Consider the following 115,343-nt stretch of genomic DNA (forward strand, 5'->3'; position numbering starts at 1 on the left):
AACGTAATTACAGTTATTATTTTAATTATCGCTATTATCTTCTTAGCAATTACAACCGTTTTTGCCTTTTTCTTATCATCTCGTATAACAAAACCGTTACGAAATTTACGGACACAGGCCTTGAAAGTTTCTAAAGGAGATTATGCTCAAGTCGTACCTGTAAATACGCGCGATGAAATTGGTGAATTATCTCGTACGTTTAATACGATGAGTTCTGAAATTCAACAACATATAGATGCCTTGTCATCTTCAAAAAATATTCGTGATAGTTTAATCAATTCTATGATTGAAGGTGTATTGGGATACAATGATAAAAAAGAAATTATAATTTCTAATAAAATGGCTCAAAACACACTTCAAATACTTGGTGATCATGAACTCAAAAAGCTTGATAAACAAAATGAACGTACTTTCAAAAACAAGCAAACACAATTTGAAGAATATGAAATAAATACGCGTTATTTAGTAATAATAACGAGTTATATTGATCAAATTCAACCAGATGGTCGTAGTGGTATCGTAGCTATTATTCGTGATATGACAAACGAACATAACATAGACCAAATGAAAAAAGATTTTATTGCTAATGTTTCACATGAATTACGTACGCCTATTTCATTACTACAAGGCTATACTGAGTCTATAGTGGACGGCATCGTCACAGAGCCCGATGAAATACATGAATCACTATCTATTGTACTAGATGAAACTAAACGCTTAAATCGACTTGTAAATGAGCTTCTCAGTGTTGCACGTATGGATGCTGAGGGGCTAACGGTAGAAAAATCTGTTCAGCCAATTGATACATTGCTAAATAAAATGCAACAAAAATATCAAAGTCATGCAGAGAGTTTAGGTTTAAGCATCAATTTAAATCCAAATACGCACGAACAGCTGTGGTATTATGATTTAGATCGAATTGAACAAGTCTTAACTAATTTGATAGACAATGCAACAAGGTATACCGAAGCAGGAGATGCCATCACTATCAGTTATGGGGAAACAGAGACAGAAAACATATTATATATTACAGACACGGGCTCTGGTATTGCGCCAGAGCATCTACAACAAGTGTTTGAACGTTTTTATAAAGTTGATTCCTCGCGTAAACGTGGTAAACAAGGTACAGGTCTAGGTTTATTTATATGTCGAATGATTATAGATGAACATGGTGGCAGTATTGACGTTAAAAGTAAACTAGGTAAAGGAACAACATTTATTGTCAAATTACCAAAGTTAACTAATAATGAGATGTTATAGAAAATAGTTGAGTGGTTACTGCTTCAATTAAACTAATCAAACATTAATATAAAGACCGGCGAAATCATTATTGTTATTTCGCCGGTCTTTATTATCAATTATGCTTGCAGACTCACTAAAAAGTGTAGGTTTTCTTTAATTTAGTCGCTTTTACTCCCTTTTTAGCATATTTAGAGCAATAGTATTGTTTTTACCTGAGTAATAAGCTATGATATATTTATAAAAATTTAAGATATTCATCTTCGGGGTAGGGTGTAATTCCCAACCGGCAGTAATTAAAGCCTGCGACCCATTTATTTTCATTTAAATAAATGGCTGATCTAGTGAAAATCTAGAGCCGACAGTAAAGTCTGGATGGGAGAAGATGGAGGGTTATTTGTTGTGCTGTTAAATCCTCCTATTCGATGAAAGATGAATGGAAGGAGATAATTTAATATGCAACAACAAACAAAACGACTTATTACGATAAGTATGTTAAGTGCGGTTTCTTTTATATTGATGTTTATAAAATTTCCAATACCATTTTTACCGCCTTATTTAACTTTAGACTTTAGTGATGTGCCCGCATTATTAGCTACATTCACACTCGGACCGCTCGCTGGTATCATTGTAGAATTTATAAAAAATTTATTAAACTTTTTATTTAATCTTGGAGATCCAGTAGGTCCAGTTGCTAACTTTTTAGCAGCATCCAGTTTTTTACTAACAGCTTATTATGTTACTAAAAACAAATATAACCTTAAATCACAGATTATAGGTTTTACTGTAGCAACTATTGTAATGACAATTATTCTAAGTATCTTGAACTACTTTGTGTTGTTACCTTTATATGGCATGATTATGAATTTATCTAATGTTGTAGAAAACGTTAAGATTGTCATTGTATCTGGTGTTATTCCATTCAACATTATTAAAGGCGCTATTATTTCTATAGTGTTCATTCTTTTATTTAAACGTTTAAAAAATGTATTACCAAAATAAATATAAAAACAGGGCGATTTCTATTAAAGTAATACAGAAATCGCCCTGTTTTTATATATTAAATCAACTATTCATAATTTAAAATCATTTTAGACATAAAAATTAGCATGCTCCATGCAATGTGAACACGCTAACCTTAAACGTAGCCATTAGTAAATATAGTTAGTAATCACTATATTTAGACAAACGCTTATTATATATTATTAAGTATAAATCGCATACTTACTTTTATGGTACTAAACTTGCTTTTATTCAAACTTTAACGCATCTCCATCAAATGATTCTTCTTCAATTTTAATTGAATCAGTAGGACAACCATCTAACGCATCTTCCATATCCTCATATAATTCTTCCGGCACCTCTGCTGTACCTTTGTTGTCATCTAGTATCACATAAGCAATACCTTCATCATCATAGTCATATATATCAGGGGCAGCGGCACCACAAGCACCACATGCAATGCATGTATCCATATCAACAATTGTATATTTAGCCAATTTCTTCGCCTCCTTTGACAAAAATGCTACACTAATAGCACAATTATTATTGTAGTCACTGTTTTAAGATTTTTCAAATGTTTTCGTTTTATAGAATGAGGGAGTAAACATGTATAATATAATCCAATTTGCACAAACACATGCACACAATTACAAAACTGAAAAAAGTATATTTAATATTATCACAGGGAAAAAGTCACATCAAACCTTTTTTGATGCCTGTAGTCAACAACTCTTGTCATTATATCACAGCATGCCTAACTTGAAATATCAGTCGTTCGAGCGATATTTCAATCAATTTAATGCTCAAGATAATAGCTATCAAAATATCGCTAATCATCCGAGACATACGTTTGATAGTTTAACTAACACATTTAAAGCCATACAATTATTAACTCAGACCCTATCTAATACTAAACATAAGGTCTATCAATTCGTACCTATTACTCAACATAGTACTGTACACCAACAAGTTAAATTTGTATATAAAGAAATTATAAGCAATCAATTACAGGACCAATTCATTGCAGAACTTACGACATTATTCCAATCTATGTTGAATAAAAACAACACAATATATATTCACTATTACCTACAAGGTTTTGAAGAAAGTATGTATACACGACAACAAATTAGTTTAATAGAAGACATACCACAAGAACACTTATTTGAATTAGAATTTACAGATTTAGTCACATTAATGTACGAGATTGAGCACGAATCTAACTATCCACTGTTAAATAAACTGATTGTGCTACCATCATTATTAAATAAAACAGAGCAAACTTACGTAGGTTTACAAAATGGATTAAACTTCGAACAATTGGCTGCACAACAAAATGTTAAACCTAATACGATAGATGATCATATTTTAGAGCTATTTATAAAAGGCTACATATCGAATTATGAAGATTATTTAACACATTCAACTTATACTGATTTCATGACTTATTACATTTCACATCGTAGCGAGAGGCTACGCAATTATAAAGAAATATTTTCTGACCTCAGCTATTTTGAATTGAAATTGATTATCGTTGGAATTGAGAGAGGTGAAATCAATGTTACAACATGAGCTAAAAAAGTGGTTCGGGTTTGAGACTTTTAAACCTGGTCAACAAGAGATTATAGAAAGTGTATTGAACAATGAAGATACATTAGGTATTTTACCTACAGGAAGTGGTAAAAGTCTTTGTTATCAATTACCAACATACATACGTCAACAACCGACTCTCATCATTTCACCACTCATTTCTTTGATGGATGATCAAGTCATGCAACTCAAATTACATGGTGAACATCATGTCTGTTGTATTCATTCAGGCATGGATGAAAATGAGAGAAAAAGAAACATTGAATCACTAACAAAAAGTCGATTTATCTATTTAAGTCCAGAATTTATACTCCAACCGCAAAATTTCAAACTCATTAAAAATTTGAATATCGGCATGGTCGTATTAGATGAAGCACATTGCTTATCTGAATGGGGATATGATTTCAGACCACACTATGCACTTATAGGTAAAATTATCGCACGTTTTCCGACAGCAACCGTGCTTGCTCTGACTGCAACAGCACCGAATTATTTAACTTATGATTTAAATGATATGTTTAAAAAATCTTTTCATGTCATTAAAACGAGTATGAATAGAGACAATATTTCTTTAACACATAAAAATTTCGCAGACGATGAAGCTAAATTAAAATGGTTACTTCCAGCATTAGAAAATTCAGGACCTACAATTATATATGTTTCTTCCAAAAAAGTGTGCCTAACCTTAGCAAAAGAAATATATAACTATGGATTTTTAACAGGTATTTATCATGGAGATTTATCTTATCAAGAACGGCACACAGTTCAGCATCAATTTTTAAATAATGAAATACCTATCATCGTGGCAACTAGTGCATTTGGTATGGGCATTAATAAAAAAGATATACGTTCTATTTTTCATTACCATTTATCAACAAGTCCATCAAACTACATGCAAGAAATTGGTCGTGCTGGTCGTGATGGGGCTGACAGTCAAGCAATTAGTTTATTTCAACCTGACGATAGTTTTTTACTAGAAACACTATTATTTACGGATATGATGACCACTGAGGATGTAGATGCCTTTGAAGTAGGTGCCTTTGTAACTCCGGATAAATTTGAAATATTAGAAATATTAAATAGCTATTACTCATTTACTGAGTTGCGTACGATATTTGACAGGACCTATCAACGAAAACGCCAAGGTTATATACGTATGCTAGGATACAAAAACCTAGACCAATGTCGACGCACTTATATGATGGAATTCTTTGGTGAAACGTTAAGTAAAAGACCTGATCAATGCTGTGATAATGATTCTGATTTAAATGTAATTAATTTAATTAATAGAAAAAAAGTAAAAAGAAAAATGGATTTTAATGAAAAAATACAAAATTTGTTTAAATAATAGACAAATACTTTACTTCACTTTTTCAAACAAGCTATAATACTACATATATACTAGTTTAATAGTGATTTTTTGCATAAAAAGTTATACATATTTACTTATTTTTAGGGTATAACAGTATATACTTAAATTAAAACGAGGAAGGATGATGAATTTGTCTAACAACAATTTTAAAGATGATTTTGAAAAAAATCGTCAATCCATTGATCCAAAAGAACATCAAGACAATGCAAAGGATTCCGTTAACGGTTCAGTTGACAACGTAAAAGAGGAAGTTTCTGATAAGACAGACGAACAATTCCCTCCTAGAAACGCTCAAAGAAGACAGCGCAGACGTGACACAGCTACAAATCAAAATTCAGATAATCAGCCTGAACATGACAATGATGAAGTTCAAGGCGAAAATCAATCACCACAAGATAATAATAACTCAACAAAAGATCCTTCGAAGAATAATGATTTAAACCCTGGATCTACAAACAATCAAAATACAAAAGAAAACCAAAATGATTCCAATGAAAATATTGAATCACAAAAAGATAATGAATCTAATAAGAAAGGTGCTGCTGTAGCTGGTGGCACTGCTGCAACTGGTGCAGGTGCTTATGCTGCTGGAAAGCACAATGATAATAAAGATTCAGAAAATGACTTAAATGATAATGAACAAAATATCAACAACTCTGATAACGAACAAGCAGACAAATCAGATGATGCTTCGCATTCAGAAAATGATAATAATAGTTCTAAGAAAAAAGGTGCTGCTGTAGCTGGAGGCGCCGCTGCCGCAACTGGTGCAGGTGCTTATGCTGCTGGCAAGCATAGTGATAACAAAGATGAACATAAGCAAGATAACAACCAAGATAATAACAATAAAGCAACCGAGCAGAATAAAAATGAAAAAGATATAGAAGATCAAGATAAAAAAGAGCAAGATAAAGATAACTCTAAGAAAAAAGGCGCTGCTGTAGCTGGAGGTGCCGCTGCAACTGGTGCAGGTGCTTATGCTGCTGGCAAGCACAAAGGCAACAAAGACAATAAAGATAATCACAGCGAAAACGAAGCACAAGATAAAGATGAAAAGAACAAAGAAAAAAATGGTTCTAAGAAAAAAGGTGCTGCTGTAGCTGGTGGCGCTGCTGCTGCCGGAACAGGTGCTGCCGCAGCGGCACATTCTAAAGCTGGCGGCAATGGCAACGGCGGTAATGGTAATGGCGGCAATGGTAATAATGGTGATAACAATGATGACGATAATAAGAAAAAGAAAAAAGGCGGTTTATTAGGTAAATTATTACCAATATTAGCTGCGATATTAATATTAGCTGCAATTGCTATTTTCGGTGGCATGGCTTTAACTGGCGATGACGATGGTGACAAAAATAGCGATGACAAAAAAGTAGCTGATAATAAAGATAGTAAGTCTGATTCTGAAAAAGAAAAAGATGAAGATAAAAAATCAGAAGATGATAAAGCCAATAAAGATGAAGACAAAGATAACTCATCTGCAAACTCAGAAGACAGCAATAGCGGTTCAGATTCTGCCAATTCTGATAGCGAAAACACTGACCAAGCAAACAGTGATGCAAATTCTGATCAATCAAGTAACGATGCAAATTCTGATTCAGCTAGCAATGGTTCACAAGATGCAACAAATAATACGCAAGACAGTCAAGGTCAAAGCGACCAAAACAGTCAGAGCGGTCAAGATCAACAAAGTGATCAATCTAACGCTCAAAGCAATTCATCTTCAGATCAATCACAAGCAACTAACAACCAAGATAGCGAACAAGCAAATAGTAACTCTGGCCAACAATCACATGTAGTCAATGGTCAAAACCTATATAGAATTGCTATTCAATATTATGGTAGTGGTTCTCCTGAAAACGTTGAAAAAATCAGACAAGCAAATAATCTACAAGGAAATGAAATCCATAATGGACAACGCCTTGTTATTCCACAATAGTTCATCACCTTATAAGTAAAAACCAATTAAACGACCAAACTCCTTAAATTAGTGAGTTTTGTCGTTTTTTCATTAATTTTTTAAGTTTAATAAAGCGTCAATATCATTTGTGCAAAAATATTCGATTTCTATCATTTGGTTTTTTCTAAACTACTGGTATAATATATTGGTGGTATAAGGAGGACAAATAAACTATGCAAACAGTTGAAAGTATAATTATTGGTGGCGGTCCTTGCGGATTAAGTGCTGCTATTGAACAAAAGAAAAAAGGTATTGATACTTTAGTTATTGAAAAAGGAAATGTTGTAGATGCAATCTATAATTATCCTACACATCAAACTTTCTTTTCATCAAGTGATAAATTAAGTATTGGGGATATTCCATTTATTGTTGAAGAAAGCAAACCACATAGAAATCAAGCTCTAGTATATTACAGAGCAGTGGTTAAGCATCATCAATTGCGAGTTAATGCTTTCGAAGAAGTCCTCACAGTGAAAAAAATTAATAACCGTTTTACGATTACAACAACTAAAGATGTCTACCAATGTAGATTCCTTACTGTAGCAACTGGCTATTATGGTCATCATAATCATCTTGAAGTAGATGGAGCTGAGCTTCCGAAAGTAATGCATTATTTTAAAGAAGCACATCCTTACTTTGACCAAAATGTTGTAATTGTCGGAGGTAAAAACTCAGCTGTAGATGCAGCTTTAGAGTTAGAAAAAGCTGGGGCTAACGTAACAGTTATTTATCGTGGAGAAGATTATCCAAAGGCAATTAAACCATGGATTCTACCGAATTTCGAATCTCTAGTACGCCATGAAAAAATTAACATGGCATTTAACTCAAATGTTACTAAAATAACAGAAGATAGTGTATTTTATGAGCAAGGAAATCAAACAATTGAAATTCCTAATGATTATGTCTTCGCTATGATTGGTTATCATCCAGACTATGATTTCCTACAATCAATTGGTATAGATATCAATAGTAATGAGTTTGGTACTGCGCCAGTTTATAACAGAGAAACTTATGAAACAAATGTCGAAAACTGCTATATCGCTGGTGTCATTGCGGCAGGCAATGATGCAAATACAATTTTTATTGAAAACGGCAAATACCACGGCGGTATTATCACTCAAAGTATATTATCTAAAAAACAAACACCACTTGAATCATAATAATATAATAAACTAGGGTATGAGACAGAAATTTTTCTAATGAGATTTCGTCGTTCCATCCCGGCAAGGCTGACTATAAAATGGAATGCAAGCTTGATATAAGCATATTTTCAATTACGTCAGCCACTGCCAATATAAAAAACTGAGGCTGAGACATGTGATATGTCCCAGCCTCAGTTTTTTTAAATCATTATAACTGTGATTCGAAATATTTTTTTAACTGATTAGCATTTAATTGATTACTCAAACCTACTAAAAGTTTAAGTCTTGCTTTAGGTCCATTTAATCCGTTTGAAAAAACAACGCCTTTTTCAGCTAAGGTAGCACCGCCACCTTCATAGCCATAAATTGGGCCAACAATACCATTGAACGATCGTGAGACAAGTACAACAGGTATTGCTTTATCCAAACACTTATCTAGACCCTCTAAACATGTAGGTGGCAAATTGCCTTGGCCTAGGCCTTCGATAATGATGCCATCAACTTGATGCTTACTATAAAAGTTTAATACATCACTATTCATTCCCATATAAGCTTTTACTAAAGGAATATTTAAATCATGGTTAATATCATTTAAAACTAAATGTTCGTATGGTTTATGGTGAAATTGAACACTATTTTTTGTCACTACACCCAATGGGCCATGATTAGGACTCTGAAATGTATTTGTATTGGAGGTATGCGTTTTAGTCACATTTCGTGCAGTATGAATTTCATCATTAAATACGACCATAACACCCATATCTGCTGCATTATCACTTGAAGCCACTCTAATAGCCGAGATGAAATTATATAACCCATCTGAACCAATTTCGTTTGAAGAACGCATAGCACCCGTAATTGTTATCGGTTTTGAAACATTTATAGTAAGATCTAGTAAGTATGCTGTTTCTTCTAACGTATCTGTACCATGTGTAATAACAAACCCATCATAATTTTCATTCCTACTAGCATCCTCAATAATATGCTTTAATATTTCTACATATTTTATATTCATATGTGGGGATGGAACGTTAAATGGCGTAATTTCTGTTACATCAGCATATTGTTCAATAATGTCTTGATGGTTGGATATTGGATTGTCTGAATTTGTTACTACTTTATTAGTTTCATCTTGTGACATGCTAATCGTCCCACCAGTATGTATGAGAAGAAGTTTTTTCATATGGGCATTCCTCCTATTTATAACTTACATATTTATGATAAAATATTATACATAAAACAACAAGGAAGGTTTACTAAAATGAAATTAATTAATATCGCACTTGATGGACCTGCTGCTGCAGGGAAAAGTACAATAGCTAAACGCGTTGCTGCACAATTATCAATGATTTATGTAGATACTGGCGCAATGTATCGCGCTATAACTTATAAATATTTACAACAAAATAAGACTGAAGACTTCTCGCAATTGATAGATTCATCCGAATTATCATTGACGTATGATGAAGAAAAAGGTCAGAGAGTCATTTTAGATAACCATGATGTTACTGATTTTTTAAGAGAAAATGATGTGACAAACAATGTTTCCTTTGTAGCATCTAAAGAAGCTGTGCGCACTTTTGCAGTTAAAAAGCAACAAGAATTAGCAGCTCAAAAGGGTATTGTTATGGATGGTAGAGACATTGGAACAGTTGTATTGCCAGATGCAGATTTAAAAGTTTATATGATTGCCTCTGTTGAAGAACGCGCAATGCGTAGACAAAAAGATAATGAACAAAGAGGCATCGACTCTAATGTTGAACTATTAAAACAAGAAATTGCCGATCGAGATAATTATGACATGACACGTGAAATTTCACCTTTGAAAAAAGCGGATGATGCAATTACAGTAGATACTACAGGTAAAAGTATTGAAAAAGTAACTGAAGAAATTTTATCCTTAGTTACTCAAATCAAATAAAATATTAGTCTTTTTCTTAAATACAGCGTATTATAATGCCGTTTCTTTTTAAATTGTGTAAAAAGGTTATATAATAACAATTATAGGGTATATAAATAAGGTACATTTTTATATCAATTAGATCTGCATATATATAAATAAATGTAAATTTTAGGTAAACATTTCAAAGCTTTTGTTAGCTCGAAACCCTGATTTTACAACTTTTTAACAAATAGAATTTGAATTCCTATAATAAAGGGGAATTTCTTGACAATTCTGTCAGTTTATAAGATGTTATAATTATGTAGTGTAATAAGGAGGCAGACAAGATGACTGAAGAATTCAACGAATCAATGATCAAAGAGATTAAAGAAGGGGATACAGTTACTGGTGAGATTCAAGAAATTGATGAAAAACAAGTAATTGTAAACATTAATGGTGCTAAATTTAATGGTATCATCCCTATTAGTCAACTTTCTACGCATCATATAGACAATCCAAGTGATGCTGTCAAAGTTGGTGATGAAATTGGTGCATATGTTACAAAAGTAGAGTATGACGAAGAAAATGAGACAGGTGCTTATATACTTTCTAAACGTCAACTTGAAACAGAAAAATCATATGAATTTTTACAAGAACAATTAGACAACAATAAAACGATTGAAGCTAAAGTCACTGAAGTAGTAAAAGGTGGTTTAGTAGTCGATGTTGGCCAAAGAGGGTTTGTTCCGGCTTCATTAATTTCAACAGACTTCATTGAAGATTTCTCTGATTTCGAAGGACAAGTTCTTAAACTAAAAGTGGAAGAACTGGATCCTGCTAATAATCGTGTCATTCTTAGTCGTAAAGCTGTAGAGGCATTAGAAAATGCAGAGAAAAAAGATGATTTATTAAATTCACTTAATGAAGGCGATGTGATTGAAGGTAAAGTTGCACGCTTAACTAACTTTGGCGCTTTTGTAGATATTGGTGGCGTAGACGGACTTGTTCACGTTTCTGAATTATCTCATGAACACGTTAAATCTCCAGAAGACGTAGTATCTATTGGAGATACAGTTAATGTAAAAGTAAAATCAGTTGATAGAGATTCAGAACGTATCTCATTATCAATTAAAGATACTTTACCAAGTCCATTTGAATCAATAAAAGGTGAGTTTAACGAAGGTGATGTCATCGAAGGAACAGTTGTTAGACTAACTAACTTCGGTGCCTTTGTTGAAATTAAACCAGGCGTTCAAGGCTTAGTACACATTTCTGAAATAAGACATACTCACATCGGTTCACCAAGCGAAGTATTAGAGCCTGGGGAAGTCGTAAGTGTTAAAGTACTAGGTGTTGACGTAGAAAAAGAACGCATTTCATTATCTATTAAAGCAACATTAGAATCGGAAAATGTCGTTGAAAGTGATAGTGCCACTACGAAATCTTACTTAGAAAGTGGTTCTGACGATGATGATAATCCTACTTTAGGTGATGTTTTCGGAGATAAATTAAAAGACTTCAAGTTTTAACGTATAAATTTAACACCAATTTTAAATCTTGTCCTAACATCTATTTAGGACAAGATTTATTTTTATGTAATCTCTAAAAACAAATTTTTTAAAACTAACCTAATAATATTAGTACAGATTAAATATTTCTTTTGATTTGGTTACCCCTTATGATAGAATTATAGAGATTAAAAAAGAGAGGAAGTTAGTTATGACTAAACCTATAGTAGCAATTGTAGGCAGGCCCAATGTAGGCAAATCTACAATTTTCAATAGAGTCGTAGGTGAACGTGTATCTATAGTAGAAGATACACCCGGTGTGACTCGAGACAGAATTTATTCATCAGGCGAATGGTTAACACATGATTTTAACGTCATCGATACAGGTGGTATTGAAATTGGTGACGCACCATTCCAAACACAAATAAGAGCACAAGCAGAAATTGCAATTGATGAATCTGATGTCATTATTTTTATGGTCAACGTACGAGAGGGTTTAACACAAAGTGATCAAGTTGTTGCTCAAATGTTGTACAAATCAAAAAAACCTGTTGTTTTAGCAGTAAATAAAGTAGATAATCCAGAAATGAGAAATGAAATCTATGATTTCTATGCGCTTGGTTTTGGCGATCCTTATCCAATTTCTGGTTCGCATGGCTTAGGTCTAGGTGATCTTTTAGATGAGGTTGTCAAACACTTTAAAGAAGAAGAACCTGATCCATATGATGACGATACAATTCGCTTATCAATTATCGGACGTCCAAATGTTGGTAAATCTAGCTTAGTTAACGCAATACTAGGTGAAGAACGTGTTATCGTTTCTAACTTAGCAGGAACGACACGTGACGCCGTCGATACTCAATATACTTATGACGACCAAGACTATGTCTTAATTGATACAGCTGGTATGCGTAAAAAAGGGAAAGTATATGAAAATACAGAAAAATATTCTGTATTACGTGCCCTAAAAGCTATCGAACGTTCAAACGTTATTTTAGTTGTTATTGATGCTGACCAAGGCATCATCGAACAAGATAAACGCGTGGCAGGATATGCTCATGAAGAAGGCAAAGCTATTGTAATCGTAGTAAACAAATGGGATACAGTTGATAAAGAAACGAATACAATGAAAAAATTCAAAGATGAAGTTCGCAAAGAATTCCAATTCTTAGATTACGCTGAAGTTGCATTTGTTTCTGCAAAAGAAAGTCAAAGACTTAGAACGTTATTCCCATATATTACACAAGCTAGTGAAAACCATAAAAAACGCGTGAAGAGTTCAACTTTAAATGAAGTAATCACTGACGCTATTTCTATGAACCCAACTCCGACTGATAAAGGTCGTAGATTGAACGTATTCTATACTACGCAAGTAGCGATTGAACCACCAACCTTTATCGTATTTGTAAATGATGTAGAATTAATGCACTTTTCTTATAAACGTTATTTGGAAAATCAAATCAGAGCAGCATTCGGTTTTGAAGGTACACCTGTGCATATTATACCTAGAAAGAGAAATTAATTATCGGAGGAGATATTCATGTCTAAAGTAACAGTCTTTGGTACAGGAAGTTTCGGTACAGCTTTAGCAAATGTTTTAGCTGAAAATGGACACCAAGTATTGATGTGGGGTAAAAACGAACAAACAATCAATGAAATTAATGAACAACACATCAATAGTAAATATTTAAAAACAGCTAAGATCAATGATTCAATCAAAGCAACATTAGATATAAAAGCTGCTGTAAATTTTTCTAAAGTCTTTTTAATGGCATTGCCTACAAAAGCTATGAGATCAGTAGCAAGCGAAATTGATTCACTTTTATCAACTCCAAAAACATTTATACATGTAGCAAAAGGAATAGAAAACGATACTTATAAACGTGTTTCTGAAATGTTAGAGGATTCTATTTCAGCAGAATATAATGCAGGTATCGGTGTATTATCAGGTCCAAGTCATGCAGAAGAAGTTGTCATCAAACAACCAACGACAGTTGCTGCATCTTCTAAGTCACCTGAAGTAAGTAAATTAACACAAGACTTATTCATGAATGATTACTTACGCGTTTATACAAATGAGGATCTTGTAGGCGTTGAATTAGGTGGCGCGTTAAAAAATATCATCGCTGTAGCAAGTGGTGTAATCTCAGGCATGGGCTTCGGAGACAACGCTAAAGCTGCACTCATGACTAGAGGTTTAGCAGAAATTAGCCGATTAGGTGAAAAACTAGGTGCTGACCCTATTACTTTCTTAGGTTTAGGTGGCATTGGTGACTTAATCGTTACATGTACATCTACGCATTCTAGAAACTACACATTAGGCTTTAAATTGGGTGAAGGAAAATCATTAGACACAGCGTTAGATGAGATGGATATGGTTGTCGAAGGTGTATATACCACAAAATCAGTTTATCATTTAGCAAAATCGCAAAATGTTGACATGCCAATAACTAACGCACTTTATAGTGTTTTATTTGAAAACAGACCTGTAGATGAGAGTGTTAAAGACCTTATGGGACGTGGAAAAAAATCTGAATAAAGAAGCATTATTACACTTTTTAACAAATATATAGCAATTTGTTGTTAAAATCCTATTATTTCAACGTTTTCTGCGCATAAATCATTGCAGTTGCAGTATTCGTTGTGTTAAAGTCATACCATAATGATATTAAGTATCATTATAAACCCTAGGGGAGGTGAATTCATAATGAACAAGACAGATTTAATCAATGCTGTTGCAGAACAAGCTGATTTAACTAAAAAAGAGGCTGGTTTAGCTGTAGATGCAGTATTCGAATCAATTCAATCATCACTTTCTAAAGGTGAAAAAGTACAATTAATTGGATTCGGTAACTTCGAAGTACGCGAACGTGCTGCTCGTAAAGGCCGTAACCCACAAACAGGTAAAGAAATTGATATCCCTGCAAGCAAAGTTCCAGCATTCAAAGCTGGTAAAGCATTAAAAGACGCAGTTAAATAATTCTTTACTAAAACTAAAGCCCTTTTATAAGGGGCTTTTTCTTTTTTTATACACTTTTAATCTAAGAACGTTAAACAATTTGCATTTATTTATACTTAATATGATATCATTCGATATAATGATGATATAAATTAAATATTGTAATTGTCATAGCGCTTAATATAAATTAAATTATACATACATAAATCAGAAAAATTAAACGTTTCATTACACTGAAAATGTATTTGTACAAATACATCATACATAAATATTTACCGCTTTAACTATCGTTGATTTTATTTTTCTCTATATAATGTTAATATGTATATGGATAATAACGTGAGGTGTGAACATGGAAACGACATTAAGCATATTAGAAAAACAAATTGTACATCGACTTAAAGGTATACATTATTATGAATCTATAGCTATTGATGAAAACTTAGCGCAAATTCTCGATTCATATGATATTCCTGAAGAAGCTAGATTAGCTTGCCTCACAATAGATACTGCGATGCGTCATTTAGACGAAGTTTCTACAACGTTATCGTCTAAAAAGTCTATTTTAATTGGTGACTTATTGAGCGCACATTTTTATACATTATTAGCAAAGTTAAACGCTCCAACTTATCAAAAAGAAATAAGTGCAGCAATCGTTGAAGTGAATGAAATGAAGTCATCCATACATCACGATGCACTTACTAAAGAGCACATCAGTCAATATATATTAAAAGTTGAAAACCTATTTCCACGTATTACAATTCAACATTTTGCTCCTGATGCCAATCTTGAATCAATCAATGATAAATTATTAGCGAACTTAGCTGAAAAGCATCCTTCTTATTTAAGTAAATTTTCTAAAGATGAATTAATAACATTTTTAGGTGAAATAAAGTCTGAAATACATTCAAAAAAGAGGTAATTAAATATGGCAGATAATAAAGCAAAAAAAGAACAAGTACATGACGTTTTTCAAAATATTTCTGGCAAGTACGATCGCCTAAATAATATTATTAGCTTTGAGCAACATAAGACTTGGAGAAAACGTGTTATGAAAGAAATGAACGTTAAACCTGGTAGTAAAGCTTTAGACGTATGTTGTGGTACTGCTGATTGGTCTATTTCACTCAGTAAGGCTGTAGGACCTACAGGTGAAGTCATTGGTGTAGATTTCAGTGAAAACATGCTCGAAGTCGGCAAAGGTAAAACACAAGATATGCATAATATACAACTTGTACATGGTGATGCAATGAATCTACCATTTGAAGACAATGAATTTGATTATGTAACTATTGGGTTTGGTTTACGTAATGTACCTGATTATCTAGCTACACTTAAAGAATTATACAGAGTGCTTAAACCAGGTGGTATGGTCGTCTGTTTAGAAACTAGCCAACCTACAACACCAATATTCAAACAAGGTTATAAACTTTATTTTAAATTTATAATGCCTATTTTCGGTAAAGTTTTTGCAAAATCTAAAGATGAGTATGAATGGTTGCAACAATCTACTTTTGATTTTCCAGATAAAGAAAAATTAAAACGTCTGTTTGGTCAAGCAGGTTTCAGTAACATAAAAATACGTAGCTTTACAGGTGGCGTTGCAGCGATGCACCTTGGCTATAAATAAAAATGAATCAACCAAAGGTGATTAACGTGTCAAAGTTAAACATGAATAGTGAAATAAAGAAAATCGAAAAGCGATTAGAACAATCTCTTATAAGCAATGATAAAGTACTAGAAGATGCTTCTTATCATTTGTTTTCTTCAGGTGGTAAACGCGTTAGACCTGCCTTTGTAATTTTAAGTAGCCAATTTGGTAAAGAAATGAATGAGGATGTTTATCGTGTAGCTGTTGCGCTTGAATTAATCCATATGGCAACTTTAGTTCACGATGACGTCGTAGATAAGAGTGATAAACGTCGAGGAAGCTTAACTATAGCTAAAAAATGGGATCAAAATACTGCTATTCTTGCCGGTAATTTTTTACTTGCATCAGCACTTGAACATATTTCAAACATTGAAGATAACCGTATTCATTCGGTGATTTCAAATGCAATCGTTGAAGTATGTATGGGGGAGCTATTTCAATTCCAAGACCAATTTAATGGTTATCAAACAATCACGAGTTATTTGCGTAGAATTAATCGCAAAACAGCATTACTAATACAATTATCTACTGAAGTAGGTGCGATTGCTTCTGGTGCCGATCTGAAAACAGTTCACAACTTAAAAATGATTGGCCATTATATTGGCATGAGTTTTCAAATTGTGGATGACATCCTGGATTTTACAAGTACAGAAAAAAAATTAGGAAAACCAGTTGGTAGTGATTTGATGAATGGTCATATCACTTTACCCGTATTATTAGAAATGAGAAAGCACCCAGAATTCAAAGCGCAGATACAACAACTTACTCCAGACTCAGATCAAGAAACGTTTGACTACTGTATTCAACGTATTCAATCATCTGATGTTATACAACAATCACAAGTAATTAGTGATAAATATTTAGATAAAGCCTTAAACCTACTTGATCAATTGGAAAGCGAAGCTGCTAAGCCCTTGTTTAAGAAATTAATTAAAAAAGTTGGAAAAAGAAATTTATAAGTTACATGAAAAGCATTGAAAGCGCTTTAATTACCTGTTAATATATTAATGTATCTCAAAACATAATATTTTATTGATACATAGTCATGTACATTATTACTGTACAATTGATACATAACAAACAGGGGGATTCACACATTATGGAAAGAACATTTCTAATGATTAAACCAGACGCGGTACAACGCAATTTGGTAGGAGAAATCATTTCTCGTATTGAACGAAAAGGACTAAAACTTGTAGGCGGTAAATTTATGACTGTACCACAGTCACTTGCAGAAGAACATTATGCAGAACACACAGATAAACCGTTCTATAACAAATTGATTGACTTCATCACTTCTGCACCAGTATTCGCTATGGTAGTTGAAGGTGAAGATGCCGTAAATATTTCGCGTCATATTATAGGTAAAACTAATCCGTCTGAAGCTACACCAGGCACAATTAGAGGAGACTTAGGTTTAACTGTAGGTAGAAACATTATTCATGGTTCAGACTCAGTAGACTCAGCTAAAAAAGAAATTAACCTTTGGTTTAAAGCTGAAGAATTAAGTGATTATACTGGATCACGTGAAGCATGGTTATACGAATAATATTAACTTCAATAAATAATAGGCTTCATAATGATGAATTTTTAAAATATAAAAAGCTAACTGAAATTTAATTAATTCAGTTAGCTTTTTATATTTTACGTCTACCATTTAGTGAAACACTAAAGTGAGTATAGAGTATAAAATAGCCTTCTGATATCTAAATAACCTTATAGATGGAGAGAACGAAATCAAATTTTAACCTTTACTTTCTTTTCCACCCTAAGTAATAAATAATATTGGAAAATGATAATGTTTCTATATAAAATCTAAAGTTCTTACTATAAAAAATATTCAAATGTTACACTTAAAACATGGAAGTTTTCATAAGATTCAATATTTGTAAATTTTTCTGTTAATTTGAACAATTGAATGTGATAAGATATAGAGAATATTATAATTTAAAGTACTAAAGGAACGGAGTGGGAAAAGTATGAGATATTTAACTTCTGGTGAATCACATGGACCACAGTTAACTGTAATTATTGAAGGTGTACCAGCAAATCTAGAAATCAACGTAGCAGATATTAATGAAGAAATGTTTAAACGACAAGGTGGCTACGGAAGAGGTCGTCGCATGCAAATTGAAAAGGATGCAGTTGAAATTGTTTCAGGAGTGCGTAATGGATATACTTTAGGTAGTCCAATTACATTGATTGTTACAAATGATGACTTCACACATTGGAAGAAAATTATGGGCGCTGATCCAATTAGTGAAGAAGATCAAGACAATATGAAACGTGTAATTACCAAACCACGTCCTGGCCACGCTGATTTAATTGGTGGTATGAAATACAATCATAGAGACTTAAGAAACGTGTTAGAACGTTCTTCAGCAAGAGAAACTGCTGCACGTGTTGCAGTTGGTGCAGTTTCTAAAATTTTGTTAAAACAATTAGATATTAATTTTTATAGTAGAGTGGTTGAAATTGGTGGCATCAAAGATGATATTGAATATGATCTTGAAACAATTAAAGCTAATATCGATAAAAATGATGTTCGCGTTGTAAATGATGAGATAGCTCAAGAAATTCGCGATAAAATTGACTCAGCTAAAAAAGCAGGTGATACAATCGGCGGTGTAGTCCAAACAATTGTTGAAGGCTTACCAGTAGGTATTGGTAGCTATGTACATTACGATCGTAAACTTGACGGTAGAATTGCTCAAGGCGTTGTAAGTATTAATGCATTTAAAGGTGTAAGCTTTGGTGAAGGTTTTAAAGCAGCTGAGAAACCAGGCAGTGAAATTCAAGATGAAATCTTGTATGATACTTCGAATGGTTACTACAGAGGTTCCAATCACTTAGGTGGCTTTGAAGGTGGTATGTCTAATGGTATGCCTATTGTGGTTAATGGTGTAATGAAACCCATCCCAACACTTTACAAGCCACTAAACTCCGTTGATATTAATACAAAAGAATCATTTAAAGCTTCTATTGAGCGTTCCGACAGTTGTGCTGTACCTGCAGCAAGTGTTGTAGTTGAGAATGTCGTAGCATTTGAAATTGCAAAAGCATTACTTGAAGAATTCCAAAGTAATCATATAGAGCAATTAAAATCACAAATAGACGAACGTCGTTTATTAAATATAGAATACTAAGTAGCAATTTAAAATTTATGAAGTAACTAGGTGAGCATATGAAATTAGAAACTACTTATACATCCAATAACTATCCAATTATTGTAGAACACCATGCATTAGATCAATTACATCAATATATTAATGATTATAAAGATGTTGTGTTGGTAGTTGATGAAACGGTAAATAATAATTGGAATGAAACGATAGATTTTATCACTTCTGAATATGGCGCACATAAACTTATCATCCCTTCTGGTGAAGCGACCAAATCGTTAGCCTTTTATGAAGAAACGATTGAAGTATTACTCAGTAAACAATTGACGCGTGACACTTGTTTAATCGCAGTTGGCGGTGGCGCTACCGGCGATTTCACAGGATTCCTTGCTGCAACCTTATTAAGAGGCGTAGATTTTATTCAAGTACCAACGACAATTCTTGCACATGATTCAAGTGTAGGAGGCAAGGTAGGTATTAATTCTAAACATGGTAAGAATTTAATAGGTGCCTTTTATAGACCTAATGCTGTCATTTATGATTTGAACTTTCTAACAACTTTACCTTATGGAGAAATTTTAAGTGGGTATGCAGAAGTTTATAAACACGCCTTATTGAGTGACATGGAAGCTGTGCAAAATATTGAAACACAATACCCTGATCAGCCAGCACTCGCTTCGTTAAATGAAATTGAATATTATTTATTTAAAGGTATCCAAACGAAATTAAATATTATCGTCAAAGATGAAAAAGAATCCAATGTCCGTAAATTTTTAAATTTAGGTCACACATTTGGACATGCAGTTGAATACAATTTTAAAATTCCTCATGGCCATGCAGTGATGATAGGCATTATTTATCAATTTATTGTTGCTAATAAAGTCTTAAATAGAGATTTTGATATATCTCATTATATTAATTATTTAGTTTCATTAAATTATCCATTAGATATCATTAATGAATTTGAGTTTGAAGCCTTATATCAGCTCATGTTAAAAGATAAGAAAAATGATCAACAAGGCGTCCAAATGGTATTATTGGATGGCATTGGCAATCCTGTGGTAAAACACATAGATAAGCCAACACTTCTACATGCATTCACAGATTTCCTAACATATTTTAAAAAGTAGGTGGATTTTTTGACAAACAGTAAAACAATTGACATTAACGGACCATTGATTGGTGAAATAGAAGTGCCAGGAGATAAATCAATGACACATAGAGCCATTATGTTAGGTTCTCTTGCATCTGGCTCCTCTACAATATATAAACCGCTTCTTGGTGAAGATTGTCTGAATACAGTGGAAATTTTCCAGCAATTAGGTGTTGAAATTACTGTTGGCGAAGATAAAATAGAAATTAATTCGCCTGGTTATAAACACTTCAAAACGCCTCATCAAGTACTGTATACAGGTAATTCTGGTACAACGACACGTTTGGTCGCTGGTCTGTTAAGTGGTTTAGGTATTGAAACTGTTATATCAGGTGATGAATCTATTGGTAAAAGACCGATGGACAGAATTATGAAACCTTTAAGCTTAATGAACGCTAATATAACAGGCGTGGATAATAATTACACACCGCTAATCATTAAACCAGCACAAATTAATGGCATGTCTTATCAGATGGAAGTTGCGAGTGCACAAGTAAAAAGTGCAATTTTATTCGCAAGTTTGTTTGCAGAAGAGGCGACAACTGTTAAAGAACTAGGCACAACACGTAATCATACAGAAACGATGTTCCAACATTTCCATATTCCTGTTACTACTGATAGGAAAACGATAGAAATGCCAAAACGAGGGATCGAACACATTCACCCCGTAGATTTCCATGTGCCAGGCGATATTTCTTCAGCAGCATATTTTATAGTGGCGGGCTTGATAACAAAAGACAGTGATATTACAATTCACAATGTTGGCGTAAACCCAACACGTTCAGGTATTATAGATATCGTGAAACAAATGGAAGGGAACATTACGCTATTCAACCAAACAGATGGTCCAGAACCAACTGCTTCAATTCGCATACAATATTCTCCTGATATGAAGCCAATCCAAATTAATGGCGATTTAGTACCAAGAGCAATTGACGAAATCCCAATTGTAGCATTACTATGTTCACAAGCTGAAGGTACAAGTATTGTAAAAGATGCAGAAGAATTGAAAGTTAAAGAAACAAATCGTATTGATACAACTGCGAATATGCTAAATTTATTAGGATTTATGTTACAACCAACAAGTGATGGTATGGTTATTCATCCTTCTACTTTAAAGCAAACAGCAACAGTCGATAGTTTTACTGATCATCGTATAGGTATGATGCTTGCAATTGCATCATTATTAACAGATGAATCGTTAACTATTAATCAATTCGATGCTGTAAATGTTTCTTTCCCAGGTTTCTTAACGAAGTTAAAACAATTAGAAAAAGAGGGATAAAAGTATGGAAGATATCTATAAACTCATAGACGATATCAACTTACAAAAATTAGATAACTTAGACACTCGTGTGAATGAAGCATTAAGTTCTCCAAAGGACGATGCACTTTTTATACTTGGTGAAACGTTATATAATTACGGTTTAATGCCTCAAGGGCTTGAAGTATTCCGTACGTTATACCATAAATATCCTGATGAAAGTGAATTGCTTATTTACTTCATCGAAGGTTTAATGGCTGAGAATCAAACTGATGAAGCTTTAGAATATTTAAACCAAGTTGAGTTATCAACTGAACGTTTAATGTTAGAAGCTGATTTATATCAACAATTAAATATGTTAGAAGTTGCGATAGATAAATTGGTTGACGCCATAGATATAGAACCAAATGATCCAATCATACACTATGCACTTGCTGAATTATTGTATTTTGACGGACAATACCTACGTGCAGTTTCTGAATACGAAACTGTGCTTGAAACAGGCGAATATCAAGTGAATGGCACAAATTTATTTTCTCGCTTAGCAGACTGTAGTTTGCAAAGTGGAAACTACAGTGATGCGATTAAAATGTTCGATGAAATTAATGAAGAAGAAATGGTATCTGAAGATTACTTTAAAAAAGCGATTGCTTATGAAAAAAATGAGCTCTCTCAAGAAGCGATTAATTTAGTTCAAACACTATTATCTAAAGATCCAGACTTCTTACAAGGCTATTTTTATCTGCAACAACTTTATGAAAATGAACATAACCATGCAGAAGCCATTGAAATTGGTAAAGAAGGCTTGAGATTAAGTCAATTTTATAAAGAGTTGATGGTATCAACAGGCAGTATAGCAATTGAACATGGCGATGCTAATGAAGGTGTACAATTATTACTGCAAGCCTTAGAAGTTGATAATGCTTATCAAGAACCACTTTTAATCCTAAGTGATTTATATAGACAGGAAGAAGACTACGAGGCACTTATAGCATTATTGAAATATGTTGACGAAGAAGATTTAGATCCCGTCTTTATGTGGCATTTAGCATTTGCATTAGGACAAGAGGAACGTGACAAAGAAGCACAACATTTCTTTGAATTAGCATATCCAACATTGCACACGCAATCTGCGTTTCTAAGTGATTATTATTTCTATCTAGTTGAAATCGGACAAATTGAACAAGCAAAAGCAATGCTAAATCAATTACTTGAATTAGATCCAAGCAATGAAACATGGCATGATGAAGCAGAAAGATTATTATCTTTCTAGTCAAGGAAGGTGATTAAGATGAGCAATACCCTACAACAAGTGAAAGCTAATTTCATTGAATATCTGCTTTTTCAATATCAGTTTAAATCTAGGATTAGTGTGTGGGTATTAAACTTAATTAAGTCTTCACCTGAGTTATTGCAACAAATCCATTTTGTGGATGAACTCATTTCCGAACATCATATATTGGAAATTGCTATGGAAGATACTGATCAACAAGGTATTAGGTTTACACTTAAAAATCAACAGTTGATTAATAGTGACGAAATCTTCAATTATGTAGCAAACGATGCTGTGTCTTTTGATATCAAACTGCATTTTAGTAAAACACTATCAAGAGAATCTCGTTTAGATGAATTATTATTAATGCAATTGTTACATTCACCATACTATGCTATGTATATGCAAGACATCTATAGTATCCCACTATCAAAACAAAGCGAGTCCTCTATAATCACACATTTACAAGATAATATTGATTTAAGTTTACAATTGCATGATAAAGCACTGTTTTATCAATTAACTCAAATCCTTAATACTTTTGAGTTAAGAAATGTAAATAAAACAATGAAGGATTGACCTTATGAATATAAAATATTTATGGCATTTACTCATTTATAATAAAGGTGTACTTTACTTTCTGCTTATTTGTAATTTATTAGGCACGATATATGGTTATATATGGTATGGCAGTCAACTGAGCGTGTCCAGTTGGCAGTTCGTACCGTTTGTGCCAGATAGTCCAACAGCTTCATTATTTTTATGTATTGCACTCATTGGACTCATCGCAGGTAAGAACTTACCAATTATAGAAGCTTTGGCTTTTGTATCGTTGATAAAATACGGTGTATGGGCTGTTATTATGAACATTATTATGTTTATCCAATATGACTCGGTTACAATCATTGGCTGTATGCTTATCCTTTCTCACGGTATAATGGCTATAGAGGCATTTTTCTTTTATCCAAGGTTTAAAATCACTATACCTGCTTTTACTATTGCTGTGATATGGGTATTCCATAATGACATTATTGATTATGTATTTATGCAATATCCTTACTATGATTTTATTGCTAGCCATATTGAAGGTGTTGCTTATCTCGCGTTTTGGTTAAGTGTCATACCTTTAGTGCTATATTTAAATTTAACTCGATTTAAAAAGGATAAAATATTTGACCATCATTAACGTTCACAGTAAAATGTTTATAAAGGAGTGAGGATTTTTGTCTTTTATCTATATGATTATATACTTTGTTATTCTAATGGTATTGCCTTTATGGGCGCAACACAAAGTTAAGTCTAATTATGAAAAGTATTCACAAGTAAGATCGACAAGTGGTAAGACTGGTCAAGAAGTTGCTATAGAAATACTTCATGCAAATGGCATTTATGATGTAGATGTCGTCGAAGGAAAAGGGTTCTTAACAGATCATTATGATCCTAAAAAGAAAGTCCTTGTGTTATCACCAGCTAACTTCAGTAGACCTTCAGTTGCTGGTACAGCAATCGCAGCTCACGAAGTTGGACATGCGATACAACACGCAGAAGGTTATTTCTTCTTAAGATTCAGAACATCTTTAGTACCACTGGCTAACGTAGGTAGTTCAATTGGTTACTTAGCAGTATTTGCGGGTATTATTTTAACTACTATGCAAAGCACTTTAGGTTCTACAGCATTATGGATTGGTATTGCGTTCATGTCTCTTGCAGTATTATTCTCAATCGTTACACTACCAGTTGAATTTAACGCAAGTAGTAGAGCGATGAAACAAATAAAAAGCTTAGACATTGTTAATGAAAAAGAACACCGCCATGCTAAAAAAGTACTTACAGCAGCAGCAATGACTTACGTTGCATCAACTGCAGTTGCATTAGCAGAACTTGCAAGATTTATTCTTATTGCTAGATCAAGTGAATAATAATATAAATGAGGTTGAGACATAATTACATGTCTCAACCTCATTTTTTATAGTCACCTTTGCCGAAGTGAGACGGTGAAATCTTATTACAAAAATTAGATTTATGTCTCGCTCCCATTTTTTATTTAAAAGACATTCCGCTCATTACAAAGTTAAATCTCACATTAAAAACACATCAAAGCAAAAACATTAATTTACCTATTTTAAAAAAAGAAGCATGCACTACTTAATTACGTGTAATAATGAAATAAACAAATTAAAAAGATCATAGTCAAATAGTAAATAATATAACGGTTAACTATTGCAGGAATAATGCATGAAGCCTAAAATTAGTCTATACTATATAAGAAACCGTTAGAATGTGAGGCGTATATGATGAAGACTATGAAAAATATGCAAACTGAAGTGGACGACTATATTGGTCAATTTAAAACAGGGTATTTCTCTCCCTTAGCTAATCTTGCGCGATTAACTGAAGAGGTTGGTGAACTGGCAAGAGAGATTAATCACTACCACGGTGAGAAAAAGAAAAAAGAGACAGAAGCCGAAAATACAATTAAAGCAGAACTAGGCGATAATTTATTCGTTTTATTATGTATTGCCAATTCTTTAGATATTGATATGACAGAAAGCTTTGATGAAACAATGAATAAATTTAATACTCGTGATAAAGATCGTTTTGAACGCAAATAAATTAATTTGAAATAGAAAGGGTGTCCCACCTTATGAAAATAGGCATTACTTGTTACCCATCTATGGGTGGTTCTGGAATCATCGCCACTGAATTAGGCATAAAGCTTGCTGAACGAGGGCATGACATCCATTTTATTACATCTAATATACCTTTTAGAATACGAAAACCATTACCAAATATCACATTTCACCAAGTTGAAGTCAATCAGTATGCTGTTTTCCAGTATGCTCCTTATGACATAACTTTAAGTACTAAAATTGCTGAGGTTATCAATGAGTATGATTTAGATTTGTTACATATGCACTATGCAGTGCCTCATGCAGTTTGTGGTATCTTAGCAAAACATATGTCCAAAAAGGACATTAAAATTATGACTACATTGCACGGGACTGATATAACTGTTCTAGGTTATGATCATTCTTTAAAAAATGCAATTAAGTTTGGTATAGAAGAAAGTGATATTGTGACGAGTGTAAGCCAGTCACTTGCGAAACAAACTAATGATATTATTGAGACAGATAAAGAAATTGTTCCAATATATAATTTTGTTCGAGAAAATGAATTCCCAACAAAACCTGATGTACAAACTGAAGAAAATGAACAATTAAAAGCTTGTTATGGTATTAAACCAGAAGAGAAGGTTTTAATTCATGTTTCAAACTTCAGAAGCGTAAAACGTATCGATACTATTATCGATACATTTGCAAAAGTACATAAATCTATGCCATCAAAATTATTATTATTAGGCGATGGTCCAGAATTAATGGATATGAAACAAAAAGCACGTGATCTAAATATTGAAGATGAAGTTCTTTTTTTAGGAAAACAAAATTGGGTTAGTGAATTTTATCAAATTTCAGACTTAGTCTTACTACTAAGTGAAAAAGAAAGTTTTGGCCTAACACTACTTGAAGCAATGAAATCCGGAGTAGTGCCAATTGGTTCTACGGCTGGTGGAATTAAAGAAGTCATTAAACATGAAGATACCGGTTTTTTAGTTGATGTAGGTGATAGTACAAGCGCAAGCCAGTATGCCTTAAAATTACTCACAGATGCAAAGCTTTATAAAACAATGCAAACACGCATGCTAGCAGATGTCTCAGAACGCTTTTCGTCTGACTTAATTGCAGATCAATATGAGTATTACTACAAAAAAATGTTAGAGGGTAACAATGACTAAAACATTATTCGAAGCGGCAAAGCCGATTTTAGAAACTTTACAAAAACATCATTACCAAGCATTTTATGTTGGTGGCGCAGTTAGAGATTACTTAATGCAAAAACCAATTCATGATATCGATATTACGACTAGTGCCACACCAGATGAAATTGAAGCAGTATTTGATAAGACCATTCCTATTGGTAGGGAGCATGGTACGATTAATGTCGTCTATAATGGCGATCAATATGAAGTGACAACCTTTCGTGCAGAAGGGGAATATGATGATCATCGCAGACCTAATGAAGTCTTTTTCGTAAGAGACTTATACGAAGACGTAAAACGAAGAGATTTTACAATGAATGCCATTGCTATGGATGTGAATTATCAAATCCATGATTACTTTGATGGTCTAAAAGATATAGAACAGCGATTAATCAAGACAGTTGGCAATCCAGCAGAACGATTTAACGAAGATACGTTACGAATTATTAGAGGATTGCGCTTTCAATCACAACTTGGCTTTACGTTAGAGAAAGCCACATTTAATGGTATGCATGCCCATATAGCAGATATTGCGCATTTATCTATTGAACGTATCGTAATTGAACTTAAAAAATTAACATTAGGTCAATATGTGGCTCAAAGTTTCAATAATTTAAAGTATTTTAATGCATTTAATTATATACCATTTTTTAACCGTTTTGACTTATCAAAATTCATATTAGAAGAACCAATATCATTATCAATGTTAATTGCATTCTTAAAAGCACAACAACCTGATGTTGACACACAGCTCTCGGATTTGAAAATTAGCAACAATGAAAAGAAATATATCACCAGACTCGAACGTATGTTACAACAAATGCCAGAAATCCAAAGCAAACAAAATTTGAAGTTATTTGTTTATGATTATGGCAAAGAAGATATACTACAAGTATTAAGTTATGAACGCATGCTCAATGACAACAATATTATGAAGGTATCTCCATTTATTTTTAACGCTGCTTCCATCAATGAAGTTAGCCAAAAATTACCGATTTCCTCAAGAAAAGAAATGGATATAGATGGCAAAGATATATTACAAGCATTAGATAAACCGAGTGGCGCATGGCTTAAATCCATATTACGTCAGGTTGAATGTGCCATCATATCAGATGAGGTCAAAAACTTTAAACCAGAACTGCTAAAGTGGGTGAAAACACATGTCCAAATATAGTAAAGATGTTGTTCAAATATTGTATCAACACCAACCTGATTATATATCGGGTCAGTTTATAGCAGAACAATTAAGTATTTCACGTACAGCCGTAAAGAAAGTAATAGATCAACTTAAGCTGGAAGGATGTCAGATTGATTCAGTGAATCATAAAGGGCATCGCTTAATCCAATTACCTGATAAATGGTATAGTGGCATTGTCCTACCAATGCTAAAAGCACAAAATGTATTTGATCAAGTTGAAATATTGGAAAGTATTAATTCAACTCAATTATTGGCTAAGCAAAAATTAGTAGGTAATACAAATACGTTTCTTATTTTAAGTGATGAACAAACACAAGGTAAAGGTCGATTCAATAGACCTTGGTCATCCTCCAAAGGAAAAGGCTTGTGGATGTCGATTGTGCTACGCCCTGATGTACCTTTTGAAATGATAACAAAATTCAATTTATTTATGGCTCTAGGAATAAGAGATGCGATACAACAGTTCAGTATCGATCCGGTTACCATTAAATGGCCAAATGATATTTATATAAATAAACAAAAAGTTTGTGGCTTTTTGACAGAAATGGTTGCGAATAGTGATGGTATTGAAGCGGTAATTTGTGGCATTGGTATTAATATGAATCACTTACAAGAAGATTTTAGTGAAGAACTGCAACAAAAAGCCACAAGTGTCCGCATTCATGCTGACGAAAAAATTAATCGTTACTATTTTTTACAATCACTTGTAAGTAATATTGAATACCGATATAAACAATTTCTTACAGAACCATTTTCAACTATTCGAGAAGAATACATAGTAGCCTCGAATATTTGGAACAAAACATTAAGATTTACAGAAAATGGTAGACAATTCCACGGAGAAGCAGTTGATATTGATGAAGATGGGTTTTTACTTGTTTTGGATGAAGCAAACAATCAACATCGTTTAATCAGTGCAGATATAGAATTTTAACCTCGTTGAAAGGAGGAATGAGAATGACAAAACCGTGTTATGCCGTTATGGATTTAGAAACAACAGGAAATCAATTAGACTATGATGAAATTATTCAAATAGGTATTACTTTTGTTCGAGAAAATAAAATAATCGGCACGTACCATTCAATGATTAAAACAGATTTAGAAATTCCTCCTTTTATACAAGCATTAACGTCAATAGAAGAAGCAATGTTAAATCAAGCACCATATTTCCATGAAATAGCTGAAGATATTTATAAACAAATAGATGGGTGTATCTTTGTGGCACACAACGTTGCTTTCGATTTGAATTTCATAAAAAAATCTTTTAAAAATTGTGATATCAAATATCGTCCAAAAAAAGTAATGGATACGTTAGAATTATTTAAAGTCGCTTTTCCAACAGATAAAAGTTATCAGTTAAGTGAGTTAGCAGAAGCACATGGTATTGTTCTAAACAACGCACACCGCGCTGACGAAGATGCCGCAACAACAGCGCAACTTATGATACTCGCATTTGAGAAATTCGAAACGTTACCTTTAGATACTTTGAAACAACTATATTATTTAAGTAAGAATTTAAAATATGACTTACATGATATTTTATTTGAAATGGTGCGTAATCATGAAGATAAACCACTAGAAGATGTTTATGACCAATTCGAACAAATTATTTATAAAAAACAAAAAGATTTCAAGGCACCTACAGTAGATTTTGATGGTACTTTGAAAGATTTATATACCTTGATTACTAAGGAACTTAGTTTGACCTATCGACCACAACAATTGTATCTATCTGAGATTATTTTAGAACAATTAATGAATAGTGAAAAAGCAATGATTGAAGCACCACTTGGTAGTGGCAAGTCATTTGCATATTTACTCGCATCATTAATGTATAATATTGAAACTGGTAAACACGTAATGATTTCAACTAATACTAAATTATTACAAAACCAATTGTTGGAAAAAGATATACCTGCGCTTAAACAAGCTTTAGATTTCAAAATAAATGCTACTTTAATAAAAAGTAAACGTGATTATATCTCATTAGGTTTAATCAGCCAAATTTTGAAAGAAGAAGCCAGTAATTACGAAGTCGGCATATTAAAAATGCAATTATTAATTTGGATTACCGAAACAGATACAGGTGATATTCAAGAACTAGATTTAAAAGGCGGGCAAAAAATGTATTTCGAACAAAAGCTAGAGACTTATGTGCCTGTTCGCAACGATATACATTACTTCAATTTCATTAAACGAAATGCTCAAAATATTCAAATTGGTATTACAAATCATGCTCATTTAATACATGCTGCTCATGATAATTCTATATATCAATTATTTGATGATTGTATTATCGACGAAGCACATCGTTTGCCTGACTATGCTTTAAGCCAAGTGACTAATGAATTGAGTTATTCTGATATTAAATATCAACTTGGCTTAATTGGTAAGACAGAAAATGAAAAGCTACTTAAATCTATCGATCATTTAGAACAACAAAGAATTCTTGAAAAATTAGATATACCGCCTATAGATGTTTTCGGATTAAAAACAACAGTCAATGAGATACATGATTTAAATGAGCAATTATTCACTACTATTTTTGACATCATTCAAAGTTCTGAAGTGCATGATGATGAAGTTCACAAGCTCCATTTTGTCTATCATTTTGACGTTGCACCAATTTTGAACGATTTACATTCAATTATTCATAAACTCAATATGACATTAGAATTCTTCAATGGTATGAGTCATAAAACAATCAAGTCGGTGCGCAAACAAATCCTTTATATTAATGATCGTTTTAAAGAAATTGAACACAGTTTAAAAAATAATCACACAAGTTATTTATCAATTAAAAATATAAATCAAAAATCAACAATTAGACTTAATGTTAAAGACTATGATGTTAAAGAAATATTGACCACACAAGTATTAGATAAATTTAAATCACTTACATTTATTTCAGGTACATTAACGTTTAACCATTCATTTGAAAACTTCAAACATTGGTTTAATAAAGATATCGTCTTTAACACGTATGAGATTGATTCGAAGGTGATGTCACCAAACCAAACTACTGTATTCATACCTAATGATGTAGCTTCATATAATTATAAAAGCATTGATGATTATGTGAGTTCTATTGTTAATTATGTAATTGAGTATATTAACATTGTAGAGTCTAAATGTTTAATACTATTTACAAGTTATAAAATGATGCATATGGTTCAAGAGTTATTAAATGAATTGCCAGAATTTGAAGACTATGTGGTTTTGACACAACAGCAAAATCAAAACTATAAGATTGTTCAACAATTTAATAGTTTTAATAAAGCAATTTTATTAGGTACAGGTACATTCTTTGAAGGTTTTGACTTTCAATCTAATGGTATCAAATGTGTAATGATTGCTAAGTTGCCTTTTATGAATCAAAACAATACAAAATATTGGCTAATGGAGTCTGAGTTTACTTCTACATTCAAAGATTATGTATTACCTGATGCTGTAACGCGTTTTAGACAGGGTCTTGGTAGATTGATACGTAGCGAAAATGATAAAGGGATTATCGTATCCTTTGATGATCGCTTAATTCGCAGTAATTACAAGCAATTTTTTGAACAATCATTAGAAAGTTATCGTCAAAATAAAGGCGATATCAAACAATTTTCAAGCATACTCAAAAAATTAAAAAAAGAAGACAAACGCAATCAATAAACTTAGCACGCGCAACTAGAACTTATACATCGATTTTGTTAAAATATATAAGGATAAAGAAAAGAAGACTACAATATTATTAGGAGACTGGCTATGAAGACAACGATTAAAGAAGCTAAAAAATATCTAAACCAAGAAGTGACTATTGGCGCTTGGTTAACTAATAAACGTTCAAGTGGGAAAATAGCATTCCTACAATTAAGAGATGGTACGGGCTTTATGCAAGGTGTCGTAGCAAAAGCAGAAGTAACTGAGGAAATATTTAAATTAGCTAAAGAATTAACACAAGAATCATCTATTTATATTACTGGCATTATATCTGAAGATAATCGCTCAGATATTGGTTACGAAATGCAAGTGAAATCTATAGAAGTAATCTCAGAAGCTCATGATTACCCAATTACACCTAAAGACCATGGTACAGAATTTTTAATGGATCATCGTCATTTATGGTTACGTTCTAAAAAACAACATGCTGTAATGAAAATTAGAAATGAGATTATTCGTGCAACTTATGCCTTCTTTAATGACAATGGTTTCACAAAAATTGATCCACCTATTTTAACAGCAAGTGCACCTGAAGGCACAAGCGAGCTATTCCATACAAAATACTTTGATGAAGACGCATTCTTATCTCAAAGTGGACAGCTTTATATGGAAGCTGCTGCAATGGCTCACGGTAGAGTGTTCTCATTTGGTCCGACATTCCGTGCTGAAAAATCTAAAACACGTCGTCATTTAATTGAATTCTGGATGATTGAACCTGAAATGGCTTTTTGTGAACATGCACAAAGTTTAGAAGTCCAAGAACAATATGTAACACATGTTATTCAATCTGTATTAAATAATTGTAAACTTGAACTTAATGTATTAGAGCGTGATACATCTAAACTTGAAAAAGTAACTACACCATTCCCACGTATCACATACGATGATGCTGTAGTATTCTTAAAAGAACAAGGTTTTGACGATATAGAATGGGGCGAAGATTTCGGTTCTCCACATGAAACGGCTATCGCTAATCATTATGATTTACCAGTATTTATCACTAACTATCCAACAAAAATCAAACCTTTCTATATGCAACCAAATCCAGAAAATGAAGATACTGTACTGTGTGCAGATCTCATTGCACCTGAAGGTTATGGCGAAATTATAGGTGGGTCTGAACGTATAAATGACCTTGACTTGCTAGAGCAACGTATTAACGCATATGGCTTAGACGCTGAGAGTTATAGTTATTATTTAGATTTACGTCGTTATGGCAGCGTACCTCATAGTGGTTTCGGTTTAGGATTAGAAAGAACTGTAGCTTGGTTATCAGGTGTAGACCATGTCCGTGAAACTGCACCATTCCCACGCTTACTTAATCGATTATATCCATAATATTTAAAATAAGATTCACAATAAGCGTCCAGTCCACAAATAATGGCTGGACGTTTTTATAGCAATATCAAAGATGGGAGGGGCTACTTTGGATAGAGAACAATTAAAAACGAGACCAGTCGTAATTCGAAAAGAACTACTTGATCATTACAATGAATTAGGTTTAAATGAAACAGAGTTAGTTATTTTAATCAAATTATTACATGCATCAGAAACTTCTAATAAACAACCTTCAATTGAATCTTTACAGCAAGGCTCTGCGTTAGATTCAAGAGAAATCACTTCAATCATTCAAACTCTAATACAACATGATTTACTAGAGCTTAATGTCAATAAAGACGAAGAAGGCAAGTTTACTGAATATATGAACCTTAATCAGTTCTATGATCGATTAAGTGAAATTATGCAACAAATGAATGTAAAACAAGATGAGCACGAATCTGAACTAGAGTTCAATACACTATTTCAAAAAATTGAACAAGCGTTTGGCAGGCCTTTATCTCCATACGAGATAGAAACATTAAATCAATGGTTAGATATAGATAAACATGATTTAAGTGTCATTCAAGCTGCTTTAAATGAAGCAGAGAGCCAAAATAAAATGAGTTTTAAATATATCGATCGTATTTTACTGAATTGGAAAAAGAATAATGTAAAAACGATTGAAGACTCAAAAAAAATTAGCCGCCAATTTAACCAACCTAAAATGAAACATACAGTTAGTAAGGTCCCTAAATTTGATTGGCTGAATGGGGAGAATCCAAATGGTAAGTAATAAAAAAGCACTTGAAATGGTTGATGTCATAGCTGATATGTTTCCAAATGCTGAATGCGAACTTGTCCATGACAATGCGTTTGAACTTACAATTGCTGTACTCTTATCTGCACAAACAACTGATATTTCTGTAAATAAACTCACGAAACCTTTATTTGAAAAATATAAAACACCTGAAGATTATTTAAGTGTGGATATTTCAGAATTAGAAAATGATATACGTACTATTGGTTTATATAGAAATAAAGCCAAAAACATTCAAAAATTAAGCCAATCGCTTTTAGATAAATTTGATGGTAAGATTCCTCAAACACACGATGAGTTAGAAAGCTTAGCAGGTGTGGGTAGGAAAACGGCCAACGTCGTTATGAGCGTAGCTTTTGGAGAACCTTCATTAGCTGTAGATACACATGTAGAACGTATCTCAAAACGTTTAGGTATATGCCGATGGAAAGATAATGTACGTCAAGTAGAGGATAAATTGTGTAAAGTAGTTCCTAGAGAAAGATGGAACAAAACACATCATCAACTCATATTTTTCGGTCGCTATCATTGTTTAGCTCGTAAACCAAAATGCGATGTTTGTCCATTATTTGAAGAATGTAGAGAAGGGCAAAAGCGCTATAAAGCAAGTTTGAAAGAGGCATGAATAAAATGATTACAAAAGAAGACTTTACAAAGTTAGAACTGGAATTGGATTCATACGCGAAAGTAAAAAAATTAAAATTACCAGAAGCAAAAAGATTGTTAGATCAATACTTTAATCTGATTCAACTTTACTTTCAACAAATTAATGATATTGAAATGATTGATTTTAATTGCTTAGATGAATATGCTGTCGTTCCAATGAACTTTGAAGAAAGATATCATTATATGATAGCACGTAAATATCATTTTATGGGTTACAGCCAAATGAAAACATTAAAATCAGAACTTATTAAAATGAACGCATCTTATCAAATTCGTCTAAAAAACAAACATTAAACAATTAAAAACAGCGTAAGCTCTCAAAGTTAGGAGACTTACGCTGTTTTTTTATTCATGATTGTATCTGTTTGATGAATTGATATATAAATATACTTTAACTAAAAACAAAGACCCGATTCCAATTAATATGGAAAGCGGGTCTTTTAAAACTAAAATCTTGTTATTGTGTACTATTTGAAGTAGCTGTTCCACTTCTATTTGCATTGGTAGTGTTTGTACCACTTGTATTATTGGTATTCGTGCTACCAGTATTGTTACTACTTGAACTATTACTGTCTGAATCACTATCAGAATCACTGTCTGAATCACTGTCTGAATCACTGTTACTGCCTTGACCTTTAGGATCATTATCAGTTGTATTGTCATCAGGTTCACCTTTAACTGATAAATTATCTTTACTGTCTCCGCTAACAGAATCTGGTTTCGTGAAGTCTTCACCATCGCGTGGCGAAATATTAGACATTACATCTTCTAATAGGAATTGAGGATATTCTTGTTCATCACTTCCTACAAATGAGTTTGTTCCGCCTTGTTTAACTTCATTGAATCCCATCCATACAGACATACTGTATTTAGGAGTGAAACCATTAATCCAAACATCTTTAGCAGCATCATCAGGTAGATTATACTGTTGCTGAGTTTGTTGACCATAAGTACCTGTACCTGTCTTAGCACCTATGTTTAATCCAGAAATGCCATGTCCATATGCAGAGCCATAAGCCTCAAATGTACCTTTAAGTGTTTCGGCTAGCATATAAGCAGTAGAATCTTTCATAGCTTTTTTACTTGTATGGTCATATTCAATGACTTCGCCATCTTGTTTTTCAACTTTTTCAATAGAATGTGCATTGTTGTACTCGCCACCATTTGCAATTGCAGCAAATGCTGATGCTAATTGTGTAGGAGAGAACTCAGATGCAGAACCACCTAATACTTCAGAAGGTCCAATATCTCCTTCGTATTCTAATCCTACTTTTTCAGCGAATTTCTTCGGTGCATCGTTTCCAGCATTTTCTTTTGTTGATTGCCAAGCTTTTAAGGCAGGGATGTTGAAACTTTGACGTAATGCATCATAAAGTTTAACTGTTCCGTGACTTTCCAAGTCATAGTTTCTAAATGTAACACCATCAACTTGATATTCTTCTTCATCTTTCATGGCATGATCTGTTGCCCAAGACATGTTTTCAATTGCTGGACCATAAGATAAGAATGGTTTTAATGACGATCCGGTAGGGTGTGCATCTGTTGCTAAGTTTCTATCAACGACGTCTTTATAATTTCTACCACCAGATATTGCAACAAGTTCACCAGTTTCACTATCTACGATAGATGAACCAACTTGTTGATCATCATTTTTATAGTAGCTACCATTATCTATACGTTCTTGCAATGTATCTTGAACATCTTTGTCCATATTCGTATGAATCTTAATGCCACTATTTAATACAGATCCTAAATCTTCACCTTTGAACGCTTTATTATTCATAAGCTCTGATTTCACAAAATTAATATATGAATCATATTCTTTTTTAGAATCATCATTGCTTACTTGTCGTTCTTCATTAGTTCGTTGAACAAGTGTATCTTGTATTTTAGTATCTTGTGCTTTTTCTTTCTCTTCTTTAGAAATCCTATTATGATATTCCATGAGATATAGCACAGTATTTTTACGTGATTCCGCTTCTTCAGGATTATCATAAACATTATACGTATTTGGTACTTGTGGTAATCCAGCAAGATATGCTTCCTCAGTTAAAGTTAAATCTTTCAATTCTTTATCAAAGTAATATTTAGCTGCCGCTTTCACACCATAAACACCATCAGAATAATAAATCTTATTCAAGTACATTTCGAATATTTCATCTTTACTGTACTCTTGTTCTAATCTGTATGATAAGTATGCTTCCTGTGCCTTACGTGCGATAGATTTTTTATCTGTCAAGAATGATCGTTTAACAACTTGTTGTGTTAAAGTCGATGCACCTTGCGAACCAAATCCACCAGTGATATTTTTGGCAACAGCGCCGAACAGACGTTTATAGTCAAGTGCACCATGACTGTAGAAGCGATTATCTTCTGTAGCCAAAACAGCATCCTTCATTGCTTTAGGTACTTCATCTAATTCAACATGTTCACGTCGTTGTCCGTTATCAATTGTTTTCACCAATTCTCCATCTTTATCATAAATCTTAGCTGGGATTGGATCTTGTAATTTTGACTCAGTAAATGCTGGAGCTTTCCAAGCATAATAAGCAAATAACAAGATACCTATTAACGCTAAGACAATGAAGGCAATGATAAGAAAGCCAATTATCTTGATTATCGTTCGTTTAATATTCCTATTCTTTTTTTGCTCGGACTTACCTTTCTTTTTAGATTGGGAAGTCCTTTTTTTCTCCGTCATACGCGGTCCTCACTTTCATCTAATATCAACTTATCAACAGCTTTGAGGTAATTCAATCGTGGTTGATACTGATAAGGAATATAGTAACCATTTTTTCTTACTTCTTCAACCGTTACCGACTTTTTAATGTTATTTGTATGTCTTTCCCAAAAGTATTCAAACTTAGAATAGGGAAGTAGATATACTTCATCAAGCGTTTTAAATCGAATTAATAAAAATACTATTCCATTTTGTTTGAAACAAGACGCCATATGTGAAACTTGGTGTTCATGCATATTACTCAATGGGAAAGAAGTTTTATTTTTCGTTTCTTTCGCTTCAAAGTCAAGGTAATGTCCATTATAAATACCATTATAATCAGTTGTAGACGGCGTTCGGAAATAAGCCTCATTAATTACAGCCTTACTTCTCATAGGATAATGAACATTTACGATTTGAACAGGCGTTGGTTTTTTATGTATAACCGCCATTCCATGGTTCAAATAGTAAGTGTTCGACAGTTCGATATCATTTTCAAGCGACATACCTCTGCCACCATAGTCTATTTTACCCGTTTGACCCTTATGAGTTCGTCCGACTTGAGACTTATTTCTATTAAATGGTTTCCCATTAGGGTAATTCATTGTTTTTCACCACTTTAGTTTGGAAATCAAAAACTTTTTCCATTATACCCGACTTTGGCAAATTTTTCCAAACCTTGAAATATGAATCAATGTATTTACAAATACATCAAGTACATTTTAACGTGCTTTGCATAATTAAACAATATTTGGAACTAAATAAGGCGCTATTATAACATAATTGTAAGACGACGCTTTAGAAATGACGCACATTGTCTTTTATGGTAAATTTATTGTGTAGGAGGAAACTTCATGCAACAGTTAATTACGCAATTATTAGATGATGTACAGCTTATGCAAGATAAATATGAATCCGTAAAAGCATCTGGCGAAGATTATGATTTTTATTCTGTTGTCGTCCCATTCACGAATAATATTGATGAATTGCTCACATCCTTTATTCAATATGAAACTCAAATACTTCAATTGCAATATATGAACAAACAAAAATTTGATTTATTAGTTTCTAATATCGAAGAATTATCTGTGGAGTGCCACTTTAAGCGCTCAAGCAGAAAGTTATTCACAGAAAAAATAAAGGCTGTTCAATATGATTTAAGCTATATTCAAAGAAGTGAGTTGTATCTATGATAAAAACAGTTTATGTCACAGGCTATAAATCTTATGAACTTAATATTTTCAAAGATGATGCTCCAGAAGTTTCCTATTTAAAAAAATTTATAGCACATAAATTAAATCAATTGATTGAAGAAGGCTTAGAATGGGTATTAATACAAGGACAGATGGGTATAGAGTTATGGACAGCAGAAGTAGTACTTGATTTGAAAGCAACATATCCAGAACTTAAATTGGGTATTATAACGCCGTTTTATGGTCACAGCGATAGATGGAACGAACAAAATCAAGCTAAATATCAAAATATCACACAAAAGGCTGATTTTGTAGATAGTGTGTTTCATTCACCATACGAAGGACCTCATCAATTTAAACAGACAGATCAGTTCATGTTAGATCACACAGATCAAACATTATTAATATATGATGAGGAGCAAGAAGCAAGTCCAAAATTCTTCAAGCAAATGTTAGTTGATTTTATGGAAAAAACAAATTATACTTGTGACATTGTGACGTTCGATGAATTAACTGAGTTCATCAATGATTTACAGTGGTCTCAAGAACAAAGTTTCGAATGAGGTGGGAAAAAATGGCAGATATTTCATTGAAATTATCAGCAAAGGATATTTATGAAAAAGATTTTGAAAAAACTATGACACGTGGTTATAGAAGGGAAGAAGTCGATGCCTTCTTAGACGACATCATAGCCGATTATCAAAAAATGTCAGACTTAGATAGTGAAGTTGTTAAGCTTTCCGAAGAAAACAATAAACTAAAAAAAGAACTTGAAGAACTTAGATTACGTGTAGCAACGTCAAGACCACAAGAAAATAAGAATTTCTCTTCCAATAGTAATGCTGCAACTAAGAGTAATAACAACAATAACAATAATAATAATGTTGATATTCTAAAAAGAATTTCTAACTTAGAAAAAGCGGTATTTGGAAAATAACACGCTAATGAATGATTATAGTGTGTGCAAATCGTAGATATAGCTTCATCTACATAAAACCAAGTTTTGATTTCATTCAAAACTTGGTTTATTTTGTTTGTTTAGCCGTCTAAAGCATGGTATACTTTCAAAGATGGTGTTTTGGGTGATCGCTATAGCAATATAGAGGAAAGTCCATGCTCACACAATCTGAGATGATTGTAGTGTTCGTGCTTGATGAAAAAATAAGTCAAGGCATTAAATTGACGGCAATGAAATAACCTAAGTCTTATAGATACGGTTAAAATAGTTTGAAAGTGCCACAGTGACGTAGCTTTTATAGAAATATAAAAGGTGGAACGCGGTAAACCCCTCGAGTGAGCAATCCAAATTAGGTAGGAGCACTTATTTAACGGAATTCAACGTATAAATAGGACATGCTTTTAAAAGCATGTAGACAGATGGTTACCACCAGCGTACGAGTGTATCTAGTACACGATAGCAGTACAACGGTACAAAACATGGCTTACAGAAATATCATCACTAGACCCAAGCTCTCCCACATAGGAGAGCTTTTTTAATTTCTAAAGTTATAGAAGATATTCATTAACCTGAGTTGCATTAGAACTTAGTACAATGTCATATCTATTTAAAAATTTTTTTGATAAAATATAAGTAAATCTTTATTTAAGAAGGAGCAAACTAATGTATCAATTATTAGCCGTATGTCCTATGGGATTAGAAGCAGTTGTGGCAAAAGAAGTTCAAGAATTAGGTTATGAAACAACTGTCGAAAATGGCAGAATATTTTTTGAAGGTGACGAATCTGCAATTGTTAAGTGTAATTTATGGTTACGTACAGCCGACAGAATTAAAATTGTAGTAGGTCAATTTAAAGCCACTACATTTGATGAGTTATTTGAAAAAACAAAGGCTTTACCATGGGAGACAATTGTTGAACAAGATGGTAACTTCCCAGTACAAGGTCGTAGTGTGAAATCGACGTTGTTTAGTGTTCCTGATTGCCAAGCAATTGTAAAAAAAGCAATTGTTGAACGTTTAAGACGTGCGTATCAAGAACGCGGTTGGTTAAATGAAACAGGTGCAAAATACCCAGTGGAAGTTTCAATATTAAAAGATAATGCACTTCTTACAATAGACACTTCTGGTTCAGGATTGAATAAACGTGGTTATCGTTTAGCTCAGGGTGAAGCACCAATTAAAGAAACACTTGCAGCAAGTTTAATTCGTTTAGCGAATTGGACAGGTGATACGCCGTTAATAGATCCATTTTGTGGTTCAGGCACAATAGCAATAGAGGCTTGCTTAATCGCGCAAAACATTGCACCTGGGTTTAATCGTGATTTTGTTTCTGAAAAATGGGACATGATGCCTGACAATTTATATGACGAAATGAGAGACGAGGCAGATCAACAAGCTGATTACGATAGAAAACTTGAAATCTATGCTTCGGATATCGATCCAGAAATGATAGATATTGCACGCAGAAACGCTGAAGAAGTTGGATTAGCTGATATTATTCAATTTAGCGTGAAAGATGTTAATACACTTACAATAGATACAGAGGAGCCACTCGCACTTATAGGTAACCCGCCATATGGTGAACGTATCGGTGACCGTGATGAAGTAGAAGTTATGTATCGCTATATTGGTGAACTAATGCAACAACATCCTCATCTATCTACTTATATTTTGACAAGTAGTACAGAATTTGAACATTTAGTTAACCAAAAGGCGACTAAGCGTAGAAAGTTATTTAATGGATATATTGAATGTACGTATTATCAGTATTGGGGTAAAAGAAAACCTCAAAATTAAAATTTGATAAATTGAAAAAGTAGAAAGAGGTGCATCTTTTGAACACTGAATTTAAAAAGGGTATCGTATTCGCTTTTGCTGCTTATATATTATGGGGCGTCCTACCCATATATTGGGATTTAATTAGAGATTTAGGCGCATTTGAAATCTTAGCATATAGAATTGTGCTTTCGATGATATTTATGCTATTTGTTGTAGTGTTCACTAAAAATACTGGGCCCTTTAAACGAGATGTTCATCAACTCTTTACAAATCCAATTCAACTCATTGCTATTATTGCAGCAGGTTATGTAATTACAATTAACTGGGGCACATTCATATGGGCTGTAGCAAATGGTCATGTGCTGCAAACGAGTTTAGGATATTATATTAATCCACTCGTAAGTATAATACTTGCGCTTATTTTCTTGAAAGAACGTTTTAATAAATTAGAGTGGATCGCAATTGCATTAGCAGTTATAGGTGTACTCTATATGACATTGAAAATGGGTGTATTCCCAGGTATTTCCTTATTATTAGCAAGTTCATTTGGCTTGTACGGATTAATTAAAAAACTAGTGCCGATAGATGCCATTAGCAGTATCACTATAGAATGTATTGCTACTGCTCCAGCAGGCTTTATATATCTATGGTATATATGGCAACAAGGGAGTTCTTCTCTAGGAGTTAATAGTTCATCATTTTGGCTATTATTCTCAGGGGCGATTACAGCGATTCCGCTAATACTGTTTTCAGCAGGCGCACGTAGAATTCCCTTGTCTTTAACTGGCTTCATACAATACATTGCTCCAACGTTGATGTTTATATTAGGGATATTCTTATTTAAAGAACCATTTAATATTGACCAGTTAGTAACGTTCATTTTTATATGGATTGGTATTATTGTCTATAGCATTTCACAGTACTTTAAAATTAAGAAAGATAAAACCCCTGTAATTCGTTAACAATTTAAGTTTATCATTACAATTAGATCTCTAGATGTTGAAAACTGTATTAAGTTGATACTTAAGAACTGTTTAACATATCTAGGGATTTTTCAATTCAATATATTATAGTAATCAATTAAGCACTCAGATTGTAATCAAGTATGTTTTAAGTTTAATATGAGGGTAAAGAGGTTAACTATAGTACTGTGAGTATAAACAGATTATATGTAACAAACGTATTTCAGATTTTGGAGATAAAAAGAGACTTAAAACATTTTTGATTATATAGTAAAATTACTGTAACAATAAAATGATATTGGAGTGATTGGATGACAAGAGTATTAATTCTAGGGGCAAATGGTGCAGTTTCTAAAGCAGCTATTAATTCTTTTTTAGAAAACACATCCTATACCTTAAGATTATTTTTAAGAGATGCGAATCGATTACCGGACTTTGCATCAGATAGAATTCGTGTGCGTGAAGGTGACGCTACTAACTTTGATGATGTTAATAGTGCAATGGACGATGTAGATATCGTTATAGCTAGTCTATCAGGTGATCTTGATAAAGAAGCAACGACTATTGTAAAAGCAATGCAAACAAATGATGTGAAACGTTTAATCTTCGTAACTTCTCTAGGTATATATAATGAAGTACCAGGAGAATTTGGGGAATGGGTCCAGCAACAAATAGGTGATAGACTACCTGTATATAAAGAAGCAGCTGACATTATTGAAAATTCAGGGCTAGATTATACTATTTTTAGACCAGCGTGGTTAACTCATACAAACGAGATTGATTATGAAATCACTCAAAAAAATGAATCCTTCAAAGGCACAGAAGTATCTAGAAAAAGTGTAGCAGCTGTCGCTGTTAAAATTGCTAAAGATCCAAGCCTTTATTTAAAAGAAAACATTGGTATCAATAAGCCTAATACTGATTACAGTAAACCTAAAGGGAGTTAATAATTAAGTAAGTGTATATAAAAGCTGTAAGTTAAACAATAGACAGACTAACAATACTGAAGCGGATATATAAGATAGCTCATCATAAACTATCTTATGCTATTGTCATTCCAAATATGTTTGGAGTGACTTTTTTATTACAGCCGTTTATATCATAACGACATATTTTAATAATTAGCCTAGTGATTAGAATACACTACGTACGCAACGTAACATTAAGACAAATTATCATTAATACGTAATTAAAAGAAATTTAATTTCACTTACTACCTTTAGACAAACAATAATTTGTTATACAATAAGATTAATTACATACAAGTAATCAAAGGGGATACATATCATGTCTAATACTGAGCAACTCGATATTTTATATAAACTAAAAAAAGAAGTTGAAAAATCAAATAATGGACGTCTTGTCCACATTATCAATCAAGTTATTAAAAAGGTATACTTAGAACAATACACTGCAACTTTTGTGGGCCACTTCTCAGCAGGGAAATCTACTTTAATTAACTTACTCTTAGAAGAAAGTATTTTGCCAAGTTCACCTGTACCAACAACAAGCAATACGGCTATTGTTTCTGTGTCAGACGAACCAGGAATTATTGCAAACTTGAGCAATCAACAATATACATTATTAAATAATTACGATGAAGTTAAACAAATGAATCGTGAAAACATAGATGTAGAATCTGTAGAAATAAAATTTCCATCAGACAAATTCAAAAAAGGTTTCACGTTACAAGATACACCTGGTGTAGATTCTAATGTTGCAACACATCAATCAAGCACTGAGGAATTTATGTATACGAGTAATGTACTTTTTTATACAGTAGATTATAACCACGTTCAATCAGCTTTAAATTTCCAATTTATGAAACAGTTAAATGCAGCAAATGTGCCTGTGGTATTTGTAATTAATCAAATAGATAAACATAGCGAAGAAGAAATTACTTTTGAGACATTTAAAGATCGCGTAGAGAAATCAATCGCTGAGTGGGAAATCGAATTAGATCAAATATTTTATGTGTCAAAATATGAGCATGAATATAATGAAATTGACACGCTTTCTAATTATTTGATTGAAAAGGACACCCATAGAGAATCTATCGAGGATTATGTGGAACGAATTGTTAAATTTATTACTGATGAGCAATTATCTTATGTTCAATATGAAATTCAAGATATTTTAGAACAACTTGATATTTTCGAAGCGGATTTTGATCAAGCTTATCTCAATTTCCAACAAAATCAAGAGGTCAGTGAAGAAGCCAAGTTATTAAATAACCCTGATGAATTATATGACTTTTTAAAGCAAAAACGTAAAGATATTTTAGATAATGCATACATCATGACGCATGACACGAGAGAAAAAATCAAAATTTATTTAGAAAGTCGTACGAAAGACTTTAAAGTTGGTGGTTTATTTAATAAAAAACAAAAAACATTAGAAGAACAGCAAAAGAGATTAACAGCAGTTGTTGAACAACTCCAAGACAAAGTGAATCAAGAAGTCAGACAACCACTAAGAGAAGATATGTCATTTTTAACACGATTTATAAATTCTTCAGAGGTCAATGATGACATTCTTAATCAGCATTATACAATACACCCAGAGCTCATAACAGATTTATATCAAATGCAAATAACGATTAGTAATCAATACGTTTTAACATTTGCAGATGATTTGATGGCTTCACTCAAAAAATTCATTGCAAAAGAATCTGATCCATTATTTAAAAAAGCCATTAACCATTCACAAGCAAATGATATCGGCACAGAACAAGAAGACGATTATAATGATTATGTGAAATTTATGGAAATGCGTAATTTAAGAGAGTCTTTGGAAACACAAAATTATATGCATTATTACATTCATATGGATGACTCCTTGGATAAATTAATAGACAGAACAGAAATCAAATACACAGCGAAAGACAATACTGATACTGTGAAGGCAAGTAAGAGGAACACTGTTGCAACACATTACGATAACCAAGATAATACCCAAAACATCAAAAATGCACTTGAATTAATTCAAGATATCCCATTATTCGAACAAACAAAACAAGACATTGATGATACATTAACCCGGTTAGAGAATAAAGTTGTTAAAATAGGGGTCTTTGGTACATTTAGCGCAGGTAAGAGTAGTTTAATTAATGCGCTATTAGGTGGTTCGCACTTAGTCAGTTCTCCTAATCCAACCACTGCAGCAATGACTGAATTAACTTATGGTCATGAAAGTCAGATAACCCTTAAATCATCTGAGCAACTTTTAGATGAGTTGAATCAAGTTTTCGAAATTGAAAATAAAACATTTGAAAGTATTGATACGTTTTTAAGTAAAAATACAGATAAAATCAAAGCAACTTTGGAAAAAAATCAATTGGCTTTTGTGAACGCAGTTGAAAAACATTACAGTATGTATAAACGCAGGTTAGAAGAAGGACAAACACATACTATTCCGCAAGACGACATTAAAAAGTGGAGTGCAGAAGATGAGTATGCAACGTTTGTAAATACAGTACACCTTAAACTACCAATAGAATGGTTAAAAGATAAAATCATCGTTGATTCTCTAGGTTTACATTCAAATAATCAACGTCATACGAACGAAACTGAGAAAATACTGACATCTTCAGATTTAATCTTATATGTTAGTTATTTTAATCATTCATTTACAAATAATGACAAGCGCTTTATTGAACACATGAAAGAAATGAACCAGTTAAATGAAAATCAAGCCTTCAAAATGATTATAAATGCGACCGACTTAGCAGAAACTGACGAAGATTTAAATGCTGTGATAGAATATGTTGGTGATGCTTTAACTCAAGTCAACATGGATTCAGATATTTTTGCTGTTTCTAGTAGAGAGGCGCTTAAGTCTGGCGATAAAGGTATCGATAAATTACAGGAGAGTATTCAATACTTTACTCAAGTTGAATCTAAATATATACTCCAACAACAAATGTTAAAACAACTCACACATATTTCCGAAGCGTTTGAGCAAATGATTGAAGAAACAACGAATAACAAAGCTCAAATTGAACAACGTAAACAAAAATTAAAAAATTATAAACAATCAACAGTGTTGAGTTATAACATATTACAAACTGCAGAACAACGTGCTTCAAATGAAGTAGAAGACCAGATCTATCATTTAAACGAACGTTTGAAATTACAATTACAAGATGAAGTCAAATCTATTTATAATGGACAAATGACAAAAAACAGTAATTTCAACGAAGAAAAACGACTATCTACGAAAATTTATTTAGATCAAATTCATCAACGCTTGTACTTGGAGCAATCCTTACTTGTTGAACGCGTCAAAAAATACTTCCACGAACAATTGCATAATGAAATTGCGCCATTGAAACAAAAACTTGAACAATTGCATGTATTTATTGAACCAGAATTTGATAAAAACAATATTGAATTAGATGAACCTTATTTAAAAGTGGAGTTAAGTCATATGATTGATGCATTACCTAAGTCACTTTCTAAAAAGAATATACTGCAACCTAAGACACAGGGTGAATTACAAGAACAAATTACACAAGAAACAATCAAGTTGCTCGCCCCTTGTATTGCTGATCTTAGAAAAGCACTCAATGAAATCGTCTTAGTTATGGACGAAAATGCTGAAACAAAATTCAAGCAATTTGAAAATGACATTCATCGTCAAATTAAAGAATTATTATCATTTGAAATCGATGATGCATTGATTCAACAATTGCAAGAAACGAACGCACAATTAAAAGTGTTATTGTAAATAAGAAAGAGGTACACAAAATGTCTAATAAAATATTACTAATAGATGGCATGGCTTTATTATTCCGCCATTTTTATGCTACAAGTCTTCACAAACAATTTATGCGCAATTCTTCAGGCACACCTACAAATGGGATACAAGGATTTGTGCGTCACGTATTTAGCGCAATCAATGACATACAGCCAACACATGTAGCTGTATGTTGGGATATGGGTAAATCCACTTTCAGAAATGATATGTTTGATGGGTATAAACAAAATAGACCGGCACCACCTGAAGAACTTATTCCTCAATTTGATTATGTGAAAGAGGTGTCCAATCAATTTGGTTTTGTAAACATTGGCGTTCAGAACTATGAAGCTGATGATGTTATTGGAACCTTAGCACATCAATATTCTGATGAAAATCAAATTTATGTAGTAACTGGTGATAAAGACATACTACAATGTATCAATCCCAATGTAGAAATTTGGTTAACTAAAAAGGGGTTCAGCATTTATAATCGCTACACGCTTGATAGATTCCAAAGTGAATATGGATTGAATCCGTTACAACTTATTGATGTAAAAGCGTTTATGGGAGATAGCGCAGATGGTTATCCTGGTGTAAAAGGTATAGGAGAAAAAACAGCAATTAAACTTATTCAAAATTATGGTTCTGTAGAATCTGTCGTTGACGCAATAGACGAATTAACACCTGGTCAACAGAATAAAATAAGTAATGATATGCAAAATTTAAAGGTTTCCAAGTCTTTAGCTAAAATTCACACTGAAGTACCTTTAGATACAACAACGTTATTACAAGATATGAAATTTGGTACAGATATCACTAAGATATTAAATATCTGTAACGAACATGAGTTATACGTATCAGGAAAATACTTGTCTACTCATTTCAGTTAAACATACAAATAAAAAGTGGCTGTTAGCAATCCTTCTGGAAAGTTAGCAGCCACTTTTTATATTATTTGCCTTTTTTATTTTTAGAAATTTTGTATAGTGCATTTTTAGCATGATGATTTGCTTCTTTATTTTGATTTCTAGGAATCCATCTTACAAAAAGTAAATCAAACTGTTGTTCTAATTTTAACATTTCACTGTAATAAGGTTTGAATTTATTATTTTTTACGCGTCCCTTATTCAAACTATCTTCAATTAATTTTGAATCTGTATAAACTATCGCCGTCGTCACTTCGTGTTTCACAGCACTTTCTAAGGCAAACACTAACGCGGCCCATTCAGCACTATGGTTATCCATTATACCTAAACTAGCGTCATACTGAATCCGTTCATTGTCTGTTACTATGACAACGGCACAAGCACTTTCACCTGGATTACCGGCAGTAGCTGCATCAAAATATATTTTCGCCATAAATTCACCCACATTATTTAAGTTAATCTAATCTTATCAAAACTATTACATTTATACTATATAATCGCTAATCATATCAGTTGGAAATTCAATATATTTTTCGTATCATAGATATACATTGAATTTATACTTAATTAGTCGGAGTTGAGCAAGAGAGGTCTGATACTTTGAAAAATATGTTTATTATACATGGTTATCAAGCACATACTGATAGCCATTGGTTTCAATGGTTAGCTGCTAAAATGAAAGCTTCTGATTATGATGTCGAAGTCATATATTTACCAGACTCAAATCATCCAGATATAGATCAGTGGTACAAAGCATTACACAATAGTATGGCATATAAATTAAATTCCGAAACGCTTATTGTCGCTCATAGTCTTGGGGTAGTATCCGTGCTTAATTATTTATCTCAACTTCCTCAATGCCCACATATTAAAGGATTATTTTTAGTTTCAGGCTTTAATGAAACATTAAAGAATTTACCAGAATTAGATTATTATATCAAACAAACTAACATTCAGCTTGATCGCATTAATGCTCAACATATTATTACTATTGGTAGCGATTATGATCCTGTTGTTGATATACGTGCAACAGATCGTTTGTCTAAAGCTTTAGGAACTCAAACAATTCATATACCACACCAAGGACACTTTCTAGCTAGCGATGGTTATGTAACATTTGAATATCTAAGAGAACAAATTACTACTGTTTTAAATCAAAAAAACTCTGAAATCGGTATATAACCAATTTCAGAGTTTTTTTAGTAACCTTCATCTAATTTCTGTATTTTACCTTTTCGATACATAGATTTTGCCCAGTAACCGAACGGCACGTTAAATATTGTAGAAATAATTTTCAACAAGTAAGTTGTTATAAAAATTTCAAATACTGCTTCATTTGGCATTGTTCCTAAAAACGCAATAGCTACGAATAATGCTGTATCTATAATATTACTAATTATCGTACTTCCATACGCCCTAATAATAAATGTTCTATCTGAACTGAACACCTTTTTAATCAATGAAAATAGCAGTACATCTAAATGCTGTCCAATGATATATGCAATAACAGAACCTAATGCAATTCTAGGCACAAGATTAAATATTGTATCTAATGCACCTTGCGTCGTGTCCACGGGAGATGGGGTGAAGTGTAACGATAATTGCATGACAATAATCATGACTAACGTTGAACTAAAACCCAACCAAACCGCACGCTTTGCAATTTTCCTACCATATATCTCATTCAAAATGTCAGTAGCTAAATATATCGATGCAAACATTACATTACCTAATGTTGCAGAAATAGTAAAAATATCTACTGTTTTTATTACTTGTATATTAGCGATAATTGTACCAATTGCAATCCAAGCAATTAACCCTTGTTTTCCAAAAAAGCGATACATTGCGACTAATAATAAAAATGTGATTAAAAACGTTAACACACCAAAAACTTCGTTAAACAATTTAAATTCCTCCTAAATTTTGATGATGCGGGTGTTTAGAAACCGCATATTTAACAACTGCATTATCTTATCAGATAAATTAAAAATTGCAAGTATACTTTAAAAATTAATACACATTATTTCTACATTAATCTTAATTGCAAATTTAATATTAAACAATCGTAGTTACAAATGATATAATACTTTCATGCGTCAAATCTTAATATAATTAAATACTTTTATTTACAGAAACACAGGAGAGTGAAGATTATTCTAACTTATTCTGAAAAAGAAGCAATTGATGCGATAGATCATTTAATGAACACCTACTGCAAAGAATGCTTGCTTAAAAATCATATCAGAAAGACTGAAGGAAAAACACAGGCACATCACTTTTGTATAAATGAGTGTTCAATTGGAAAACAAATTAAACAAATAGGAAATGAATTACAATAAGGAGGATTTATCATGGAAATTTTAAATGTAGAAGCAACCCCAAATCCAAATACAATGAAATTTGTATATAGCGTAGAAGGTGGAGACACAAAACCCAACACGTATACTAAAGTAAAAGAAGGACAACCTGAATTTATTAATGCAGTATTAGAAGTAGAGGGTGTTAAATCTATATTCCAAGCTATGGATTTTATTTCAGTTGATAAACAAGCTAATGTTGAGTGGGATGATGTATTACCGAATATATTAGCTACGTTAGAAAGAATATAAATATAACAAGGAGGTTCCTTGATGGAAATTGTTCGTGTTGAACCTACACCAAGTCCAAATACAATGAAAATTGTCTTGAGTGAGAAAAGAGAAGATAATAAATCAAATACGTATACTGCAGTTGCAGAGGGACAGCCTCATTTTATTAATGATGTATTAGCAATAGAAGGCGTTAAGTCTATATTCTATGTCATGGACTTTTTAGCAGTGGACAAAAAGCCGAAATTTGATTGGGAAGATGTTTTACCTAACGTAACTGCAACGTTAAATGAAGACCAAGAAGAAATAAGTGAACCTTTGCCTGATGAACACTATGGAGAGGTTAAGGCTGAAGTATTAAAATTTAAGGGGATTCCTTATCAAATTAAACTTACTACAAGCTCTGAAGAAAAACGCAAACAATTACCAGAAATTTATATAGATAGCATGCTAGCTGCACAAAAAGATAATGATAATATTGTCTTTCTTCGCAAATGGGATGATTTAGGTGTGCGCTACGGTGAATTAGACGATATTATGTCTGAAGTATTTGAAGAAATTACTGCGATTTATCCTGAAGAACGCTTAAAAACACTTGTCCAAGAAGCATTAGCTACAGATATTGTTGTACCAGAAAAACAATATCAACACGTTACGCTTGAAGCTTATCAAGCTGCGGATGACTGGAAAGAAAGATTAAGAATGTTAAAATCCTTCCCAACACCAACTGTACAAGATTTCCCATTATTAGGTGAAGCAGTGAGCGATGAGCAAAAAATACCTTTGAGACGTGAAGCTATCGTACTACTTGGAATGGTGGAAGATAAGGCTGTATTACCTTATCTGTTTAAAGGTTTAAATGATAAAAGTCCTGCAGTAAGACGTACGGCAGGAGATTGTTTAAGCGATTTAGGTTTCAAACAAGCGCTACCCGAAATGGAAAAAGCATTGAATGACCCACAAAAAATTGTAAGATGGAGAGCGGCAATGTTTATCTTTGACGAAGGTGGCCCTGAACAACTTGAATCATTAAGAGCACATGCAGATGACCCTGCATACGAAGTAAAACTACAAATAGAGATGGCAATTTCTAGAATTGAAAATGGTGACGAAGCTTTAGGATCCGTTTGGAAACAAATTGCTAACAGAAACAAGTAATTACTGATAAAAATGAATTAAAAGATAAATTTTAGGAGTGTTATCAATGAATGCATATGATGCTTATATGAACGAATTATCTACACAAATGCGTAGTGAATTAACAGAACATGATTTTGAAAGTTTAGAATCTGCTGAAGCAGTTTCTAATTATATGAATAATGTCGCAGCAGATGACACAACTTTTGTAGTTATTAACTCTACATGTGGTTGCGCAGCTGGGTTAGCAAGACCTGCAGCAGTGACTGTAGTTGAACAAAACGATAAAAAACCTAGTAATAAAGTCACAGTGTTTGCAGGACAAGACAAGGAAGCTACTGAAGAAATGAGATCATTTATTCAGCAAGTACCGTCAAGTCCATCATTCGCTTTATTTGAAGGTCAAGAATTAAAACATTTTATTCCACGCGAACATATTGAAGGTAGAGATATTCAAGATATTTGTATGGATATCAAAGATGCTTTCGATGAATATTGCTAATTACTTAATTTAATATAATCTGTTATTTTATATTAAATGATAATAGTAATTGGACTTGGATAAATGTTTCTCTAAACCAACTTATCATATCTAACTTATTATTTAAGATATGGTAAGTTGGTTTTTTAAATTTAAAAATAATGCTACATTTTAAACGTTTTCAAAAAAATAATGTATACTTTATATAATGTGAATTGTTTTTTACACAATTAATAGTAAACTCTTTTAATTGTCAGTAATTTCCAATAAGATAAATATAAATAATAGAAAGGAGTGTGATTGTTATGCTTAATAGTTTTGACCAATCATATCACAATCTATGCGAAGAAATTTTAGACATCGGTAAACAAAAAAATGATCGCACAAATACAGGCACAATTTCAAAATTCGGACATCAATTAAGATTTGACCTCTCGAAAGGATTTCCTTTATTAACAACCAAAAAAGTATCCTTTAAATTAATTGCAACGGAATTATTGTGGTTTATCAAAGGTGATACGAACATTAAATATTTACTCCAATATAATAACAATATTTGGAATGAATGGGCGTTTGAGAATTATGTGAAATCATCAGATTATAAAGGGCCAGATATGACCGATTTTGGACATAGAGCACAAGCAGATGAATCTTTTAATAAACTATATAAGGAAAAAATGCAAAAGTTCAAACAACAGATTTTAAACGATGATGCATTTGCCCAAAAATTTGGTGACTTAGGCAATGTGTATGGTAAACAATGGCGCGACTGGGAAGATAAAAATGGTAACCATTTCGATCAACTTAAGACTGTTATAGAACAAATCAAAAACAATCCGAATTCTCGACGTCATATTGTCTCAGCTTGGAATCCAACTGAAATAGATACCATGGCATTGCCACCATGTCATACGATGTTTCAATTCTATGTACAAGAGGGTAAATTAAGTTGTCAACTTTATCAAAGAAGTGCAGATATATTTTTAGGTGTGCCATTTAATATTGCTAGTTATAGTTTATTAACGCATTTAATTGCGAAAGAATGTGGACTAGAGGTTGGAGAATTTGTGCATACATTTGGCGATGCCCACATTTACGCTAATCATATTGATGCTATAGAAACACAATTATCACGTGATGGTTTTGAACCACCTCAATTAAAAATCAACAGTGATGCTTCTATTTTTGATATCAATTACGAGGATTTGGAAATTATAGATTATAACTCTCATCCAGCAATAAAAGCACCGATAGCAGTGTAATCTACAAAACGATCAAAATTGATTAATATATGATAATTATTAAAAATTCAAAATAATATTTTACTATATTAGCAGTAGGGAGGAAAAATATGACACTATCAATACTTGTAGCGCATGACCAACAACGTGTTATCGGCGTAGATAACACATTGCCTTGGCATTTACCGAATGACCTTAAACACGTTAAAAAATTAAGTACTAACAATACCCTCGTTATGGGACGCGCAACATTCGACTCTATAGGAAAACCACTTCCTAACAGGCGAAACGTTGTATTAACTAGAAATAAAGCGTTTCAACATGAGGGCGTTGATGTAATTCATTCTATGGATGATATATTTGATTTACCTGGCCATGTTTTCGTATTTGGTGGTCAATCATTATTTGAAGCAATGATTGATAAAGTTGACGATATGTATATCACAGTAATTGAAGATAAATTTGATGGGGATACATTTTTCCCACCTTATACATTCGAAGATTGGGAAGTCGAATCATCAGTAAAAGGGGAATTAGATGACAAAAATACAATTCCTCATACTTTTTTACATTTAATTCGTAAGAAAAATTCATAGGAGGACATTATGATTAAAAAGAAAATTGTAACCGATTCAACTTCAGACTTATCAAATGACTATTTAGTTGAAAATGATATCCATGTTGTACCACTTAACTTAACAATAGATGGAAAATCATATGTAGACCAAGTCGATATCACTTCTGAAGCATATATACAAAGAATTCAGGATGATGCAGATGTTAAAACAAGTCAACCAGCGATTGGCAAATTCATTGAGATGTATGATGAATTAGGTGCTGATGGTTCTGAAATCATTAGTATTCATATCACTTCGGGATTAAGTGGTACTTATCAAACTGCACTGCAAGCCAGTCAAATTTCTGATAGCAATGTAACGGTTATAGACTCTAAATCAATTTCTTTTGGTTTAGGTTATCAAATTCAGCACGTTGTAGAATGGAATAATGAGGGTATTGCAACTGAAAAAATTATTGAAAAATTGAATGAATTACAAAAAAACATTAAACTTTATGTTGTTATTGGCCAACTTAATCAACTGATTAAAGGTGGGCGTATTAGTAAAACAAAAGGTTTAATTGGGAATATGATGAAAATTAAGCCGATTGGTACACTTGTTGATGGTAAACTTGAAATGTTACACAATTCACGTACGCAAAATGCAAGTGTTCAATTCTTAAAGAAAGAAATAAGTCACTTTATAGGTGATAGGAATATAAAATCTATTGGTATTGCTCATGCCAATGTCATTGAATTTGTAGATAAGGTTAAAAAGCAATTTTCTGAAGAATTTAATTTCCATCATTTCGATACAAATATAACAACACCTGTTATCTCAACACATGCTGGTCAAGGCGCCATCGGATTAATTGTTTTAAGATCTTAATATGATTTTGCTCCATATATGCTGTTACTATTAATAAGAAAATTTACAGTCCTTATATTATTTATAAACAATTTGATAGCATATCTCTTAAAATAATGGTAACTTTATGACAAAATAGATATAGGAGGTATATTATGGCTTATGCGACATTAGCTGGCGGTTGTTTCTGGTGTTTAGTTAAACCTTTTACTTCTTATCCAGGTATCGAAAATGTTGTTTCTGGTTATAGTGGTGGCCACTTGGATAATCCTACTTATGAAAGTGTAAGTACGAATCAAACTGGTCATGTAGAAGCAGTACAAATCACATATAACTCTGAAATCACTTCCTTCGAAAATATTTTAGATGTTTATTTCAAAACATTTGACCCAACTGATAATGGTGGCCAATTTTTTGATCGTGGTGAACACTACGAACCAGCCATTTTTTATCACAATGAAGAACAAAAGAAAGCTGCAGAAGCAAAAATACAGCAATTAAATGAACAGGCTATTTTTAATAATCCTGTAATTACACCCATCAAACCATATAAAAACTTTTATCCTGCTGAATCACAACATCAAGATTATTATAAAAAAAATCCATTGCATTATGAGCAATATCAACGTGGATCAGGACGTAAAGCATTTATAGAAAAACATTGGGGGGAACAAAATGATTAAAAAAAGCAAAGATAGTTTAAATGAAATGGAATACCTAGTTACACAAGAAAATGGAACAGAACCTCCATTCCAAAATGAGTACTGGAACCATTATGAAAAAGGTATTTATGTCGATAAAATTTCAGGAAAACCTTTATTCACCTCAGAAGAAAAATTTGAATCAGATTGTGGTTGGCCTAGTTTTTCTAAAGCTCTAGATGATGAAGAAGTTGTTGAACTTGTAGATAAAACTTTCGGCATGGTACGTACAGAAGTACGTTCAGATGATGCAAACAGTCATCTCGGTCATGTATTTAATGATGGACCGAAAGAAAGTGGCGGTTTAAGATATTGTATTAATTCCGCAGCAGTTCAATTTATTCCTTTCGAAAAGCTTGAAGAATTAGGCTATGAAGATTTAATATCACATTTTGAAAAATAAGGAGCGAACAAGATATGTTTAAAAAATTATTCGGCAAAGGTAAAGAAGTCAATAAGGATAGTGTTATTTATGCGCCAATTACAGGGGAATATGTAAAAATTGAAGATATTCCAGACCCAGTTTTCGCACAAAAAATGATGGGCGAAGGTTTTGGAGTAAACCCAACAGAAGGCGAAGTCGTATCACCAATCGACGGAAAAGTAGATAATGTATTTCCAACTAAACATGCTATAGGCTTAAAAGCTGATAATGGTTTAGAATTGCTCGTTCATATCGGTTTAGACACAGTTCAATTGGATGGCAAGGGATTTGAAGTTTTAGTTGAAAGTGGAGATACAGTAAGTGTTGGCGATCCATTATTACGTTTTGACTTAGATTATATTAAAGAAAATGCAAAATCTGTAATTTCACCAATCATTATCACAAATTCTGATAATACCTCATCTCTTAATGTTGCAGATGTAAATTCTATTACTAAAGGCGAGACAAAAATCGTTGATGTGACAATGAACTAATGAAAGATCATTCATTTTATCAATTTGTGCTAACGGCAAGAGGTCGTAAAAACGAAAAAGGTGAATTAGCAGAAGAAATTTTTGATGATTTATCTTTTCCAAGACAAGAGAAAGATTTTCATATTATATCTGATTATATAGAGACACAAGGCAATTATCCCATTTCAATGGCTGTGTTCGATGATTTATATGAAGAATATACAGAATGGCTAAAATTTTAAATCACTTAATGTTTGTGTATATAGATTCAAATATATTAAAATATTATAGTGTCATATAAGTAGCTGGGATTAATCGAATATGGTTCAATCCTAGCTTTTTTATTTTAGTTAAACTTTAATAGGAATTTTTACATATGTAGTAGGAAGTGATTAAATGTCAGATCATAAAGACATACATGAGGAAAACAGTAACGACAGTAATAACGATAATAATCACCAAAATAAATCTAAATTCTTAAATTTCAAACGCAGCCATTTCATTTTATTGATAATAGCTACTGTGATCATCACAGCACTCATTGCAGTATTTGCAACAATTGGCGTTAGTAATTGGAAAAGCGGACTAAATAGTGATCAACGAACAGAAATGCAAAAGGTGCAAAAAGTTTATAAAACTTTAAATAATGAATATTATAAAGAGACAGATTCAGAAAAATTATCTGAAGCTGCTATTGATGGAATGGTAAAAGAGTTAGATGATCCATATTCTGACTATATGACTAAAAAAGAAACGAAATCTTTTAATGAAGATGTTTCTGGAGATTTTGTAGGTATCGGCGCAGAAATGCAAAAGAAAGGCAATAAAATTGAAATCACAAGTCCAATGAAAGGTTCGCCAGCTGAAAAAGCAGGTATACAACCTAAAGATGTTGTGACTAAAGTTGATGGTAAATCTATCAAAGGACAACCATTGGAAGCGATTGTAAATAAAGTGCGCGGTAAAAAAGGAACGAATGTAACTCTAACAATTGAAAGAGCTAACCAGGCACACGATATCACGATTGAGCGTGATAAAATACACGTGAAAAGCGTTGAATATGAAAAACAAAATGACATAGGTGTCTTTACTATCAATAAATTCCAAGATAGCACTGCAGGTGAATTAAAATCTTCAATTATCAAAGCACATAAAGATGGCGTCCGTAAAATTGTTTTAGACTTACGTAATAACCCAGGTGGTTTATTAGATGAAGCGATTAAAATGGCTAATATATTTATAGATAAAGGTGAAACCGTTGTACAACTTCAAAAAGGCGATCATAAAGAAGAAATTACAGCTTCTAATGATGCTTTAAAAGAAGCTAAAGACATGGAAGTATCAATTCTTGTCAATAAAGGCTCTGCAAGTGCTTCTGAGGTATTTACAAGTGCTATGAAAGACTATGATAAGGCCAAGGTTTATGGTTCTAAAACATTTGGTAAGGGAATTGTTCAAACAACAAATGAGTTTGACGATGGATCATTATTAAAATTCACCAACATGAAATGGCTAACACCACATTCACATTACATTCATGGTAAGGGAATTAAACCGGATGTAAAAATTAATGAACCAGAATACCAAACATTAAATGTTATACCTAATGATAAAACATTTGAGTTGGGTGATAGCGATAAAAATGTTAAAACAATGAAGGTTGGATTATCTGCATTGGGTCATAAAGTAAATAATAATTCTAATGAATTTGATAATGCTTTGCAATCTGCTATTGAATCATTCCAAAAAGAAAATAATTTGGAAGTAAATGGCACATTCGACAAAAAAACAAATGAAAAATTCACCCAAGCGCTTGTCAACAAAGCAAATAAAGAGGATACTGTTTTACAAAATCTTCTTAAAAAATTAAATTAACTATAGAGAGGTACTATTTCTATGATTAGAATTGCTAACAAAAACGATTTATCAAGTGTTCTAAAAATTGTAAAAGAAGCTAAAGCAATCATGAAACAAGATAATAATAACCAATGGGATGAACAATATCCTTTGGAGCAGCATTTCAAAGAAGACATACAAAAAGAAACACTTTATGTACTTGAAGAAACTTCTATAATTTATGCTTTTATAGTTGTCGACCAACAACAATCAGAGTGGTATGATGAACTAGAATGGCCAATCGACAGAAGTGGTGCATATGTAATCCACAGACTTGCTGTTTCATCAGCATATAAAGGTGCTGCTACTCAATTATTTAACTTTGCTGTTAACCTTGCACTTGATGATAATATTCACGTTATAGTGACAGATACATTTGCATTAAACAAACGTGCACAAGGTCTGTTTAATAAATTGGGCTTTAATAAAGTAGGCGAGGCAGAAATTGATTACCCTCCTTTTGATAAAGGAGAACCCTTTTATGCCTATTATAAAAAATTAGAAGAATAGAGGTTACAATATGACGAAAATCGCATTTACTGGGGGAGGCACTGTTGGACATGTCTCAGTCAATTTAAGTTTAATACCCACTGCCTTGGAAGAAGGTTATGAAACCTTTTACATCGGTTCAAAAAAAGGAATTGAACGCGAGATGATAGAATCTCAATTACCTAAAATCAAATATCATTCAATTTCTAGTGGTAAATTAAGACGTTATATTTCTTGGGACAATATAAAAGACGTATTTAAAGTATTAAAAGGTGTATTAGATGCGAGAAAAGTATTAAAGAAAGAGAAACCTGATTTATTATTTTCAAAAGGTGGTTTTGTATCTGTGCCAGTAGTTATGGCTGCAAAATCTTTGAAGATTCCAACAATAATTCATGAATCAGATTTAACGCCTGGCTTAGCTAACAAGATTTCACTCAAATTTGCTAAGAAAATCTACACTACTTTTGAAGATACATTGCAGTATCTCCCTAAGGATAAAGCAGATTTCGTCGGCGCAACAGTACGTGAAGATTTGAAAACTGGAGATAAAAACCGAGGATATCAACTCACTAAATTTACTAATGATAAAAAAGTATTGCTCGTTATGGGTGGTAGTCTAGGTAGTAAAAAATTAAATGAAATCATACGACAAAATTTAGACGCACTGAATGAAAACTATCAAGTTGTACATTTAACTGGTAAGGGCTTGTTAGAAAAGCAATATTCAAATAAAGATGGTTATATTCAATTTGAATTCGTGAAAGATGATTTAACAGACCTTTTAGCAATTACTGATACGGTTATTAGTCGTGCTGGCTCAAATGCGATTTATGAATTTTTAGCACTTAGAATTCCTATGTTATTAATTCCACTTGGTTTAGATCAATCCCGTGGTGATCAAATTGATAACGCTAAGAATTTTGAATCTAAAGGTTTTGGTAAAACATTACCAGAGGATACGTTAACTGAAACACAATTAATCACACAGCTTAATGAAATTGAAGCTAAGCGTGAATCAATAGTTAAACAAATGCAAACATATAAAGAAAGCTATACGCGTCAAGATTTATTCAATAAAATTATTAATGACGCACTAAACTAATGGGAGGTCATATGCAATGAGTCGATGGAAACGAATTTCATTATTAATCATTTTCACTTTAATATTTGGCATCATTGCATTCTTTCATGAATCTAGATTAGGAAAATGGATTGATAATGAAGTATACGAATTTATATATTCTTCTGAAAGTTTTATTACGACTACTTTCTTCTTAGGCGTAACTAAGATTGGTGAAGTATGGGCAATGGTTTGTTTGTCACTACTACTAATTGCTTATTTAATGCTAAAACGATTAAATATTGAGGCTTTGTTTTTTGCTATCGCAATGAGTTTATCAGGGACTTTAAATCCTTTGCTAAAGAACCTCTTTGATAGAGAACGTCCAACATTATTAAGGCTCATTGATATTTCTGGGTTTAGCTTCCCAAGTGGTCATGCTATGGGCTCCGCCACATTCTTTGGCAGTACGATGTATATCGCTAATCGAGTGCTACAAGGTAAATCTAAAGCATTTATGATAGGATTATCTGCATTATTTATCATTTTAATATCATCATCTCGCGTATACCTAGGTGTTCACTATCCAACTGATATCATTGCTGGAATCATTGGTGGCGCCTTCTGTGTGGTACTACCAACGCTTATTTTAAGACATAAACTACAAGTTTAGTATTTATTGATAGTTTATCAACACTAAATCAACTAGATATATGTTACATCTAGTTGATTAGTCTGCCGAAAAGTCACTGATATGCTCCCTCCAAAGTAGACATTTAAAAAATGAAAACTTTGGAGGGAATTTTTATGTCTAAAACTTATAAAGTAAATACAGAAACTTTTCTTTTAGCTTTTAGAATGATGGAAAATGGTGTAAGTGCTTCAAGCGTTATAAAAGAACTGAATATAAATTTAAGTAAATCAATGTTAAATGAAAAATATAGCAATTTTAAAATCAATGGTATTAAATCTATAATGCCATCTTTAAAAAATAATACCTATTCTAAACATTTCAAAAGAAACGTTGTGGAGGAATATTTCAATACTGAATTATCAAGTTATGACTTAGCTTATAAGTATAATATTCCTAGTTCGGGTACTGTTAGATCTTGGATAAAACGTTATACTGAGGGTACAGAAAACAAAACATATTCCCCTAAATCCGAGGTGTATACAATGAAGGCTAGAAAAACAACTTTAAATGAACGTATTGAAATTGTTGAATATTATATCGCGAATGAAATGAACTATAAGGCAGCCGCCGAGAAATTCAATGTGACCTATGGTCAACTATATAACTGGGTAAAAAAATACAAAGAACATGGTAGTGATGGTCTAATTGATAGTCGTGGTAAGCATAAACCTAAATCAATTATGACGGATGAAGAAGTGTTGAAAGCTGAAATCAAAGCTTTGAAAGAGCGTAATAAATATTTACAAATGGAAAATGAAGTATTAAAAAAGGAGGAAATTATAGAAAGAGAGTTGATGAATTAAAAATCAGACAACAGGCATCGTACAAAACGATAGAAGCATTAAAATACAAATATCCAATCTTAAAATCATGTGAAATATTAGGAGTTTCCAGATCGGGTTATTATAAATGGCTTCATCGAACAGTAAGCAAATTAGAACAGGAAAACTTAGATTTAATGGATACTATTCAAACAATATACGATAAATATAAAGGGATTTATGGTTATCGTCGAATCTACATATACATTCGCCTCAAATTAGGAAAAACAGTTAATCATAAGCGTATTTATAGATTGATGAATAAAATGAATTTAAAAGCTACTATTCGTAAGAAGAAAAAGAGGTACATTAAAAGCAAACCTACGGTTACTGCAGAAAACATTTTAAATCGTCAGTTTAATGAATCACGTCCTAATACCAAGTGGCTGACAGATACTACTGAATTCAAAACCAAAACAGGACAAAAAGTTTATTTAAGTGCTATATACGATTTAGGTTCAAAGAAGATTATCAGTTATGAAATGAATACAACTAATAATAATGAGTATGTTTTCAACACGCTTAGAAAGGCAATTAACCAAGTTGATAATACCCAAGGTATTGTATTTCACAGTGATAGAGGCTTCCAATACACAAATAGCAGATTCAAGAAAATATTGGATGAAAACAAAATGATACAGAGTATGTCTCGTGTTAGTCGCTGTATAGATAACGGGCCGATGGAAGGTGTTTGGGGCATTATTAAAAGTGAGATTTATAAAGGAAATAAAAATTACACATTTGAAACTGTTAAATTAGCTAAAAAAGTTATAAGTGAATATATAAACTTTTTTAATAACGATCGAATTACATTAAAAATGGCTGACCGCATACCTAAAGGTATGAAGTCAGCCTAAAACAAATTTCAATTATTTAGTTGTCTACTTGACTGGGTGCAGTTCACACTGACTTTTCGGCAGTTTTTTATTTATGATTTTGAAAATATCTTGTTTGAATTTTGAATTGCAAAAAAAAAACAAGCCAAACGTCGATATTAACGTTTGGCTTGCCTCAATTTTGAGCAACTTGATATATAACGAATCTTGTTGCTTTTTGTGTCAAAATTTATTATAAAAACCGATTTTACAATGTAAAACCGGTTTTTATATTCACGTTGTCTCGCAACGTTAGTCTTTTACGGGCATATAAAAGGGGATATTTCTGAAAATGATCAATCCAATAAGATCGAAATTCGTGTGGGGGGGAATGTCTTATATTTGGAATTGATAATCATTTTCAATTACATTATACAATACTGAGAATTATTGTCAATTAGAATTAAAGAATTTTTATAGATTCTTATATTTATCAAGACTTAATAACCTTTAAAATGCAATACGAGGGAATATAATACGATTTACTTGTTTAAGTATACCTCGTATACAAACAACAAATATTATACAATTATTAGTAATAACTTCCTACATTGTGTATTATCATTTAAAATATAATTTGAGGTGCAACTTATGACAAAAATATTAATAGTAGAAGATGAACAAAATCTTGCTCGCTTTATAGAACTTGAACTTGAACACGAAAATTACACTGTAGATATAGAATACGATGGACGTCCTGGTTTAGAAAAAGCATTATCAAATAACTATGATCTTATACTTTTGGATTTGATGCTACCAAATATCAATGGCTTAGAAATCTGCCGTCAAATTCGTCAAAAGCAAACAACGCCAATTATTATTATTACTGCTAAAAGCGATACCTATGATAAAGTCGCAGGTTTAGATTATGGCGCTGATGATTATATTGTTAAACCATTTGATATAGAAGAATTACTAGCTAGAATACGTGCTATGCTACGTAGACAGCCACAAAAGAACGTCATTGATATCAAGGGTATCATTATAGACAAAGACGCTTTTAAGGTCACTGTAGAGGGCGAATCCTTAGATTTAACAAAAACAGAATATGACTTATTATATTTACTTGCTGTTAATAAAAATCATGTTTTGCAGAGAGAACAAATTATCACGGATGTTTGGGGATATGATACCGAGGTTGAAACAAATGTTGTTGATGTTTATATTCGTTATTTAAGAAACAAACTCAAACCATATGGTAAAGATAAATACATCGAAACCGTTCGTGGCGTTGGCTATGTGGTTAGACAATGAAGCAAAGAAAATTAAAAACAAAATGGATGATGATAACAACAACAATAACGTTTTCAACAATATTTATTTTTAGTTTGATTATTATATTCTTCTTAAGCAATAGTTTACGTCACAATGAATTTACTGAGGCAGAACGAAGTTCGTCAGATATTGTAAACCTTTTTGAAACTAAGCATATGAAAGATATCACACCTTTAGATTTAAATGCTTCTTTAGGCAACTTTCAAAAGGTAATACTTTATAGTGACAATGGTAACAAATTAATGGAGACTTCAAATGATAATACGATCAATTACACACCAAATTTTGCGGCTAAAGATGCGAATCAAGCTTCAATTAAAAATCATCATAATACGGAATACCTGACTATAACGCAACACATCGATTCTCAAAGTTTCAAAGGGTATAGTGTAATCGTCCATTCATTAGAAAGCTATAACACACTCGTAAATTCTTTATATTTTATTGCGCTTATTTTCGGCATCATTGCAACGTTTATCACTGCGATTATAAGTTACTTTTTCTCATCACAAATTACAAAGCCATTAATTTTGATGTCTAACAAAATGCAACAAATACGTAGAGACGGTTTCCAAGAAAAAGTAGAGTTAACTACAAACTATGAAGAAACAGATAATTTAATCGTTACTTTTAACGAAATGATGTTCCAATTAGAAGAATCTTTTAATCAACAAAGACAATTCGTGGAAGACGCTTCTCACGAATTACGTACGCCATTACAAATTATCCAAGGTCACTTAAATTTAATTCAACGTTGGGGAAAAAAAGATGCAGCAATACTTGAAGAATCTTTAGACATTTCCTTAGAAGAAATGATGAGAATTACAAAATTAGTAGAAGAGCTTCTCTTACTCACTAAAGATAATAATAATAGTCGAGATGGAGATATCGAAAATGTAGACATTAATCAGGAAATTACTTCTCGTATAAAATCTTTAAAACAATTACATCAGGACTATAAATTTGAATTTGAAGCTTATCCTAAACCACTTAATATTAAAATAAATCGTTACCAATTAGAACAAATATTAATTATCTTCATTGATAACGCTATGAAATATGATCAGCATAACAAACATATTCATATCCAAACCAATCTTAGAAACAAACAAATTTCTATTGAGATAACAGACCACGGTGTTGGTATTCCTAAAGAAGATATTGAATTTATTTTTGACCGTTTCTATAGAGTCGATAAATCACGTTCACGTAAATTAGGTGGCAATGGCCTCGGTCTATCTATTGCTAAAAAAATAATTGAATTGAATCATGGCACTATACAAGTTGAAAGTGAAATAGGTAAATATACTACTTTTAAAATTACTTTTTAACACGTGAAATCTAGCATTAAAAAAGTTTAAATTTAGCAAAACATACGTTACATTATTATATATATTACAAAAGTAACAGAATCTATTTAATTTAGATTCTGTTTTTTCATATAACTAGGCTATTGGTACTTTAATTTGCGCCTGTTTAATGCTATTATTGATTTGTAAGCGTTTCAACTATTTTGTGGAGGGTGTAATATGAGCAACGAAAGACAGGTTTCCGAGGCACCTGTAAATTTCGGGGCAAATCTTGGATATGTTTTAGATTTATATGACGTATATCTAAATGATCCGACTTCAGTCCCTGAAGATTTGCAAGTCCTATTTAGTACAATCAAAAACGGTGAAGCTAACATCGTAACAAATACTGAAGGTCAAAGTAATGTGACTAAAGGTGATAGCACAATCAAACGTGTTATGCGCTTAATAGATAATATCCGCCAATATGGGCATTTATTAGCAGATATTTATCCAGTCAATAGACCTGTAAGAGAAAATGTTCCAAAGTTAAACTTTGAAGATTTCAATTTAGACAAAGAAACACTTGAATCTATTTCTGCAGGTATCGTATCAGAGCATTTCAAAGATATTTATGACAATGCTTATGAAGCTATTGTACGTATGGAAAAACGTTACAAAGGACCAATCGCCTTTGAGTACACGCATATCAACAACAATAGAGAACGTGTATGGTTAAAACGCAGAATTGAAACACCGTACAAAGCAACTTTAAATGACAATCAAAAAATCGAACTTTTTAAAAATTTAGCCCACGTTGAAGGTTTTGAAAAATATCTACACAAAAACTTTGTAGGCGCAAAACGCTTTTCAATTGAAGGTGTAGATACATTAGTCCCAATGTTACAGCAAACTTTAAAACTTGCGAGTGACGAAGGTATTCAAAACATTCAAATTGGTATGGCTCACCGTGGGAGATTAAACGTACTCACACATGTTTTAGAAAAGCCATATGAAATGATGATTTCTGAATTTATGCACACAGATCCAATGAAGTTTTTACCAGAAGACGGAAGCTTAAAATTAACTTCTGGTTGGTCTGGCGATGTTAAATATCACCTTGGTGGCGTGAAAACGACGCGTTCATATGGTAGTGAACAACGTATTTCATTAGCTAATAACCCAAGTCATTTAGAAATCGTAGCACCTGTTGTTTTAGGGAAAACACGCGCAACACAAGACAACACAGATAAACCTGGTGCAGTAACAACGGAATTCGAAAAATCTATGCCAATATTAATTCATGGTGACGCAGCTTATCCTGGCCAAGGCATTAATTTTGAAGCAATGAACTTAGGTAGCCTTGATGGTTATTCTACTGGTGGTACTCTGCACGTTATTACAAATAACCGTATCGGCTTTACAACAGAACCTGAAGAAGGTCGTTCTACAACATATTCTTCAGATGTAGCTAAAGGATATGATGTGCCAATTATGCATGTTAATGCAGACAACGTTGAAGCAACAATTGAAGCAATTGAAATTGCTATGGCTTTCAGAAAAGAATTCCATAAAGATGTTGTTATTGACTTAGTTGGTTACCGTCGATATGGTCATAACGAAATGGATGAACCATCAATCACAAATCCACTACAATATCATGAAATACGTAAACATGACTCCGTTGAACTTTTATACGGAAGACAGCTCGTAGATGAGCATATTATTACAGAAGATCAAATGAATAATATTATGGATGAAGTACAAAAATCATTACGAGCAGCTCATGACAAAATTGATAAAAATGATAAAATGGATAATCCAAATATGCAAAAACCAGATGACTTGGCAGAACCAATTCAAAGCCAAGATACTGAATTGAGTTTTGAACAACTTAAAGAAATTAATGATGCGATGCTTACGTATCCTTCAAATTTCAATGTATTGAAGAAACTTAATAAAGTATTAGACAAACGTAGAGAGCCATTTGAAAAAGAAGATGGATTAGTTGACTGGGCTCAAGCAGAACAATTAGCTTTTGCGACAATTACTCAAAATGGCAATCCAATACGCTTAACAGGGCAAGATAGCGAACGTGGTACTTTCAGTCACCGCCATGCAGTCTTACATGACCCAGAGACTGGCGAGAAGTACACACCGTTACATCATGTACCTGATCAAAAAGCGACGTTTGAAGTACGTAACTCACCATTATCAGAAGCTGCAGTAGTTGGCTTTGAATATGGTTATAACGTTCAAAATAAATCATGTATGACAATTTGGGAAGCACAATATGGTGATTTTTCAAATATGTCTCAAATGATTTTTGATAACTTCTTATTTAGTTCAAGAGCTAAATGGGGTGAACGTGCTGCTTTAACATTATTGTTACCTCATTCATTTGAAGGACAAGGACCAGAACATTCATCTGCACGTTTAGAAAGATTCTTGCAACTTGCAGGAGAAAATAATGCGACAATCGTTAATTTATCTAGTTCAAGTAACTATTTCCATTTATTACGCGCACAAGCTGCTACATTAGGTACAGAATCTATGAGACCTTTAGTAGTAATGTCACCGAAAAGCTTATTACGTAATAAAACAGTAGCAGATCCTATTAGTAAATTTACTACGGGCAAATTTGAAGCGATTTTACCAGAAGAACATCAAAAAGACACTGTAAGAAAAGTTATTTTAGCTTCAGGAAAAATGTTTATTGATTTAAAAGAATATTTGGCTCAAAATCCGAATGATTCTATATTAATTGTTGCAGTAGAGAGACTTTACCCATTCCCTGTAACAGAAATCGAAGCATTGTTAAATGAATTGCCGAATTTAGAAAACGTAGCTTGGGTACAAGAAGAACCTAAGAACCAAGGTGCATGGTCATTTGTTTATCCTTATCTAAAAGAATTAACTACAGATAAATACGATTTAAGTTATCATGGTCGTATACAACGTTCGGCACCGGCTGAAGGTGATGGTGAAATCCACAAACTCGTTCAAAATATGATACTCGAACAAAGTACAAAAATTAACTAGGGGGAAGTCAAGCATGCCAGAGGTAAAAGTTCCAGAATTAGCAGAATCCATAACAGAAGGTACCATTGCAGAATGGTTAAAACAAGTAGGCGATAACGTAGATAAAGGTGAAGCTATCGTTGAACTAGAAACAGATAAAGTAAACGTTGAAGTTGTTTCAGAAGAAGCAGGCGTTCTTCAAGAATTACTTGCAAACGAAGGCGATACAGTTGAAGTAGGTCAATCTATCGCTGTTGTTGGAGAAGGTAGCGGAAACAACGCTTCTGAAACACCAGCTAAACAAGATGACGCTAAAGACGATTCATCATCAGAAAAAGCTCAACCACAACAATCTGAAACGCAAAATGATAAATCAGAAGAAAAAGATCAAGACAACGGACAACGTGTTAATGCAACACCTTCAGCACGTAAATATGCTCGTGAAAAAGGTATCGACTTATCTGAAGTAGCAGCACAGTCAAATGATGTTGTAAGAAAAGAACATGTTGATCAAAGTCAAAATCAAGCAAGCTCAAAACAATCAGCTCCAGCCGCTAAAGAAGAAGCGAAAAAACCGGCACAACAAAATCCATCAAAACCAGTAGTGAGAGAAAAAATGTCTCGTCGTAAGAAAACAGCTGCTAAAAAATTATTAGAAGTTTCTAATAACACAGCTATGTTAACTACATTTAACGAAATCGATATGACGAACGTAATGAATTTACGTAAACGTAAAAAAGAACAATTCATTAAAGATCATGATGGTACTAAACTCGGCTTCATGTCATTCTTTACAAAAGCAGCTGTTGCAGCGCTGAAAAAATTCCCAGGTGTGAATGCTGAGATTGACGGCGACGATATGATTACTAAACAATTCTATGATATCGGTGTTGCAGTATCTACTGACGACGGTTTACTTGTTCCATTCGTAAGAGATTGTGACAAGAAAAACTTTGCTGAAATCGAAGAAGAAATTGGCAATTTAGCTAAAAAAGCACGCGATAAAAAACTCGGCCTAGACGATATGGTAAATGGTTCATTCACAATTACTAATGGTGGTATCTTTGGTTCAATGATGTCTACACCAATCATTAATGGTAGCCAAGCTGCTATTCTAGGTATGCACTCAATTATTACACGTCCAATTGCTGTCGATGCAGATACAATCGAAAACCGTCCAATGATGTACATTGCATTAAGCTATGATCACAGAATCATTGATGGTAAAGAAGCAGTAGGATTCTTAAAAATGATTAAAGATTTAATTGAAAATCCAGAAGATTTACTATTAGAATCTTAATCCACAACACAAAATAGTTTATTAATCCCAATACAACGGCGCTAAGCGTCGTTGTATTTTTTGTTTTTAAAATTTTAATTACTCTAAAATCCAAATAAGAGGCGTGAACATGAAATCAAAATTCGACTTCGTATTCACGCCCCCAAAACTAATCCAAAAACAAATACGATGATTAATAATATCAAGCCACACGTTAAACAAATATAACCGGAAACCTTTGAGCGTTGTCTTAGAAGAAAAATACTTAAACTAATTATGGCAACGCTTAAAATCAACAATGCTATTAAGTTTAACCATGAATTTAATAAAAATAGATAGTATTAGAAAATCGAGTTATGTCTTTGACTATGCTTAACAGATACATGGAATTTTAAAAAATATGCTCATTTAAAAGGACATATACAACAACAATAACTAAAAAGGCATATTTGATCACAAAATAAGACATTAACTCAAAATCGTACTTAAATTACAATGTGAGCGATCAGCATAAAGTAATTTATATTTTTATTACAACTCTGAAAAAGTTAAATATTTCTGCAAAGAAATTAATAATGCACAATCATATTAAATCGAACTGATGAAATATTTTCATTTGAGTAAAAATGGAAGATATTGGCGTTAAATTGGATAGATTCATCTTTATGAACCGTATAGTTATCTCCATCCAATTTAAGCGTTAGTGTACCTTCATAAACCGTTATGTACTCTATAGATCCAGAACCATGTGGCGATTCTTTCATAAGACCTTCAGGCTCTATAATAACCATATGACTCTCAAACTTTTTCTCAATATCAAACTTAAAAAATGGATATACTTTATATTTATTGTCATCTGAAGTTAATGGATTCAATTCATTCGCAGATATCTTTCTAATATTTTCAATATTTTCTTGTGTAAGTTCAGAGAATGAAACTCTTAAACCGTTAGCTATTTTCCATAATGTTGTAATCGATGGAATAGATTCTTTACGTTCAATTTGCCCAAGCATCGTTTTACTTACTTCAGTCAAAGTGGATAAATGTTCTAGTGAATATCCATTTTGTTTTCTATATAACTTAAGATTTTCAGCAATAATATCATTAATTTCTTTCATAGATCTTTCCGCCTTTATTTTATAATCTAACGCATGGAAAATTCATTCCAAGTCTTAAAACGTTATAACGTCATTATACACGTTATAACGTTTTATGCGAGAGGGGAGGTGGTAATGATACTGTTGTAAAAGCTATAAACCTTGTAGCATCAGTGTCCTTACCACTATTTACTAATTTAAACATTCTGGATTTTAAACACGTAAAACAGCAGATTTCATGTTTAAAATCTATACTAGTTACGATATTTCTATTTATTCTAATGACTACAGTTCATTATTCTATTTCAATAACAAGCTTATTATATTAAATTTTCGACCATTCAAATAATGATTACTAACCGTTGAATATTGCTTGAGCATAAACATAATTTTTGTATCTTTAAAAGCATAGATGCATTATTTATTATGTTAAGTACCTTTTTCATGATCAGTCTTTCCATTAAAAATTGCCATTACTTTAGACTCACTAGCTGAGACAATTCTAAAGTAATGGCATTTCTCTACTCTATAAACAGTTTAATTTTTGGCGTGTTTTTGATAATAATCACGTGGACTGCACCCATAAGACGTTTTAAATTTTCGATAAAAGTTAGAATAATCGCTAAAACCGCATTGATTGGCAACTTGTTGTGGACTTTCTCCATTTTTCAACATACGTTGCGCATTTTGCAATCGTTTCTGTAATAAATAACGATATGGTGGATAGCCTACAAGGCGAGTGAAGTGCTGAGTAATTTTATAGCGACTAACATAGAATTTCTTTTCGAGATCTTCTAATGAAATAGGATCTGCGTAGTGTAACTCCATATAATCTAATACTTGTCTTACTAACTCAGATTCCGGGTCATCTATCACTGATACTTGTTCATTAGCAATTGACACTCTATTTAAAAGTATAAAAAATTGAGTGAGCAATGCTTCTTCTGCTAATTTCTTTCCAAATTTCTGACTATTTTGTTCATTAATTAAACCCTGAAGTAAATAATATAGTTCTCTTTTTTGTGATTCTGACAATTGCAGTAAATTTTTAAAGTTTGGTGATTTTGTGTCGAAGCATGCACTTAAATCATATGTATCTGTAGACAAAGATTCTAATAAATGTTCATCAAATCTTAATCCGATACGTTCGGCATGCCCATCCATTTGTTCATTTAACTGATGAAATTCATATGGTGTAATGAGTAATAAAGAACCTACGTCTAGCTGATATTTTCTACCTTCAATGGTATATAGCATATTGCCTGACAGTGAGAAGAATATTTCATAATGGTCGTGATAATGTAATTCATTGCCAAAGTGACCATCACTTATCCTGTGCCATGCTGCATACTCTCCATCAAAAGGTAACGAAATAGAATCAAATTTAAACTTAATATCCCCGTTGTCTTTCATTCAAATACCTCCCGCTCAAAAAACAATCTTTTTCCCTTTATTTACAATGTTGTTAATTTTCACTCAATATATAATTAAATTATAACACTAAAGCAATATTATATTGAAAGGATGATTTATATGACTGAACCACAAATTGGAGTTCAAATGATGATGCTTAAAGATAAGGTAGCTGAAGATGGGATATACAATGTTTTAAATAAAGTAAACGAGCTTGGCTACCATGCTGTTGAGGTATCTCAAATAGAAATGACAGAACAGAATATTACTGAAATGCAACGTGCAATTAAAGATTTTGGCATGAATATCGCGGCAATGTCTTGTGGTGTCGAAGATATTTCTGAAGATCAAAAATATCCAGGTGATACATTACAAAATGATTTTGATAAAATTGTAGCAGATTGTAAAGCTGTAGATTGTACAATTTTACGTATTGGCATGCTTCCTATGAACTATATGGGTTCTAAAGAAAGTACGCTTAAATTTGCCGAAATATGTGAGGAATATGCGAAACGCTTAAAAGAACATGGCATCGATCTTTACTATCATGCGCATAACGTAGAATTCGTTCGTTATAATGGAGAGCTCATGTTAGATTTAATGCGTGATAACACTGAACATTTAGGCTTTGAGTTAGATGTACATTGGATTTGGCGTGCTGGTATAGACCCAGCTAAATTCATACCAACATATGCAAATCGCATTCGTGCCATCCACTTAAAAGATTATCGTATTGGTGAAATTGATTGGGACCAATACCCTGGAGAAGGCGTTGAGAAGGTATATTATATGCTACATATGATTACACAATTTGCTGAACTTGGTGAAGGTACTTTACCTTTAAGAGATATCATAGAAGCTGGCCTTGAAAGTGGCAGTGAATATTTCTTTGTTGAGCAAGATGAATTATACGGTGCCGATCCATATGATTGCTTAATCACAAGTCGTGATCACTTAATTGATTTAGGTTATAAAACATGGTTCTAATTTAAATTAATAGTCTATCTACACCTTAATAGGTGCTTTTTAAAGAAGTTAAATGTAAGCGATTGCAATTTACTTCTTTATAAAATTCAAGTTATATTTAATGAAAATGGAGGTATTTTTATAATGAAAAATATCGCAATATCAGGATTTTCGGATGAAATATCATCCGAATTAGATACCCAGTTAAAAACTGTCAGTGAATTAGGTATGCGCTATATCTCATTGCGTGGTGTTGATGGTGAAAATATTAGCAAATACTCTGTTGATAGCATACAAAAAGATGTCTTACCAAGGTTGAAAAAGTGGAACATTGGCATTTCATCCATTGGTTCGCCAATAGGCAAAATTTATATTAATGATGAAGATGCTTTTAAAGCGCAATTAGAGACATTAAAAACATTATGTCAAATATCAAATACTTTAGATTGTAAATACATTAGAATATTTAGTTTTTATATACCAAAAGAAGATAATTTTGATGATTATGAAAAAGAAGTCATTGCTAAATTAAAGCAATTTGCCAAAATTGCTGAACAATATAATGTGATATTACTTCATGAAAATGAAAAAGATATCTTTGGAGATATTGCTCGACGTTGTAATGTTATTTTAAATGAAGTCGGTTCAGAACATTTTAAAGCAATATTTGATTTCGCAAATTTTGTTCAGTGTGGCGAGGATCCACAAGCATGTTATGAATTATTGGCTCCACATATTGAATATATTCACATTAAGGATGCTATTTATGAAGATAGCGTCAATGTCTTATGTGGTACGGGTGATGGTAAAATTGAATCGATACTTAAACAAGCAATCGACCGCGGCTACAAAGGATTTTTAACACTAGAACCTCATCTCGTTGTATTTGATTCACTTAAAGATTTAGAACTTGAACATTCCACAGAGACGATTCAAAACACAGTAGCTAAAGACGGCGCTGAAGGATATAAAATGCAATATGAAGCTTTACTAAAAATACTATCTAATATTGAACAAAAGGAGAATGCATAATGGAAAAAGTTCGTTTAGGAATTATTGGTTTAGGTGCACAAGGTGGCACGTATGCAGGTTTTATTCATAGCGGAGAAGTAGATAAACTAGAAATTGGCGCAATATGTGACATTGATCCTGAGAAAAAAGCATTAAGTGCTGAAAAATATCCAGATGTACCTTTCTACGATAACTATATTGATATGTTAGAAAGTGGCGATGTAGATGCAGTCGTTACTACAGTGCCTCATTACCTTCATACAGAAATAGGTAAAGAAGCATTGTCTAGGGATATTCATGCACTTTTAGAAAAGCCTGCAGATATCTATGCTGAAAAAGTTAAAGAAATCAGTGATTTAGCAGCTTCTAAACCAGAATTAACGTTTGGTATTTTCTTTAATCAAAGAACCAATCCTTTATACCAAAAAGTTAAAGCATTAATTGATGCTGGTGAAATTGGTCATATTCGTCGCACAAATTGGATTATCACTACATGGTGGCGTCCACAAGCATATTATGATCAAAGTTCTTGGAGAGCAACTTGGGATGGAGAAGGCGGTGGCGTTTTAGTAAACCAAGCACCACACCAAATCGATTTACTCCAGTGGTTATGTGGCTTACCTGAAAAAATATTTTCAAATGTTAAATATGGTTACCAAAGAGAATTAAACGTCGATGATGATGTAACAACTGTATTAGATTATGGCAACGGGGCAACAGGTGTATTCATTACATGTACTCATGACATTATCGGAACAGACCGCTTAGAAATCACTGGCGATAAAGGTAAAATATTAGTCGAAGATAGTAACAAAATTACACTGACTCGCTTAAAAGAATCTGAAACAGACATGAACCGTAATATGTCGTGGGAAGATGCTGCCAAAATATTCACTGGCAATGGTTTTGACGATATCTATGATCAAGAAACGTTTGAATTCGAAAGTGTATGGGGTCAACAACACATCAGCGTATTAGAAAACTTTGCAGCTAACATTATTGATGATACACCATTGATTGCTCCAGGCAGTGACGGTATTAATGGTGTTAACTTTGTAAATGCCATTTATCTTTCAAGTTGGTTAGGCAAAGAGGTATCACTACCAGTAGATCCAACAGAATTTAAAAATGCATTACAAGAAAAAATTCAATCAGAGCAATAAATTAACTCATAAAAGCATAAATAAACGGAGATGGTCATATGCTTAAAATTGGAATTGTTGGACTAGGTGATATCGCTCAAGTACATATTCAAGCGATTGATGATAATCCAGAGGCTCAATTAGTAGCAGTTTGTGATGAAAACGAATTATTAAAAAACAAAGTACCTCATACGCATTTTTATAAAGATTTAAATGAAATGTTAGATTCAGAAGCGTTAGATTGTGTTCATATTTGTTTACCACACTATTTACACTTATCAGCAACAGCGACTTGTGTTGAAAAAGGCGTTCATGTGTTGCAAGAAAAACCACTTGCAATTAACGCTAAAGAAGGTCTTGAATTAGTGAAATTAGAGCGTAAGTACCCAGAAATTAAAATTGGTATTTGCTTTCAAAATCGCTATAATGATACCTTTCAAACACTTCAGAAAATCGTCGGAAGTGGTGAATATGGTAATGTCATTGGCGTAAAAGGGCTAGTAACTTGGTTTAGACCTGAAGCTTATTATACAGAGAAACCTTGGCGCGGTAAGATGGACACTGCTGGTGGTGGCGTACTAATCAATCAAGCTATTCACACACTAGATTTAATGCAATTACTTTGTGGCAAAATCACATCTATTAAAGGCAATGTCTCACAACTATTAGATTATGATATTGAAGTAGAGGATACCGCAGCTGCACACATAGCGTTTGAAAACAAAGCAAATGGTATGTTTTTCGCTACAAATGCCAGTATTGGGAATTCTAGTGTTGAGCTTCAAGTCATCTTTGAAAATGAAAAATTCACAATTAAAGATAATATTCTGACACGTGTAAATGAAGACGGTTATAAAAAGCAAGTTATAGAAGATGCTAAAGCACCTAAAACAAAATCTTATTATGGACCAAGCCATGGTAAACTGATTAATCAATTTTATGATTGTCTGCATAACGATACACAAAATTATGTACATGCTCAAGATGCACTCGCATCCATCGCTATGATAGATGCAATTCAAATGTCTTCTGAATCAAAACAAACCGTAACATTTACCAGTGATTAAATTTATCATTATTAAAAATCTATTCAGCGCACGGAACATAAATACAACATGTTATTTTGTAAATGTAAATTATATATTTCACTGTAGTTGTCTGTATTTACTCAGCTATGTGGGAGCAGGGTAAGTAATCAAACATTGATTGCTTATCTTGCTCCTTTTTATTCGAACATTTTTGATTTTTGAAAGTACATGTTTGCTTGGAATATGAATCGAATCTATTATCTCTCACTCATACTATTTCACTGGACGTCAGCCTTATACAAAATGGGACAAGTACATATAAATATTTAAATCATCTATATCGTTTCAACTTCATTAGGGATACTTATGACTTGTACTCTTTTTCATACAATTTTTAAGTAAATAAAATAATTTTATCATTCAACACAATGATTGTTTTTTCATTTAAGCTTCACTACAATAAATATATAATAATATATTTTAATGAATGAAGGTGCATTTTATGAGCGATAATAGCAAAATTATATTAGATTTAGCTGTATCTTTAGATGGTTTTATAGAAGGATCGAATGGTGAAATTGATTGGTGTATCATGGATCCAGAAATGAATTTCACTGCATTTTTAAACCAAATAGACGCTATTATTTATGGTAGAAAAAGCTATGATTTATGGGGAACTTTCCAACCGCAAGCAGACGATAGCAATGGAGAGCAGTTCATGTGGGACAATATTCATAGCAAAAGTAAATATGTATTTACACGCCAGCATATTTCAAATCAAACAACTACTGAATTTATTTATAATCCTGACATTACCAAAGCAGTCGAACAAATCAAATTAGCTCATACAAATGACATATGGTTATATGGTGGGTCTAGTATTATCACCTCATTTATAGATAAAAATTTAATTGATGAATATCGTTTATCTATTCACCCAGTAGTATTAGGTGCTGGAAAACCATTATTTGAAAATATTAATCAAAGATTGAATTTGTCATTGTTAAAAATGCATACTTATCAAAGCGGTGTCGTACAGCTCATTTATGGCAAAGATAAATAATGATCTTTTATAGAAAAAGGAATGATATTCAATGAACATAGCGATTGAAGCTAAAAACGTGTCAAAAGAGCTTAACCAGAATCTTATCATTAATGATTTGTCTTTTAAAATCCCCAAAAATTCCATAACTTTAGTAAAAGGAATAAATGGAGTAGGTAAAAGCTTAACATTAAAACTTATTTCTAAATTACAGTTACCAAGTAGCGGCAATATTTATACTGATTCTAAAATTAGCTATGCCCCGGATGCATTTCCTAAAAACATTAAAGTAACAGTAAAACAATTTTTATTATTTATAATTAACTCAAATAATCAAATTAATAAAAAACAAGTACATACTATACTGCAAAATTATTTGGATTTATTTTATTTAACTGAATTTCAAGATTTGAAATTGCATCGTTTATCTAAAGGTACATTACAAAAAGTTAATATTATACAATGTCTATTAGCGGATGCTGACATTTTAATTTTCGACGAACCATTTTCAGGTCTAGATAATAAATCAGAAAAACGGTTTGTAAATCATTTACGACAATTAGTTAAAACGAAAACAATTATTATAACAGCGCATGATTACAATTTTGAAAATACTGTAGTCACTCATATACTCAATTTAGACGATTACACATTTAAATCCATCTCTAAGCAAGATACGCAGAAATTAATTACTGTGCAAAGCTATAAACAAAACCACAACTTAATTATGGTAAATAATGAAGGTTCTATACTTTCTATACTAGAAATTAGCGACAATAAGTTAGCGATACAAGTATATAAATCAAAATCTAACTTAGTTATACTAAATTTAATAAATAATAATTATGAAATTATAGAAGTAAAGGACTTATAATATGCTACTTACTTTTTTAAAATATGAAAATTTAAAGTTTTTAAAATCTTTTATTTTTATACCACCTATTTTTATTTACTTATTATGTCTAATAAGCATCTATATTTATAAAGATGTCCCTGTATTATCTAGTTATGGATCCACATCAATTGTGCTATTTCTTATAATGACTTGGCTTACAATTATTAACTTTAAGCACGATACTATTAACGAACGCTATATTTTATATATCCAATTAAGATCTAAAAGCAATTATTTAAAGCTTAAAGTTTTATATCTTTTTCTAGTTAGTTGTTTATTAATTCTAGTTTCACTATTCTATCCATTATTAATCCAAGTTTTTAATAAAGAGATTACATTAAATTTAATTTTCATAGGTTTAATCACGCATATATTAATGAGTTCTTTTGGGATATTATTAGGTTCTTTTGTAACAAATACACAAATTGCCAGTAAAAACTTTAATTGGCTTCTTACAATACTTATCTTAATTGTTACACTGACCAAGGATTTATTAATAGAACAATTTTCATTTTTGCAATGGATATTATGGATTCTTCCTCCTATAAGCAATATCTTGTATCTTTTAAATAAGGATTCTATTCATATATTTAACTTAGACTTTATAACGTTGTGCATTCATTCTGTAATTTATATAGTTATAGTTTTTCTCATGACCAAATATTTTTTCAATAAACAATAAGATAAAAAATTGTTGTTAATACAAAAAGCTTCTAGCCATACGGAGACAAGTAGACACTTTAGTATCTTTGAATATTAAATAGAAAGCCCCAATCTATTAGTTTTTTCTAATAGATTGGGGCTTTCTAATAGAGCATGAGATAATTCTGTCCCACGCCCTTTTAAATTTTACTACGACTTTATTATTCAAGTATAACAACTAACTATTCATTTAAATTATAACTCCAATAATCTCGATTCAATTTACATGTCTTAAACATGTAAAATTATTAAGCTATATACACGAAAAGCTCAATAATAGCTAGAATTAAAAATACTAAGAAAACTACGCCATAGATATTATTTTTCTTAACACTTTTAGCATTAGCATTTTTTTGCTTTGCTTTATTATTTATATTCGAAAAGAAAGTAATTCCAGAATACACTGCTATAAGCACAGTAATACCAAATACAACCCATACAGTTAACATTTTAAAACCTCCTTCTAATTCAATAAATCTATTTTCAAATTTGTCATGAAAAATAATAAATCACGATATATATACATTTTAATACATTTTCTTAATTCGTCCAATGTATATTCGTTATAATTTTGTAAAACCATTATTCATCATACAAATAATACTTAAAGTAAGTTATAATTAGTTGAAAAGATATGAATAGAGGGGTTAATATAATGAATGGTCTTAGAAGTGTTACTACAGGGACAAATGATTTAGAAAAAACTAAAACTTTATTTAAAGATATACTCGGACTCAATGTGACAAACAAAGGACAAGCGCTACGTTTTGGAGATGCTGAACTTAATTCTGGGACACGTATACATTTTGTAGAAATACCTAACTATATTAACAATAATAATCATATAGATAATATTGGCTTGCGTGTGCCAAGTGATGAAGGTCTGGATGAGTATAAATCAGTATTAGATAATCATCACATTAATCATGGTGGTATTACCGATTTAAATGGTCATCAATATTTTGATTTTAAAGACCAAAATGATCAAACATTTAATATTTACTCAAATGAACATAATACTGGGACACCATTAGGTATGCCATCATTTGAAAGTACTGTAAATCCGTTACACCAGATCCAAGGATTAGGGCCTGTCCTCTTGAAAGTTAATGAACTTATATTAACGCAATCTATTTTAACTAAAGTTTTTGGACTCATACATTTTGCTGAATACGCACCAACAGACAATGCCGATTATAAAGTACAAGTGTTTCGTATAGGAGACGGCGGGCTAGGTGGCGAGCTACATATTTATGCTGCAAAGGATGAAGTGAAAATGCCTGAACATGGTATAGTTGAACAAATTGAATTTGCTACTGAATCCAAAGCACATTTTCAAAATGCATTGCAACAACTTGAAGTCATTGGTATTCCTTATCAAACATTAGATCAAGATGGCGAACGTTCTTTAAGAATTAGTGAAAAAAGCGGCATCACATTTATATTAACTTTAGAAACAAAACAATAAAGAGAGGTTTTTACAATTATGTTACATGAAACTTGGAAAACAAATACACCTATTAAAAAAGTCGAAGTTGAACATGCAGAAGCGAAAAAATTCACAGTATCTGATATGCTAACAGTAGGTAAACAATATGACGTTATCAATGAAACTGAAGAATATTATCAAATCATCGATAACTCTGGTCTAGTTGGTGGATATTATAAAGAATATTTTAAAGAAGTATAAGATTTTAAATATATCGTATTGCACCATAAACGCAACAAACAATTCCTCACAAACTATTGTGAGTTTATAAATTTTCTTATTAAAATAGGGCTAGGGCAAAATATGATGATGTATTCTTGCCCCAGTCTATTTTTAATGATTTTTAACAATCATCAGACAAACATGTAAATGCAAAAGGAGATAAAAAAACATGACAAATACACAATATATTAATAGAGACGAGACTGTCTTTAATGATGCTAAATCATTAATGCAATTAAATAAAAATATACTGTTAAAAGGACCAACTGGTTCTGGTAAGACGAAACTTGCAGAAACGCTAAGTGAAACTTTAAATAGACCGATGCACCAAATTAACTGTTCAGTCGATTTAGATGCTGAAAGTTTATTAGGATTTAAAACAATACAAACAAATGACAATGGGTCACAAGAAATTGTCTTTATAGATGGACCTGTCATACAAGCCATGAAAGAAGGAAATATTCTTTATATTGATGAAATCAATATGGCGAAACCAGAAACACTGCCTATACTGAATGGTGTATTAGACTATCGTAGAAAACTAACAAATCCATTTACAGGAGAAGTTGTAAGTGCAGCACCAGGTTTTAATGTTATTGCAGCAATAAACGTAGGATACATTGGCACATTACCTATGAATGAAGCATTAAAAAACCGTTTCGTTGTTATTGAAGTAGATTATATTGATGGTGATATTTTAAGTGATGTTATTAAAAACCAAAGCCAGTTAAAAGACGACGCTGTTATCCAAAATATTATAAAGTTCAATGAAGATTTGAGAACAATGACAAAACAAGGTCAAATTTCTGAAGAAGCAGCCAGTATTCGAGCGCTGATTGACTTGAGCGATTTAGCAACAATCATGCCAATAGAACGTGCGATACAGCGTACGATTATAGATAAATTAGAAGACGAACGTGAACAACAAGCAATTAAAAACGCAGTAGAATTAAACTTTTAGTGAGGGATAATCATGAGTGATCGTTTTATAAAATTTAATGACGAACAACTTGATGCAAAGCAAGTCATGATGCTACAAGATTTAGCTCGTCTTTTACTGAAAAATGAACAAGCACACGTTAAAATACAAAAATTTCCATACTATGATCCAATCAATCATACCTTAATTACAAGCTCATTTTGGTCACATAGGAGTAAAGAAATAGAATCCACAGGATTAAAATCAGATGTATTACTTGCTACTTATGGTTATCAAATGATGGATGAAAAAATTGTAAATAAAGTCATTCATAATCGAGAGTTTCAACACCCAAAATTCTTCCAACAACTTTTCAAATTATTAGAAGACAAACGTGTATTAAATACCATAGTTCAATTACGTCCTTCGACAAAGCCTATAATTCAAATGCGTAATGAGGTTAGATTGAATTATACTCAGACACAAATCAAAGTTTATAAAACCAAAACAACTTTTACAGACTTACTATTTTTATATTTAGAAGCATCTTTTTTAACAGAAAACTTTTATGATGTACCGCAAATCCATCCTCAAATTGATGATGTTTTAAATCATATGTATCAATACTTACCTAATTTCTTTTATAATGAAACGTCTGAAGATAACATGTATTTAGCAGAACGTATCATGTATCAAATCGATGATATTTTAAAAGAAGATATGTTGAACGAATATTATCATTTACCGAAAAAAGTTTATGAAGCAATAGAAGAACTTAATTTTGAGGATATAACGAGAACTGACGCAAGTAACTCAGATGGTCAGTCTGATGAACAAAACGATGAAGACGTTGTAAGCGAAGATATGGAATCTAATAATCAAGATAGTGCGTCAGAAGGTGGCGCTTATTTAGAAATGGAATTACATGAAGGTGAGAATAGTGATGTCATGGGTGATAATGACACCGCACGTGAGGGTGATGCGAGCGATGATATGACTGATATGCAAACTAAAAAGGGCAAAGGCTCTACTGATAATGTTGAAGATGACGAAGGTGGTACTGTCGGTCATAACCAAGCGTTTGCACTTAAAGGTATCAATCAGAACGTAGAGATTAAATGGAATATTCCAGACATAGAACCACAATATATCAATGATTATCGTGACGTTGAATCTGAAGTCCAGTTTGAGACAAAAGATTTAATCCAAATCATAAAGAAAACAATTGATAGAGAATACCAGGATGAACGTCATAATTTAACTAAAGGAAGACTACAGAAGAATCTACTTAATTGGTTTATTGATGATCAATATAAGCTGTTTTATAAGAAACAAGATTTAAGTCAATCCTTTGATGCTACTTTTACATTGCTAGTTGATGCATCTGCAAGTATGCAAGATAAGATGGAAGAAACGATCAAAGGCGTTGTCCTATTCCATGAAACTTTAAAATCATTAAATGTTAAACATGAGATACTTGCATTTAACGAAGATGCGTTTGATGCAGATGAAGCAAATCAACCCAATATTATTGACGAAATCATTTCATACGACCGTTCAATTTTTGAAAAAGATGGACCACGAATTATGGCTCTAGAGCCTCAAGATGATAATAGAGATGGCGTAGCAATTAGAATAGGAAGTGAACGATTAATGCGTCGTTCACATAATCAACGTTTTCTAATTGTATTTTCAGATGGTGAACCTTCAGCATATAATTATAGTCAAGATGGTATTTTAGACACTTATGAAGCCGTTGAAACTGCTAGAAAAATGGGGATCGAAGTATTCAATGTGTTTTTAAGTCAAGATCCTATTACAGAAGACATAGAACAAACGATTCATAACATTTATGGTCAGTATGCCATCTTTGTAGAAGGCGTAGAAAATTTGCCAAGCCATCTGTCACCATTATTGAAAAAACTTTTATTAAAATCATTTTAGCTAGACTAATTTTTATAAATTAATCGCTATATATTTAAATATTCTGAAATTTATATAGACGGCATCTAATTAAACGTGATAGAATAGATAATATTATTTTATTGGATTAAAAGGAGAACGTCATATGAATAAAAATACATGGATTATAGGCTTCACATTGTTTGCAATGTTCTTTGGCGCTGGCAACCTTATTTTCCCACCTAATTTAGGTTTAGATAGCGGAGAATATTTCTGGCCATCCATTTTAGCATTTGCATTAACTGGAATCGGATTACCGTTATTAGGCGTTGTTGTAGGTGCATTAGATAAACAAGGCTACATCGGGTCATTAAATAAAATATCACCTAAGTTTTCAGTAGTATTCTTAGTAATTATATACTTAACAATAGGTCCATTATTTGCGATTCCACGTACAGCATCAACATCATTTGAGATGACTGTTACACCGATTGCACAAACAAATAGTAGTTTAGCATTATTTATATTTACAGTTATTTATTTCTTAATTGTATTATATTTATGTATCAATCCTAGTAAAATGGTTGATCGTATCGGGTCATTGCTAACACCATTACTACTTATCACGATATTAGCGATGATTATTAAAGGATTTGTAGATTTTGGTGGTAATGCACCAAGTCAATCTGCAGAATCGTTTACTTCTGGTTTTGCTGGATTTTCACAAGGGTTTACCAATGGTTACTTAACGATGGATGCTATTGCAGCAATTGCCTTCTCAATGATTGTAGTTAATGCTGTAAAAGCAACAGGCGTTACAAATGCTAATAAGATCTTTAAGCAGACATTATTAGCTGGTTTAATCGCTGCAGTTGCCTTAATGTTCATCTATATTTCTCTAGGTTTTATAGGAAATCACATGGATGTATCGCAAGAAAAAATTGCTAGTTTAACAGCAAAAGATCAAAACATAGGTACATACCTATTAACTACAATGGCAGATGTAGGCTTTGGAACTTTTGGTAAATATCTATTAGGTATTATTGTTGCACTTGCGTGTTTAACTACTGCATGTGGTTTAATCGTTTCAGTGTCAGAATATTTCCATAGAATTTTACCGAAAATTTCTTATAAAGCTTATGTAATTGGATTTACGCTAATTAGTTTTATATTAGCAAATCAAGGTTTAAACTCAGTAATTACAATGTCTGAACCAGTACTTAGTATTGTATATCCAGTAGCAATTACTTCAGTATTACTGATATTGATTGCACGTTTTGTACCAACTAAGCCAATTGCACAACAAATTCCAGTTACGATTGTTTCTATTGTTTCAATATTAAGTGTAGTACATACACAAGGCTGGATAAAAATGAGCTTTATTGATAGTTTACCTTTAAAAGACTATTCATTAGAATGGTTCCCAATTGCTATAGTCACTACAATCATAGGTTATATTGTAGCTACTATGGTTAAAAGTCAAAAACCTATCGTTTACGAAAAAGATTAAAAGTTCATTTAAGTAGATTCTGCTCAATATTTAAATGCATCGTTTTTGTAAAGATACAATCCCTTCAAAGTAGTCACTGAAACAGTGATTGCTTTGAAGGGATTTTTTTATGTGTAAAAATAACATTTTGCTGTTAAAATCTTCATTTAAATAAAAATATCATTTTTTAAGGTGCAGAATTTTCCAATTGCATGATTAATATATAATAATTTAATCTTAAAAATTATAACTATTTTACAAAGTCCAATTGATTACTAAGAAGAAGTGGGCTATAATCTTAACTTCAAGTGTTTCGTCAGTGACAATAGTAAGTCTCTTGTCACAATCATAAATAGACTTACATATTTTTATTAAAGATGGAAAGTACACGTGTTCATATTCACAAAAACACCATTTGCTATAGCGTAAGACTTCGTTTTCATACTTATAATTTTGAACTCTAAAACAATATTCAATGATATTCGTAAGCAATTTGATAAGTACTGAAAAAGCTAAACTATTTATTATAAAAGACTTAATATAGAGAAAATAGAGAGAACCTAAAAAGAGGAGTAGAATAACATTAAATTTTCTTATTGGAAAGACAAACTAGATTGGCCGGTGTTTCTTATTAGCGGTGGCGTACTCGTATTATTTGTAATTATGTCATCACTATTTACAACAGCAACTTCGGATTTCGTGCAAAAAGGCTTTGAACTATCCATTACATATTTCGGTGCATTTTGGCAAATTTTATTACTAGCAACATTTGCGGTAGGTGCTGTTTTAGCCTTTTCAAAGTATGGTCGTGTAAGGCTCGGAAATGCTTCTAAACCTGAAATGAGTTACTTCAGATGGGCAGCAATTGTGATTACGTCAGGATTAGGCGCAGGTGCTATATTTTGGGCTGCTGCTGAACCTATGTATTATTTTATTGATGTGCCACCAACTATGGATCCAAGTATCAAAGATAGTAGTTCAGCTGCTATACCAGCAGCAATGGCTCAAAGTTTCACATCATGGGGCTTCACAGCCTGGGCAGTTTATGGTGCTGTCAGTGGTATCATTATTATGTATGCACATTATAATAAAGGCATGAAAATGCGTCCAAGAACAATTTTATATCCAATATTTGGTAAAAAGATTGAGCATACTAAGACAGGCTCTATGATAGATGTCTTTTGTATTTTAGGTGCTGTAGCTGGAACAATTGGAACAATTGGGTTTTTCGGTTTTCAATTTAGTTACTGGTTACATAGTATTTTTGGTATTCCAGATAATATCATTACTCAAGTCTTATCTGTTGCAGGACTTATGGTCATTGTATCTATTTCTGCAACTACAGGGATAGATAAAGGTATACAGTTTCTTAGCAAACTAAATATATGGTTAGCAATAGCACTTGCTGTCTTTATATTGTTAATAGGCCCTGGTGGTTTTATTATTGATACTTTTATTTCTTCTTATGGAACATATATCACTAATTTCTTAGAAATCAGTACCTTTAGAGGAGATAATCAATGGGCTGGCGCATGGATGCTTTTCTTCTTTGGTTGGTTTATAGGTTATGGTCCTTTAATGGCTATGTTAGTTGCCCGTGTCTCAAAGGGACGTACAATCAGAGAAATCTTCATACTCGTTTCAGTCGTAGCAGCTGTAGTTTCTCATTTTTGGTTTTCTATTTTAGGTGGAAGTGGATTGTTTTATGAATCTAAAAATAATGGTTCAATTAGTGATCCTTTATCTGAAAATGGTTTACCTGCAGCAGTTATCTCAATTGCTACACAATTACCTTTAGGCAATGTGTTAGTTATAGCTTTACTCATTTTGACACTTATATTTGTAATAACAACTGCCGATACAATGTCATATTCAATTTCTATGTCCGTTACTGGCGAAGGAGATCCGCCTAAAATCATCAGATTATTCTGGGTTGCTATTATGGGTGTAATCTCAATTATTCTTATTAATATTGGCGAGGGTAGTATTAGTGCAATACAGTCCTTTATAATCGTAACAGCAGTACCTATATCGATTATCATGCTTCCTGTCGTTTGGACAGCGCCGAAAATTGCGCACAAACTTGCTGTGGAACAAAATATAGTAACTACTAAATCCTCAGACACAGTTGACAATACAGAGAATTTAATTAAAAATTCAGCAAATCAACATACAGAAGATTCTAAGCATTAAATAGAGCGATTAGAATTAAATCTCAAAATGAGTCTGAGACATAAGCTTCTCAGATAACTAAAAAATGATGGTTTCTACGTGAAATAAAGTAGAAGCCATCATTTTTATGTTTTTTATCTATTTTTGTAGCTCGATGAGCTACTATTTTCCTTATATTTATTGCCATTCATGCTAATCCTACTTCTCGTTTTAAAGTTATGTTAGAGTAACTTTATTATACAAAAGCGTCTTATTTTTTGTATTAATTTATATAATTGTACCGATTTTGTAAAGCGCTGACGCCTAGGGGAATAGTATGAGTCTGTAAAACAAATAATATCTCAACTCTATTTCCAGGGTGGGACGACGAAATCTTATTAGAAAAATTAGATTTCTGTCCCACTCCCATACCCCAAGCAAGCACGCGCTTTCAAAACCGAAAGATTTTAAATAGAAAAAGTAGATGGGGCGGGGAGAAATCAAAATTTGATTTTCTGTCCCGACTCCATCTACTTTATTTGTTCATAAACCTTATTTATTATCTTTCATATCTAACAATTGATTTTGTAATTCTGATTCAAGTTGATTTAATTCTGTTTCTGCTTGTTTACGTTTAGTACGGCCTTGTTCTTGGATTTGAAGTGTCTGTTCAATTGTTTCAATAATATCATTTTGTGTTGTTTTGAGTGTCTCGATATCAACGACACCACGTTCATTCTCAGTAGCTGTTTCTAACGCGTTTTGTTTTAATAATTCAGAGTTTTTTAATAGTAAATCATTTGTAGTATCTGTAACTGCCTTTTGAGCTGATACGGCATTACGTTGTCTCATCAATGTTAATGCAATAGACATTTGGTTTTTCCATAATGGAATACTCGTTAAAATTGAACTTTGAATTTTCTCAGCAAGGGCTTGGTTTACGTTTTGAATCATTCGTATTTGAGGTGCAGTCTGAATTGCAATCTGTCTTGATAACTGCAAATCATAAATTCGTTTATCTAAACGATCTATAAATTGTTCCATATCAGATGCTGCTTGCACATCCATTTGGTTACCTGTCGTTTTTGCTTGTGTTCTTAGTTTAGGTACTTCAGTCTGTTGAAGCGTATGCTGTTTCTTTTTAGCTGCTTCAATATATAAAGACAATTCTTCAAAATAATCTTTATTCATATTGTATAATTCATCTAACATGTCTATATCTTTTTTTAAGTTATTTTTATGCTTATCTAACTCAATAGAGATACGATCAATCTGTGAACCTACAGATTGCATTTTAGAAAATATTTCATTAACAGATGCTTTCGTACGTTTAAATATACGTTTCAACTTAGATTGGTTTTCTGGATTAAGTTCTTCAGGGTTAACTGACTTTAATTTACTCATTAAACCATTCAGAGACTCACCCACAGGGCCAACATCTGTTGTGTTAACTTCATTTAAAATACGGTGTGAGAACTGTGACATATTTGATTGTGCTTGTGTACCATAATTCAGTAAACCATCATTATCCATTGGCTTTATTTGTTCGCTCAACTTATCGATTTTTTGTTGTTCCTCTTGAGTATATTGCGTTTTATTATTGATTATTTCATTTTGATTAGCTGACTGTTCATCAATATATTTGTCCAATGGATGTGAACTTAAAAAGTCTTGTTCTTTAGCCATTCAATTTCTCTCCATTCTTAATTCTATGTTATTTATTTCTTTTCTGTTCCATTTTGTTTAATTCCATCTCTATATCTAACTGGCTATAGTCTTCGTTATTAATTCTCTTCAAGTCAGCAACTAAAGTTCTTTTCACTTCGTCTAAAGTAATTCTTGTTTGTTCTAATTTTTGTTTTTCTTCTTTAGATTTTTTAGGTGACTTAGATAATCTTGTATATGCTTCAATTAAATTTAATGCATTATCAATATGTGAATAGAAGAAACCTTCTACTTTGAAAAATGAACCTGGTTGTTGTTTCACTGCAAAATAAATTGCACGAGAAATTCGGTATATTTCATTCACTTGTCTAAAATCTTTAATCGATCTCACATTTACAAATGTTTTCAAAATTCTTCTAATCTTATCTTGTGCATTGTTTAACTGACTATTTACAAAATGATAATCACGACGTGATAGACCAATTTCATTTAAATATTTTCTAGAAGTTAAACGTTGAGTAGGGAAGTAAATTGCCAAGAACGTTACCGCAGAAATAAGAAAATCAAATATAACATAAATATCAAGAGCAAAAACACTAGTAAACCATGCGATAACTGCTACTGGAAAAGCTATGATTGTCCCAAAAATACGTGAAATAGTATATCTCAAACTTCATCTTCCTTTATATAGTTTTAAAATCCTTTAATGATTCATCAATATTCAATTCTTCTATAGTATAATCTTCAACATGCGAGGCAGGTGACGCACCGTCTATAACTGCATTTAAAAATGGAGTTAATGCTTTTTCATTTCCTTGCGCATAAATATCAACATAATTATCAATATTTTCAACTGTGCCTACAATATTATACTTTCTAGCTATCTTCTGTGTATAGTATCGGAAACCTACACCTTGCACCATTCCAAATACTTTAACGTGTTTGCACTGCATATTATCACCTCTTAGTAGTATTATACGAAATTTTAGGCCACAAAACTAATATTTACGTTTGAGCTACGTATGTATATAGGCCAAAAGTATGAGTCAGATAACTTGATTTTGTATATTATCTAGTTAAAATATTACACATAGACAAATTGTGCGACTCTAATTAAATTATATAAAGTATATAACTAGTTCTATTCATATCTATTTATAAACGTGGGGATTTTATTTAGAGTGAATGTATGAAGACCATACATAAGTATAATCAACTTGTTCTATTAAGCTTAAAATTTAGAACACGCTATTTAAATGTTTTGAAAATGTTTTTGAGCTGACTATGAAAGGGTGAAATGAAATGTGGACAGTTGCAAAAATTCGGGCTGACTATGAAGGTTGGTGGTTATTTAGTGACTGGACTGATCATATCGTAGAACAACATAATTTTGAGACTTATAACGAGATGTTAAGCCAATATCAATCAATCATTTTAAAATGTAAAAAAGATTATGATAACTATTTAGTTGGAAAATATAATATTCATGCGTTTTATAATAATTGTGATTTAGGATTTTGTGAAGATTGCGATGAAGATTTACAAATATTCTATAGTTTTATTGTTTTAAATAATAATGAAGTATATTATAAATTACCTATTGTTGAATAAACAGTTTATTCAGATTTGTATTGCAATTTTATTTAAATTGCTTTATACTGTTAGTCAAGCAATAGTTTTATTCCATATTGCAAAGAATATTGTACTAACAGACTTGAACTGTGAAATTGTATTTTTTGTAATATGCGAATAACGCATATTGAATGAATATTAGTCTTGGAGGTTTCACAGTTATGAAACAAGGTACAGTAAAATGGTTTAACGCCGAAAAAGGTTTTGGTTTTATCGAAGTTGAAGGAGAAAACGACGTGTTCGTACACTTCTCAGCAATTAACCAAGAAGGATACAAATCATTAGAAGAAGGTCAATCAGTTGAATTTGAAGTAGTTGAAGGCGACCGCGGTCCTCAAGCTGCAAACGTTGCTAAACTATAATATAGATTTCTATATTGACTTTATTTAAAAAGAACCTTGTCAAAGGTTCTTTTTTTATATATATAGGCGCCTTTACATTTTAAATATGTTAGGGCGCCTTAATGCATGGGACAAGCATGTAATCCGCTAATGCTTCTTAGATTACATTTTAAATATGTTAGGGCGCCTTAATGCATGCGACAAGCATGTAATCCTCTATTTCCGTCGATGAAATCGAGTTAGGCTTTCTTAATGTGTGCAATATACATATATTCATTCAATATAGGCATTTAAAGAGCTTTCAGTTATAATCATGACCAAATAATCCAGAACTTTATATTGTTTGTTTAACACGCTTAAAACACCATTTTAAGAACATTAAAAAAAGGTTGTTAGCATGCCCAGTAGGGAGTAGCTAGCAACCTTTTTCTTATATAGTCATTTATTTTGTATCATTAATGATTAATTGGCGTAATGATTGACGCTTAATAACTTCTCTTGCTTTTCCATCTTTCAAGAAAAACACGGACGGTTTCTGCATTTGGTTATAATTTGATGCCATTGAATAATGATAAGCACCAGTTGATAGAATAGCTAAATAGTCGCCACGTTTAACTGTACTTGGTAATTGTGCATCTTTGATAATAATATCTCCAGATTCACATAATTTACCTGCCAGCGTTACAGTTTCATCCTTTGGATCATTTCTATTAACCAGTAGAGCTTCATACTTCGCATCATAGAGAGAGGTACGAATATGATCACTCATGCCACCATCGATTGACACATATTTATTCACATTAGGAATATCTTTAATTGTACCTACTTCATATAAAGTAATACCTGCTTCTCCTACAATTGAACGTCCAGGTTCAATACCAATTTCTGGAATAGGGTAATCAGCTTCTTGTGCTATCGTTTTAATTGCTTCAGTTATTTCTGCAATACCATCTTCGATAGGGAAGCTCACATCACCTTCGACATACTTAATACTAAAGCCGCCACCTAAATTGATCAATTCTATCTGAATGTCATTTTCTTTCAGCCATTGGATAACTAATTTAGTAGTTTCAATCATAGCTTCAGTACCTTCAATTTGCGAACCTACATGGAAGTGAACACCTTTAAGATTTAAGCGCTTAGCATCTTTAACTTTTTTGACACCTTCAATCGCCAAACCATGTTTGATAGACAAGCCAAATTTACTATCTTCTTGTCCAGTTTGAATAAATTCATGTGTATGTGCTTCAACTCCAGGATTTAACCTTAACACTACATTCACTTCTTCACTTGCATAACGGTTAATAATATCAATTTCTTCTAAAGAGTCAATCACAATATAACCCACTTTACTTTCTAAGGCATATTGTATTTCACGTTTTGTCTTATTATTACCATGAAAATGTATGTGTTGTGCATCAAAACCAGCAGCTAATGCTGTGTATAATTCACCTTCAGATACTACATCTAATTCGAGTCCTTCTTCTTCTACTAATTTAACCATTTGTAAACAAGTAAATGCTTTAGAAGCATATGAAATATTATAGTTTAATCCGCTCTTTTGAAAAGCTTCATGAAAACGTCTCATTTGTGTTCTGATTTGCGTTTCATCATAAACAATCGTAGGCGTCCCAAAACTTTGTGCTATCGTTTTAAGACTTGTACCTCCAATTGTAAGCTCTCCTTTATCATTGTATTCTACTACCATAATTTATCTATACTCCTTTATTAGTGAGTCATGATTCATCGCGCTTAATTGTTCAGAATTCGCGCCCACACCTTTAAATGTGAACTCATCTACGCGTATATCGTTATTATATAGTATCACTTCATCTTGTGCACGAACATTGCTATCTACTTCCACAAACATATGACTCATCATTAACGCACGTATAGGATAACGTTTACCGTTAATCAATGCTTCGTGTTGTGCTCTTGATTTAAGTATACCATCGCCGTAACCAACATCTACGACTGCTAACCTTGTTTCATCTTGTGTAGCTTCATAAGCAAAACTATACCCACAATAATCTCCTTGATTAACTTCACGCACTTGGATGACATTACCTTTAACAGTCAATGATTGTTTAATTGCTGTTTCCTCTACATGACTGTATGGTCTTGAACCATACAATGCAATGCCAACACGTGCGTGTGTATGATGGAGGAAAACACCATTTTCTCGATAATAACTCGCACTATTTTGAGCATGAATTAGATCAAACTGATAGCCCTCAGTCAATAAAGTATCTACAACGTCTAACCATGCTTTTCGCTCAATTTCATAATCTGGAACATCAAATTCGTCTGCATATCCAAAGTGTGTCCATAAGCCAGTTATTATCATGCGCTGTTCATTTTTATTTTGCGCATGATGTATAAGGACTTCTCTCATTTCTGCAATTGATTTCAATCCTGAACGATGTAATAAATTTTCATATTCTAAATGAACTTGAATATCATATAAATCTTCTACATGTTCATAATAGAAGTCTAGAGAAGGTAAAGTCATCTGAATATGATAAGCACGTAGTTTATCGAATTCATAAACTGCATTCATTAAAAATATCGTAGCGTCGGGTGCAAGTTTACGAATTCGGATTGCTTCTCTCAAAGAAGTTGTACTAAAAGTTTGGATACCAGCTTTTTTAAATTGTTGAACAGCAAATTCCAAACCGTAATGGTAAGCATTATTTTTAACTACAGCCATGAGTTGGTTATCTTGCGCTACATTTACTGCATTTTCATAAAATTTCTCTGTATCTACTGACCAAATGGCTGTCATTGTACACGCACCTCGCTATAGGATTTTAGAAGTTGTTCATAATAATCTGCAATACGTATGAGCATATATTCATTAAAATTTAAATGAGAAGTGTGTAAGCCAGTTACATAACCCTTCGCTTCATCTCGTACACCGACAAATACAAAATAACTCGGCGCAAGTCGACTATAAAAGCTGAAATCTTCCCCAAATAAATAAGGTGTAGGTTTATCAATAATTTCAAAATCTGCATTTTCCAATCCAAGTTCAACATGTTTACGTAGTAATGGATCATTATAAGTAGGTGGGTAACCTTCTTCAAACTTCACTTCACATTCTACATTAAATAATAAGCTGACACTTTCAGCAATTTTGGCCATTTGTTGTTTCACGATTTCTAAGTCATGAACATCATATGTTCTGATTGTACCTTCTAGATAACCATGACTAGGGACAGTATTAATCGCTTCTCCAGCTTCAAAATGACCCATATGGACAATATTTCGTTTTAAACCGTTCAAATGATATTGTTGAATTTGTCCTACTTGGCTTAATACATGTTGTAATGCTTCTCCACAAGAATGTCCTTGTTCTTTATCCGCTACATGACTAGAAAGGCCATTTAAATAAAATCTATATTCAGTAGCACTTGCTGTTATTTCTTCATCTCGTATAACAACTTTACCTTCATTTTCAAACGGCATAACATGAATACCAAATACTGCTTCAATTTCATAATTTTTAAAAGCACCAGCACGAATTAATCGATTTGCACCGCCACCAGTTTCTTCAGCAGGTTGAAATATAAAAACGATACTTTGCGGTAACGTTCCTTGATCAGCCATCGCTTTACATCGTTTAACAAAGAGCATTAACGCAGTAGTGTGCCCATCATGTCCACAAGCATGCATTACATTATCTGTTAAACTTTTGTAAGCTACATCGTTTTCTTCAAAAATAGGCAATGCATCAATATCTGCACGATAAGCTATCGTATGCTCACCGTTCCCAGGTAAATAAGCAACCAACCCTGTATCAAGAGGGCGTTCATAACTGATACCTAATTCATCTAAGAAAGAAGCAATATAGGTAGTAGTTTCATATTCATGTAGACTTAGCTCTGGGTTTTGATGCAAATGACGTCTATGTGTTGTTACGAATTCTAATTCATTCATTTTAAATCAAATCCTTTTAGTTTTATTAATTAACTTCAGATTTTAATCTAAAGCACTTTGTTTATATGTATAAAAAAGCGAAAACATAATATTAAAAAAATGAGGAGGTAAGACCGATTCATCAATGTATAATGGATAGCAACTTTTTAAAAGTTATAAACGCCATCATTTATTACATCTTGTCTCGTCTTAAACCTCCTACATTAATATTTATGGATGTTCGTATTAAGTAGCATAGTTCTGATTATTCTAGAACCATAACTAACTTAGTAAAAGTGGAAATTGCATGAAATTAAGCTTTAGTCATTCAATTTTCTTAAAGCTGAAACGATTTCACGTTTCGAATCTTCAACTTCACTTGTCTGTTTAATTACTTTAGCAGGTGTACCTGCAACAACTGATCCAGCTGGCACATCTTGCGTTACGATTGCACCTGCAGCCACAATAGAGCCTTTACCAACACGAACACCTTCAAGAATAACTGCATTCGCACCAATAAGTACATCATCTTCGATTACTACTGGTGAAGCACTAGGTGGTTCAATGACACCAGCTAATACTGAGCCTGCACCAACATGTACATTTTTACCAGTAGTTGCACGGCCGCCAAGTGTTGCATTCATATCTACCATTGTACCTTCACCAACTACAGCACCAATATTAATTGTTGCGCCCATCATAATCACTGCGCCATCTTCAATAATAGCTTGTTCACGGATGAAAGCGCCTGGTTCAATACGTGCATTTGTGTTAGTTAAATCTTTTAATGGAATAGCCGAATTACGACGATCCATTTCAATTTCTATAGTTTCAATACTAGATTGATTCGCTTCATAAAATGTTTTCCATTCATCAGCTTCACAGAAAACAACTTTTGAATCAGGTGAACCAAACACTTTGAAACTATCAGGGAAGGTTACATTTTCAAAATTCCCATTAATATAAACCTTTAGGGGTGTAGATTTCTTTGCATCACTTATATATTTAATAATTTCTTCTGCCGTTAAATGTTGTACCATAATTTAATACGCTCCTTAGTTTTTATAGGTTATCAAATGTGTAATAATCATTTGCCTTATTGATTAATTTTTCTGCTGCACCGATTGCACCATTTGCAAAAATATCTTTTGACTGTGCTCGATGCGTAATCTCTATTGTCTCATCAGTACCAGCAAATAGCACGTCATGTTCTCCTACAATCGTGCCACCACGAATGGAATGGATACCAATTTCATCTTGTGTGCGTTTTTCAGTATGCTCATGTCTGTCATATACCGGTGTAGATTTTTCTCGCAAGTCATCAATCACATCATATAATTTTACTAATGTACCACTTGGCGCATCCACTTTTTTATTATGATGTGCTTCCGTAAGTTCAATGTCGAAATCTTGTAATAGGGGCACTGCTGCTTCTAAAATTTTTGTTAAAGCATGTACACCATAACTCATATTCGCACTGAAAAAGACTGGCATTTGATCACTTAATGCTTTAAGTTTATTGATTATTTCTTCTTTTTCACCAGTCGTTGCTATTACTAATGGTAAATTAAAGTCTTCATCCAATAATGGTAATAACAGTTCAGGGTTGGAGAAATCAATTGCAACATCTGCTTCTTTAGCATCTGCTATACGTTCAAAAGTAGGGTACGGGTAATCCTTGGTAGCATCTCGTACAATAACACCAATTATTTCATGTCCTTTTGCTTCAGCTAATCTTGCGACACGTTGGTTCATTGCACCATAGCCTATTAATACGATCTTCATACTTTGTCACCTACTTTAAATTGTTCATACGCTTTTTCTAATGTTCGACGGTCTTCATCTTCTAAAGTTACAAGTGGTAAACGCACCTCATAATTTCCGAAGCCTTCTACAGCTGTGAGTGCCTTCACTGGAATAGGATTCACATCAACCGCTAATGCATCTAACAATGTTTGAATCGGTTGGAATTGTTTTTCAATATCTTCTCCATTTTGTTTAGCATCATATAACGCTTGAAAAGATTTAGGAATCACGTTAGCTACTACTGAGATAACGCCATGTCCACCTTTATTAAAATACTCAACTACATTGTCGTCATTACCACTATAAAGTGTAAAGTCATTTAAGTTGATACGTGCTTTTACTTCTTCTAAATAATCAAAATCGTTGGTCGCATCTTTTAATGCAATAATATATTCATTCTTACTTAAAGTTTCAACAGTATCTGGTTCTATAGTCATATTTGTACGAGAAGGCACATTATATAATATGACTGGTAATTTAATCGCATCTGCTATTTTCGTAAAATGAGCAATTAAACCACGTTGATTCGTCTTATTATAGTAGGGTGTGATTAGCATAATTGCATCTGCACCAATTTCTTTAGCACGAACTGAAGCTTGAATTGATTTTTGTGTGTTATTCGTACCTGTACCAGCAATTACAGGAATGCGTCCATCTACATAATTTACGACTACTTCTAATATTTGATCTTTTTCGTCATCAGTTAATGCCGGATTCTCAGCTGTAGTACCATTTACAACAATCGATTTCACATCATTTTCAATTAAGTATTTCAAATGTCTTCTAAGTGCATCATAATCTACTTCATTGTGTGTAAAAGGTGTTGTTAGAGCGACACCTACGCCTTCAAAAATATGTCCCATATTATTTTACTCCTTTCAAGCTCATAACTTGTTCAAGTATTTGCACTGCATTCAATGCCGCACCTTTCAATAAGTTGTCAGAAGTACACCATACATGGAATGTATTATCTAATGTTTCATCACGGCGAATACGTCCTACAAATATTTCATCTCTGTCTGTAGAATTAATAGCTAACGGATATACATTATTTTGTGGATCATCTTCAAGTACCACACGGTCATCATTTTCAAATAATTCTTGAATTGCACATACTGTAGCTTCTTTTTCTAACGTTACACTCATGTGAACACTATGACTGTCTTGAACTGGCACACGTACACAAGTAGCTGTAACTTTCAATTCATCATCTTTTAAGATTTTACGTGTTTCGTCTATCATTTTTTGTTCTTCTTTTGTATACCCATCTTCAAGGAAAGTATCAATATGAGGTAATACATTATTATAAATAGGGTGTGGGTATGCTTCAGGTGCTTTACCATTTGCTCCCTCTGCTAAATCTTGTTTCCCTTTTACCCCAGAACCCGAAACTGCTTGGTATGTCGTATATGCAACACGTTTCAAACCAAATTCTTCTTGTAATGGTTTAAGTGGTACAACTGATTGTATTGTTGAGCAATTTGGATTTGCAATAATTTTTCTGTCTAATACAGGTTCGTTAACTTCTGGAACGATTAAGTCTACACCTTCAGTCATTCTCCATTGGCTTGAATTATCAATGACAATTGCACCCGCTTGTTCAAAAATAGGGGAGAAGTGTTCACTTGTACTTCCACCAGCACTCATTAATACATAATCAAATGATTCCTTAGCTGCTTCTTCTGTTAATTCTCTAACAGTATAGTTTTTACCTTGAAATTCAATGTTTTCACCTGCTGAGCGAGCTGAAGAGAACAACACTAACTCATCAAAGGCCACACCTTTGCGATCTATTGTTTCTAACATTTTTCTTCCTACTAAACCTGTTGCGCCTGCCAATGCTAATTTTGTCATATACCATACACTCCATTTTTATTATTTTAATAAATCTTAATTATATTCCGAAAATTCAGATATCAAAAGCTTGATAAAGGGTTCGAACAGCTCGTTCGCCATTCTCAGCATCTATCACACATGAAATACTTATTTCTGATGTTGTAGTTTGATAAAATGAAATATCGTTTTCAATTAAAGTAATGAATGCTTTTGATGCTACACCAGAAATATCACGCATACCAGAGCCAATTAAAGAGATTTTAACGTATGCTTCATTAATTTTGAAGTCTAATGCATTAAACTGTTCTTTTAAAGTTTCTAATATGGTTGAAATCTGAAAAGCATCTGTATCTTTAATAGTAAAGGACATTTGTAATCCTTCCAAGTTAATAATCTGAGAAATCATATCAACATTAACTGAACCTTCTTCCAATTGAGTAAAGAGCTCAGTAAGTAATCTATTATCTGGTAGGGGATAACTAATTGTAACGTGCATCATATGTGTATCTAACGCCACACCTGTGACTGCTTTTTTTTCTAATAATTCTGCTTGTGACATAATCCATGTTCCTTTCACATTTGATAAAGTTCTTCCTAAATAAAGCGGGATATGATAGTTGTTTGCTAATTCGACGCTTCTTGTTTCTAATACGCCTGCACCTAATGCACTCATTTCCATCATTTCTTCATAAGAAACGTATTCAAGTCGTTTTGCATCTTTATATAATCTTGGGTCTGTAGCATAGACACCATCGACATCGGTGTATATCTCACATGCCGTGTCATTACTTGCAGCTAAGGCAACAGCAGTAGTATCTGAACCACCTCGACCTAATGTCGTTACTTCAAGTGATTCATTAATGCCTTGAAAACCAGCAACTACTAAAACATCATTTTCTGTAAATGCGATTTCGAATGTATCAGGGTTAATTTCTGCTATTCGACTTTTTAAATGATGTCCAATTGTCTTAATACCCGCTTGATATCCGGTCATCGCTTTGGCGTTTACCCCGATATCATTTAAAACCATAGATAAGTAAGAAACTGTCTGTTGTTCACCGGTTGTTAATAATAGTGCAAGTTCTTGATCTTTAGGGCTTGTAGTTAATGCAGAGACATTAGCCATAAGCTCATCTGTGGTCTTGCCCATGGCGCTAACAACAACAATAAGTTGTTCACCTTGATTAACTCTCATTTTCAACATTTCCGCTATATTTTTTATTTTTGTAAAATCACTTACTGAAGAACCTCCAAATTTCAAAACACTTCTGTTCAATTCTATATCCTCCTCAATCAATAGGGGAGAATCACAGTATTAAAAAAAGAACAAGTTCGGGATGCGAACTTGTTCTATAATTTATATACAAGTGATGCACTCCATTATCTTACAATAATGACAGACTCTTAGCTCTTAACCATAAAGTCCAACGTGTTATAAGCTGCTATTATAACTATTTCGGCATCTCACCCTTTCAAAATTAGCTGCTAGCAGGCAGGTTCTTCTAATATTTACTAATGATTGATGCGCCTCATCAAAACCATATTTAATTTTTGTTTGTTTATGATTCATATTATACATATGCTTATATGTACTGTAAACCGCTTTTATCAAGTTTTTTAAATTTACTGAAAAATACAACATTATATTTATACATTTTACGTTATAAGTGTAAATATAATTAAATCTGTTTAATGACAATCACTTTTCTATATTTCCAATTTTTAAAACTCTTCATATGTTGCAGGGTCTTGACCTTTTAATCTACCATCTTTTTGAGATAAGTTGTTTATTTTTTCTACGTCTTCAACTTCTAAGTTAAAATCAAAAACATTTAGATTCTGAATTTGTCTCGTGATAGATGTAGATTTTGGAATTGGCACTACACCTAATTGAACGTGCCATCTTAATATAATTTGAGGTATTGTTTTATTATATTTTTCGGCAATTACAGCGATGTCTTTATCTTTTATTACTTCAGATGCACGACCCAATGGACTCCATGCTTCTGTAATAATTCCTTTTGTATTATTATACTCAACCATATCTTGTTGATTAAAGTACGGATGTAATTCAATCTGATTCACAGTAGGTAAGACACCAGTTTCTTTTTCTAATTTTTCTATATGTTCTGGTAAGAAATTACAAACACCAATAGATTTAATAAGTCCCGCTTTTTGAGCATCAATCATCGCTTGCCAAGCTTCAACATATTTATTATGTCTTGGGTTTGGCCAATGAATTAAATATAGATCAATATAATCAACATTTAATCGATAAATAGATTCTTGTATAGCTGTTAATGCTGCATCATAGTCTTGATAACGACCTGGTAATTTCGAAGTTACAATGATTTGATCTCTTGAAACATGACTTCTTTCAATTGCTTTACCCACTGTACCTTCATTTTCATAGTTATAAGCTGTATCTAATATTCTGTATCCTTGATTTAACGCATTAACGATTGCATGTACACCTTGCGCACCATTTAATTTATATGTACCGAAGCCGATTTGTGGTAAAAGTTGTCCATCAATCATATTTAAATTTTCCATTAAAATAACTCCTCCGTTCATTTGAATTAATTATGATTATATAATTCAAAAATTTATTTTGAAAGTAATTAGCCCAAACAGTGGGGCGCTTCACTCTAAATCAGATGAATAAAGCAAATGAAAAAGACATCTCTAATGCTGTAAAAGCATTAGAGATGTCCACATTTTAAGAGGAGTACACTACATATTAAATAGAATACGCTTCTTATTTATTGCGTTATATTTAAATCAATAACACATGGTTATTATTTTAATACACCAGTTTCTTCTAAATAAGCTCTATAAGTCGTTTCTTTAGAAAGACCACCAGTTGGATTTAAATCAATAACACGGTTTGCAATCGTATTGATGAATTCAAAGTCATAAGATGTAAAGATAATAGAACCTTTGAATGATTTCAAGCCATCATTGACTGCAGTAATACTTTCTAAGTCTAAATGGTTTGTAGGTTCATCCAGTAGTAACACGTTAGAACTTGATAACATCATTTTACTTAGCATACAACGTACTTTCTCTCCACCAGATAAGACACTCGCTTTTTTCTTAACTTCTTCACCGCTAAATAGCATACGTCCTAAGAAGCCACGTAAAAATGTCTCAGTTTGTTCGTCCTCAGGTGCGTATTGACGTAACCAGTCAACTAAGTTTGTATCTACACCTTCGAAGTAGAATGAGTTATCTTTAGGTAAGAAACTTTGAGAAGTTGTTACGCCCCATCTTACTGTACCTTCATCTGGTTCCATTTCACCAGCTAAGATTTTAAGTAATGTTGATTTAGCAAATTCACTATCACCAACTAATACAGCTTTATCGTTAGGATCCATAGAGAATGAAATATTATCTAATATTTTCACACCGTCGATTGTTTTAGAAACATTGTCGACATGTAATAAATCATTACCAATTTCACGTTCAGGTGTGAATTTCACAAAAGGATAACGACGAGAAGAAGGTTGAATATCATCAATCTCGATTTTTTCTAATTGCTTCTTACGACTTGTTGCTTGTTTTGATTTAGAGGCGTTTGCAGAGAAACGTGCCACGAAATCTTGTAATTCTTTAACTTTCTCTTCTTTTTTCTTGTTTTGATCTTGAGCCATTTTCATAGCAAGTTGACTTGATTGGTACCAGAAATCATAGTTACCAACAAACAATTTAATTTTCCCATAATCTAAGTCAGCAATATGCGTACAAACATTATTTAAAAAGTGTCTATCATGAGACACAACAATAACTGTATTTTCAAAATTAATTAAGAAATCTTCTAGCCAGCTTATTGCAGGGATATCTAAACCATTGGTAGGCTCATCTAGTAATAATACGTCAGGTTTACCAAAAAGACTTTGTGCTAATAACACTTTAACTTTTTGATTGTTTTCTAATTCAGACATTGTTTTATCTTGTAGGTCTGCTTTGATACCTAGACCAGAAAGTAGGGTACCCGCATCTGCTTCAGCATTCCAGCCGTCCATTTCAGCAAATTCGCCTTCTAGCTCTGCAGCTCTAATACCATCTTCATCGCTGAAGTCTGGTTTCATATAGATTTCATCTTTTTCTTTCATTACTTCATATAAACGTTCGTGTCCTTTAACAACAACATCAATCACACGTTCATCTTCAAATGCAAAGTGATCCTGTTTTAATACTGCTAAACGTTCGTCTTTACCCATAGAAACATGACCAGTTTGAGCATCTAATTCACCTGATAAAATCTTTAAGAACGTTGATTTACCTGCGCCATTAGCTCCTATTAATCCATAACAATTGCCATCTGTAAATTTAATATTTACATCTTCAAATAGTTTACGATCACCAAATCGTAAACTTACATCAGTAACTTGTAACATGCATTTACTCCTTTTCGTTATCCTTTTCGTTAATCTACCGGACAAATTATAACACACTTATCAACTTGTTTCGACCATTCTCGATGTAGTGATGCTAGTTTCTTCATAGCATGTTATAATAAATAAGAATAAATCTGTATGTACGAAGGAGAAAAGTATGGCCCAAGATGAAAAAGATATTGTAGGTTCTATAGAATTTCTTAAAGTTGTTGGATTAGAAGGCTCAACATATAAGTTAAAAGGACCAAACGGAGAAGAAGTTAAACTCAATCAATCCGAAATTAAAGATGAAGACGAATTAAATATAGGGGAAGAATATAGTTTCTTTATTTACCCAAATAGATCAGGTGCATTATTTGCTACGCAAAATATGCCTGACGTAACAACTGATAAATACGATTTTGTAAAAGTATTAAAAGTAGATCGTGATGGTGCGCATGTCGACGTAGGTTTACCAAGAGAAGTTTTAATACCTTGGGAAGATTTACCAAAAGTTAAATCAGTATGGCCAGTACAAGGTGATGAGTTATTCGTTACGTTACGTATTGATAGAGATAACAATATGTTCGCACGTTTAGCAACAGAAACAATAGTAGAACAAACATATAAATCTGTTTTCGACAATGAATTGAAAAATAAAATCATCGAAGCAAGACCATATCGTTTATTACGAATTGGCAGCTTCTTACTATCAAAAGAGGGTTATAAAATTTTTGTTCACGAAACAGAACGTAAAGAGGAACCACGTCTCGGTGAAAATGTAAAAGTGCGTATCATTGGTCAAAACGATAAAGGTGAATTGAATGGTTCATTTTTACCGCTAGCACACGAAAGACTTGATGATGATGGTCAAAACATCTTTGACTTGCTCGTAGAGTATGATGGGGAACTTCCTTTCTCAGACAAATCGAGTCCAGAAGCTATTAAAGAAATTTTCAATATGAGTAAAGGTTCATTCAAAAGAGCAATTGGACACTTATATAAGAACAAAATTATCACAATAGATTCTGGTAAAATTGCTTTAACTAAAAAAGGTTGGGAAAGAATAGAAAAGTAATTCCTTCTATTATAAAGTGATATTTTCATCTAACTTGTTTCATAATAATAATGTCCACAATTTTTAGAATGAATTGGACTTCAAAATACAGTTCTCAACAAATCAATCCTGAAACTACTATTTTTTATATAGTAGTTTCAGGATTTTTCTTTTTTATATTACAATTCCATAGTTGTTTGTAATATAAAATTCGACCAAAACGTTGTATTATCAATCTTTTCAAGTCACTCCTTTATTAATTCATAGTGTTTATAAACTTTGTAAATAGAAGCAACCTTAAATTAACAAAACATTTACAGTATCTATATTTGTATTTAATAAATTGTGTGTAATATAGGAACTGTAAGAAATACATATAACTTTTAAGGGTTATTTATTTATTAGGAGGATGTTTCAATGAAAAAATGGCAAGTATTTGGAACTACAGTAATTGGCTCTTCACTTTTATTAGGCGCTTGTGGCGGCGGAAATGCTGGTTCTGGTGGCGGCGAAGGCGAAGTTAAAGGCGACGGTTCATCAACAGTAGGTCCAATCATTGAAAAATTAAACGAAAAATTTGCTAAAGAAAATTCCGATGTTACAGTTTCATCTGGTACATCTGGTACTGGTGGCGGATTCGAAAAATTCATTTCAGGGAATACTGATTTTTCAAACGCATCTAGACCAATAAAAGATGAAGAGAAGAAAAAATTAGAAGATAAAGGTATCAAATATAATGAATTTGAAGTTGCAAAAGATGGCGTAACAATTGCAGTTAATAAAGAAAACGATTTTGTAAACGAATTAACTAAAGATCAATTGAAAGATATTTATTCTGGCGAAGCAAAATCATGGAAAGATGTTAATCCTGAATGGCCAGATAAAGAAATCAAATCATTTTCTCCAGACCAATCACATGGTACGTATGATTTCTTCACTGAAGAAGTTATGGATGACGGAGATATCAAAGCAGAGAAAAACGCTGATACAAACGTAATCGTTCAATCAGTTCAAAAAAATGAACAAGGTATTGGTTACTTCGGTTATAATTTCTTTGAAGAAAATAAAGATAAATTAAAAGCCGTTGAAATCAAAGATGATAGTGGTAAAGTTACTAAACCAACTAAAGAATCAATTCAAGATGGTTCATATGCTTTAAGTAGACCATTGTTCATTTATACAAACGAGAAAAAACTAAAAGAAAATGAAGGATTCCAAGATTTCATGAAATTTATCTTTGAAGACAAAGGTAAATCAGCTGAAGAAGCAGGATTTGTAGCTCTACCAGAAAAAGATTACACAAAACAACTAGATGAATTAAAAGAGATTACTGGTAAAGAAAGCAAAGACAAAGAAGAAGACAAATAACACATAGCTGTAAATCTTAAAGGTCGGGATTCTGTATTAGAAAACAAAGTGGCGATGGGAATAACGTCCACTTTGTTTCTCTATTTCTAAATATCCCAACCTTTTTTTAACAATTTCGGAGTCTATATGAAGGAAGGATATTAACATGGCGAATAAAAACCGCTCCGTAAGCGAAATGATTGAAAAAAACAACGCCAATAAAAATGGTGCAAGCGATAAAATTGTTCCTATTATTTTAGGTACAATAGCAATTTTTTCTATATTAGCGACAATCGGCATTGTAGTCACATTATTAACTGAAACAATTACGTTTTTCACACGTATTCCTATTACAGAATTTCTCTTTTCGATGGAATGGACACCATTCTCATCTGATCCTAAATTTGGAATTTGGCCATTAATATTAGGTACGTTGAAAATAACTGTAATAGCGACAATCGTAGCAGTGCCATTAGGTCTGGGTGCAGCACTTTACTTAAGTGAATATGCTTCGCCACGTGCTAAAAGTATTATCAAACCAATATTAGAAATATTATCTGGTATTCCAACAATCGTATTCGGTTTCTTTGCTCTAACATTTGTTACACCGTTAATACGTGGAATCTTTCCAGACATAGGTAGTTTCAACTCTATTAGTCCAGGTCTTGTAGTTGGTGTAATGATTATTCCATTAATATCAAGTATGAGTGAAGATGCAATGTCATCTGTACCAAACAAAATGCGAGAAGGTGCACTAGGTTTAGGTGCTACAAAATTTGAAGTAGCAACTAAAGTTATTTTACCAGCTGCAACTTCAGGTATTATGGCCTCAATTGTATTAGCAATTTCACGTGCAATTGGCGAAACTATGATCGTATCTCTTGCTGCAGGTAGTACACCGAGTGCATCACTTGATATAACAGGGTCTATCCAAACAATGACAGGTTATATCGTTCAAGTAGCAACAGGTGATGCAACATTTGGTACTGATACTTACTATAGTATTTATGCAGTAGGATTCACTTTATTCTTATTCACGTTAGTAATGAACTTGATTTCTCAATGGATTACGAAACGTTTCAGAGAGGAGTATTAATATGACTGAAACAAACAAAAACGTGCTCGTAGATCAACAAACAGTTGAAAAGAAACTCTCTGGAAGGTTAACGACAAATAATGTTAATAAATGGGCTTTCTTTGCCTGTACAATGGTTGGTCTGCTCGTATTAGCGGCATTACTCATTGATACACTTATAAAAGGTGCTGGACACTTAACTCCATCATTTTTCACTAATTTCTCATCATCAACGCCTTCTATGGCAGGGATTAAAGGTGCCTTTATCGGTACAATATGGTTAATGGTTACTATTATCCCGATAACAATTACTTTAGGTGTTGGTACTGCAATTTATTTAGAAGAATATGCTAAAGAAAATGCACTTACAAACTTTATTAAAGTGAGTATCTCAAACTTAGCTGGTGTACCTTCAGTCGTATTCGGTTTACTCGGTCTTACAATTTTCGTAAGAGGTATGGGTATCGATTCAATTGCACTTGGAAACTCCGTTTTAGCGGCTGCATTAACAATGTCATTACTTATCTTACCGGTAATCATTGTAGCTAGCCAAGAAGCTATAAGATCTGTACCTAGTTCTGTAAAAGAAGCTTCATACGGACTAGGTGCTAACAAATGGCAAACAATACGCCGTGTTGTGTTACCAGCGGCGATTCCTGGTATTTTGACAGGTTTCATCTTAGCACTATCTCGTGCATTAGGTGAGACAGCACCATTAATTTTAATTGGTATACCAACGATTTTATTACAGCTACCATCAACAATATTCGATCAATTCCAAGCGTTACCAATGTCAATTTATAGCTGGACAAAATTACCACAGGAAGAATTCCAAAACGTTGCATCGGCAGGAATTATCGTATTACTCGTTATATTACTATTAATGAATGCAATAGCGATATTCTTAAGAAATAAATATAGTAAAAAATACTAAATTTAAGACACGATAAATATTATTTAAAAAAGGCTAGTAAATGGGAATGTGCTAGGGTTTCAGTAAAACCTTAGCATCTAGCCTATAAAAAGGAGTTTTAATTATGAATAAACAAATTATAGATAATAACGATACGAACGATACAATAAAATCACATACCGACCGTAATGACTCACCAATAGCTACTATTGAACCAAACCATTCAGACAATAAAATTCCAGATAGCCAAAAGAAAATTGTCTATTCAACTAAAAATCTTGATTTATGGTATGGCGAAAATCATGCATTAAAAAACATTAACTTAGATATCTTAGAAAATAATGTAACAGCGATTATTGGGCCATCAGGGTGTGGTAAATCAACATACATTAAAGCATTAAATCGTATGGTTGAACTTGTACCATCTGTTAAAACTGCTGGTAAAATCATGTACCGTGATAAAAATATTTTCGATAATAAATATTCAGTTGAAAAATTGAGAACAAATGTAGGGATGGTATTCCAACAACCAAACCCATTTCCTAAATCAATTTATGATAATATCACTTATGGTCCTAAAATCCATGGTATTAAAAACAAAAAAGTCTTAGATGAAATTGTTGAAAAATCTTTACGTGGCGCTGCAATTTGGGATGAATTAAAAGATGACTTAGACAAAAACGCTTATAGTTTATCAGGTGGACAACAACAACGTGTTTGTATTGCGCGTACATTAGCTATCGAACCAGATGTTATATTAATGGATGAGCCAACGTCAGCTTTAGATCCAATATCAACATTAAAAATAGAAGAACTTGTTCAAGAACTTAAAGAACAATATTCAATCGTCATTGTTACGCATAATATGCAACAAGCTGCTCGTGTTTCTGATAAAACTGCTTTCTTCCTTAACGGCTATGTTAATGAATACGACGACACTGATAAGATCTTCTCTAATCCTGCAGATAAGCAAACTGAAGATTATATCTCAGGTCGCTTCGGTTAATCTATGGCGACAATTAGACATAAATATGAAGGCCAACTAGACGGACTTATTAAAGATCTACGTCGACTTGGTCTTTATGTATATCGTAATATAGAATTTGGACTAACGTCGTTAAGTGAAGAAGATCGTAATTATGCCAGACAAACAATAGCTAAGGATAAAGAAATCAATGAGCAAGAAACTGAAATTAATGAAAAAGTAATCATGCTTATCACTAAGCAACAACCGATTGCTACAGATTTACGTTTAATGATGGCCGCTTTAAAAATCGCTACTGATTTTGAACGTATAGGCGATAATGCAGCAAGTATAGCGAAAATTAGATTACGTGCAAAAATTATTGATGAATATGTACTGACGAGACTCAACACCATGGGAAAACTTGCGCTATTAATGTTAAAAGACTTAGATGATGCAGTAAAAGACAATGATATTACCTTAATAAAAGAAATCATTGATCGTGATAAAGATATTGATGATATCTATAAAAACATTGTAAACACAACGTATTTAATAGATAATGATCCTTTCGTTGCAGGGCAAGCACATTTAGCTGCAAGACATTTGGAACGTATTGGAGATCATATCTGTAATATAGCAGAGAATATTTATTTCTTTATTACAGGCGAACGTTATGAATCCTATAATAAATAAGAATGTTACACATAATAAAAGCACAATGGCTTTATAAAGATGACTCGCTTTCAGATAAATGAAAGTGGATGATCTTCTAAATTGCCATTGTGCTTTTTAAATTTTATAAAACGTTATTTCTTTTCAATTTCATCAGTTAATGTTTCTAGTTCATCAACAAGTTTGCCAATATAGCCAATTGTTGATTTTAATGGTTGTTCCGTACGGATATCTATACCTGCAATTTCGGCTAAATCTACTGGTGATTTACTACCTCCTGCTTTCAATGTATCTAGCCAAGCATCAACAGCTGGTTGTCCTTCATTTTGAATACGTTGAGACATCACTGTACCAATTGTTAAGCCCGCTGAATACGTGTATGAATATAATCCCATATAATAGTGTGGTTGTCTCATCCAAGTTAACTCTGCGCCTTCTGTCAGTTTCACACTGTCTCCAAAGAATTGACTATAGACATCAAGCATAATGTCATTAAGTACTGGGGCAGTTAATGATTCGCCTTGATCGACTTTATTATAAACTTCACGTTGGAAAGCAGCTTCAAGTAAATGCGTAACCATATTATGATAATACGTTCTTGAAATAATAGAACCTGTTACCCAACGTTTAAATTTAGCATCATTACTATTTTCAAATAAGTAGTTTGCCATAAGCATTTCATTCATAGTAGAAGGTGCTTCTACAAAATACATCGAAGCTTCTGATTCTAAATAATTTTGATGTTCCTGTGCTAAAGTAAAGTGACCCGCATGACCTAATTCATGCGCTAACACAAAGGTTTCAGTCATTTTACCAGTCCATGATATAAAGACATATGAATGTGAAGCATATGGACTCGCACAATAGGCACCTGTTTCTTTACCTTTGTTTTGTGCAAAATCTATCCATCTATCTTTATAAGCAGCTTCAACCATTTTCAAATAATCTTCACCAAGTACATTTAAAGCACCATAAATATATTGTTTAGAATCTTCTATTGAAATTTCGGGCTCATAATTTGGATCAATAGAAACTTTTAAATCTTCAAAATGCATCACATCTAAGCCATGAACACGTTTAACTAATTTCGCATATTTTTGCATAATGGGCGCTAAATCACTCATAATTACATCAATTTGTCTGTTAAACATGTCTCGTGTCACTTCTTGCTCTTGTAGTAAATAATCAATAACAGAATCATATCCTCTTAAATCTGCTTCGATTTTCTCTTGTTGCACTTGCATATTATATGTCGCAGCTGTCGTATGTTGATACTTACTTAATGCATTACTGAAATGTTTGAAACTTATTCTTCTAAACGCCTCATTTGGATTATCTTCATATTCATTCTCAAAAGTAGCATAATCTAAAGGATATGTTTGATGATCATATTCAAATGATTCAAAATCAATATCCAACATTTTTGTAGTTCCATAAAGTTCAAAAGCGCTCTCAAAAGTAGGGGACAAACTTGCTAATACTTTTTCAACTTCTGGAGATAATTGATGCGCCTTATTCGCTTTTAATTTTGTTAAAAAGTGTGGATACTTCGATGTTTTAACAAGTTGTTCAAGTGTTTGATCAGAAAGTTCTAATATTTCTGAAACTACAAATGAAAGTTCACTAGCGATTTTTCCATAAGATGTAGACAATTTTGCGCTTAATGTCTGTGCATGTTCATTAGCCGTATCAACGCTCAATCTTAACTCAGCGTAATTTGCCATTCGATCTAATTGAATTAATAGTTCAGAATATGCATCCAGTGCATCTTCAACAATATCTACTTCATGTAAGTGACCTGTATATTGTTGATTAAACGCCTTAGCTTGTTCTAAAGTCTCATTCAATGTATTATAAAATGCATCGTCAGAACTAAATAAGTCAGTTACGTCCCACGTTTCTTCAATTGGAACATTATTTCTAAATGGTAGTGTTTCAGCCATATAATCTACTCCTCTACATTTATATTGTATTCACAGTTAATTATACATGAATGACCCGGATAAATGATAATCGAAAGTTTATCTATATTAAAAGTGGGGAACAGTAAACCGAATTGGATTGACACGTATTTTTTATTAATTTAATATAAAATTATACTGCTCAAGACTGAATGTATTTATATAGAAAATATAGTATGATATATATATAATGTAAGTAAAGTATAAATATTAAATAAAAAGGAGAGGAATTAATGACTATTTTTGATATGCCTAATTTTTTATGGATTACTGTAGTAGCTGTCATATTAGTAACAGTATTTTGCAATCTTGTCTTAAATAAATGGTTTACTGCACCAATCTTAATATTAGTAGTATTAGCAATATCAGCATTTTTAATACCAAATTTTCAAGATATTACATATGAACCTTTATTAGGTTTTGCTGCGTTTATGACTATATTAAGTTTAATCCTAAGCTTTGTAATATGGTACATGACACGTAACTGGAGACGTAAACGCCGCGAAAAGAAAGCTAGAAAAGAAATACGTAAACGTGGTGGCATCCCAAAAGATGAATTAGAAGATTATAAACAAAAATAAAAAATGAACTGTAGCTATAATCTAAGTTACAGTTCATTTTTTTAATTATATCTTTAAATTCGCGTTAAAAAATTGAAAGTCTATGTATTGTTGTAAAGAAGAAGATAACGAGTAGCGAAATATAAAACTCTTTATAATTGGACAATCAGTTTCAGAAAAGTTTTAACCAAACTTACTGGAGAAGAAATAAATTTCAATCCTCACTCCTATCGTCATATGAAACTACCATGTCGTATTTGAAAGATAAAGATCAAGAGTTATTAAACAAAGAGTTAAATCTATAAAAAATGAGATCGGGAATTTCCCGGTCTCAATTATCTTTATAAGTCTTTTAAAAATATTAGTCTTTCTAAATTCGTATCAGTATAACCAGTTATATTTCCTATAGAATGTCTTCCTCTTGGAATTCCATATATTCCACCATTACTAGTTTCACCATATATACCAAATTTTTTATTTTTAAATGGTGATGATTTATTATACATTAGTCTGTCTTCATATATGATTTCACCAATATACTTTCCATATATATCAATAAAGATATTTAGATCAGTAACACAATGGCCAATATTTATTCCTTTAACAGAAAACAAATTATCATTAATAACATTTGCTATATGATTACCTTTACTATCGAACAAGTATTTCATAAGTTAGCCTCCTTACTATTGTAAAGCTGTAACTCTATCATCTAGCTGTTCATATTCAATATCTAATACGTCTTCATCCACATGATTCATTTTTTCACCATCAGTAAGACTATTATATTCATCAACTAAATCATTGTAAGCTTCTGCCGAATAGCCACTATCATCTTCTGTGCTTTCATCAGATTTTTCTGAAGTAGTAGATTCTTCTGAAGATGTATCTTCTTCTGTATCACCAAATTCTCCAAGTTCTTCTTCCATATCTTTAGCTTCACCTTCAACGTCTTCATAACTATCTATACCAGCGTCTGTGTTAGCACCGACAACACCATTTCTTATATCCATCATATTCATATTTTCTGTAGATGAAACCATCTTATCAACTTCTTTATAATGAAGGAACTCTGGAGCGAATTTATTAAACATATTTACTGATTCGTTGTACTCGTTTTTAGAAACATCAGCTTCTTCAGTAATCATTAACTTATTTAATTTTTCTCTATAATCTGTGTTAGATAAAGATTTTGTTTGATCATCATTTAGATCTTCATCATAATCGACTACTAGAGTGCCATATCCTTCAACAAATTCATTTAACTCATAGCCTGAAGTTATTGCTAATATATCAGTAATTTCTTCATTAGCTTTTTTGCCTAAGTATTCATTTTTAGAAGAAACATCATAATCTTCATACTCTGAACTCATACTTTCTATAGAGAATGCAGCATTTACAACTGTATCCATAAGAGCAAGATCATAAGTTTTTTCCTTATCTGGATTGTTTTCTTTAAATTCATCTAAATCGAACATTCTATTTCCAAGAATTTCTGTAATCTTAGCAACTTCTAAAGCATGATCACCGATTCCTGTATCGATTCCATCTAAATTTTTTGTTTTACTTTCGTATCTATCAATAGCTTTTTCTAGATTTTTTACAGCTTCTTTGCTTTCAGAATCAGATTCAGCTTCAGATTCTTTAACAATTGCTGATCCTAATTTTTTAGTTTCTTTCTTGTATACTTCTTCTTGTTTTTCTGGTTCTAAATTTGAACTTTTATCTTCTGATGAATTAGAATTACCACAAGCTCCCAATAACAATGCACCCGATAAAGTTGTAACCACTAGTAGTTTTTTCATATCTCTATCTCCCTTTATTTTATATTTTAATTATACAATTAATTAGTTAAGTAAACCAGTACTAATCTAAGTACTGGAATAAATAACAATCTAACTATTCATCACAGAACTTAGGTTCGATTATTAAAAAAATTGGACCAGATGATTCCTATTATTCCTAAATTTATTATATAATATGTAAATTTAATAGTTTAATTACTTCATACATCGTTCTTTGAAAAAGTGGGGGAAGCGAATGAAATAGAAGTTTGCTAATATTCGTATTTGCAGTACAAACACCAGCTATTCTAAAACAGTTGCATTTACATCACTTGGTTATTTAAATTACTTAGACCAAAAGTCAAAGAACAAATAAGGAGGTTTCATTTATTATGACAATAATGGTTGTACTTTTAATTATCGCGGTTTTTTTACCAGATATAATTAAAATAATTAGAATTACGCATCTTAATCAATTGAAGAAGAAAGCAGGGAAAATGGACAATAAATAAATGTTTCACAATACGTAAATGGAAATACACTATTTTATTTTTGTGCAACATTTATTAGAAAATAAGAAAACATTAGTATTGATCAAGATTCAAATAATAATTTGCTTATGAAAATCTTAAACATAAATGAAAGTGTTCTTGAAAGGTATACTAAAATACTACTTAATTTAAAACAATCAAAATGAATTGCAACTTAATCAAAGAAAAATCATACAGTCTCAATTAGATAATAGTTAGAGGCTTATTTTATTAATTATACATATCCAGTTAAGAAGGGATAGTACAACCATTTAACTGTAACGAATTATTAACAAGTATAACTTCCTATAATATATATTATGTAAACTAAAAAGTAAATTTTAAAAGTTACATATCTATATAGCTATTTTTATCATATATATTATGTATTTAGCATTTACTACTTATTAATCCTATTTTAGCTTTTTCATGCATATACATAACGTCATATCATTTAACATTTACTAGATACTTATACGCATCTCACTTAATGTCTAATTATAATTGTACTTTATTAACTTTCAAGCTACGTAAATATCTATACAAGTTTTGTTTTGACTGTATGCAGCTAAGATATTGTTTATCTTGTTTTCGGTTATTTTATACAATGATCTAAACTCACAATTTTACGTGTGTTTACATGGATATATACTCATGAACTTATATTTAAACGCTGAGAAATCGACTTCTCAGCGTCTTATTTTTATGAATTAGTGATTTTAAGCTCAAACAATACTTTGTTCTTTAATCTTGCTATTAGATTGATATCTCCTTCAATTTTATAGCAATCCTTAAAAAATGGTCTTTTATTTAAAGCATATACTTATAGGGTTACATAACATAAATATAGGCACCTATAAAAAACGTGTTCTTTTCTGTCATTTGGGTATATACTATTTAGATAATCATTTAGGAGTGAAATTTATGCAGGAACGTTCCCGAATCAAATGGTCTAGTTTAGTGATTGGCGTCATTTTTCTAATTATTGGCGTGTTTATTTTAAGTTTTCCTGAAGAAAACTTATTTGCTATTACATGGCTCATAGGACTACTATTTATTATTAACGGTTTTTTAGAAATTTTCGTTCGTCGTGTAATGAAAAAAACAGATAAAAATGCTTCAACCATAGTGCTTGTACTTGGTGTAATTAACATTATTTTAGGGTTATTGATTTTATTTAATATCGTTACAAGTACGACATTTATTGTTTATTTATTTGCTATTTGGTTTATTATTAATGCGTTATTTAATATGTTTACGGTAACGCCACTTGAAAAATCAAATAAAGGTTTCCATATTATATCGGTTATTTTGAACATTATTACAATTATTTTCGGTATTATTTTACTGTTTAATCCACTTATGGTGGCAATTTTAGTTGCTATCTTCATGAGTGCGGTGTTCTTTATTATTGGTATAACTTATATCATTAGAGCATTATCTTAATGATCCTTAACTTGTAAATAAATAGGGCGCATTTTTGAAAAATCATGCTAGAAAGCGCACTACAAGTCGTCTTGTAGTGCGCTTTTCATATTTTCATAACTATTACATATATTATTTTAATAATTTTATAAAAATAAATTTTACTATAAAATTATTATAGTGTAAGGTTATTGCATTGCTAAAATCCTATGCTATACTAAAAAATGTGGGAACAACAAGAATTAACATCTCAGACTATTCCACATTTTAGTTCATTGTTATATTGGAATTGCCATCCTAATATAACTAACTTCAGAACGAAAGAAAGCATACTGATTAGGGCTTACATACCAGTATGCTTTCTTTTTTTGCTATTTTTTTACTTTTTTTCTAACATTATTCAACGTATTAAATAACCAATATTTTGTTTTCTTAATTGGTTTATAAAAGTCGCCGATTAATTCTTCAATTTGCACATTAAATCCACGTTTAAAGCGATATACGCCGTAATCTTCACTATTTTCAGTGAAGTCGCCTGATAAACCATAGAAATTATAGCGACCATAACCATTGTCAAAACAATAGTTCAACATGTACCAGTGCATCATATAAGGTCCCATATATTGATTATATTTTTCTGATGAGCCACCAGAGAAGTAGTTTACTTCATATGCATTTGCAAAATATACACCAGCAGCTAAATTTAATATAGCACCATCTGTTAATCTTAATTCACTTGCATGCATTAACTCTTTTTTATCATGCTCTATTTGTTTATCCAGTTCTGTAATTTTCTTCAACTGTTTATCTGATTTATTTTCATTCTGCATGATTTGATCTCTACGTGATTCTTTATCATTAATACTCTCTTGTGTATTTTCAATATATTCATTTAAGTCTATATATGCTAAAGGTATTA

General features: G+C 32.3%; 108 protein-coding genes, 1 other RNA gene and 2 riboswitches (2 of these 111 only partly in view). Of the genes, 83 read left to right on the top strand and 26 right to left on the bottom strand.

Translation table 11 applies throughout. The features are described 5' to 3' along the window. Both AAA453_RS08405 and AAA453_RS08410 read left to right on the top strand, forming a co-directional pair. On the top strand, positions 1-1,260 hold the 3' portion of the coding sequence (locus AAA453_RS08405; RefSeq protein ID WP_046465637.1) for an ATP-binding protein. Its footprint begins 516 nt before the window's first position; the window shows 1,260 of its 1,776 coding nt (coding positions 517-1,776); the start codon falls outside the window, past its left edge; the stop codon is at positions 1,258-1,260. 234 nt (positions 1,261-1,494) lie between these two features. Further along, positions 1,495-1,630: riboswitch (FMN riboswitch) on the top strand. A 65-nt stretch (positions 1,631-1,695) separates the two neighbouring features. Beyond that, complete coding sequence (locus tag AAA453_RS08410) at positions 1,696-2,241, top strand: ECF transporter S component (protein WP_046465382.1); 546 nt, start codon at positions 1,696-1,698, stop codon at positions 2,239-2,241. Positions 2,242-2,489: 248 nt separating this feature from the next. Here AAA453_RS08410 and AAA453_RS08415 read toward each other — a convergent pair whose 3' ends face one another. Beyond that, the gene (locus AAA453_RS08415; protein WP_002507556.1) at positions 2,490-2,738 is read right to left on the bottom strand and encodes a ferredoxin; all 249 of its coding nucleotides are present in this window, start codon (positions 2,736-2,738) and stop codon (positions 2,490-2,492) included. A 109-nt stretch (positions 2,739-2,847) separates the two neighbouring features. On the opposite strand from AAA453_RS08415, the gene AAA453_RS08420 reads away from it, so the two are divergent. The 4 genes from AAA453_RS08420 to ypdA all read left to right on the top strand — a co-directional run bounded on the left by AAA453_RS08420 (position 2,848) and on the right by ypdA (position 8,320). Next, entirely contained in the window at positions 2,848-3,813 is a 966-nt protein-coding gene (locus AAA453_RS08420; RefSeq protein ID WP_046465381.1) for a helix-turn-helix domain-containing protein, read from the top strand. After that, entirely contained in the window at positions 3,800-5,179 is a 1,380-nt protein-coding gene (locus AAA453_RS08425; protein WP_427704403.1) for a RecQ family ATP-dependent DNA helicase, read from the top strand. The genes AAA453_RS08420 and AAA453_RS08425 overlap by 14 nt, the downstream gene beginning before the upstream one ends. Before the next feature lie 148 nt (positions 5,180-5,327). Continuing rightward, complete coding sequence (gene ebpS, locus AAA453_RS08430; protein ID WP_427704404.1) at positions 5,328-7,139, top strand: elastin-binding protein EbpS; 1,812 nt, start codon at positions 5,328-5,330, stop codon at positions 7,137-7,139. A gap of 194 nt (positions 7,140-7,333) precedes the next feature. Further along, a complete protein-coding gene (gene ypdA / locus AAA453_RS08435) occupies positions 7,334-8,320 on the top strand; it encodes a bacillithiol disulfide reductase YpdA (protein WP_002507560.1) in 987 nt (328 codons plus the stop codon). A 190-nt stretch (positions 8,321-8,510) separates the two neighbouring features. Here the strand turns inward: ypdA and AAA453_RS08440 are convergent, their stop codons facing one another. Beyond that, a complete protein-coding gene (locus AAA453_RS08440; protein ID WP_427704405.1) occupies positions 8,511-9,485 on the bottom strand; it encodes an asparaginase in 975 nt (324 codons plus the stop codon). A gap of 78 nt (positions 9,486-9,563) precedes the next feature. Between AAA453_RS08440 and cmk the strand changes: the two genes are divergently transcribed. The 25 genes from cmk to AAA453_RS08565 all read left to right on the top strand — a co-directional run bounded on the left by cmk (position 9,564) and on the right by AAA453_RS08565 (position 34,934). Beyond that, entirely contained in the window at positions 9,564-10,223 is a 660-nt protein-coding gene (cmk, locus tag AAA453_RS08445) for a (d)CMP kinase (protein ID WP_427704406.1), read from the top strand. Between the two features lie 308 nt (positions 10,224-10,531). After that, positions 10,532-11,713, top strand: a complete 1,182-nt coding sequence (gene rpsA / locus AAA453_RS08450) for a 30S ribosomal protein S1 (protein ID WP_285323197.1) — start codon at positions 10,532-10,534, stop codon at positions 11,711-11,713. 190 nt (positions 11,714-11,903) lie between these two features. After that, positions 11,904-13,214 (top strand): ribosome biogenesis GTPase Der, encoded by a 1,311-nt coding sequence (gene der, locus AAA453_RS08455; protein ID WP_427704408.1) that lies wholly within the window; start codon positions 11,904-11,906, stop codon positions 13,212-13,214. Between the two features lie 18 nt (positions 13,215-13,232). Beyond that, complete coding sequence (locus AAA453_RS08460) at positions 13,233-14,231, top strand: NAD(P)H-dependent glycerol-3-phosphate dehydrogenase (protein WP_427704410.1); 999 nt, start codon at positions 13,233-13,235, stop codon at positions 14,229-14,231. 168 nt (positions 14,232-14,399) lie between these two features. Further along, positions 14,400-14,672, top strand: a complete 273-nt coding sequence (locus AAA453_RS08465; RefSeq protein ID WP_002483248.1) for an HU family DNA-binding protein — start codon at positions 14,400-14,402, stop codon at positions 14,670-14,672. Positions 14,673-15,003: 331 nt separating this feature from the next. After that, a complete protein-coding gene (locus AAA453_RS08470) occupies positions 15,004-15,573 on the top strand; it encodes a heptaprenyl pyrophosphate synthase subunit A (protein WP_285323195.1) in 570 nt (189 codons plus the stop codon). Between the two features lie 6 nt (positions 15,574-15,579). Next, entirely contained in the window at positions 15,580-16,281 is a 702-nt protein-coding gene (locus tag AAA453_RS08475; protein ID WP_427704411.1) for a demethylmenaquinone methyltransferase, read from the top strand. Between the two features lie 26 nt (positions 16,282-16,307). Next, on the top strand, positions 16,308-17,261 hold the full coding sequence (locus AAA453_RS08480) for a polyprenyl synthetase family protein (protein ID WP_285323193.1): 954 nt from the start codon (positions 16,308-16,310) through the stop codon (positions 17,259-17,261). 140 nt (positions 17,262-17,401) lie between these two features. After that, a complete protein-coding gene (ndk, locus tag AAA453_RS08485; protein ID WP_069815587.1) occupies positions 17,402-17,851 on the top strand; it encodes a nucleoside-diphosphate kinase in 450 nt (149 codons plus the stop codon). Between the two features lie 430 nt (positions 17,852-18,281). Beyond that, entirely contained in the window at positions 18,282-19,448 is a 1,167-nt protein-coding gene (gene aroC, locus AAA453_RS08490) for a chorismate synthase (protein WP_046465370.1), read from the top strand. Positions 19,449-19,486: 38 nt separating this feature from the next. Then, entirely contained in the window at positions 19,487-20,554 is a 1,068-nt protein-coding gene (aroB, locus tag AAA453_RS08495) for a 3-dehydroquinate synthase (protein ID WP_427704412.1), read from the top strand. 9 nt (positions 20,555-20,563) lie between these two features. Further along, a complete protein-coding gene (gene aroA, locus AAA453_RS08500) occupies positions 20,564-21,862 on the top strand; it encodes a 3-phosphoshikimate 1-carboxyvinyltransferase (protein WP_427704414.1) in 1,299 nt (432 codons plus the stop codon). 4 nt (positions 21,863-21,866) lie between these two features. Continuing rightward, on the top strand, positions 21,867-23,114 hold the full coding sequence (locus AAA453_RS08505) for a tetratricopeptide repeat protein (protein WP_046465367.1): 1,248 nt from the start codon (positions 21,867-21,869) through the stop codon (positions 23,112-23,114). 18 nt (positions 23,115-23,132) lie between these two features. Further along, on the top strand, positions 23,133-23,693 hold the full coding sequence (locus tag AAA453_RS08510) for a YpiB family protein (protein ID WP_427704415.1): 561 nt from the start codon (positions 23,133-23,135) through the stop codon (positions 23,691-23,693). A 4-nt stretch (positions 23,694-23,697) separates the two neighbouring features. Next, a complete protein-coding gene (locus AAA453_RS08515) occupies positions 23,698-24,300 on the top strand; it encodes a DUF1405 domain-containing protein (RefSeq protein ID WP_046465365.1) in 603 nt (200 codons plus the stop codon). A 37-nt stretch (positions 24,301-24,337) separates the two neighbouring features. Then, positions 24,338-25,033, top strand: coding sequence for a zinc metallopeptidase (locus AAA453_RS08520; protein WP_046465364.1), 696 nt, complete (start codon positions 24,338-24,340; stop codon positions 25,031-25,033). 375 nt (positions 25,034-25,408) lie between these two features. After that, positions 25,409-25,726, top strand: coding sequence for a nucleotide pyrophosphohydrolase (locus AAA453_RS08525; protein WP_285323470.1), 318 nt, complete (start codon positions 25,409-25,411; stop codon positions 25,724-25,726). A gap of 32 nt (positions 25,727-25,758) precedes the next feature. Continuing rightward, positions 25,759-26,907 (top strand): N-acetyl-alpha-D-glucosaminyl L-malate synthase BshA, encoded by a 1,149-nt coding sequence (gene bshA, locus AAA453_RS08530; protein WP_046465362.1) that lies wholly within the window; start codon positions 25,759-25,761, stop codon positions 26,905-26,907. Then, positions 26,900-28,105, top strand: a complete 1,206-nt coding sequence (locus AAA453_RS08535; protein WP_427704417.1) for a CCA tRNA nucleotidyltransferase — start codon at positions 26,900-26,902, stop codon at positions 28,103-28,105. Before bshA ends, AAA453_RS08535 begins: the two co-directional genes overlap by 8 nt. Next, entirely contained in the window at positions 28,092-29,063 is a 972-nt protein-coding gene (locus AAA453_RS08540) for a biotin--[acetyl-CoA-carboxylase] ligase (protein ID WP_046465360.1), read from the top strand. The genes AAA453_RS08535 and AAA453_RS08540 overlap by 14 nt, the downstream gene beginning before the upstream one ends. 23 nt (positions 29,064-29,086) lie before the next feature. Next, positions 29,087-31,789: a helicase C-terminal domain-containing protein gene (locus tag AAA453_RS08545; RefSeq protein ID WP_285323182.1), complete on the top strand. Its 2,703-nt coding sequence runs from the start codon at positions 29,087-29,089 to the stop codon at positions 31,787-31,789. Between the two features lie 93 nt (positions 31,790-31,882). Further along, positions 31,883-33,175 (top strand): asparagine--tRNA ligase, encoded by a 1,293-nt coding sequence (asnS, locus tag AAA453_RS08550; protein ID WP_427704419.1) that lies wholly within the window; start codon positions 31,883-31,885, stop codon positions 33,173-33,175. Between the two features lie 88 nt (positions 33,176-33,263). Then, the gene (locus AAA453_RS08555) at positions 33,264-33,950 is read left to right on the top strand and encodes a DnaD domain-containing protein (RefSeq protein ID WP_046465357.1); all 687 of its coding nucleotides are present in this window, start codon (positions 33,264-33,266) and stop codon (positions 33,948-33,950) included. After that, positions 33,940-34,599, top strand: a complete 660-nt coding sequence (nth, locus tag AAA453_RS08560; RefSeq protein ID WP_427704420.1) for an endonuclease III — start codon at positions 33,940-33,942, stop codon at positions 34,597-34,599. Before AAA453_RS08555 ends, nth begins: the two co-directional genes overlap by 11 nt. 5 nt (positions 34,600-34,604) lie before the next feature. After that, the gene (locus tag AAA453_RS08565; RefSeq protein WP_427704421.1) at positions 34,605-34,934 is read left to right on the top strand and encodes a YpoC family protein; all 330 of its coding nucleotides are present in this window, start codon (positions 34,605-34,607) and stop codon (positions 34,932-34,934) included. A 163-nt stretch (positions 34,935-35,097) separates the two neighbouring features. Here the strand turns inward: AAA453_RS08565 and AAA453_RS08570 are convergent, their stop codons facing one another. Further along, the gene (locus AAA453_RS08570) at positions 35,098-37,341 is read right to left on the bottom strand and encodes a transglycosylase domain-containing protein (RefSeq protein ID WP_427704423.1); all 2,244 of its coding nucleotides are present in this window, start codon (positions 37,339-37,341) and stop codon (positions 35,098-35,100) included. Further along, a complete protein-coding gene (recU, locus tag AAA453_RS08575; protein ID WP_285323178.1) occupies positions 37,338-37,964 on the bottom strand; it encodes a Holliday junction resolvase RecU in 627 nt (208 codons plus the stop codon). Before recU ends, AAA453_RS08570 begins: the two co-directional genes overlap by 4 nt. A 249-nt stretch (positions 37,965-38,213) precedes the next feature. On the opposite strand from recU, the gene AAA453_RS08580 reads away from it, so the two are divergent. From AAA453_RS08580 to AAA453_RS08620, 9 genes are all read left to right on the top strand, one after another. Beyond that, on the top strand, positions 38,214-38,552 hold the full coding sequence (locus AAA453_RS08580) for a DUF1798 family protein (protein ID WP_046465352.1): 339 nt from the start codon (positions 38,214-38,216) through the stop codon (positions 38,550-38,552). Further along, the gene (locus tag AAA453_RS08585) at positions 38,549-39,115 is read left to right on the top strand and encodes a DUF1273 domain-containing protein (protein WP_021339200.1); all 567 of its coding nucleotides are present in this window, start codon (positions 38,549-38,551) and stop codon (positions 39,113-39,115) included. The genes AAA453_RS08580 and AAA453_RS08585 overlap by 4 nt, the downstream gene beginning before the upstream one ends. 11 nt (positions 39,116-39,126) lie before the next feature. Then, on the top strand, positions 39,127-39,489 hold the full coding sequence (locus AAA453_RS08590) for a DivIVA domain-containing protein (RefSeq protein WP_427704424.1): 363 nt from the start codon (positions 39,127-39,129) through the stop codon (positions 39,487-39,489). A gap of 137 nt (positions 39,490-39,626) precedes the next feature. Next, positions 39,627-40,002: RNase P RNA component class B (rnpB, locus tag AAA453_RS08595), an RNA gene on the top strand. A 171-nt stretch (positions 40,003-40,173) separates the two neighbouring features. Then, positions 40,174-41,307, top strand: coding sequence for a THUMP domain-containing class I SAM-dependent RNA methyltransferase (locus tag AAA453_RS08600; RefSeq protein WP_427704425.1), 1,134 nt, complete (start codon positions 40,174-40,176; stop codon positions 41,305-41,307). Between the two features lie 38 nt (positions 41,308-41,345). Next, positions 41,346-42,251, top strand: coding sequence for an EamA family transporter RarD (gene rarD / locus AAA453_RS08605; RefSeq protein ID WP_046465349.1), 906 nt, complete (start codon positions 41,346-41,348; stop codon positions 42,249-42,251). Between the two features lie 311 nt (positions 42,252-42,562). Continuing rightward, entirely contained in the window at positions 42,563-43,198 is a 636-nt protein-coding gene (locus AAA453_RS08610; protein WP_427704427.1) for an SDR family oxidoreductase, read from the top strand. 340 nt (positions 43,199-43,538) lie between these two features. Next, entirely contained in the window at positions 43,539-46,979 is a 3,441-nt protein-coding gene (locus tag AAA453_RS08615) for a dynamin family protein (protein WP_427704428.1), read from the top strand. 20 nt (positions 46,980-46,999) lie between these two features. Continuing rightward, the gene (locus AAA453_RS08620; RefSeq protein WP_046465346.1) at positions 47,000-47,881 is read left to right on the top strand and encodes a 5'-3' exonuclease; all 882 of its coding nucleotides are present in this window, start codon (positions 47,000-47,002) and stop codon (positions 47,879-47,881) included. Between the two features lie 61 nt (positions 47,882-47,942). On the opposite strand, the gene AAA453_RS08625 is transcribed toward AAA453_RS08620, so the two are convergent. After that, entirely contained in the window at positions 47,943-48,350 is a 408-nt protein-coding gene (locus AAA453_RS08625) for a ribonuclease HI family protein (protein WP_427704429.1), read from the bottom strand. A gap of 167 nt (positions 48,351-48,517) precedes the next feature. Between AAA453_RS08625 and AAA453_RS08630 the strand changes: the two genes are divergently transcribed. Beyond that, positions 48,518-49,099: an RBBP9/YdeN family alpha/beta hydrolase gene (locus AAA453_RS08630; RefSeq protein ID WP_427704430.1), complete on the top strand. Its 582-nt coding sequence runs from the start codon at positions 48,518-48,520 to the stop codon at positions 49,097-49,099. 17 nt (positions 49,100-49,116) lie between these two features. On the opposite strand, the gene AAA453_RS08635 is transcribed toward AAA453_RS08630, so the two are convergent. Continuing rightward, positions 49,117-49,821, bottom strand: coding sequence for a queuosine precursor transporter (locus AAA453_RS08635; RefSeq protein WP_427704431.1), 705 nt, complete (start codon positions 49,819-49,821; stop codon positions 49,117-49,119). Between the two features lie 240 nt (positions 49,822-50,061). Between AAA453_RS08635 and AAA453_RS08640 the strand changes: the two genes are divergently transcribed. The 20 genes from AAA453_RS08640 to sucB all read left to right on the top strand — a co-directional run bounded on the left by AAA453_RS08640 (position 50,062) and on the right by sucB (position 69,109). After that, positions 50,062-50,256 carry a zinc-finger domain-containing protein gene (locus AAA453_RS08640; protein WP_046465342.1) on the top strand — a complete coding sequence of 65 codons (195 nt, stop codon included), beginning with the start codon at positions 50,062-50,064 and terminating at the stop codon, positions 50,254-50,256. Positions 50,257-50,268: 12 nt separating this feature from the next. After that, a complete protein-coding gene (locus AAA453_RS08645; protein WP_002507599.1) occupies positions 50,269-50,526 on the top strand; it encodes a NifU N-terminal domain-containing protein in 258 nt (85 codons plus the stop codon). A gap of 21 nt (positions 50,527-50,547) precedes the next feature. Beyond that, positions 50,548-51,663: a conserved virulence factor C family protein gene (locus AAA453_RS08650; protein WP_427704432.1), complete on the top strand. Its 1,116-nt coding sequence runs from the start codon at positions 50,548-50,550 to the stop codon at positions 51,661-51,663. A 46-nt stretch (positions 51,664-51,709) separates the two neighbouring features. Continuing rightward, a complete protein-coding gene (gene brxA, locus AAA453_RS08655) occupies positions 51,710-52,144 on the top strand; it encodes a bacilliredoxin BrxA (RefSeq protein ID WP_046465340.1) in 435 nt (144 codons plus the stop codon). Between the two features lie 284 nt (positions 52,145-52,428). Next, on the top strand, positions 52,429-53,385 hold the full coding sequence (locus AAA453_RS08660) for a thymidylate synthase (RefSeq protein WP_427704434.1): 957 nt from the start codon (positions 52,429-52,431) through the stop codon (positions 53,383-53,385). A gap of 89 nt (positions 53,386-53,474) precedes the next feature. Continuing rightward, positions 53,475-53,960 carry a dihydrofolate reductase gene (locus AAA453_RS08665; protein WP_069815623.1) on the top strand — a complete coding sequence of 162 codons (486 nt, stop codon included), beginning with the start codon at positions 53,475-53,477 and terminating at the stop codon, positions 53,958-53,960. Positions 53,961-53,969: 9 nt separating this feature from the next. Continuing rightward, positions 53,970-54,809: a DegV family protein gene (locus tag AAA453_RS08670; RefSeq protein ID WP_427704436.1), complete on the top strand. Its 840-nt coding sequence runs from the start codon at positions 53,970-53,972 to the stop codon at positions 54,807-54,809. 134 nt (positions 54,810-54,943) lie between these two features. Continuing rightward, the gene (gene msrA / locus AAA453_RS08675; protein ID WP_002507605.1) at positions 54,944-55,471 is read left to right on the top strand and encodes a peptide-methionine (S)-S-oxide reductase MsrA; all 528 of its coding nucleotides are present in this window, start codon (positions 54,944-54,946) and stop codon (positions 55,469-55,471) included. After that, positions 55,464-55,892: a peptide-methionine (R)-S-oxide reductase MsrB gene (gene msrB, locus AAA453_RS08680; RefSeq protein WP_046465336.1), complete on the top strand. Its 429-nt coding sequence runs from the start codon at positions 55,464-55,466 to the stop codon at positions 55,890-55,892. The genes msrA and msrB overlap by 8 nt, the downstream gene beginning before the upstream one ends. Positions 55,893-55,906: 14 nt before the next feature. After that, on the top strand, positions 55,907-56,407 hold the full coding sequence (locus tag AAA453_RS08685; protein WP_046465335.1) for a PTS sugar transporter subunit IIA: 501 nt from the start codon (positions 55,907-55,909) through the stop codon (positions 56,405-56,407). Next, positions 56,407-56,628 (top strand): YozE family protein, encoded by a 222-nt coding sequence (locus AAA453_RS08690; RefSeq protein ID WP_046465334.1) that lies wholly within the window; start codon positions 56,407-56,409, stop codon positions 56,626-56,628. The genes AAA453_RS08685 and AAA453_RS08690 overlap by 1 nt, the downstream gene beginning before the upstream one ends. Before the next feature lie 154 nt (positions 56,629-56,782). Next, the gene (locus AAA453_RS08695) at positions 56,783-58,261 is read left to right on the top strand and encodes a S41 family peptidase (RefSeq protein ID WP_427704437.1); all 1,479 of its coding nucleotides are present in this window, start codon (positions 56,783-56,785) and stop codon (positions 58,259-58,261) included. A 21-nt stretch (positions 58,262-58,282) separates the two neighbouring features. Further along, positions 58,283-58,792 carry a GNAT family N-acetyltransferase gene (locus AAA453_RS08700; RefSeq protein ID WP_427704438.1) on the top strand — a complete coding sequence of 170 codons (510 nt, stop codon included), beginning with the start codon at positions 58,283-58,285 and terminating at the stop codon, positions 58,790-58,792. A 10-nt stretch (positions 58,793-58,802) separates the two neighbouring features. After that, positions 58,803-59,876 (top strand): undecaprenyldiphospho-muramoylpentapeptide beta-N-acetylglucosaminyltransferase, encoded by a 1,074-nt coding sequence (locus tag AAA453_RS08705; RefSeq protein ID WP_427704440.1) that lies wholly within the window; start codon positions 58,803-58,805, stop codon positions 59,874-59,876. A gap of 16 nt (positions 59,877-59,892) precedes the next feature. Next, entirely contained in the window at positions 59,893-60,507 is a 615-nt protein-coding gene (locus tag AAA453_RS08710) for a phosphatase PAP2 family protein (protein WP_285323160.1), read from the top strand. Positions 60,508-60,617: 110 nt separating this feature from the next. Next, positions 60,618-62,206 (top strand): IS3 family transposase gene (locus AAA453_RS08715; RefSeq protein ID WP_427704441.1). Its coding sequence is split into 2 segments (ribosomal slippage): positions 60,618-61,319 and positions 61,322-62,206, totalling 1,587 coding nucleotides; the frame shifts between segments, so codons are not numbered across the junction. A 609-nt stretch (positions 62,207-62,815) separates the two neighbouring features. Continuing rightward, positions 62,816-63,478, top strand: a complete 663-nt coding sequence (locus AAA453_RS08720) for a response regulator transcription factor (RefSeq protein WP_069815636.1) — start codon at positions 62,816-62,818, stop codon at positions 63,476-63,478. After that, positions 63,475-64,830, top strand: a complete 1,356-nt coding sequence (locus tag AAA453_RS08725; protein WP_285323936.1) for a HAMP domain-containing sensor histidine kinase — start codon at positions 63,475-63,477, stop codon at positions 64,828-64,830. The genes AAA453_RS08720 and AAA453_RS08725 overlap by 4 nt, the downstream gene beginning before the upstream one ends. A gap of 198 nt (positions 64,831-65,028) precedes the next feature. Continuing rightward, the gene (locus AAA453_RS08730; protein WP_427704443.1) at positions 65,029-67,830 is read left to right on the top strand and encodes a 2-oxoglutarate dehydrogenase E1 component; all 2,802 of its coding nucleotides are present in this window, start codon (positions 65,029-65,031) and stop codon (positions 67,828-67,830) included. Between the two features lie 13 nt (positions 67,831-67,843). Further along, on the top strand, positions 67,844-69,109 hold the full coding sequence (sucB, locus tag AAA453_RS08735; protein WP_427704444.1) for a dihydrolipoyllysine-residue succinyltransferase: 1,266 nt from the start codon (positions 67,844-67,846) through the stop codon (positions 69,107-69,109). A gap of 548 nt (positions 69,110-69,657) precedes the next feature. Here the strand turns inward: sucB and AAA453_RS08740 are convergent. Further along, positions 69,658-70,206: a helix-turn-helix domain-containing protein gene (locus AAA453_RS08740; RefSeq protein ID WP_427704446.1), complete on the bottom strand. Its 549-nt coding sequence runs from the start codon at positions 70,204-70,206 to the stop codon at positions 69,658-69,660. Positions 70,207-70,722: 516 nt separating this feature from the next. Next, positions 70,723-71,598 carry an AraC family transcriptional regulator gene (locus AAA453_RS08745; RefSeq protein ID WP_046465324.1) on the bottom strand — a complete coding sequence of 292 codons (876 nt, stop codon included), beginning with the start codon at positions 71,596-71,598 and terminating at the stop codon, positions 70,723-70,725. A 120-nt stretch (positions 71,599-71,718) separates the two neighbouring features. Here AAA453_RS08745 and AAA453_RS08750 point away from each other — a divergent pair, with 120 nt between their 5' ends. The 6 genes from AAA453_RS08750 to AAA453_RS08775 all read left to right on the top strand — a co-directional run bounded on the left by AAA453_RS08750 (position 71,719) and on the right by AAA453_RS08775 (position 77,661). Continuing rightward, complete coding sequence (locus tag AAA453_RS08750) at positions 71,719-72,585, top strand: sugar phosphate isomerase/epimerase family protein (protein WP_427704447.1); 867 nt, start codon at positions 71,719-71,721, stop codon at positions 72,583-72,585. A gap of 123 nt (positions 72,586-72,708) precedes the next feature. Continuing rightward, complete coding sequence (locus AAA453_RS08755) at positions 72,709-73,596, top strand: sugar phosphate isomerase/epimerase family protein (RefSeq protein ID WP_427704449.1); 888 nt, start codon at positions 72,709-72,711, stop codon at positions 73,594-73,596. Further along, positions 73,596-74,738 carry a Gfo/Idh/MocA family protein gene (locus AAA453_RS08760; protein ID WP_427704450.1) on the top strand — a complete coding sequence of 381 codons (1,143 nt, stop codon included), beginning with the start codon at positions 73,596-73,598 and terminating at the stop codon, positions 74,736-74,738. The genes AAA453_RS08755 and AAA453_RS08760 overlap by 1 nt, the downstream gene beginning before the upstream one ends. A 38-nt stretch (positions 74,739-74,776) precedes the next feature. Beyond that, positions 74,777-75,784, top strand: a complete 1,008-nt coding sequence (locus tag AAA453_RS08765) for a Gfo/Idh/MocA family protein (RefSeq protein ID WP_427704452.1) — start codon at positions 74,777-74,779, stop codon at positions 75,782-75,784. A 463-nt stretch (positions 75,785-76,247) separates the two neighbouring features. After that, positions 76,248-76,808: a dihydrofolate reductase family protein gene (locus AAA453_RS08770; RefSeq protein WP_427704454.1), complete on the top strand. Its 561-nt coding sequence runs from the start codon at positions 76,248-76,250 to the stop codon at positions 76,806-76,808. A gap of 31 nt (positions 76,809-76,839) precedes the next feature. Further along, entirely contained in the window at positions 76,840-77,661 is an 822-nt protein-coding gene (locus AAA453_RS08775) for an ATP-binding cassette domain-containing protein (protein WP_427704456.1), read from the top strand. Positions 77,662-78,632: 971 nt separating this feature from the next. On the opposite strand, the gene AAA453_RS08780 is transcribed toward AAA453_RS08775, so the two are convergent. Next, positions 78,633-78,833, bottom strand: coding sequence for a hypothetical protein (locus tag AAA453_RS08780; RefSeq protein ID WP_002507627.1), 201 nt, complete (start codon positions 78,831-78,833; stop codon positions 78,633-78,635). A 206-nt stretch (positions 78,834-79,039) separates the two neighbouring features. Here AAA453_RS08780 and AAA453_RS08785 point away from each other — a divergent pair, with 206 nt between their 5' ends. From AAA453_RS08785 to AAA453_RS08810, 6 genes are all read left to right on the top strand, one after another. Continuing rightward, positions 79,040-79,852: a VOC family protein gene (locus tag AAA453_RS08785; RefSeq protein WP_427704457.1), complete on the top strand. Its 813-nt coding sequence runs from the start codon at positions 79,040-79,042 to the stop codon at positions 79,850-79,852. A gap of 18 nt (positions 79,853-79,870) precedes the next feature. Continuing rightward, positions 79,871-80,074, top strand: coding sequence for a DUF6501 family protein (locus AAA453_RS08790; protein WP_002507630.1), 204 nt, complete (start codon positions 79,871-79,873; stop codon positions 80,072-80,074). A gap of 190 nt (positions 80,075-80,264) precedes the next feature. Next, a complete protein-coding gene (locus AAA453_RS08795) occupies positions 80,265-81,056 on the top strand; it encodes an ATP-binding protein (protein ID WP_427704459.1) in 792 nt (263 codons plus the stop codon). A 12-nt stretch (positions 81,057-81,068) separates the two neighbouring features. After that, positions 81,069-82,958 (top strand): vWA domain-containing protein, encoded by a 1,890-nt coding sequence (locus tag AAA453_RS08800; protein ID WP_427704460.1) that lies wholly within the window; start codon positions 81,069-81,071, stop codon positions 82,956-82,958. Positions 82,959-83,082: 124 nt separating this feature from the next. Beyond that, complete coding sequence (gene brnQ3, locus AAA453_RS08805; RefSeq protein WP_427704461.1) at positions 83,083-84,426, top strand: branched-chain amino acid-like transporter carrier protein BrnQ3; 1,344 nt, start codon at positions 83,083-83,085, stop codon at positions 84,424-84,426. Positions 84,427-85,068: 642 nt separating this feature from the next. Further along, positions 85,069-86,598 carry a BCCT family transporter gene (locus AAA453_RS08810; RefSeq protein WP_230622003.1) on the top strand — a complete coding sequence of 510 codons (1,530 nt, stop codon included), beginning with the start codon at positions 85,069-85,071 and terminating at the stop codon, positions 86,596-86,598. A gap of 510 nt (positions 86,599-87,108) precedes the next feature. On the opposite strand, the gene AAA453_RS08815 is transcribed toward AAA453_RS08810, so the two are convergent. The 3 genes from AAA453_RS08815 to AAA453_RS08825 are packed head-to-tail and all read right to left on the bottom strand — an operon-like array spanning position 87,109 to position 89,174. Then, positions 87,109-88,242, bottom strand: coding sequence for a toxic anion resistance protein (locus AAA453_RS08815; protein ID WP_427704462.1), 1,134 nt, complete (start codon positions 88,240-88,242; stop codon positions 87,109-87,111). 28 nt (positions 88,243-88,270) lie between these two features. Next, on the bottom strand, positions 88,271-88,891 hold the full coding sequence (locus AAA453_RS08820; RefSeq protein WP_046465313.1) for a 5-bromo-4-chloroindolyl phosphate hydrolysis family protein: 621 nt from the start codon (positions 88,889-88,891) through the stop codon (positions 88,271-88,273). Positions 88,892-88,904: 13 nt separating this feature from the next. Continuing rightward, positions 88,905-89,174: an acylphosphatase gene (locus AAA453_RS08825; protein WP_046465312.1), complete on the bottom strand. Its 270-nt coding sequence runs from the start codon at positions 89,172-89,174 to the stop codon at positions 88,905-88,907. Between the two features lie 349 nt (positions 89,175-89,523). On the opposite strand from AAA453_RS08825, the gene msaA reads away from it, so the two are divergent. After that, on the top strand, positions 89,524-89,832 hold the full coding sequence (gene msaA / locus AAA453_RS08830; RefSeq protein WP_002507638.1) for a regulatory protein MsaA: 309 nt from the start codon (positions 89,524-89,526) through the stop codon (positions 89,830-89,832). 182 nt (positions 89,833-90,014) lie between these two features. Then, positions 90,015-90,215 (top strand): cold shock protein CspA, encoded by a 201-nt coding sequence (cspA, locus tag AAA453_RS08835; protein ID WP_002507639.1) that lies wholly within the window; start codon positions 90,015-90,017, stop codon positions 90,213-90,215. Positions 90,216-90,636: 421 nt separating this feature from the next. Here cspA and lysA read toward each other — a convergent pair whose 3' ends face one another. The 10 genes from lysA to AAA453_RS08885 all read right to left on the bottom strand — a co-directional run bounded on the left by lysA (position 90,637) and on the right by AAA453_RS08885 (position 102,154). Further along, positions 90,637-91,902: a diaminopimelate decarboxylase gene (gene lysA, locus AAA453_RS08840; protein ID WP_427704464.1), complete on the bottom strand. Its 1,266-nt coding sequence runs from the start codon at positions 91,900-91,902 to the stop codon at positions 90,637-90,639. Between the two features lie 3 nt (positions 91,903-91,905). Then, complete coding sequence (locus tag AAA453_RS08845) at positions 91,906-92,979, bottom strand: alanine racemase (protein ID WP_427704465.1); 1,074 nt, start codon at positions 92,977-92,979, stop codon at positions 91,906-91,908. After that, entirely contained in the window at positions 92,976-94,133 is a 1,158-nt protein-coding gene (locus AAA453_RS08850; RefSeq protein ID WP_427704466.1) for a M20 metallopeptidase family protein, read from the bottom strand. The genes AAA453_RS08845 and AAA453_RS08850 overlap by 4 nt, the downstream gene beginning before the upstream one ends. A gap of 299 nt (positions 94,134-94,432) precedes the next feature. Beyond that, entirely contained in the window at positions 94,433-95,152 is a 720-nt protein-coding gene (gene dapD, locus AAA453_RS08855; protein WP_427704467.1) for a 2,3,4,5-tetrahydropyridine-2,6-dicarboxylate N-acetyltransferase, read from the bottom strand. A 22-nt stretch (positions 95,153-95,174) separates the two neighbouring features. Continuing rightward, positions 95,175-95,897, bottom strand: a complete 723-nt coding sequence (dapB, locus tag AAA453_RS08860) for a 4-hydroxy-tetrahydrodipicolinate reductase (protein WP_046465307.1) — start codon at positions 95,895-95,897, stop codon at positions 95,175-95,177. Beyond that, a complete protein-coding gene (dapA, locus tag AAA453_RS08865) occupies positions 95,894-96,781 on the bottom strand; it encodes a 4-hydroxy-tetrahydrodipicolinate synthase (protein WP_285323909.1) in 888 nt (295 codons plus the stop codon). Before dapA ends, dapB begins: the two co-directional genes overlap by 4 nt. Position 96,782: 1 nt before the next feature. Then, positions 96,783-97,772, bottom strand: coding sequence for an aspartate-semialdehyde dehydrogenase (locus AAA453_RS08870; protein WP_427704468.1), 990 nt, complete (start codon positions 97,770-97,772; stop codon positions 96,783-96,785). Positions 97,773-97,827: 55 nt separating this feature from the next. Continuing rightward, a complete protein-coding gene (locus tag AAA453_RS08875; protein ID WP_427704469.1) occupies positions 97,828-99,030 on the bottom strand; it encodes an aspartate kinase in 1,203 nt (400 codons plus the stop codon). Positions 99,031-99,116: 86 nt separating this feature from the next. Further along, positions 99,117-99,295: riboswitch (Lysine riboswitch) on the bottom strand. Positions 99,296-99,476: 181 nt separating this feature from the next. After that, entirely contained in the window at positions 99,477-100,307 is an 831-nt protein-coding gene (locus AAA453_RS08880; RefSeq protein ID WP_427704470.1) for an aldo/keto reductase, read from the bottom strand. A gap of 245 nt (positions 100,308-100,552) precedes the next feature. Next, on the bottom strand, positions 100,553-102,154 hold the full coding sequence (locus AAA453_RS08885) for an ABC-F family ATP-binding cassette domain-containing protein (protein ID WP_069815671.1): 1,602 nt from the start codon (positions 102,152-102,154) through the stop codon (positions 100,553-100,555). Positions 102,155-102,311: 157 nt separating this feature from the next. Between AAA453_RS08885 and AAA453_RS08890 the strand changes: the two genes are divergently transcribed. The 6 genes from AAA453_RS08890 (at position 102,312) to phoU (ending at position 108,185) form a co-directional block, all read left to right on the top strand. Then, entirely contained in the window at positions 102,312-103,211 is a 900-nt protein-coding gene (locus AAA453_RS08890; protein WP_046465301.1) for a CvfB family protein, read from the top strand. A 396-nt stretch (positions 103,212-103,607) separates the two neighbouring features. Next, positions 103,608-104,558 carry a PstS family phosphate ABC transporter substrate-binding protein gene (locus AAA453_RS08895; RefSeq protein WP_046465300.1) on the top strand — a complete coding sequence of 317 codons (951 nt, stop codon included), beginning with the start codon at positions 103,608-103,610 and terminating at the stop codon, positions 104,556-104,558. Between the two features lie 145 nt (positions 104,559-104,703). Beyond that, positions 104,704-105,633 carry a phosphate ABC transporter permease subunit PstC gene (pstC, locus tag AAA453_RS08900; RefSeq protein ID WP_046465299.1) on the top strand — a complete coding sequence of 310 codons (930 nt, stop codon included), beginning with the start codon at positions 104,704-104,706 and terminating at the stop codon, positions 105,631-105,633. 1 nt (position 105,634) lies between these two features. Continuing rightward, positions 105,635-106,546, top strand: coding sequence for a phosphate ABC transporter permease PstA (gene pstA, locus AAA453_RS08905; RefSeq protein WP_427704471.1), 912 nt, complete (start codon positions 105,635-105,637; stop codon positions 106,544-106,546). Positions 106,547-106,649: 103 nt separating this feature from the next. Beyond that, positions 106,650-107,531, top strand: coding sequence for a phosphate ABC transporter ATP-binding protein PstB (gene pstB, locus AAA453_RS08910; RefSeq protein ID WP_427704473.1), 882 nt, complete (start codon positions 106,650-106,652; stop codon positions 107,529-107,531). 3 nt (positions 107,532-107,534) lie between these two features. Beyond that, the gene (gene phoU, locus AAA453_RS08915; RefSeq protein ID WP_046465297.1) at positions 107,535-108,185 is read left to right on the top strand and encodes a phosphate signaling complex protein PhoU; all 651 of its coding nucleotides are present in this window, start codon (positions 107,535-107,537) and stop codon (positions 108,183-108,185) included. A gap of 113 nt (positions 108,186-108,298) precedes the next feature. Here phoU and pepF read toward each other — a convergent pair whose 3' ends face one another. Next, positions 108,299-110,107, bottom strand: coding sequence for an oligoendopeptidase F (gene pepF, locus AAA453_RS08920; RefSeq protein ID WP_427704474.1), 1,809 nt, complete (start codon positions 110,105-110,107; stop codon positions 108,299-108,301). A 251-nt stretch (positions 110,108-110,358) separates the two neighbouring features. Here pepF and AAA453_RS08925 point away from each other — a divergent pair, with 251 nt between their 5' ends. Continuing rightward, the gene (locus AAA453_RS08925) at positions 110,359-110,706 is read left to right on the top strand and encodes a hypothetical protein (RefSeq protein ID WP_427704476.1); all 348 of its coding nucleotides are present in this window, start codon (positions 110,359-110,361) and stop codon (positions 110,704-110,706) included. A gap of 320 nt (positions 110,707-111,026) precedes the next feature. Here AAA453_RS08925 and AAA453_RS08930 read toward each other — a convergent pair whose 3' ends face one another. Continuing rightward, the gene (locus AAA453_RS08930; protein ID WP_427704478.1) at positions 111,027-111,356 is read right to left on the bottom strand and encodes a hypothetical protein; all 330 of its coding nucleotides are present in this window, start codon (positions 111,354-111,356) and stop codon (positions 111,027-111,029) included. Positions 111,357-111,371: 15 nt separating this feature from the next. Next, positions 111,372-112,490: a hypothetical protein gene (locus AAA453_RS08935; RefSeq protein ID WP_427704480.1), complete on the bottom strand. Its 1,119-nt coding sequence runs from the start codon at positions 112,488-112,490 to the stop codon at positions 111,372-111,374. Between the two features lie 1,433 nt (positions 112,491-113,923). Between AAA453_RS08935 and AAA453_RS08940 the strand changes: the two genes are divergently transcribed. After that, positions 113,924-114,445, top strand: coding sequence for a DUF308 domain-containing protein (locus tag AAA453_RS08940; protein WP_427704482.1), 522 nt, complete (start codon positions 113,924-113,926; stop codon positions 114,443-114,445). 350 nt (positions 114,446-114,795) lie between these two features. On the opposite strand, the gene AAA453_RS08945 is transcribed toward AAA453_RS08940, so the two are convergent. Next, on the bottom strand, positions 114,796-115,343 hold the 3' end of the coding sequence (locus AAA453_RS08945; protein WP_069832128.1) for an aminoacyltransferase. Its footprint extends 712 nt past the window's final position; only the last 548 of its 1,260 coding nucleotides appear in the window; the start codon falls outside the window, past its right edge; its stop codon occupies positions 114,796-114,798.

Source organism: Staphylococcus parequorum (assembly GCF_039237145.1).
Classification (GTDB): domain Bacteria; phylum Bacillota; class Bacilli; order Staphylococcales; family Staphylococcaceae; genus Staphylococcus; species Staphylococcus equorum_A.

Bases quoted from the DNA above. Each gene is read 5' to 3' on its own strand.
- AAA453_RS08410 (WP_046465382.1), top strand. From the start codon at position 1,696: ATGCAACAACAAACAAAACGACTTATTACGATAAGTATGTTAAGTGCG.
- AAA453_RS08420 (WP_046465381.1), top strand. From the start codon at position 2,848: ATGTATAATATAATCCAATTTGCACAAACACATGCACACAATTACAAA.
- AAA453_RS08425 (WP_427704403.1), top strand. From the start codon at position 3,800: ATGTTACAACATGAGCTAAAAAAGTGGTTCGGGTTTGAGACTTTTAAA.
- ebpS (WP_427704404.1), top strand. From the start codon at position 5,328: ATGAATTTGTCTAACAACAATTTTAAAGATGATTTTGAAAAAAATCGT.
- ypdA (WP_002507560.1), top strand. From the start codon at position 7,334: ATGCAAACAGTTGAAAGTATAATTATTGGTGGCGGTCCTTGCGGATTA.
- AAA453_RS08440 (WP_427704405.1), bottom strand. From the start codon at position 9,485: ATGAAAAAACTTCTTCTCATACATACTGGTGGGACGATTAGCATGTCA.
- cmk (WP_427704406.1), top strand. From the start codon at position 9,564: ATGAAATTAATTAATATCGCACTTGATGGACCTGCTGCTGCAGGGAAA.
- rpsA (WP_285323197.1), top strand. From the start codon at position 10,532: ATGACTGAAGAATTCAACGAATCAATGATCAAAGAGATTAAAGAAGGG.
- der (WP_427704408.1), top strand. From the start codon at position 11,904: ATGACTAAACCTATAGTAGCAATTGTAGGCAGGCCCAATGTAGGCAAA.
- AAA453_RS08460 (WP_427704410.1), top strand. From the start codon at position 13,233: ATGTCTAAAGTAACAGTCTTTGGTACAGGAAGTTTCGGTACAGCTTTA.
- AAA453_RS08465 (WP_002483248.1), top strand. From the start codon at position 14,400: ATGAACAAGACAGATTTAATCAATGCTGTTGCAGAACAAGCTGATTTA.
- AAA453_RS08470 (WP_285323195.1), top strand. From the start codon at position 15,004: ATGGAAACGACATTAAGCATATTAGAAAAACAAATTGTACATCGACTT.
- AAA453_RS08475 (WP_427704411.1), top strand. From the start codon at position 15,580: ATGGCAGATAATAAAGCAAAAAAAGAACAAGTACATGACGTTTTTCAA.
- ndk (WP_069815587.1), top strand. From the start codon at position 17,402: ATGGAAAGAACATTTCTAATGATTAAACCAGACGCGGTACAACGCAAT.
- aroC (WP_046465370.1), top strand. From the start codon at position 18,282: ATGAGATATTTAACTTCTGGTGAATCACATGGACCACAGTTAACTGTA.
- aroB (WP_427704412.1), top strand. From the start codon at position 19,487: ATGAAATTAGAAACTACTTATACATCCAATAACTATCCAATTATTGTA.
- AAA453_RS08505 (WP_046465367.1), top strand. From the start codon at position 21,867: ATGGAAGATATCTATAAACTCATAGACGATATCAACTTACAAAAATTA.
- AAA453_RS08510 (WP_427704415.1), top strand. From the start codon at position 23,133: ATGAGCAATACCCTACAACAAGTGAAAGCTAATTTCATTGAATATCTG.
- AAA453_RS08515 (WP_046465365.1), top strand. From the start codon at position 23,698: ATGAATATAAAATATTTATGGCATTTACTCATTTATAATAAAGGTGTA.
- AAA453_RS08525 (WP_285323470.1), top strand. From the start codon at position 25,409: ATGAAGACTATGAAAAATATGCAAACTGAAGTGGACGACTATATTGGT.
- bshA (WP_046465362.1), top strand. From the start codon at position 25,759: ATGAAAATAGGCATTACTTGTTACCCATCTATGGGTGGTTCTGGAATC.
- AAA453_RS08535 (WP_427704417.1), top strand. From the start codon at position 26,900: ATGACTAAAACATTATTCGAAGCGGCAAAGCCGATTTTAGAAACTTTA.
- AAA453_RS08540 (WP_046465360.1), top strand. From the start codon at position 28,092: ATGTCCAAATATAGTAAAGATGTTGTTCAAATATTGTATCAACACCAA.
- AAA453_RS08545 (WP_285323182.1), top strand. From the start codon at position 29,087: ATGACAAAACCGTGTTATGCCGTTATGGATTTAGAAACAACAGGAAAT.
- asnS (WP_427704419.1), top strand. From the start codon at position 31,883: ATGAAGACAACGATTAAAGAAGCTAAAAAATATCTAAACCAAGAAGTG.
- nth (WP_427704420.1), top strand. From the start codon at position 33,940: ATGGTAAGTAATAAAAAAGCACTTGAAATGGTTGATGTCATAGCTGAT.
- AAA453_RS08565 (WP_427704421.1), top strand. From the start codon at position 34,605: ATGATTACAAAAGAAGACTTTACAAAGTTAGAACTGGAATTGGATTCA.
- AAA453_RS08570 (WP_427704423.1), bottom strand. From the start codon at position 37,341: ATGACGGAGAAAAAAAGGACTTCCCAATCTAAAAAGAAAGGTAAGTCC.
- recU (WP_285323178.1), bottom strand. From the start codon at position 37,964: ATGAATTACCCTAATGGGAAACCATTTAATAGAAATAAGTCTCAAGTC.
- AAA453_RS08580 (WP_046465352.1), top strand. From the start codon at position 38,214: ATGCAACAGTTAATTACGCAATTATTAGATGATGTACAGCTTATGCAA.
- AAA453_RS08585 (WP_021339200.1), top strand. From the start codon at position 38,549: ATGATAAAAACAGTTTATGTCACAGGCTATAAATCTTATGAACTTAAT.
- AAA453_RS08590 (WP_427704424.1), top strand. From the start codon at position 39,127: ATGGCAGATATTTCATTGAAATTATCAGCAAAGGATATTTATGAAAAA.
- AAA453_RS08600 (WP_427704425.1), top strand. From the start codon at position 40,174: ATGTATCAATTATTAGCCGTATGTCCTATGGGATTAGAAGCAGTTGTG.
- AAA453_RS08610 (WP_427704427.1), top strand. From the start codon at position 42,563: ATGACAAGAGTATTAATTCTAGGGGCAAATGGTGCAGTTTCTAAAGCA.
- AAA453_RS08615 (WP_427704428.1), top strand. From the start codon at position 43,539: ATGTCTAATACTGAGCAACTCGATATTTTATATAAACTAAAAAAAGAA.
- AAA453_RS08620 (WP_046465346.1), top strand. From the start codon at position 47,000: ATGTCTAATAAAATATTACTAATAGATGGCATGGCTTTATTATTCCGC.
- AAA453_RS08625 (WP_427704429.1), bottom strand. From the start codon at position 48,350: ATGGCGAAAATATATTTTGATGCAGCTACTGCCGGTAATCCAGGTGAA.
- AAA453_RS08645 (WP_002507599.1), top strand. From the start codon at position 50,269: ATGGAAATTTTAAATGTAGAAGCAACCCCAAATCCAAATACAATGAAA.
- AAA453_RS08650 (WP_427704432.1), top strand. From the start codon at position 50,548: ATGGAAATTGTTCGTGTTGAACCTACACCAAGTCCAAATACAATGAAA.
- brxA (WP_046465340.1), top strand. From the start codon at position 51,710: ATGAATGCATATGATGCTTATATGAACGAATTATCTACACAAATGCGT.
- AAA453_RS08660 (WP_427704434.1), top strand. From the start codon at position 52,429: ATGCTTAATAGTTTTGACCAATCATATCACAATCTATGCGAAGAAATT.
- AAA453_RS08665 (WP_069815623.1), top strand. From the start codon at position 53,475: ATGACACTATCAATACTTGTAGCGCATGACCAACAACGTGTTATCGGC.
- AAA453_RS08670 (WP_427704436.1), top strand. From the start codon at position 53,970: ATGATTAAAAAGAAAATTGTAACCGATTCAACTTCAGACTTATCAAAT.
- msrA (WP_002507605.1), top strand. From the start codon at position 54,944: ATGGCTTATGCGACATTAGCTGGCGGTTGTTTCTGGTGTTTAGTTAAA.
- msrB (WP_046465336.1), top strand. From the start codon at position 55,464: ATGATTAAAAAAAGCAAAGATAGTTTAAATGAAATGGAATACCTAGTT.
- AAA453_RS08685 (WP_046465335.1), top strand. From the start codon at position 55,907: ATGTTTAAAAAATTATTCGGCAAAGGTAAAGAAGTCAATAAGGATAGT.
- AAA453_RS08690 (WP_046465334.1), top strand. From the start codon at position 56,407: ATGAAAGATCATTCATTTTATCAATTTGTGCTAACGGCAAGAGGTCGT.
- AAA453_RS08695 (WP_427704437.1), top strand. From the start codon at position 56,783: ATGTCAGATCATAAAGACATACATGAGGAAAACAGTAACGACAGTAAT.
- AAA453_RS08700 (WP_427704438.1), top strand. From the start codon at position 58,283: ATGATTAGAATTGCTAACAAAAACGATTTATCAAGTGTTCTAAAAATT.
- AAA453_RS08705 (WP_427704440.1), top strand. From the start codon at position 58,803: ATGACGAAAATCGCATTTACTGGGGGAGGCACTGTTGGACATGTCTCA.
- AAA453_RS08710 (WP_285323160.1), top strand. From the start codon at position 59,893: ATGAGTCGATGGAAACGAATTTCATTATTAATCATTTTCACTTTAATA.
- AAA453_RS08720 (WP_069815636.1), top strand. From the start codon at position 62,816: ATGACAAAAATATTAATAGTAGAAGATGAACAAAATCTTGCTCGCTTT.
- AAA453_RS08725 (WP_285323936.1), top strand. From the start codon at position 63,475: ATGAAGCAAAGAAAATTAAAAACAAAATGGATGATGATAACAACAACA.
- AAA453_RS08730 (WP_427704443.1), top strand. From the start codon at position 65,029: ATGAGCAACGAAAGACAGGTTTCCGAGGCACCTGTAAATTTCGGGGCA.
- sucB (WP_427704444.1), top strand. From the start codon at position 67,844: ATGCCAGAGGTAAAAGTTCCAGAATTAGCAGAATCCATAACAGAAGGT.
- AAA453_RS08740 (WP_427704446.1), bottom strand. From the start codon at position 70,206: ATGAAAGAAATTAATGATATTATTGCTGAAAATCTTAAGTTATATAGA.
- AAA453_RS08745 (WP_046465324.1), bottom strand. From the start codon at position 71,598: ATGAAAGACAACGGGGATATTAAGTTTAAATTTGATTCTATTTCGTTA.
- AAA453_RS08750 (WP_427704447.1), top strand. From the start codon at position 71,719: ATGACTGAACCACAAATTGGAGTTCAAATGATGATGCTTAAAGATAAG.
- AAA453_RS08755 (WP_427704449.1), top strand. From the start codon at position 72,709: ATGAAAAATATCGCAATATCAGGATTTTCGGATGAAATATCATCCGAA.
- AAA453_RS08760 (WP_427704450.1), top strand. From the start codon at position 73,596: ATGGAAAAAGTTCGTTTAGGAATTATTGGTTTAGGTGCACAAGGTGGC.
- AAA453_RS08765 (WP_427704452.1), top strand. From the start codon at position 74,777: ATGCTTAAAATTGGAATTGTTGGACTAGGTGATATCGCTCAAGTACAT.
- AAA453_RS08770 (WP_427704454.1), top strand. From the start codon at position 76,248: ATGAGCGATAATAGCAAAATTATATTAGATTTAGCTGTATCTTTAGAT.
- AAA453_RS08775 (WP_427704456.1), top strand. From the start codon at position 76,840: ATGAACATAGCGATTGAAGCTAAAAACGTGTCAAAAGAGCTTAACCAG.
- AAA453_RS08780 (WP_002507627.1), bottom strand. From the start codon at position 78,833: ATGTTAACTGTATGGGTTGTATTTGGTATTACTGTGCTTATAGCAGTG.
- AAA453_RS08785 (WP_427704457.1), top strand. From the start codon at position 79,040: ATGAATGGTCTTAGAAGTGTTACTACAGGGACAAATGATTTAGAAAAA.
- AAA453_RS08790 (WP_002507630.1), top strand. From the start codon at position 79,871: ATGTTACATGAAACTTGGAAAACAAATACACCTATTAAAAAAGTCGAA.
- AAA453_RS08795 (WP_427704459.1), top strand. From the start codon at position 80,265: ATGACAAATACACAATATATTAATAGAGACGAGACTGTCTTTAATGAT.
- AAA453_RS08800 (WP_427704460.1), top strand. From the start codon at position 81,069: ATGAGTGATCGTTTTATAAAATTTAATGACGAACAACTTGATGCAAAG.
- brnQ3 (WP_427704461.1), top strand. From the start codon at position 83,083: ATGAATAAAAATACATGGATTATAGGCTTCACATTGTTTGCAATGTTC.
- AAA453_RS08810 (WP_230622003.1), top strand. From the start codon at position 85,069: ATGTCATCACTATTTACAACAGCAACTTCGGATTTCGTGCAAAAAGGC.
- AAA453_RS08815 (WP_427704462.1), bottom strand. From the start codon at position 88,242: ATGGCTAAAGAACAAGACTTTTTAAGTTCACATCCATTGGACAAATAT.
- AAA453_RS08825 (WP_046465312.1), bottom strand. From the start codon at position 89,174: ATGCAGTGCAAACACGTTAAAGTATTTGGAATGGTGCAAGGTGTAGGT.
- msaA (WP_002507638.1), top strand. From the start codon at position 89,524: ATGTGGACAGTTGCAAAAATTCGGGCTGACTATGAAGGTTGGTGGTTA.
- cspA (WP_002507639.1), top strand. From the start codon at position 90,015: ATGAAACAAGGTACAGTAAAATGGTTTAACGCCGAAAAAGGTTTTGGT.
- lysA (WP_427704464.1), bottom strand. From the start codon at position 91,902: ATGGTAGTAGAATACAATGATAAAGGAGAGCTTACAATTGGAGGTACA.
- AAA453_RS08845 (WP_427704465.1), bottom strand. From the start codon at position 92,979: ATGACAGCCATTTGGTCAGTAGATACAGAGAAATTTTATGAAAATGCA.
- AAA453_RS08850 (WP_427704466.1), bottom strand. From the start codon at position 94,133: ATGAATGAATTAGAATTCGTAACAACACATAGACGTCATTTGCATCAA.
- dapD (WP_427704467.1), bottom strand. From the start codon at position 95,152: ATGGTACAACATTTAACGGCAGAAGAAATTATTAAATATATAAGTGAT.
- dapB (WP_046465307.1), bottom strand. From the start codon at position 95,897: ATGAAGATCGTATTAATAGGCTATGGTGCAATGAACCAACGTGTCGCA.
- dapA (WP_285323909.1), bottom strand. From the start codon at position 96,781: ATGGGACATATTTTTGAAGGCGTAGGTGTCGCTCTAACAACACCTTTT.
- AAA453_RS08870 (WP_427704468.1), bottom strand. From the start codon at position 97,772: ATGACAAAATTAGCATTGGCAGGCGCAACAGGTTTAGTAGGAAGAAAA.
- AAA453_RS08880 (WP_427704470.1), bottom strand. From the start codon at position 100,307: ATGGAAAATTTAAATATGATTGATGGACAACTTTTACCACAAATCGGC.
- AAA453_RS08885 (WP_069815671.1), bottom strand. From the start codon at position 102,154: ATGTTACAAGTTACTGATGTAAGTTTACGATTTGGTGATCGTAAACTA.
- AAA453_RS08890 (WP_046465301.1), top strand. From the start codon at position 102,312: ATGGCCCAAGATGAAAAAGATATTGTAGGTTCTATAGAATTTCTTAAA.
- AAA453_RS08895 (WP_046465300.1), top strand. From the start codon at position 103,608: ATGAAAAAATGGCAAGTATTTGGAACTACAGTAATTGGCTCTTCACTT.
- pstC (WP_046465299.1), top strand. From the start codon at position 104,704: ATGGCGAATAAAAACCGCTCCGTAAGCGAAATGATTGAAAAAAACAAC.
- pstA (WP_427704471.1), top strand. From the start codon at position 105,635: ATGACTGAAACAAACAAAAACGTGCTCGTAGATCAACAAACAGTTGAA.
- pstB (WP_427704473.1), top strand. From the start codon at position 106,650: ATGAATAAACAAATTATAGATAATAACGATACGAACGATACAATAAAA.
- phoU (WP_046465297.1), top strand. From the start codon at position 107,535: ATGGCGACAATTAGACATAAATATGAAGGCCAACTAGACGGACTTATT.
- pepF (WP_427704474.1), bottom strand. From the start codon at position 110,107: ATGGCTGAAACACTACCATTTAGAAATAATGTTCCAATTGAAGAAACG.
- AAA453_RS08925 (WP_427704476.1), top strand. From the start codon at position 110,359: ATGACTATTTTTGATATGCCTAATTTTTTATGGATTACTGTAGTAGCT.
- AAA453_RS08930 (WP_427704478.1), bottom strand. From the start codon at position 111,356: ATGAAATACTTGTTCGATAGTAAAGGTAATCATATAGCAAATGTTATT.
- AAA453_RS08935 (WP_427704480.1), bottom strand. From the start codon at position 112,490: ATGAAAAAACTACTAGTGGTTACAACTTTATCGGGTGCATTGTTATTG.
- AAA453_RS08940 (WP_427704482.1), top strand. From the start codon at position 113,924: ATGCAGGAACGTTCCCGAATCAAATGGTCTAGTTTAGTGATTGGCGTC.